Source organism: Rubrivirga sp. SAORIC476 (assembly GCF_002283555.1).
GTDB lineage: Bacteria > Bacteroidota > Rhodothermia > Rhodothermales > Rubricoccaceae > Rubrivirga.
Genome location: NZ_MVOI01000003.1, coordinates 1,202,827 through 1,318,169, shown reverse-complemented (window position 1 = coordinate 1,318,169; position 115,343 = coordinate 1,202,827). Strand labels below are relative to the sequence as shown.

91 protein-coding genes and 1 pseudogene (1 of these 92 running past the window's edge) are annotated in these 115,343 nt (G+C 71.5%); 48 read left to right on the top strand and 44 right to left on the bottom strand.

Annotation, left to right across the window (positions count from 1 at the left end; genetic code table 11):
• Positions 1-11 precede the first annotated feature (11 nt).
• The 3 genes from B1759_RS07335 (at position 12) to B1759_RS07325 (ending at position 4,376) form a co-directional block, all read left to right on the top strand.
• The gene (locus B1759_RS07335) at positions 12-971 is read left to right on the top strand and encodes a calcium/sodium antiporter (protein ID WP_095514362.1); all 960 of its coding nucleotides are present in this window, start codon (positions 12-14) and stop codon (positions 969-971) included.
• A gap of 260 nt (positions 972-1,231) precedes the next feature.
• Entirely contained in the window at positions 1,232-2,218 is a 987-nt protein-coding gene (locus B1759_RS07330; RefSeq protein WP_095514361.1) for a L,D-transpeptidase, read from the top strand.
• Between the two features lie 157 nt (positions 2,219-2,375).
• Positions 2,376-4,376: a monovalent cation:proton antiporter family protein gene (locus B1759_RS07325; RefSeq protein WP_095514360.1), complete on the top strand. Its 2,001-nt coding sequence runs from the start codon at positions 2,376-2,378 to the stop codon at positions 4,374-4,376.
• 46 nt (positions 4,377-4,422) lie between these two features.
• Here the strand turns inward: B1759_RS07325 and B1759_RS07320 are convergent, their stop codons facing one another.
• Positions 4,423-5,370, bottom strand: a complete 948-nt coding sequence (locus B1759_RS07320; protein ID WP_143537298.1) for a WD40 repeat domain-containing protein — start codon at positions 5,368-5,370, stop codon at positions 4,423-4,425.
• A 205-nt stretch (positions 5,371-5,575) separates the two neighbouring features.
• Here B1759_RS07320 and B1759_RS07315 point away from each other — a divergent pair, with 205 nt between their 5' ends.
• The gene (locus tag B1759_RS07315) at positions 5,576-7,585 is read left to right on the top strand and encodes a tetratricopeptide repeat protein (protein ID WP_095514358.1); all 2,010 of its coding nucleotides are present in this window, start codon (positions 5,576-5,578) and stop codon (positions 7,583-7,585) included.
• Positions 7,586-7,693: 108 nt separating this feature from the next.
• On the top strand, positions 7,694-8,632 hold the full coding sequence (locus B1759_RS07310) for a calcium/sodium antiporter (RefSeq protein WP_095514357.1): 939 nt from the start codon (positions 7,694-7,696) through the stop codon (positions 8,630-8,632).
• A 27-nt stretch (positions 8,633-8,659) separates the two neighbouring features.
• On the opposite strand, the gene B1759_RS07305 is transcribed toward B1759_RS07310, so the two are convergent.
• Positions 8,660-9,955 (bottom strand): phosphatidylserine/phosphatidylglycerophosphate/cardiolipin synthase family protein, encoded by a 1,296-nt coding sequence (locus B1759_RS07305; protein ID WP_095514356.1) that lies wholly within the window; start codon positions 9,953-9,955, stop codon positions 8,660-8,662.
• Between the two features lie 182 nt (positions 9,956-10,137).
• Here B1759_RS07305 and ispG point away from each other — a divergent pair, with 182 nt between their 5' ends.
• The gene (ispG, locus tag B1759_RS07300; protein WP_095514355.1) at positions 10,138-11,271 is read left to right on the top strand and encodes a flavodoxin-dependent (E)-4-hydroxy-3-methylbut-2-enyl-diphosphate synthase; all 1,134 of its coding nucleotides are present in this window, start codon (positions 10,138-10,140) and stop codon (positions 11,269-11,271) included.
• Between the two features lie 132 nt (positions 11,272-11,403).
• Here the strand turns inward: ispG and B1759_RS07295 are convergent, their stop codons facing one another.
• Both B1759_RS07295 and B1759_RS07290 read right to left on the bottom strand, forming a co-directional pair.
• Complete coding sequence (locus B1759_RS07295) at positions 11,404-11,799, bottom strand: hypothetical protein (RefSeq protein WP_095514354.1); 396 nt, start codon at positions 11,797-11,799, stop codon at positions 11,404-11,406.
• Between the two features lie 52 nt (positions 11,800-11,851).
• Positions 11,852-13,228, bottom strand: a complete 1,377-nt coding sequence (locus B1759_RS07290; protein ID WP_143537297.1) for a hypothetical protein — start codon at positions 13,226-13,228, stop codon at positions 11,852-11,854.
• Between the two features lie 216 nt (positions 13,229-13,444).
• Between B1759_RS07290 and B1759_RS07285 the strand changes: the two genes are divergently transcribed.
• On the top strand, positions 13,445-13,939 hold the full coding sequence (locus B1759_RS07285; RefSeq protein WP_095514352.1) for a hypothetical protein: 495 nt from the start codon (positions 13,445-13,447) through the stop codon (positions 13,937-13,939).
• Here the strand turns inward: B1759_RS07285 and B1759_RS20185 are convergent.
• The 16 genes from B1759_RS20185 to B1759_RS07205 form a co-directional block, all read right to left on the bottom strand.
• Positions 13,936-15,039 (bottom strand): helix-turn-helix transcriptional regulator, encoded by a 1,104-nt coding sequence (locus B1759_RS20185; RefSeq protein WP_095514351.1) that lies wholly within the window; start codon positions 15,037-15,039, stop codon positions 13,936-13,938. The two genes, B1759_RS07285 and B1759_RS20185, sit on opposite strands and share 4 nt — an antisense overlap.
• Positions 15,040-15,287: 248 nt before the next feature.
• The gene (locus B1759_RS07275) at positions 15,288-16,901 is read right to left on the bottom strand and encodes a PAS domain S-box protein (RefSeq protein WP_095514350.1); all 1,614 of its coding nucleotides are present in this window, start codon (positions 16,899-16,901) and stop codon (positions 15,288-15,290) included.
• A 129-nt stretch (positions 16,902-17,030) separates the two neighbouring features.
• Positions 17,031-17,750, bottom strand: coding sequence for a DUF2461 domain-containing protein (locus B1759_RS07270; RefSeq protein WP_198948781.1), 720 nt, complete (start codon positions 17,748-17,750; stop codon positions 17,031-17,033).
• 76 nt (positions 17,751-17,826) lie between these two features.
• A complete protein-coding gene (gene lysS, locus B1759_RS07265) occupies positions 17,827-19,422 on the bottom strand; it encodes a lysine--tRNA ligase (RefSeq protein ID WP_095514349.1) in 1,596 nt (531 codons plus the stop codon).
• A gap of 138 nt (positions 19,423-19,560) precedes the next feature.
• A complete protein-coding gene (locus B1759_RS07260; RefSeq protein WP_095514348.1) occupies positions 19,561-20,694 on the bottom strand; it encodes a saccharopine dehydrogenase family protein in 1,134 nt (377 codons plus the stop codon).
• Between the two features lie 89 nt (positions 20,695-20,783).
• Positions 20,784-21,347 (bottom strand): hypothetical protein, encoded by a 564-nt coding sequence (locus B1759_RS19955; RefSeq protein ID WP_233134390.1) that lies wholly within the window; start codon positions 21,345-21,347, stop codon positions 20,784-20,786.
• A 224-nt stretch (positions 21,348-21,571) separates the two neighbouring features.
• Entirely contained in the window at positions 21,572-22,555 is a 984-nt protein-coding gene (locus tag B1759_RS07250) for a Rossmann-like and DUF2520 domain-containing protein (RefSeq protein ID WP_095514346.1), read from the bottom strand.
• Between the two features lie 69 nt (positions 22,556-22,624).
• On the bottom strand, positions 22,625-23,410 hold the full coding sequence (amrB, locus tag B1759_RS07245) for an AmmeMemoRadiSam system protein B (RefSeq protein ID WP_095514345.1): 786 nt from the start codon (positions 23,408-23,410) through the stop codon (positions 22,625-22,627).
• A gap of 347 nt (positions 23,411-23,757) precedes the next feature.
• Positions 23,758-24,726, bottom strand: coding sequence for a ring-cleaving dioxygenase (locus B1759_RS07240; RefSeq protein WP_095514344.1), 969 nt, complete (start codon positions 24,724-24,726; stop codon positions 23,758-23,760).
• Between the two features lie 105 nt (positions 24,727-24,831).
• Positions 24,832-26,322: an NAD(P)(+) transhydrogenase (Re/Si-specific) subunit beta gene (locus B1759_RS07235; RefSeq protein ID WP_095514343.1), complete on the bottom strand. Its 1,491-nt coding sequence runs from the start codon at positions 26,320-26,322 to the stop codon at positions 24,832-24,834.
• 42 nt (positions 26,323-26,364) lie between these two features.
• On the bottom strand, positions 26,365-26,658 hold the full coding sequence (locus B1759_RS07230; RefSeq protein WP_095514342.1) for an NAD(P) transhydrogenase subunit alpha: 294 nt from the start codon (positions 26,656-26,658) through the stop codon (positions 26,365-26,367).
• Between the two features lie 104 nt (positions 26,659-26,762).
• Positions 26,763-27,905 (bottom strand): Re/Si-specific NAD(P)(+) transhydrogenase subunit alpha, encoded by a 1,143-nt coding sequence (locus B1759_RS07225; RefSeq protein ID WP_095514341.1) that lies wholly within the window; start codon positions 27,903-27,905, stop codon positions 26,763-26,765.
• Between the two features lie 86 nt (positions 27,906-27,991).
• Positions 27,992-28,963 (bottom strand): SDR family oxidoreductase, encoded by a 972-nt coding sequence (locus B1759_RS07220; RefSeq protein ID WP_095514340.1) that lies wholly within the window; start codon positions 28,961-28,963, stop codon positions 27,992-27,994.
• Between the two features lie 108 nt (positions 28,964-29,071).
• On the bottom strand, positions 29,072-29,461 hold the full coding sequence (locus B1759_RS07215; protein WP_095514339.1) for a hypothetical protein: 390 nt from the start codon (positions 29,459-29,461) through the stop codon (positions 29,072-29,074).
• A 2-nt stretch (positions 29,462-29,463) separates the two neighbouring features.
• The gene (locus B1759_RS07210) at positions 29,464-30,285 is read right to left on the bottom strand and encodes a DUF2391 family protein (RefSeq protein ID WP_158225163.1); all 822 of its coding nucleotides are present in this window, start codon (positions 30,283-30,285) and stop codon (positions 29,464-29,466) included.
• Positions 30,286-30,459: 174 nt separating this feature from the next.
• Positions 30,460-31,002 (bottom strand): hypothetical protein, encoded by a 543-nt coding sequence (locus B1759_RS07205; protein ID WP_095514337.1) that lies wholly within the window; start codon positions 31,000-31,002, stop codon positions 30,460-30,462.
• 257 nt (positions 31,003-31,259) lie between these two features.
• Between B1759_RS07205 and B1759_RS07200 the strand changes: the two genes are divergently transcribed.
• Positions 31,260-31,871 carry a hypothetical protein gene (locus B1759_RS07200; RefSeq protein ID WP_095514336.1) on the top strand — a complete coding sequence of 204 codons (612 nt, stop codon included), beginning with the start codon at positions 31,260-31,262 and terminating at the stop codon, positions 31,869-31,871.
• A 97-nt stretch (positions 31,872-31,968) separates the two neighbouring features.
• On the opposite strand, the gene uvrB is transcribed toward B1759_RS07200, so the two are convergent.
• On the bottom strand, positions 31,969-34,053 hold the full coding sequence (gene uvrB / locus B1759_RS07195) for an excinuclease ABC subunit UvrB (protein ID WP_095514335.1): 2,085 nt from the start codon (positions 34,051-34,053) through the stop codon (positions 31,969-31,971).
• A gap of 194 nt (positions 34,054-34,247) precedes the next feature.
• Between uvrB and B1759_RS07190 the strand changes: the two genes are divergently transcribed.
• Genes B1759_RS07190 through B1759_RS07175 form a run of 4 tightly spaced genes read left to right on the top strand, consistent with a single transcriptional unit; the run spans position 34,248 to position 37,876 of the window.
• Positions 34,248-34,679, top strand: a complete 432-nt coding sequence (locus tag B1759_RS07190) for a response regulator transcription factor (protein WP_158225162.1) — start codon at positions 34,248-34,250, stop codon at positions 34,677-34,679.
• Entirely contained in the window at positions 34,676-35,725 is a 1,050-nt protein-coding gene (locus B1759_RS19230) for a HEAT repeat domain-containing protein (RefSeq protein WP_143537295.1), read from the top strand. Before B1759_RS07190 ends, B1759_RS19230 begins: the two co-directional genes overlap by 4 nt.
• Positions 35,725-37,128, top strand: coding sequence for a glycosyltransferase (locus tag B1759_RS07180; RefSeq protein ID WP_095514332.1), 1,404 nt, complete (start codon positions 35,725-35,727; stop codon positions 37,126-37,128). Before B1759_RS19230 ends, B1759_RS07180 begins: the two co-directional genes overlap by 1 nt.
• Positions 37,129-37,132: 4 nt before the next feature.
• Positions 37,133-37,876, top strand: coding sequence for a YaiO family outer membrane beta-barrel protein (locus B1759_RS07175; protein ID WP_095514331.1), 744 nt, complete (start codon positions 37,133-37,135; stop codon positions 37,874-37,876).
• A gap of 106 nt (positions 37,877-37,982) precedes the next feature.
• Here B1759_RS07175 and B1759_RS07170 read toward each other — a convergent pair whose 3' ends face one another.
• Positions 37,983-39,083 (bottom strand): pectin acetylesterase-family hydrolase, encoded by a 1,101-nt coding sequence (locus B1759_RS07170; RefSeq protein ID WP_158225160.1) that lies wholly within the window; start codon positions 39,081-39,083, stop codon positions 37,983-37,985.
• A 210-nt stretch (positions 39,084-39,293) separates the two neighbouring features.
• Between B1759_RS07170 and B1759_RS07165 the strand changes: the two genes are divergently transcribed.
• The gene (locus B1759_RS07165) at positions 39,294-41,024 is read left to right on the top strand and encodes an McrB family protein (RefSeq protein ID WP_095515082.1); all 1,731 of its coding nucleotides are present in this window, start codon (positions 39,294-39,296) and stop codon (positions 41,022-41,024) included.
• On the opposite strand, the gene B1759_RS07160 is transcribed toward B1759_RS07165, so the two are convergent.
• Positions 41,021-41,635, bottom strand: a complete 615-nt coding sequence (locus tag B1759_RS07160) for a GNAT family N-acetyltransferase (protein ID WP_095514329.1) — start codon at positions 41,633-41,635, stop codon at positions 41,021-41,023. The two genes, B1759_RS07165 and B1759_RS07160, sit on opposite strands and share 4 nt — an antisense overlap.
• Before the next feature lie 30 nt (positions 41,636-41,665).
• Between B1759_RS07160 and B1759_RS07155 the strand changes: the two genes are divergently transcribed.
• Complete coding sequence (locus B1759_RS07155) at positions 41,666-43,252, top strand: DUF2357 domain-containing protein (protein ID WP_095514328.1); 1,587 nt, start codon at positions 41,666-41,668, stop codon at positions 43,250-43,252.
• Here B1759_RS07155 and B1759_RS07150 read toward each other — a convergent pair.
• The 3 genes from B1759_RS07150 to B1759_RS07140 all read right to left on the bottom strand — a co-directional run bounded on the left by B1759_RS07150 (position 43,230) and on the right by B1759_RS07140 (position 45,640).
• A complete protein-coding gene (locus B1759_RS07150) occupies positions 43,230-44,174 on the bottom strand; it encodes a glycerophosphodiester phosphodiesterase family protein (RefSeq protein WP_095515081.1) in 945 nt (314 codons plus the stop codon). The genes B1759_RS07155 and B1759_RS07150 overlap by 23 nt on opposite strands.
• Positions 44,174-44,596, bottom strand: a complete 423-nt coding sequence (locus B1759_RS07145; RefSeq protein WP_095514327.1) for a SufE family protein — start codon at positions 44,594-44,596, stop codon at positions 44,174-44,176. The genes B1759_RS07150 and B1759_RS07145 overlap by 1 nt, the downstream gene beginning before the upstream one ends.
• Before the next feature lie 162 nt (positions 44,597-44,758).
• Positions 44,759-45,640, bottom strand: a complete 882-nt coding sequence (locus tag B1759_RS07140; protein WP_095514326.1) for a sulfurtransferase — start codon at positions 45,638-45,640, stop codon at positions 44,759-44,761.
• A gap of 550 nt (positions 45,641-46,190) precedes the next feature.
• Here B1759_RS07140 and B1759_RS07135 point away from each other — a divergent pair.
• From B1759_RS07135 to B1759_RS07125, 3 genes are all read left to right on the top strand, one after another.
• Positions 46,191-49,673: a TonB-dependent receptor domain-containing protein gene (locus B1759_RS07135; RefSeq protein ID WP_095514325.1), complete on the top strand. Its 3,483-nt coding sequence runs from the start codon at positions 46,191-46,193 to the stop codon at positions 49,671-49,673.
• Positions 49,674-49,748: 75 nt separating this feature from the next.
• A complete protein-coding gene (locus B1759_RS07130; RefSeq protein WP_095514324.1) occupies positions 49,749-53,300 on the top strand; it encodes a T9SS type A sorting domain-containing protein in 3,552 nt (1,183 codons plus the stop codon).
• A gap of 43 nt (positions 53,301-53,343) precedes the next feature.
• A complete protein-coding gene (locus B1759_RS07125; protein WP_095514323.1) occupies positions 53,344-54,375 on the top strand; it encodes a PorV/PorQ family protein in 1,032 nt (343 codons plus the stop codon).
• A 118-nt stretch (positions 54,376-54,493) separates the two neighbouring features.
• Here B1759_RS07125 and B1759_RS07120 read toward each other — a convergent pair whose 3' ends face one another.
• The 6 genes from B1759_RS07120 to truA form a co-directional block, all read right to left on the bottom strand.
• On the bottom strand, positions 54,494-55,504 hold the full coding sequence (locus B1759_RS07120; protein ID WP_095514322.1) for a YpdA family putative bacillithiol disulfide reductase: 1,011 nt from the start codon (positions 55,502-55,504) through the stop codon (positions 54,494-54,496).
• Between the two features lie 142 nt (positions 55,505-55,646).
• Positions 55,647-56,198: a tRNA adenosine(34) deaminase TadA gene (gene tadA, locus B1759_RS07115; RefSeq protein ID WP_095514321.1), complete on the bottom strand. Its 552-nt coding sequence runs from the start codon at positions 56,196-56,198 to the stop codon at positions 55,647-55,649.
• A 68-nt stretch (positions 56,199-56,266) separates the two neighbouring features.
• Positions 56,267-57,514 carry an arginine deiminase family protein gene (locus B1759_RS07110; protein WP_095514320.1) on the bottom strand — a complete coding sequence of 416 codons (1,248 nt, stop codon included), beginning with the start codon at positions 57,512-57,514 and terminating at the stop codon, positions 56,267-56,269.
• A gap of 49 nt (positions 57,515-57,563) precedes the next feature.
• Positions 57,564-57,755, bottom strand: a complete 192-nt coding sequence (locus B1759_RS07105) for a hypothetical protein (protein ID WP_095514319.1) — start codon at positions 57,753-57,755, stop codon at positions 57,564-57,566.
• A gap of 18 nt (positions 57,756-57,773) precedes the next feature.
• Entirely contained in the window at positions 57,774-59,081 is a 1,308-nt protein-coding gene (locus tag B1759_RS07100; protein WP_095514318.1) for a hypothetical protein, read from the bottom strand.
• A 3-nt stretch (positions 59,082-59,084) separates the two neighbouring features.
• Positions 59,085-59,834, bottom strand: coding sequence for a tRNA pseudouridine(38-40) synthase TruA (gene truA / locus B1759_RS07095; RefSeq protein ID WP_143537294.1), 750 nt, complete (start codon positions 59,832-59,834; stop codon positions 59,085-59,087).
• A 200-nt stretch (positions 59,835-60,034) separates the two neighbouring features.
• Here truA and B1759_RS07090 point away from each other — a divergent pair, with 200 nt between their 5' ends.
• The gene (locus B1759_RS07090) at positions 60,035-60,571 is read left to right on the top strand and encodes a shikimate kinase (RefSeq protein ID WP_095514317.1); all 537 of its coding nucleotides are present in this window, start codon (positions 60,035-60,037) and stop codon (positions 60,569-60,571) included.
• A 70-nt stretch (positions 60,572-60,641) separates the two neighbouring features.
• On the opposite strand, the gene B1759_RS07085 is transcribed toward B1759_RS07090, so the two are convergent.
• Positions 60,642-61,238, bottom strand: a complete 597-nt coding sequence (locus B1759_RS07085; protein WP_095514316.1) for a ribonuclease HII — start codon at positions 61,236-61,238, stop codon at positions 60,642-60,644.
• A gap of 477 nt (positions 61,239-61,715) precedes the next feature.
• Between B1759_RS07085 and rho the strand changes: the two genes are divergently transcribed.
• From rho to B1759_RS07025, 12 genes and pseudogenes are all read left to right on the top strand, one after another.
• Positions 61,716-63,272, top strand: a complete 1,557-nt coding sequence (gene rho, locus B1759_RS07080) for a transcription termination factor Rho (RefSeq protein ID WP_198948779.1) — start codon at positions 61,716-61,718, stop codon at positions 63,270-63,272.
• A gap of 158 nt (positions 63,273-63,430) precedes the next feature.
• Complete coding sequence (gene radC / locus B1759_RS07075; protein WP_095514315.1) at positions 63,431-64,195, top strand: DNA repair protein RadC; 765 nt, start codon at positions 63,431-63,433, stop codon at positions 64,193-64,195.
• A pseudogene (locus B1759_RS20445) lies at positions 64,196-64,474 on the top strand (four helix bundle protein); the annotation flags it as partial.
• A 160-nt stretch (positions 64,475-64,634) separates the two neighbouring features.
• Positions 64,635-65,816 carry an acyltransferase family protein gene (locus tag B1759_RS07065; RefSeq protein WP_095514314.1) on the top strand — a complete coding sequence of 394 codons (1,182 nt, stop codon included), beginning with the start codon at positions 64,635-64,637 and terminating at the stop codon, positions 65,814-65,816.
• A 92-nt stretch (positions 65,817-65,908) separates the two neighbouring features.
• Entirely contained in the window at positions 65,909-67,630 is a 1,722-nt protein-coding gene (locus B1759_RS20180; RefSeq protein WP_095515079.1) for a GMC family oxidoreductase, read from the top strand.
• 66 nt (positions 67,631-67,696) lie between these two features.
• Positions 67,697-68,320 carry a gluconate 2-dehydrogenase subunit 3 family protein gene (locus B1759_RS07055; RefSeq protein WP_158225159.1) on the top strand — a complete coding sequence of 208 codons (624 nt, stop codon included), beginning with the start codon at positions 67,697-67,699 and terminating at the stop codon, positions 68,318-68,320.
• A gap of 215 nt (positions 68,321-68,535) precedes the next feature.
• Positions 68,536-69,243 carry a TetR/AcrR family transcriptional regulator gene (locus tag B1759_RS07050; RefSeq protein ID WP_095514312.1) on the top strand — a complete coding sequence of 236 codons (708 nt, stop codon included), beginning with the start codon at positions 68,536-68,538 and terminating at the stop codon, positions 69,241-69,243.
• On the top strand, positions 69,240-70,919 hold the full coding sequence (locus tag B1759_RS07045; RefSeq protein ID WP_095514311.1) for a TolC family protein: 1,680 nt from the start codon (positions 69,240-69,242) through the stop codon (positions 70,917-70,919). Before B1759_RS07050 ends, B1759_RS07045 begins: the two co-directional genes overlap by 4 nt.
• Before the next feature lie 80 nt (positions 70,920-70,999).
• Positions 71,000-72,346, top strand: coding sequence for an efflux RND transporter periplasmic adaptor subunit (locus B1759_RS07040; RefSeq protein WP_095514310.1), 1,347 nt, complete (start codon positions 71,000-71,002; stop codon positions 72,344-72,346).
• Positions 72,347-72,428: 82 nt separating this feature from the next.
• The gene (locus B1759_RS07035) at positions 72,429-76,358 is read left to right on the top strand and encodes an efflux RND transporter permease subunit (RefSeq protein WP_095514309.1); all 3,930 of its coding nucleotides are present in this window, start codon (positions 72,429-72,431) and stop codon (positions 76,356-76,358) included.
• A 57-nt stretch (positions 76,359-76,415) separates the two neighbouring features.
• Positions 76,416-76,793: an STAS/SEC14 domain-containing protein gene (locus tag B1759_RS07030; RefSeq protein ID WP_095514308.1), complete on the top strand. Its 378-nt coding sequence runs from the start codon at positions 76,416-76,418 to the stop codon at positions 76,791-76,793.
• A gap of 47 nt (positions 76,794-76,840) precedes the next feature.
• Positions 76,841-77,863: an adenylate/guanylate cyclase domain-containing protein gene (locus tag B1759_RS07025; RefSeq protein ID WP_143537293.1), complete on the top strand. Its 1,023-nt coding sequence runs from the start codon at positions 76,841-76,843 to the stop codon at positions 77,861-77,863.
• 48 nt (positions 77,864-77,911) lie between these two features.
• Here the strand turns inward: B1759_RS07025 and B1759_RS07020 are convergent, their stop codons facing one another.
• From B1759_RS07020 to B1759_RS07010, 3 genes are all read right to left on the bottom strand, one after another.
• On the bottom strand, positions 77,912-79,654 hold the full coding sequence (locus B1759_RS07020; RefSeq protein ID WP_158225158.1) for a PQQ-binding-like beta-propeller repeat protein: 1,743 nt from the start codon (positions 79,652-79,654) through the stop codon (positions 77,912-77,914).
• Positions 79,655-79,787: 133 nt separating this feature from the next.
• Positions 79,788-80,504, bottom strand: coding sequence for an ABC transporter ATP-binding protein (locus B1759_RS07015; protein ID WP_095514305.1), 717 nt, complete (start codon positions 80,502-80,504; stop codon positions 79,788-79,790).
• Between the two features lie 3 nt (positions 80,505-80,507).
• Positions 80,508-81,938 carry a DUF5687 family protein gene (locus B1759_RS07010; protein ID WP_095514304.1) on the bottom strand — a complete coding sequence of 477 codons (1,431 nt, stop codon included), beginning with the start codon at positions 81,936-81,938 and terminating at the stop codon, positions 80,508-80,510.
• 322 nt (positions 81,939-82,260) lie between these two features.
• On the opposite strand from B1759_RS07010, the gene B1759_RS07005 reads away from it, so the two are divergent.
• From B1759_RS07005 to B1759_RS06950, 13 genes are all read left to right on the top strand, one after another.
• Entirely contained in the window at positions 82,261-82,836 is a 576-nt protein-coding gene (locus B1759_RS07005; RefSeq protein ID WP_095514303.1) for an ECF-type sigma factor, read from the top strand.
• A gap of 54 nt (positions 82,837-82,890) precedes the next feature.
• On the top strand, positions 82,891-85,206 hold the full coding sequence (locus B1759_RS07000) for a serine/threonine-protein kinase (protein WP_095514302.1): 2,316 nt from the start codon (positions 82,891-82,893) through the stop codon (positions 85,204-85,206).
• A gap of 246 nt (positions 85,207-85,452) precedes the next feature.
• Positions 85,453-87,789 (top strand): serine/threonine-protein kinase, encoded by a 2,337-nt coding sequence (locus B1759_RS06995; protein ID WP_158225157.1) that lies wholly within the window; start codon positions 85,453-85,455, stop codon positions 87,787-87,789.
• Between the two features lie 140 nt (positions 87,790-87,929).
• Positions 87,930-89,156 carry a CNNM domain-containing protein gene (locus B1759_RS06990; protein ID WP_095514300.1) on the top strand — a complete coding sequence of 409 codons (1,227 nt, stop codon included), beginning with the start codon at positions 87,930-87,932 and terminating at the stop codon, positions 89,154-89,156.
• A 39-nt stretch (positions 89,157-89,195) separates the two neighbouring features.
• Positions 89,196-89,726 carry a toll/interleukin-1 receptor domain-containing protein gene (locus B1759_RS06985; protein WP_095514299.1) on the top strand — a complete coding sequence of 177 codons (531 nt, stop codon included), beginning with the start codon at positions 89,196-89,198 and terminating at the stop codon, positions 89,724-89,726.
• 97 nt (positions 89,727-89,823) lie between these two features.
• Positions 89,824-90,765 carry an SH3 domain-containing protein gene (locus B1759_RS06980; protein WP_095514298.1) on the top strand — a complete coding sequence of 314 codons (942 nt, stop codon included), beginning with the start codon at positions 89,824-89,826 and terminating at the stop codon, positions 90,763-90,765.
• A gap of 400 nt (positions 90,766-91,165) precedes the next feature.
• Positions 91,166-91,669 (top strand): hypothetical protein, encoded by a 504-nt coding sequence (locus B1759_RS06975; RefSeq protein ID WP_095514297.1) that lies wholly within the window; start codon positions 91,166-91,168, stop codon positions 91,667-91,669.
• 59 nt (positions 91,670-91,728) lie between these two features.
• Positions 91,729-93,213 (top strand): UDP-N-acetylmuramate--L-alanine ligase, encoded by a 1,485-nt coding sequence (gene murC, locus B1759_RS06970; protein WP_095514296.1) that lies wholly within the window; start codon positions 91,729-91,731, stop codon positions 93,211-93,213.
• 84 nt (positions 93,214-93,297) lie between these two features.
• Entirely contained in the window at positions 93,298-94,095 is a 798-nt protein-coding gene (locus tag B1759_RS06965; protein WP_095514295.1) for a helical backbone metal receptor, read from the top strand.
• Between the two features lie 79 nt (positions 94,096-94,174).
• The gene (locus tag B1759_RS06960) at positions 94,175-95,059 is read left to right on the top strand and encodes an aldo/keto reductase (RefSeq protein WP_095514294.1); all 885 of its coding nucleotides are present in this window, start codon (positions 94,175-94,177) and stop codon (positions 95,057-95,059) included.
• A 94-nt stretch (positions 95,060-95,153) separates the two neighbouring features.
• Positions 95,154-96,311: a CaiB/BaiF CoA-transferase family protein gene (locus tag B1759_RS19225; protein WP_143537292.1), complete on the top strand. Its 1,158-nt coding sequence runs from the start codon at positions 95,154-95,156 to the stop codon at positions 96,309-96,311.
• Between the two features lie 32 nt (positions 96,312-96,343).
• Positions 96,344-97,414, top strand: a complete 1,071-nt coding sequence (locus B1759_RS06955) for a carboxypeptidase-like regulatory domain-containing protein (protein ID WP_143537291.1) — start codon at positions 96,344-96,346, stop codon at positions 97,412-97,414.
• Positions 97,415-97,475: 61 nt separating this feature from the next.
• Positions 97,476-98,210 carry an SGNH/GDSL hydrolase family protein gene (locus B1759_RS06950; protein WP_095514292.1) on the top strand — a complete coding sequence of 245 codons (735 nt, stop codon included), beginning with the start codon at positions 97,476-97,478 and terminating at the stop codon, positions 98,208-98,210.
• Here the strand turns inward: B1759_RS06950 and B1759_RS06945 are convergent.
• On the bottom strand, positions 98,199-98,576 hold the full coding sequence (locus B1759_RS06945) for a hypothetical protein (RefSeq protein ID WP_095514291.1): 378 nt from the start codon (positions 98,574-98,576) through the stop codon (positions 98,199-98,201). The two genes, B1759_RS06950 and B1759_RS06945, sit on opposite strands and share 12 nt — an antisense overlap.
• Before the next feature lie 98 nt (positions 98,577-98,674).
• Positions 98,675-100,123, bottom strand: a complete 1,449-nt coding sequence (locus tag B1759_RS06940; RefSeq protein ID WP_095514290.1) for a glycine--tRNA ligase — start codon at positions 100,121-100,123, stop codon at positions 98,675-98,677.
• A 152-nt stretch (positions 100,124-100,275) separates the two neighbouring features.
• On the opposite strand from B1759_RS06940, the gene B1759_RS06935 reads away from it, so the two are divergent.
• Positions 100,276-100,851, top strand: a complete 576-nt coding sequence (locus B1759_RS06935; protein WP_095514289.1) for a CIA30 family protein — start codon at positions 100,276-100,278, stop codon at positions 100,849-100,851.
• Positions 100,852-100,860: 9 nt separating this feature from the next.
• On the opposite strand, the gene B1759_RS06930 is transcribed toward B1759_RS06935, so the two are convergent.
• Entirely contained in the window at positions 100,861-101,772 is a 912-nt protein-coding gene (locus B1759_RS06930) for a glutaminase (RefSeq protein WP_095514288.1), read from the bottom strand.
• Positions 101,773-101,872: 100 nt separating this feature from the next.
• Here B1759_RS06930 and B1759_RS06925 point away from each other — a divergent pair, with 100 nt between their 5' ends.
• Complete coding sequence (locus B1759_RS06925; RefSeq protein WP_095514287.1) at positions 101,873-102,220, top strand: low molecular weight protein tyrosine phosphatase family protein; 348 nt, start codon at positions 101,873-101,875, stop codon at positions 102,218-102,220.
• A 27-nt stretch (positions 102,221-102,247) separates the two neighbouring features.
• Entirely contained in the window at positions 102,248-104,683 is a 2,436-nt protein-coding gene (locus B1759_RS06920; RefSeq protein WP_095514286.1) for a zinc-dependent metalloprotease, read from the top strand.
• 47 nt (positions 104,684-104,730) lie between these two features.
• Here B1759_RS06920 and B1759_RS06915 read toward each other — a convergent pair whose 3' ends face one another.
• A complete protein-coding gene (locus B1759_RS06915) occupies positions 104,731-105,846 on the bottom strand; it encodes a mannose-1-phosphate guanylyltransferase (protein ID WP_095514285.1) in 1,116 nt (371 codons plus the stop codon).
• Between the two features lie 158 nt (positions 105,847-106,004).
• Here B1759_RS06915 and proC point away from each other — a divergent pair, with 158 nt between their 5' ends.
• Complete coding sequence (proC, locus tag B1759_RS06910; RefSeq protein ID WP_095514284.1) at positions 106,005-106,826, top strand: pyrroline-5-carboxylate reductase; 822 nt, start codon at positions 106,005-106,007, stop codon at positions 106,824-106,826.
• Positions 106,827-106,848: 22 nt separating this feature from the next.
• On the opposite strand, the gene B1759_RS06905 is transcribed toward proC, so the two are convergent.
• The 4 genes from B1759_RS06905 to gndA form a co-directional block, all read right to left on the bottom strand.
• Positions 106,849-108,777, bottom strand: a complete 1,929-nt coding sequence (locus B1759_RS06905) for a DUF3857 domain-containing protein (protein WP_095514283.1) — start codon at positions 108,775-108,777, stop codon at positions 106,849-106,851.
• Entirely contained in the window at positions 108,774-110,807 is a 2,034-nt protein-coding gene (locus B1759_RS06900) for a DUF3857 domain-containing protein (protein WP_158225156.1), read from the bottom strand. Before B1759_RS06900 ends, B1759_RS06905 begins: the two co-directional genes overlap by 4 nt.
• A 123-nt stretch (positions 110,808-110,930) precedes the next feature.
• On the bottom strand, positions 110,931-112,469 hold the full coding sequence (gene zwf, locus B1759_RS06895) for a glucose-6-phosphate dehydrogenase (RefSeq protein WP_095514281.1): 1,539 nt from the start codon (positions 112,467-112,469) through the stop codon (positions 110,931-110,933).
• A 97-nt stretch (positions 112,470-112,566) separates the two neighbouring features.
• Complete coding sequence (gene gndA, locus B1759_RS06890) at positions 112,567-114,027, bottom strand: NADP-dependent phosphogluconate dehydrogenase (RefSeq protein WP_095514280.1); 1,461 nt, start codon at positions 114,025-114,027, stop codon at positions 112,567-112,569.
• Positions 114,028-114,291: 264 nt separating this feature from the next.
• Here gndA and B1759_RS06885 point away from each other — a divergent pair, with 264 nt between their 5' ends.
• Positions 114,292-115,343 carry the 5' end (the start) of a heme lyase CcmF/NrfE family subunit gene (locus B1759_RS06885; protein ID WP_095514279.1) on the top strand. The gene runs 1,444 nt beyond the window's last position, so 1,052 of the gene's 2,496 nt are visible here — the first part of the coding sequence; it begins with the start codon at positions 114,292-114,294; its stop codon lies off the right edge, out of view.

Genomic DNA, 115,343 nt, shown 5'->3' with positions numbered 1-115,343 from the left:
CCGCGACCCGCATGACCCTGACTCAAAGCCTGCTCTCCATGGGAGGCGGCGTGCTGCTGCTGCTGGCGGGCGCCGAGGGGCTTGTGCGCGGGGCATCGGCGCTGGCGCTGCGGATAGGCATCACACCGCTGGTGGTCGGACTGACGGTGGTCGCCATCGGCACGTCGAGCCCGGAGCTGGTGGTGAGCATCCAGGCCGCGCTGGCGGGCGAGGGCGGTGTGGCGCTGGGCAACGTGGTCGGCTCGAACATCGCCAACCTCGGCCTGATCGTCGGCGTGGCGGCCGTGCTGACGCCGATGACGGTGGACCGGAAGCTCGTCCGCCACGACGTGCCGATCATGCTGGTCTCGATGGCGGCCCTCGTGGTGTTTCTCCTCGATGGCACGCTGGAGCGTTGGGAGGGCGGGGTGCTCCTGGCAGCAGCGGTCCTCTACACCGTCGACGGCATCCGGACGTCGCGGCGGGAGGTGCGCGAGGCGAACGCGAAGCTGCCGCCCGAGGTGACCGAGGCGCTCGTGGAGGTGGAGGCGGGGTTCAAGCGCCACATCTTGCTGGTCGTCGGCGGGGTGGCCCTGCTCGTGTTCGGGGCGGACCGGCTGCTGGCGGGCGCCGTGGTCGCGGCGACCCAACTGGGCGTCAGCGAGGCGGTGATCGGGCTGACCCTGGTCGCGCTCGGGACGAGCCTCCCGGAGTTGGCGACGACCATCGTGGCGGCGCGGCGGGGGGAGGCCGAGATCGCGCTCGGCAACGCCATCGGGTCCAACATCTTCAACGTGTTCAGCGTGCTCGGCCCGGCGGCACTCGCCGCGCCCATCGCATCGGTCGGCATCGGGGCGGACGTGCTGTCCATCATGGTCGGCTTCGGGCTGGTGACGCTGCTGTTCCTCTACACCGGCGGCAAGACGCGGCGCTGGGAGGGCGCGGTGTTGCTGCTCGGGTACCTGGGCTACATCTGGTGGCTGGTGCAGTGAGAGGCTCGTTTCGCTCACGGAAGCGGGAGCAGCGCAACGGAAGCACGTCACGGGACATCCGGCCGCCTCGGGTCCGAGGCGGGGGCAGGCGCGACGGGCTGCGCTCTGCGGGGGCTTCCAGGGCACGTCTTCCTGACGGCTGACCGCTGAGGATTGCCTGAGGATGAGCACCTGGGCGCGGATTCGAGGCGGATCCCCAGACCCGACTCGAACTAGCCGGGGCTCTGGTGCGTTCTTGGTGTCTCTCCCGCCTCTTCCCCATGCCTCTCCGATTCCTCCTCCTCGCCGCGGTCGCCCTGGTGGGGCTCGCGGCTGTCCCGACGTCGCAGGCTCAGAGCGAGCGCTCGCTGTACAACCAGGACCGGCTCGCCGAGCTGCTCTACGCCAACCGCGTCGACGACATCGCCGAGGTGCCGGTGGTCTCGTATCGGTACCACACGCTCGCCCACGAGAGCGGCAATTCGATTCTCGCCCGTCACATGCTCTACGAGGAGGTCGGAGACGGGGACGCGCGCGAGGGCCGCGACCGACTCAACGGCATGGTGGCGTTCCTCAACGGCGTGTTCATTTCAGACCTCCGCACCGGGGACACGATCGTGCTGCCGAGCCAGACCGACGTCGACCCCCGCGCCTTCAGCCCGTTCCCACGCGACTACCCCGGTGCGCGCGACTTCGACAAGCTGTTCGTGATCGACAAGTCGGTGCAGGCGTGGGCCGGATACGAGAACGGTCGCCTGGCGCGCTGGGGGCTCGTCTCGACGGGCGCCGAGGGCTCGGAGACGCCCAACGGGCGCTTCAACTTCAACTGGAAGGAGCTGCACCGCGTGAGCACGCTCTCGCCGCCCGGTCAGAGCTGGGACATGCGGTGGGTGTTCAACTTCCACGATGCTCGCGGCATCCACGTCCACCAGTACTACGCGCTCCCGACGACGGGCGCGGCGAGCCACGGCTGCGTCCGCCTGATGACGGCCGACGCGCAGTGGATCTACAACTGGGCCGACGGCTGGCGGACGACCAACGGCGGGGCCGAGCGGGCGATGGCCTCGCGCGGCCGCATTCTCGAGCAGGGCACGACCGTGCTGGTGCTCGGCGAGGCCCCCGACGGTGCCCCCCAGCGCTTCCGCGACGTGGACGGGACGCCGGAACTGATCCGGGTGGACCTGCCCGACGATCCCTACAGCGTCCGCCCGGGCACCGACCAGCAGGTGCGGTTCGACCGGCTCCGCCGCCAGCAGGCGTCGTCGTAACCTGCCCCGTCGAGCGGCATCCGCCCCGCCTCGGTGACCAGCCGGGGCGGGGCGGCCCATTTCTGCGCGCCCGGGTTCGGCATCGGCGTGCCGCGATACGCTGCGGCGACAGCTCTCTGGCTCTCTCGCCGACCGCCTACGCCCCCTTTCCTGACCGATGACTGACCTCCCCCTCGCCGTCGGATCGTTGCCCTTCGTGGGCGAACTGGCTGCGCTGTTCGCGGCGGGCGTGCTGGTGGCGTACCTGTGCTACCGGGTCCGGCTGGTGCCCATCGCGGGCTTCCTGCTGGCGGGCGTCGCCATCGGGCCGAACGCGCTGGGACTGGTGACCGACATCGAACTGGTCGCCGAACTGGCCGAGGTGGGCGTGATCCTGCTGCTGTTCTCCATCGGCGTCGAGTTCTCGCTCGGCCAGATGGCGCGGCTGGCCCGGCCCATCTTCCTGGGCGGCGGCGTCCAGGTGGCGCTGACGGTGGCGGCCGTCGCGGGCGGGCTGATCGTGCTCGGCGTGGGCGTCGGCGCGGCCGTGTTCACGGGCTTCCTCGTGGCGCTGTCCTCGACGGCCATCGTGCTCAAGGTGCTGGCCGAGCGGGCCGAGACGGACACGCCCGTCGGCGGCGTGGCACTGGCGATGCTGCTGTTCCAGGACCTGTCCATCGTGCTGATGGTGCTGCTGGTGCCGGTGCTCGCGGGCGACGGCGGGTCGCCGGTCGAGGTGGCGGTCGCGCTGGGCAAGGCCGCGCTGGTGATCGCCGCCGTGCTCGTCGGCGCGCGGCGCGTGGTACCGATGCTGCTGGAGCGGATCGCGCAGACGCGCCGCACGGAGCTGTTTCTGCTGGCCGTCGCCGCCATCTGCCTGGGCACGGCGTGGGCCGTGTCGCTGGCGGGCGTGAGCCTGGCGCTGGGCGCCTTTCTGGCGGGCCTGCTGGTGTCCGAGAGCGACTACGCGGAGCACGCGCTGAGCGAGATCCTGCCGCTCCAGACCCTGTTCACGGCCGCCTTCTTCCTGTCGGTCGGCATGCTTCTGGACCCCGCCTTCCTGCTCGACAACTTGGTCTGGGTGGCGGCGGCGGCCTTCGGCGTGTTAGTCCTGAAGGGCGGGCTGGCGGCGTTCGGCGCGCGCGTGCTCGGCTACCCGCTGGGCGTCGCGCTGGCGTCGGGGCTAGCGCTCGGGCAGATCGGCGAGTTCTCGTTCGTGCTCGCCATCGCAGGCGCCGAGTCCGGGCTGACGCCCGCCGGCCTGGGCGAGGTGGGCAGCCAGGGGCTCATCGCGGTCACGGTCGTGCTGATGCTGGCGACGCCGGGCCTGATCGCGCTCGCGCCCCGCATCGCGGCCCTGGGCCGGCAGGTCGAAAACGACGCCGAGCCGGCTGGCGGCCACGGCCACGGGGTGGACCTGGAGGACCACACCATCGTCGTCGGCTACGGACCGGCGGGGCGTCGGCTGGCGCGCGTGCTGGGCGAGAGCGGCATCCCGTACGCCGTCAGCGACCTCAACCCGGACAGCCTGCGCTCGGCCGATGCCGACGGCGCGGAGACGGTCTACGGCGACGCCTCGCGCGAGCCGATCCTGCTGAGCCTCGGCGCCGCGCGCGCCAAGCTGCTGGTCGTCGCCATCAACGACCGCGACGCGACGCGGCGCATCGTGGCGGTCGCCCGGCACCTCAACCCGACGCTCCAGATCTTCGCCCGGACCCGCTTCATCGCGGACGTGGAGACGCTCACGAAGGCGGGCGCGGACGTGGTGGTGCCCGAGGAACTGGAGACGACCGTCCGCCTGTTCGCGCACGTGCTCGGGGCGTACCTCATCCCGAAGGACGAGATCGAGCGGCAGGCGTCGCTGGTGCGGCAGGACGACTACGGCGTGCTGCGCGGCTCCATCCAGGAGGCGCACCTGATGGTGCTCCAGGGGCTCGACGAGGAGGGCCTCCACACGCGTGCGGTGGCGGTCCGCGAGGGTGCTCCGGCGGCGGGCAAGACGCTCGCTGAGCTGGGCCTCCGCCAGCGCCACGGGCTGACGGTGATGGCGGTGCGCCGGGGCCGGGAGACGGTGGGGAGCCCGGCGGGCGAGTTCCGCGTCGAGCCGGGCGACCGGTTGGTGATGGTGGCCGAGGCGAGCCAGTTCGCGGCGTCGGCGGACCTGTTCCGGGCGCCCTGACCGCGCCCGCCTCGGCAGGACGGTGGGAGGCCCGAGGCGGGGCGGGTCAGGGCAGGCGCCAGACGGCGACGACCTCGCCGCTGGTGTAGCCATCGTGGCCGGCGTTCTGCGCGCGGCGGACCTGCTCGTCGCTGTTGAGGAGCGTGTTGGTCTGGCTCGCGGTCGGGCGGCTCGGGGCGTGGTATGTCCCGCGCAACCGCACGACGACATGCTGGCTGTCGTCGGTGAAGGCGAGGTGCCCGACCGAACGGGGGTGCGTCCACGAGGCGAGCTTGGCGTCGCTGGTGGCGTCCCAGACGGTCACGGTTCCGTCCTTGGATCCGGCCGCCACGAGGCGCCCGTCGGCGGACACGGCGAGGGCGCGGATGTCCTCGCCGAGCGTCGCGTGCCACAGGTGCCCGTCGCTGTTTGGGTCCCACAGGTCGACGTTCTGCTGGCGGTCGCCGGTGACGACGCGTCGGGCGTCGGCGGAGAAGGCAAACTCGGCCACGGCGTTGACGATCTCGATGCCCCAGCTCGTGTCGACGCCGTCCGGCACGCGGCCGTCGAGCAATGTCTCGTGGTCGGCGGAGCGGACGAGAAACCGGCCGTCGCCGAGGCCGAGGGCGTAGCGGCTCTCGTCGGGCGCGACCTCGACGGTCACGACCTGCCCGACGCTATCGGCACGGATCGTCCTGCGGCGGATCCGGTCCACGAGGTCCGTCGCGTTCGGGTCCCCGTCAGCGACCGACCAGACCACGCCCCAGGGTTGTCCGGACAGGCGCGTTCCGTCGGCCAGCGAGTCCTGGCCCGCGTCCGCGTCGATCTCTTGGAGCATGAAGTCGACGGGGGCGCCGTCCGCGGTGGAGACCGGTCGGGTTCCGGACAGGACCTCGTCGGCGTAGATGCAGGTCTGGAGTCCGTCGGCTTGCTTCGGGTTGAGGCGGTCGCACCAGGGCGTCTGGGGGCAGCCGAGTAGGGCGAGGAGGGGGAGGACGAGCAGGAGGCGGCGCATGGTCGGGAGGAAGGGCACGGTGCCTCCGCCGGAATGCCGAGCAGGAGGTCAAGGCTGGAGGCATACGGCGGCGGCGTGATCGTCCGTTCGGCGAGCCTGGCGAACAGGCTGCCGTCGGCGTCGGGTCACGGGGCGGGGATCGGCCTCGGTGTGCGGGAGGGGCTCCGGCCATCGGCGTATTCTTGCGCGCCCCGACCTGCCCCCGATGCCGACGCCCCCCGAGTCCTCTGACGCTCCCTCCGAGGTCGCCCTCTCGCCCGGTCGGCGGCGGGCGTTCACGGCGGTGCTGGTGCTGCTGCCGGTGCTGTTCTTCGTGCTGCTGGAGGCCGGCCTGCGGCTCGGCGGCTATGGCGAGGACTACCCGCTGTTCGTGCCCGTAGACGGGGCCGACAGCCTGCTCGTGCCCAACCGGGAGGTGGCGAAGCGCTACTTCGCGACCTCGGCGACGGTCCCGACCCCCAATCCGGACATCTTCCGGTCCGAGAAAGCCGAGGGCACGTTCCGCATCCTCGCGCAGGGCGGCTCGTCGGCGGCGGGCTACCCGTTCTACCGGGGCGCGTCGTTCCCGCAGGTGCTCGCCACGCGGCTTCGGCTGGCATACCCCGGCCGTGAGATCGAGGTCGTCAACACGGCGATGGCGGCGGTCAACTCGTACACGCTGCTCGACCTCGCGGACGAGGTGATCGCGCAGGACCCGGACGTGGTGGTCATCTACGCCGGGCACAACGAGTTCTACGGCGTCCTCGGCGCGGCGTCGACGGAGTCGCTCGGGCGCTGGCCCGCGCTCGTGCGGACCTACCTCCGCCTGCGGCGCTTCCGGACGGTGCAGCTGGTGCGCGGCGTGGTCGGCTCGCTGGCGGCGCTGGGGAGCGAGCGAACGCCGGTCGGCCGTCCGCCGTCGAACACGCTGATGGCGCGCATGATCGGTGAGCAGAACGTGCCGTTCGGGGGCGAGATCTATGAGGCCGGGCGACGCCAGTTCGAGGAGAACCTCGACCTCCTGCTCGCGCGCTACGCCGAGGCGGGCGTCCCGGTCTACATCTCGACGCTCGCCTCCAACGAGCACGACCAGCGGCCCTTCATCTCGGCGCTGGGGGAGGGCACCGACTCGACGGCCTTCGTGGCCGCGGCGCAGGCGGGCATCGACGCGTATGAGGGCGGCCGCCCGGCGGACGCGCTCCCGCTGCTGGAGCAGGCGACGACGCTCGACACGCTCGCGGCGGACCCCCACTACGTGCTCGGCTTCGTCTACGAGACCCTCGACCGGCCGGACGAGGCGCGGGCGGCCTTCCAGCGGGCCCGCGACCTCGACGCGCTCCGCTTCCGGGCACCGGAGGCGTTCAGCGACTTCATCCGGGCGGCGGCGGCGCGTCACGGCGCACACCTCGTCGATGGGGAGGCGGCGTTCCGGGCGGCGTCCCCGGGCGGCATCGTCGGGCGGCGGCTGATGCTGGAGCACCTCCACCCGAACCTGACCGGCTACAGCGTCCTCGCCGATGCCTTCTTCGACGCCTTCGTGGCCGACGGTCTGCTGGGCGGGACCCCGGAGCCGACGCCGCCGGGTCGCCTGGTCCGCCTCGTGACGCCGATGGACTCGCTCGCCGGGCGCATCCGGGTGGCGCAGCTGACGGCGGGCTGGCCGTTCCGCCCCGAGGAGGCGCAGCCGGTACGCCTCGACACGTCGCGGACGCCGCGCTACGTCGCGGAGCTGGCGCAGGCCGTCATCGCGGGCTCCTCGTGGCTGCCCGCCGCCGACTCGCTGGCGGGCCTTTACGAGCGCGACGGGCGGGTGCGGGATGCTCTCGTCACGCGCCGCGCCATCCTCCAGGGGTACCCGTTCCTGCCCGGCTCGTGGTCGCGGCTGGCCTCGCTGGAGCTGACGCGCGCCCAGCAGTCCGGGCAGTCCGACCGGCTGCCGTACGTCGCGGGGCTGTTCCAGGAGGCGCTGGCGCGCGACCCGGACCACGTCCCGGCGCTGGCCGTCCTCGGCGCAATGGCCCTGCAGGCGGGCGACCGCGCCGCCGCGATGCGCTTTCTCGAGCGCGCCCATGCCGTCGCCCCGGACACGCCGCAGGTGCTTTACAACCTGAGCGGGGCTTACCTCCAGGAAGGCCGCCGCGGAGAGGCGGCGGCCCTGGCCGAGCGGCTCGTTCAGATGCAGCCGGACAACCCCCAGTACCGGGCGTTGCTGGGCGGCACCGGGGCCACGCGGTAGGTCGCCCTCGGCGCCCGAGGCGGGCCAGGTGAACTTTGCCTCGCCCGAGTGTCGGGTGGAGCCGCCGCCCGTGGGCAGCGTTGACGCGGCCCTCCTCTCACCCCTGGCATGGTCGCTGACGTCGTCTCGCTCGTGGGCGGGCTCCTCCTGCTCGTAGGAGCGGCAACCCTCCTGGTTCGAGGCGCCGCCGCCCTCGCGCTACGACTGGGCCTGACGCCTCTCGTCGTGGGGCTGACGGTGGTGGCGTTCGGGACGAGCGCGCCCGAACTCGTGGTGAGCGTCCGCGCCGCGCTGGACGGGGCCGGGGGCATCGCGATCGGCAACGTGGTCGGGTCGAACATCGCGAACGTGGGGCTGGTGCTGGGGGTCGCGGTCCTCATCCGCCCGATCCTGGCCGACCCCTCGCTCTTCCATCGGGACCTGCCAGCGTTGCTCGGGGTGACCGTGCTCGCCTCTGCGTTCTTGCTGGACGGCGCCGTCGGGCGGGTCGAGGGGGCGCTGCTGATCGGTGGGCTTGTGGTGTACCTCATCTGGAGCGTGCGGGCCGCACACGCCGAGCAGGCCGTCGTGGACCTCCCGGTGCAGGCTCCGGAGGGCCCGGCATGGCGCGACGCGGCCCTCGTGGTGGCGGGCCTCGCCGGCCTCGTGCTCGGGGCGGACTGGTTCGTCGGCGGCGCCGTCGGGCTCGCGGAGGCGGCCGGCGTCTCGGCGGCTGTGATCGGGCTGACCGTCGTGGCCATCGGGACGAGCCTCCCGGAACTGGCGACGACCGTGGTGGCGGCGCTCCGTGGCGAGAGCGAGATCGCGGTCGGGAATGTGGTCGGCTCGAACCTGTTCAACCTGCTCGGCATCCTGGGTGGGGCCGCGCTCGTGCGCCCGCTCGTGTCGCCAGGGCTGGAGCGGATCGACGTGGTCGTGCTGGTGGCGTCCGCGCTCGCGCTCGGCGGCATGCTGTGGACGGGGCGGCGGCTCGTCCGTGCCGAGGCGGTGCTCCTGCTCGGAGGGTACGCGGCGTACATGGGGGCTCTCGCCCTGAACCACGGCTGAGGGCAGGCCGCGCGGTCCCGGTCGCCGCTACAGTTGCGACTTGAGCGGCAGAAGGACAGTCTCGGCGAAGCGTTCGGTCCAGGGGCGGGAGGCCCACATCTCGTACGTGTAGGGCTCGCCCTCCGCCCAGTCTTGCTCAAAGACTCCGGCCATGGCCTCGGCGAAGTCGGCGTCGTAGAGGTTGAGGCTCGCCTCGTCGTTCAACTCGAACGAGCGCACGTCGAAGTTGGTGGACCCTACCGAGACCATCTGGCGGTCCACGATCAGCATCTTGGTGTGGAGCATGGTCGGCTGGTAGACCGAGATCTCGGCGCCCGCCGCCAGCAGGTCGCCCCAGATCTTCCGCGACGACACGCGGACCAGGTCCGAGTCGATGTGTGGGCCGGGCACGAGCACGCGGACCTCGACGCCGCGCTCGGCCGCCGCGACGAGCGCGCGCACCATCACCGCGTCCGGCACGAAGTACGCGGCTTCCAGGGCGATCGACCGGGAGGCGGACGAGATCGCGAGCAGGTACATCAGGCGCATGCTGTCGCTGCCGCCCTCGGGCGAGCTGGTGAACACGTGCGCGGCGACCGTGCCGACCGAGTCGAGCGGCGGGAAGTAGGCCGGGCCGTTGAGCACGTCGCCGGTCGTCTGGATCCAGTTGTCGAGGAACGCCGCCTGCATCTGGGCGACGACGGGCCCCTGGACCTGGAAGTGGATGTCGCGCCAGTGGTCCGGGTCCTGCGCGTCCCCGTCCCACACGTCCGCGATGCCGACGCCGCCGGTGAAGCCTACCTCGCCGTCGATCACGAGCAGCTTGCGGTGGGTGCGGCTGTTCATCCGGCCCAGGCGGTACCACTCCAGCGGCCGGTACTGCTCCACCTCAACGCCCGCGTCCTCCATCTGGTCGAGGGTCGCGTCGTCCACTTTGAGCGCGCCCGCCCAGTCGACCAGCACGTGCACGTCGACGCCTTCGCGGGCTTTCGCGGCGAGCGCCTCGGCGAACTGCGTGCCGACCTCGCCCTCCCAGTAGATGTAGGTCTCGAACGTGATCGTCTGCCGGGCGCTGTCGATGGCCGCCAGCATGGCGGGGAAGATCTCGTCGCCGTTGTGGAGCGCCGTGACCGTGTTGCCGCCGACGATGGCGGGGCCGAGGAGGACCCCCATCTCGCGCCGGAACTGGCCGTCGTCGAGGTCGAACGTGGTCCCCACCTTCTCGTCGATGCGCTGCTCGCCGGTGGTGACGTTGAGGGTCACGAGCCCGACGAGGACGGTCGCGAGGACGGCGAGGGCGAGGGACCGGACCGGGTGGGCCCGGATCGACTGCGTGAGGCTCATTGGCGCCGAACGCCGGCCCGGCGCGGTTCGGTTCCGAGGCGGCGTCCACCTCGGCGGGGCGTCGCAGAGGCGGGACGGCAGGACGTCCCGGACCGTCCGCTGCGGATTCGTAGAATCGTAGCGGGCACGCCCCGAACGTCTCACACTGTGCCGGGTACGACGCCCGCATCCCCCCGCTTCCGATGGATACCTCCACCGCCGAGTCGACTCAGGCCGGGCAGGCGCCGCAGCGCCCCCGCCGCCACTCCCGCCAGGTCACCCTGCGCCACACCGTCGACGGCGTCGAGCACGAGACCAAGATCGGCGGCGGCGCCCCGATCACGGTCCAGTCCATGACCACCGGCAAGACGCACGACGTGGAGGGTTGCCTCGCGGAGGTCCGCGAACTCGCCGAGGCGGGCGCGGACGTGGTGCGCGTGGCCGTGCCGCGCCCCGAGGACGCCGACGCGCTGGCGGCCATCGTCGCCGGGAGCCCGGTCCCGATCGTGGCCGACATCCACTTCAATCATCAGTACGCGCTCACGGCGCTCAAGGCGGGCGTCGCGAAGGTGCGCATCAACCCCGGCAACATCGGCAAGCCGGAGTGGGAGCGCGAGGTGCTGCGCGCGGCCAAGGACCTGGGCGTGCCCATCCGGATCGGCGTCAACGGGGGCTCGCTGGAGAAGGACCTGCTGGACAAGTACGGCTTCCCGCGCCCCGAGGCGCTCGTCGAGAGCGCGCTGCGCCACGCCGAGGTCTGCGCCCGGGAGGGCTTCGAGGACGTGATCATCTCGGTGAAGCACTCGGACGTGTACTTCATGATCCAGAGCTACCGCCTCTTGGCCGAGCAGACCGACTACCCGCTCCACCTCGGCGTGACGGAGTCCGGGTCGATGAAGACCGGCCCCATCAAGTCGAGCATCGGCATCGGGAGCCTGCTGGCCGACGGCATCGGGGACACGATCCGCGTCAGCCTCGCGGCCGACTCGGTCAACGAGGTCCGCATCGGACACCAGATCCTGAAGTCGCTCCGCCTCGGGCGGCCCGGCGTCAACGTGATCGCGTGCCCGACGTGCGGGCGCCTCGCGGGCGACCTGTTCTCGGTGGTCGACGAGGTCGAGGAGGCCGTCGCGGCGAAGGGCTTCGAGCGCGACCTGAACGTGGCTCTGATGGGCTGCGCGGTCAACGGCCCGGGCGAGGCCGCCGGGGCGGACCTCGGCGTGTCACTCGGCCGCGGCCGGGCGCACCTCTTCAAGCACGGCGAGATCGTCGGCACGGTCGACCAGGGCGAGATCGCGGATGCCGTGATCGACCTCATCGAGCGCTGGGACGACTGATCCGGGCCGGGCGTCGGGAGGACGGCGCGGTCTCTGGGGGCGCCGAGCGAGGTTCGACGTGAAGCCAGCGGGTCAGAGAGGCCCGCGTTCTGCGGGAGCGAGCCCTCGGCGCGGGTTTCCTTCCGGCTGGACTCAGCGCTGTGGCCGCAGCCCGAGGTCGGCCGACGGCATCACGACGATGGCCGTGGCGTGGGCCTGGAGCGGGCACGACTCCCTCACGGGCCCGTCCACGTACACCTCGACCCGGTCGCCTTCGATCAACGTGCCGACCCCCTCCGCGCCGACGCCGACCGTTCGCGTCTCCCCTGGGGCGGTACGTCGCGCGACGTGCGTCTGGTCGTCGGCGACCGCCTGGAGGCCGCAGGTCCCATCGCCAGGCTCTACGAGGAATCCGCTGCCTGTCGCGCTGTGGCGGATCGAGACGATGGTGCCGCGCACCAAGGGGCTGCCCGCGGGGGGCAGCGGGGTAGATGCCGTGCAGGCCGACATCAGCAGGCCGACGAGGAGGCACGCAGTGGGGTGTCGCATGACGGTAGAGAGAGGGCCGCCGTCGACCGTTCGGCGACGGCCCGAGGTGGGGTCACTCAGCGACGGTGAGTCGGAGCGAGGCCGTCCGGGTGCGGGTCTGGAGGCGGACGACGTAGACGCCCGGCGTCAGCCCGGTGGTGGAGAACAGGACCCGCTGCGTGCCCGCGCCCGTCGGTGCCTCCATGAGGGTCGCGACGTGACGGCCGAGCACGTCGAAGGCGTCCAACCGGGTCTCGGCCGCGGCGGGCAGAGTGAAGCGGAGGGCAACGAGGTCTCCGCGACGCGCCGGGGTCGCCGACTCGACCGCCAGTGCCAGCGCGTCGGCCGCAGGGAGCGGCGTCTCAGCGGCCGTCGACCCCAACACTTGGACCTCGATGGCGCTCGCCGTGCAGGTGACCCGGACCGGGTAGGCTGCGGGCAACCCGTCCGGGCCGAAGACATCGATGTCGTCGGCGGTGTAGCAGCCGGTCACGCGGCCCGAGCCGCCGTGCGTGAGGACGGTGGCCGACTGCCCGAGGAGCGACAGCGAGGCGAGCCGGAGGACGAGCCGACCGTCGACCGACACGTCCCCGTCGGAAGTCTGGAGCAGATCGCTCGACGGGACGCTGGGGGCGAGATCGACATCGAGCACGTGCTGCGGCCCCATGGTGTATGGACCGCGGACGGAGAAGAGCCCAATGACGTTCGGCCCGCCCGGCTCTACACGCCCGCCCATCGTCGCGATGGCGCCGCTCGCGAGGTCGAGCAGCGAGCCGCCCGACAGGCTCGCCGCCGGTGCGTGAGTGAAGTGGGCCGGTGCGTTCACGTCGAACCCGCCACCGGCCAGCACGAGCGCGCCCTCATTGACGAAGTCGACGTTCGTGTTCGTCCCAGCCGATGTGATCTGCCAGCGCCCCTGGTTCTGGACGAGGGGGGCGGTCGTGGTCGCGCCGATGCGGGCGATGGAGTGCGTACCTGCGGCATTGTCGAGAAACAGAGCCCGGTTGCGGAGCAGACCCCCGTCGGCCATCTGCAACGTCCCGTCGGACCACACCGCGCCGCCTGCCAGGATGACTTCGCGCCCGATGGTCTTGGCGACCGCCGTGCGGAACGTCGCCGCCCCGGACACGAGCGTCGCGCCCGTGCCGGACATACCGCCCGACTCCCAGAGAAGCGGGCCGGTGATACGGAGGCTGTCGGGGCCGGTGAGGACGCCGCCGGTGAAGGTGAGGGCGTGGATCGTGATGCGCGAGCCCGTATCCATCGTGACGGTCCCGGAGGCAATCACGACATCGTCCGACGCGCCCGGGACGGCGCTGCAACTCCAGGCTGTGGGTGTACCCCAACTGGTGGTGCCACCGAGCCAGGTGCACGTGGCCGCGAGGACGGGGACGGAAGGGGCGGCGAGGAGGAGGGCGCCGACGAGTGTGCGGGCGTAGCGAGGTCGCATGGTTGCGGAGGGGAGGAGGAGCCGACAGGTTCCCCTGTCGCCGATGCCCCGTGAATGGGACGAAGTGCCCATTTCTCCGAAGGCCACGTCGGACTCGGAGGTCCCGTCGCCCGGGCCCGTGAGGAATGGGCCACTCTGCCCATGTGACGAGCCCCTCCGCCGGCGGAGGTTGGATGCCGTCCGCGCTTCTGCGGTCCTCCATCAGCCTCCCCAACCATGACTCTCCGTTTCGCGCTGCTCACGGCGCTCTTCCTGACAGCCGTCCTCGGCTGCGACTCGTCCGGCGACGACCTCGGTGTCTTCGACGCCGCGCTCTCCGGCGCGGTCTCCACCACCCTGACCGGGCGGGCGGCCTTCGCCACCGACTCCGAGGAGGGCCACCTCGTCACTGCCATCGGCCTCATCGACCGACGAGACCCTCAGGACTTGATCGTGCTCGTCCTGCCCGAGCGTGCGCGCGTGGGCGACTTCGCCATTCGCGACGAGCAAGCCGGTGGCATCGTGGTCCTCACGTCGGGAGAGGAGGGAGACGTGTACGTCGCGCACGCGGGCACGGTCACCATCACCCGGGCGACGGGAGACCGCGTTGCGGGGCGATTCAGAGCAGAGGGCATCCACCTCCTCGATCCCAAGAAGCGCGTGACTGTCTCCGGGACGTTCGACGCAGAGCCCGGCGACGTGGACCCCGGTGACGTCGACTCCGACGCCTAGCCGACCGTGCACAGGAGCCGCGCTGCTACCGCAGCGCGGCTCGACAGCTCCAACTTCGCGAGCACGTTCTCGACGTGATGGCGGGCCGTGTGCGGACTGACGAAGAGCCGGTCCGCGAGGTCGGCGTTCGAGAGGCCGTCGGCGAGGAGAAGGGCGACTTCGGCCTCCCGGCGGGTCAGGCCATGCCGCTCGCGGACGGACTCGGGAGAGGGCAGCGCGGGCGCGGCAGGGGCCATGACTGTGACCAGGAGGGCGGGCTCGGCGCCGAACAGGCCGGGGGGCAGGACTGTCGGGCGGAGCGTGTAGGTCCCTCGTGCCGTCCGCACGGTCGCTTCTGCGGGGAAAAGGCCAGCGGGTCCCGGGGCCTGTCGAGTGCCGTCGGTGCCGAGCTGTGCGAGACGTCGCCCGATGGCCGCCGCCTCGGGGTCGTCGGCGAGGGTGTGGATGAGCGCGGGGTTGCGGTACAGCTCCCGTCCGTCGGGTCCGAACGCGGCCAGCGGCTCGGTGACGGCGTCGAGGGCAGCCCGGTGAGCGCCGAGCCGGGCGAGGGTGTCCAGACCCGCTCGGAACGACGGGGTCAGGGCGCCGAGAAGCGCGGCCGTCCGCTCGCCGAACGGGAACGCGTCGCGCGTCCGCTGGAGCACCCAGATCATCGACTCGCCGCGCGGCGACCGGCCCATCATGCCAACGAAGTCGTGGTAGCCCTGCCGACGGAGCTGGTCGATCAGGTAGCCCTGGCTGATCGACACGCCATGCGCCTCGACCATCCGGCGGTTGAGGTCCCAACTGAACGTGGCGAGGTTCTGCTCGCGGCGGAGCCGGTTCCACAGGTCGGTCACTGGGTCCGTGAAGCGAACCCCTTCTGTGAGGACGAGGTCGACCATCGAGAGCAGGCCGTCGACCACATCGTCGGCGTCCTCGCTCACGAAGGGGACCGTGCCCGTGTCCACCTGAAGGACGACGGCAGCTCCGCCGACGAGGTCGCGGACGGCCGCACCCGCGCGGAGAAGCCAGGCCGCAGGATCGGGGGCGTCGAGGGGGCTCGTGAGGAGCCGGCTGGCGGATTCCAGACGCACGAGGTCGTCCGACGAGAGCGTCATGACGAGGGCGGCAGGCGAAAGCCACGGGCGCCTCCGCGCGGGAAGGGGCTGTCTTCAGCGGGCGCAGCGACGGCACGCCGGGCCGACGGGGGCGGCGGCGCCCGGCAGAGGTGCTCGCTCTTCCTGCGCCCATCCGGATGAGCGGCGCACGCTACGATGTCCCATTCTCAGTTCCAACGTCTCATTCGGCCGGGCGAACGATTTCACATCCCCGAGTGCTGCATGCGCCTGATGGATGCAGGGTGGGCTCAGGGGGAGGCCGGGAGGCGTATGGTGAACGAGGCGCCACCGCTTCGAGGAATCGTGTGGTCGAGGCGGCCGCCGTGGCCCTGCTCCACCACATCGCGCGCGAGCGACAGCCCGAGGCCGACGTGTCCCTGTCCGGTCGGCTTCGTGGTGACGAACGGCTCGAACAGGTGCGCACGGATCGTCTCCGGCACGCCGATCCCGTTGTCTGAGACGGTGATCTCGACGTGCGCTCCGCAGCGACGAGTGCGAACGCAGAGCCGAGGCCTGTAGGCAGCGTCGGTCGCTTGCCGCTCGGCGGTCGCGTCGAGGGCGTTGGAGACCAGGCTGGCGAGGACCCGCCCGAGGTCGCGGGGGGCGCCCTCGATGGTCCCGGCAGCGGGGTCGAGGTGGAGCGTCGTCGCGGCGCCCTGGCGTCCGTGCTTGGTGCGCCAGGCCTGCGCTGCGACAGCGACGTGCTCTTCCACGAGCGCGTTCACGCCGATCCGCTGGTGATCGTCGGCGTGTGGGCGGGCGTGGTCCATCATGCTCCGCACGATGGCGTCGGCCCGGCGGCCGTGGGCGGCGATCTTCCGCGCGTTGGCGGCGAGGTCGGCGAGGAGGTCGGCGATCTCGCCGTCGGCCTGGGAGGCGGGCCGCGCCTGGAGCAGGGCGCCGAGGTCTTCGGCGAGTTCGACCGAGAGGTCGGCGAAGTTGGTGACGAAGTTGAGCGGGTTTTTGAGTTCGTGGGCGATGCCCGCCGCCATCCGCCCGAGCCCGGCCAGCCGCTCCTGCTGGAGGAGGCGGTCCTGCGCCCGGCGGAGGGCCTCGTCCGCCTCGACGCGCTCCGTGATGTCGCGGGCGTTGACCACGAAGCCCTCGTCAGGGCTGTCCGGCGAGAGCGTTCGGCAGTTGGCCTCGAAGTGGCGCCATCGGCCGTCCTTGTGGCGGACCCGGTAGCAGATGCTGAGCGACGTGCCCGGCGCGGAAGCGAGCACGGCGAGCGACGCCGCGGCCGTGCTCGTGTCGTCCGGGTGGAGGAACGACAGGGCCCACTCCCCAGCGATCTCGGCCGGCGTGTAGCCGAGGAGACGAGCCACAGACGGTCCCGTGTAGACGATCCGAGCGTCGGCGTCGACGATCTGGATCATGTCCGAGGCGTTCTCGGTGAGCCGCCGGAAGTGCTCCTCGCTGGCGCGGAGAGCAGCCTCTGCCTCAACGCGCTCTGTCACGTCGCGGGCATTGACGACGAGGCCTTCGCTTACGTCGGAGAGCGAGAGCGTACGCCCGCGGGCCTCCAGGGTGCGCCATCGACCATCCTTGTGGCGGACCCGGTACGTGGTCGCCCGCGTGACGCCAGGGCGGGCCAGGAGCGCCATGATCTCCTGCTGTACGTGGTCGTGATCGTCGGGATGGATGAACCCCATCGTGGAGGCGCCCAGAATCTCCTCGGGCGTATAGCCCAGGAGCCGCTCCACAGAGGGGCTCGTGTAGACGATGCCCGCCGTGGGGCTGACCACCTGGATCAGATCCGAGGCGTTCTCGATGAGCCGCCGGAAGTGCGCGTCCGGTGGCGGCCCGGCCGGACGCGTGGGGATAGGGCGGGCACGGCGGCGAGGTGCGGAGTCGGAGTGCATCGCGGAGAAGGGCACCGCGCTGCGAGCGGCGCATGGAGGGCATGCCGCTCCGACGCTACGCCGCTCCGCAGTCGGAGCGCATGGGCCGTCTTGCCCATTTTCAGTTCTCCGGTCGACCGACGCCGTCGACTACTTGGCCGCGGCGTCGGCGATGGACCAGCCGTATTCCAAGAGCGGGCGGACCGTCTCGGCGGTCTCCAACACGAGGTCGGCGAACGCCGGCGAGGCCACGTCTTCGTCCGCGATCCTCTCGTGGAGGGCGGCGAAGCCGCCGCGCCACTGGAAGTAGTCGACGGCCGGGTTCTCGCGCTGGTCCTCGAAGCCGCGCGGCATGCGCGTGAGCGGACTGCCCGCGGTCTCCATCTTCAGGCCTGCGCCCTCGACGCCCTCGACGATGCGGAGGAACGTGTCCGGGTCCTCCGAGAGCCGCGTCCGCCAGTGGCGGAGGAAGTCGCGGTCGGCCCGCCAGAAGCCCCCACCGACGCGGTTGGCGCCGGGCTCGACGTGGATGTAGAGCGCGCCCGGCGAGCCCTTGACGCCGTTGCGGTGGAGCGCCGCGGCCACGTGCGTCTTGTAGGGGGCCTTGTTCTTCGAGAAGCGCGTGTCGCGGTAGATGCGGAAGACGGCGCGCTTGGGGTCACCGGAGAGCGGGATGCCGCGGTCGGGGAGGCGCCGGCTGAGGTCGGCGACGAGCATCCGCATCGGGTCGCGGAGTTCGTCGTGGTAGGTCTCCTTCCGGGCCTGGAACCACTCGCGGTCGTTGTTGCGCTTGAGGCTCTTGAGGAAGCTGAAGCCCTCCTCGGTGAGGCCGGGGAACGGGGCGAGGTCGGCGGGCGGGGTGGCGATCACGAGGCGGGCGGGGCTGGGAATTCGAGTCGGTTCAGCGCGTTCTACGCACGTCACGCGTCGAGTGTCCGCGCGTCGCTCATCCCGCCTCGGGCGCGTCGTCGGCGGACGCAGACGTCTCCGGGCGGAGCAGCGGGAACAGCAGCACGTCGCGGATGGACGGCTGGTCGGTCATCGCCATCACCAGCCGGTCGATGCCGACGCCGAGGCCGGCCGCGGGCGGCATGCCGTACTCCAGCGCCCGGAGGTAGTCCTCGTCGACCGTGTTGACGGCCTCGTCGTCGCCTGCGGTCGCGAGCGAGACCTGGTCGTCGAAGCGGGCGCGCTGGTCGAGTGGGTCGTTGAGCTCCGAGAACGCGTTGCACAGCTCCTTGCCGCCCGCGATCAGCTCGAAGCGCTCCACGAGCCCCGGCTTCGACCGGTGGCGCTTGGCGAGCGGCGACAGCTCGACCGGGTAGTCGGTGATGAACGTCGGTTGGAGCAGCGTCGGCTCGACGGCCTCGCCGAAGATCTCGTCGATGAGCTTGCCCGCGCCCATGCTCGGGTCCACGTCGATCCCGACCTCCTTCGCCACCGCAGCGATGGTGTCGCGGTCGGCGACCGTGCCCGCCTCGGCGTCGTAGAGCTGGTGGCCCGTCGCCTCCGCGATGGCGTCGAAGATGGGGACGCGGCGGAAGGGGGCCGAGAAGTCGAGCGTGTGCGTCGTCCCGTCCACCGTGCGCGGCACGTCCGTGGAGCCCACCGCGGCGACGGCGACGGCCTCCAGCATCCGCTCTACGAGCGCCATCATCCAGTCGTAGTCCTTGAACGCGACGTAGAGCTCCAGCATGGTGAACTCCGGGTTGTGGAACCGCGAGAGGCCCTCGTTCCGGAAGTCCTTGGCGATCTCGTAGACGCCCTCGAAGCCACCCACGAGCAGGCGCTTGAGGTACAGCTCGTCCGCGATGCGGAGGAAGAGCGGCATGTCGAGCGCGTTGTGGTGCGTCGTGAACGGGCGCGCGGCGGCGCCGCCGTACAACGGCTGGAGCGCGGGCGTCTCGACCTCGACGTAGCCCGCGTCGTCCAGGAAGTGCTGGATGGTGCGGACGATCCGGTGGCGCGTCTTGAACACCTCGCGCACCTCGGGGTGGAGCGCCAGGTCGGCGTAGCGCTGGCGGTAGCGGAATTCGGGGTCCGAAACCTCGTTGAAGGTCCGGGTCTCGCCGGTCTCCTCGTCGGTGACGGTCTTCTCGACGGGCAGCGGCTTGAGCGACTTGCTCAGCAGCACCAGCCGGTCGGCCTCGATGGAGACCTCGCCCATGCGCGTCCGGAAGACGGTGCCCTCGATGCCGAGCCAGTCGCCGGGGTCGAGCAGTCGCTTGAAGACCTCGTTGTAGAAGCCCTCGGGCAGGTTGTCGCGCTTGGCGTAGATCTGGATCTGGCCCGACTCGTCGGCGAGGTGGAAGAAGGCGGCCTTGCCCATGACCCGCTTGGTGAGCATCCGCCCGGCGACGGTCACGCGCAGCGGGGTGGTGCCCTCGGCCTCGGGGTCGTGCCGGGCGTCGTCGTACTGGTCGAGGACGGCGGCCGCGCCGTGGGTCGTGGCCCACTCGACGGCGGGGTACGGGTCGACGCCCGCGTCGCGGAGGGCGGCGAGGTGGTCGCGGCGGATCTGTTCCTGCTCGGTGAGGGCCATCGGGGCGTGCGCGGTCGGGGAGAGCCGAGTCTACGCGTGCCGGGCCCATGGCGTCCCCGAGGCGGGCATTCTGCGCCGAGGCTTGGCGGGGCTCGCGCTCCTGCAGGCCCGCCTCGACGCCGAGGCGGGGGCGGGTCTCTACCGGTACACGCGGCCGACGAACGCGCCGTTCAGGAACGCCTCCGGGTCGAGGTCCATCTGGAGCACGACGCCGCGGTGACGGCCCGAGAGCAGCGCCTTCGCGGATTCCGCCAGCCCGGCCGCGGTCGTCGCCTGGATGGCGCGCATCCGTCCGTTCGGGGTGGCGACGGGGCGGACGACGATGCCGCGGTCGAGCCGGCGCCGGTGGCCCTGGGCATCGGTGCCCTCGACGGCGGCGTACATCACCACGATGTCGTCCTCGACGAGCGGGATCTCGGCCTCCATGCGCGCCTGGAGCGCGTCCGGGTCGCGGCCGGTCTCGTCCAGGATGCCGTCTACCCAGGCGTAGTGGCCGGGGTAGCGGAGCGTCTTGTAGTCGAGCCGCGTCAGCGTGCCGGCGAAGTGCTCCGGCATGTCGGCTGCGCCACCCGAGGTGAGGTCGTCCTCGTAGACGACGCCGTCGATCACGATCCGCCCGCGCTCGGACAGCGACGGCACCTCGCGGACCTCGCCGTCGCGCAGCACGATGGCGGGCTTGACGTACTCGGTGGCGACGCCGATCGGGCTCCATGTGAACCCGTAGTGGTGCGGGCCGGTGGCGTGGCGCGTCAGCGCGCCTACCTTCATGGCGACGGCGTCGACGGACCCGCCGAACTCTGCCTCGAAGCGGTGCATCAGCCGGTGGCCGAGCACGTTGATGACGCCGGGTGCGAGGCCGGTCTGGAGCAGGAAGCCGGTCTCCGCGCCCTCGGCCATCGCCGTGATGGCGTTCGTCTCGGCGACGTACTCGGTCAGGTTGGCGTAGTGGCAGCCGTGGTCGAGCGCGAGCCGGGCGACGGTCGGCGCCAGCCCGCCGGGCAGGCAGTCCAGGACCACGGTCGCCTCGGCGAAGGCGTCGGCGAGGTCGGGCGCGGGCTCGGCAGCGACGGGCGCGTGGATCGTGCCGAGTCGGTTCGGGTGGCCGACGAACGCACGGGCGCGGTCGAGCCGGTCCGCGTCGGCGTCGGCCAGGATCACGCGTCCGACGGGCACGTCGGCCCAGTCGAGGAGCATGTAGGCCACGGCCTCGCCGATGCCTCCGGCGCCGACGATGAGGATGGAGGGAGCGCCGCTGGGGCGAGAGGCGGGCATGGCGGGCGCGGTCGAGTCAGAGGGAGCAGAGGCTCAACCTACAGACGCGACCGTTCCTGCCCGTGCGCTCCGACCCGCCCGGCGCCGCGCTAGTCCACCAGCCGGGCGATGTCGGCCAGGAGGGCGTCGCGGCCGACCCGGAGCGCCTCGGTGACGCGGTCGCCCAGGAGGCGGGCCGAGGAGTCCGGCCGCTGTGCCGAAGCGAGCAGGGTGATGTGCTCGGCGGTCTGGCCGAGGGCCTCGACGGCGGCCCCGGTGGCGGCGAGCCACGTCGGGCCGGGGGCGGTGCTGCCGGCGGTCATCTCGGCGGCGCGCTCGCGGAGGCGTGGCAGCCAGCCCGGCGACGGCCGCAGCACGGCGCGGACGCGGTCGGCCGGGCGGCGGCGGCCCAGGCATCGAGCCTCTGCGGAGACGCCCGAGGCGAGGGCCTCCAGCGCGGCCTCCAGGTCGGCGGCGACCGTGGCGACGGTCTCGCGCTGGCGAAGGCTCAGCGCGGCGGTCTCGGCCTCCCGAACCGGCGCCAGCGTCGCGCGGACGGCGGCGGCGGCGGCGGCCAGCAACGCCTGGAACGAGGACGCCGAGTCGCGGCAGACGCTCCGCGCGGCCAGGGCCGCGACGGACTCGGCCGTGAGGCCGGGAGCGATGCCTTCCATCGGAAGATCAGTGTGCATACGGTGCGTGCGCCGGGCGAGCCGACGTTCAGCGATACAGCGCGAAGGCGCAAAGAACGGGACACATCGGCACATTCGGTCCCCACCTGAAGCGTTCCCGCGGAGGTTTTGCCGTCCCGCCGCCGTGCCTCCACCGTCCCTTCGTCGGGGCTCCGCATTGGCGATACGGATGGGTCGCGCGAGGTAGCGCTCTCGAAAACAGGCCTCTACGACGGCGTCCCGGCGCGTCCTGGCGCGGGCGGACGCGGGCCCTCCGGCGTCCTCGGCGCGGTGCCGGGGAGCGGCAGCGTCACCATGCGTTCCATGAGCGCGAGCACGTCCTCGGCGCGTCCCGGCGCCAGCGTTCCGGCGCGGACCGCGAGGCGGACCGTCTCGACGGACAGCGCGGCGTAGGCCGGGACGAGGTGCGGCAGGTCCTTGCGGAGCGCGAGCCCGTGGGCGCGCAGCGTCCCGATGTCGCCCCGGGCGACAGGGCCGGTGAGGGCTTCCTCGGGGGAGGTCGCGGTCAGGTTGTCGAGCGTGCCCTGGAGCAGCGGCGCGAGCGTCGCCATGGCCTCGCGGCGATCGACGCCGATCGACGCCAGCACCTCCTGCACCATGCCCATGAGGGTCACGAGCAGGTTGGACGCCATCGCGGCGGCGAGGTGGTAGCGCGGCTTGGCCTCGGCAGAGAGCACGAGGTAGCGCATCCCCAGCCCGACTGCCAGCTCGATGCCCGCGGCGACGCCCGGCGGCTCGCCCTCGACGCCCACGCTGACGCCCGCGAGCGTCGTCGCGTCGGCGTCCCGCGTGACGGTCTGGAGGGGGTGGAAGGAGAGCGTCCGCGCGCCCTCCTGGCGGAGCGGCTCCAGCAGCGAGGCCGTCTGCGCGCCCGACGTGTGGAGCACGACGGCGCCCTGCCACGAGCGCGGCGCGCCGGTCAGCGTGTCGGCGAGGTCCGCGATCTGGTCGTCCGGGACGGCGAGGATCACCAGGGGCACCCCGGGCACGTCGCCGAGGCGGTCGGAGGCGAACGGGGCGCCGAGCAGTTGCGCCAGGGCCTCGGCCGGACCGCGCCGTCGGCTGATGACGGCGGCGATGGGATAGCCGCTCTCCGCCAGCCGCAGCCCGAGCGCGCGCGCCATCGCTCCGGCGCCGATGAGGGCGACCGCGGGGCGCGGGGTCGGGAAGGCGGAGGCGAAGGTGTCCATAGGAGGCGAGAGCAGAGGGCGACAGGCGTGGGGAAAGCCGCGAGCCCTGACGGCTCACAGCTCACGCCTCTAGCCCTTCCAGAAGGCGACGGCGAGGCTGCCGGGGACGTCGCCATCGGGCGGCGTGAGGGCGAGGACGCGGGCGTGGGTCGCGCCGCGCGCCTTCGAGGCGATGAGGGTGGTGATGAGCGCGCCCATGCCTTCCACGCGGACCGTCTCGCTGCCGAGCAGGTGCATCAGCTCGCTCTCGTCGAAGCTCTCGATGGCCTCGCGGAAGCGGGCGATGGCGTCGTCGTCGCCGCCGAGCAGGTCGCAGGACCCGACCACCACGGCGCGCTTGCCGTACATCACCTCGCCGACGGCGCCGCCAAGCTCGCGGCAGAACGCCGGGCTCTCCTCGCCCATCACGATCGGGACGGCGTCGAAGTCGCCCGCGAGCGCGGCCTGGAGGAAGGGAAGCTGGACGTCGGCCCCCTCGGTGTGGTAGTGGCCGGTGTCGTCGAGGAAGATGTCGTCGTCCTCGTCGCAGAGCTCGTTGCGGAGGTGGTCGTTGACCGGCACCCCGCCGAGCGGTGTGTGGTACGTGTCCGTCTGGCAGATCGAGAGCCGCCCGAACTCGCCGTTGTGGCTCGGCGAGATCACGATCGCAGTGTCGAGCGAGGCGCCGCGGAGCAGCTGGTAGGCCGTCGCGGCCGTGGCCCCACCGGACGCCCGGTTGGAATCGGGGACGACGATGCCGATCAGCGCGTCGGCGTCGAGGTCGGCGGGGAGCTCGGCCTCGGCGAGGAGGGCGTCGAGGTGGGAGCGGAGCGGGGTCGGCTGCGAGGGGTAGACCGCGCGGGTGGCGAGACTCATCGGAAGAGGCGGCGTGTGGGAGGGGAGCGCGCCGGGCGACGAGCCCAGCCGCCGGACTACGCGCCAGGGGCGCGCGGGATGCCGGGGCGGGGAAGGTCGGGTCTGGAGGTGAGACACATCAAGGGGGGCGCGCGTCACTGTCTGATTCCGCCAGGACGAAGTGTTCGTCTCGGCCACGGCGGGGACGCCTGTCCGGCCTCTCTCCCAAACACGGTGCCAGACACGAAACCGGCGCCCGCTGGCTGCTCGGTGCCCTCGCCCACCTCGATGGCGAGAGGGGCGAGCCTGACCAGACGTGCCGCTACAGGTGCTGACCGCCGGACCCTGGGCGCCGACTCCTCACCCGATCACGCCTCCTCTCCGAGCGGCTTCAGGCCTGCGACGATCTCCGCGCGACGCCCCTCCAGGAACGGCGGCAGGGCGACCGTCTCGCCCAGCGTCGCCGCGTCCTCGTCGACCGCGAAGCCGGGGCCGTCGGTGGCGAGCTCGAACAGGACGCCGCCGGGCTCGCGGAAGTAGAGACTCCGGAAGTAGTAGCGGTCCACCGGCCCGCTCGACGGCACGCCGAACTGGCCGAGCCGGGCGGCCCACGCGTCGTACTGGTCGTCCGGGATGCGGAAGGCGACGTGGTGGACGGCGCCCGCACCCTGCCGCGCGGCGGGCAGGTCGGGCTGGACGGCCACGTGGAGCTCGGCGTGAGGCCCCGCCTCGGTGGCGTCGCCGCCCATCGCATAGACGTGGACCGTGTCCTCGGGCCGGTCCGGGTCGGCGTAGGTGCGGACGGGCGTCATGCCCAGGACCACGCGGAGCACGAGGTCGGTGTTCTCCAGGTCGGGCACGCTCATCGTGATCGGGCCCAGCCCGCGGATCTGGTGCTCGGCCGGGACCGGGCTCTGATCCCACGGCGTCGGCGCGTCACCCGTGCCGCCGTCGGCGACGAGCGCGAGGCGCTGGCCCTCGGCGTCCTCGAAGCGGAGCGTCGCCCGGCCGTCGATCTCAGCGACAGGCTCGGCGACGATGCCCGCCTCGGCGAGGCGGTCGGCCCAGAACGGCAGGCTGGCCTCGGCGACCCGCAGGCCGGTCCGCGTGACGGACCGCGTGCCCCGCTGCTCCCGCGGCACGGGCCAGTCGAAGAACGTCAGGTCGTGGCCCGGCGTGCCGACCGCGTCCGAGTAGAACAGGTGGTAGGCCGAGACGTCGTCCTGGTTGACGCTCCGCTTGACGAGGCGCATGCCCATCGTCTCGGTGTAGAACCGGTAGTTGGCCTGGATCGCAGCCGAAACCGCGGTGAGGTGATGGATGCCGTGCGGGGACATAAGAGCGGAGGCGAGGGAGGGGCTCACCACACGCCTCGTGCCGGGTTCCTCTCGTCGAGGCCGGGCGTGCGCAGAGAGGACGGCACGCCTCCCCCTCTCTCTGTGCTACGCCGCCTGCAGCGTCTTCAACTCACCGACGATGGCCTTCAGAGACGCCTTCGCGTCGCCGAACAGCATGGCCGTGTTGTCCTTGAAGAAGAGCGGGTTCTGGATGCCCGCGTAGCCCGTGCTCATGCTCCGCTTCATCACGATCACCTGCTGCGCCTCGTCCACGTTGAGGACCGGCATCCCGTAGATCGGGCTCCCCGGGTCGTCGCGGGCGCCCGGGTTGACTACGTCGTTGGCGCCGACCACCAGCACCACGTCGGTCTGTCCAAACTCCGGGTTGATGTCGTCCATCTCGACGAGCTGGTCGTAGGGCACGTTGGCCTCGGCCAGGAGCACGTTCATGTGGCCCGGCATCCGCCCCGCGACCGGGTGGATGGCGTAGCTCACCGCGACACCCTCCTTCTGGAGCAGGTCGGCCAGCTCGCGGGCCTCGTGCTGGGCCTGCGCGACGGCCAGCCCGTAGCCGGGGACGATCACCACCTTCTGCGCATAGGCCATCATCACGGCTGCGTCGTCGGGCGTCGTGGAGCGGACCGTCCGGTCCTCCTCGTCGCCGGACCCGCCCGAGGCGGATGCGGTCGCGCCGAAGCCGCCGAGCAGGACGTTGCCCAGCGACCGGTTCATGGCCTCGCACATGATCCGCGTCAGGATCAGGCCGCTCGCGCCGACGAGGGCGCCGGACACGATCAACGCGTAGTTGCCCAGCACGAAGCCCGTCGCGGCGGCGGCCAGCCCGGAGTACGCGTTCAAGAGCGCCACCACGACCGGCATGTCGGCCCCGCCGATGGGTGCCACCAGCAGCACGCCCAGCACCAGCGACAGCACCGCCAGCGCGCCGAGCGCGACGGCGAACCAGCCCACCGCCGGGTACACCGCCGCGGCCCACCCGGCCGCAGCGATCATCGCCAGCGTCGCCAGTCCGACCACGATCGAGGCGAGGCGGATGCCGGGGAACGCGCCCGGCCCGCGGCCGCGCAGCTTGGCGACGGCTACGAACGAGCCGGACAGCGTCACCGTCCCGATCAGCACCGAGGCGGCCACGATCAGGCCCGGGACGACGCCGAACGTCGAGGCCGCCTGGCCTGCCACATTCCCCGCCTCGGTGACCACGCGGCCGGGGTAGACCCCGATCTCGCCGGCCCACGTCGTCTCGGGCGTGAGCAGCCGGAGCGCCTCGGCACCCGCGACCAGCGCCGAGGCCGCGCCCCCGAAGCCGTTGAAGACGGCCACCAGCTCCGGCATCTCCGTCAGCGGCGTCCGCCGCGCCAGCCACACGCCGACCAGCCCGCCCACCGCCAGCCCGGCGATCAGCTCGACCGGGTTCAGGATCTGGGTCTCGAACAGCGCCGCCACGACGCCGACCAGCATGCCGGCCGCCGCCTGCCGGTTGCCCGCCCGCGCCGTCCGCGGCGAGCCCAGCTTCTTCAAGCCGAGGATGAACAGCGAGGCCGCGACGAGGTACGCGAGCGTGACGAGGGAGTCGGTCATCGGGGAGAGGCGTGAGCGGTGAGGCGTGAGGCGAGGCGTCTGCTACGACTCCTCCGACCCGCGCTCGCGCGGCTTGAACATCTCCAGCATCCGGTCGGTCACGAGGAAGCCGCCGACCACGTTGACGGTCGCCAGCACGAGCGCCGCCAGCCCGACCCACTTCGCCCAGGGGCTCTCCACGCCGCCCGCCACAACGAGCGCGCCGACGATGGTGATGCCGCTGATCGCGTTCGAGCCCGACATCAGCGGCGTGTGCAGCGTCGCGGGCACCTTGGAGATCACCTCGATCCCGACGAACGAGGCGAGCACGAAGACGACGAGGAAGGCGATGTCCATCGGAAGAGGGGGGCGTAGAGCGTAGGCCTGCTCTGGGAGAAGTCGGAGGCCCCACGCACGACGATGCGCGAACTGCGCGAGGCGTTGAGGGGCATCTGGCGCGTCTAGGGGGAGTCCGCCTCGGGCAGCAGCGAGAGCACGCGCGGGTGGACGACGACCCCGCCGTGCGTGACGACCGCCCCGGCCAGGATCTCATCTTCCAGGTCGACCCGGAACGCGCCGTCGTCAGTCATGAAGTCCAGCACGAGGGCGCCGACGGTGCGGCCGTACATGTCGCTGGCGTGGAGCGGCATCTCGGCGGCAAGGTCGAGCGGAGCGAGGATCGAGACCCCGCTCACCTCGGTGGTCTCGCCGGGGACCGTGGCCGCGCAGTTGCCGCCGTTGGGCGCCGCGAGGTCCACGATGACCGAGCCGGGCGGCATGGCCGCGACCGCGTCCTCGGTGAGCAGCAGCGGCGCCGGGCGGCCGGGGATGAGGGCCGTTGTGATGACCACGTCCACGCTCGCCACGAGGTCGGCGAGCTGGGCGCGCTGGCGGACGAGCTGGTCCTCGGTGAGCGCCTTCGCGTAGCCGCTCGCGTCCTCGGCGTCGCCCGCGCCCAGGTCCAACTCCACGAAGTCGGCGCCGACCGACTCGACCTGCTCGCGGGCCGCTGCCCGAACGTCGTAGGCGGAGGTCACCGCGCCCAGCCGCCGCGCCGTCGCGAGGGCCTGGAGCCCGGCCACGCCCGCGCCCAGCACCAGCACCTTCGCGGGGCGGACCGTCCCGGCGGCGGTCGTCAGCAGCGGGAAGAACTTGGGCAGCCGCTCGGCGGCCAGCAGCACGGCCCGGTACCCGGCGACGGTGCTCATCGCGGAGAGGGCGTCCATCTTCTGCGCCCGTGAGATGCGAGGCACCAACTCCATGGCGATGGCCGTGGCTCCACGCTCTGCGAGTGGTGCCAGCGCCTCAGGCGCGTCCAGCGGACGCAGCAGGCCCAGCACCACGGCGCCCTCGCGGACCTGCGCCACGTCCTCGGGCGGGAGGCCCTTCACCGTGGCCACCACGTCGGCGCCGAGGGCCTCGGTGCGGTCTCCGAGGCGGGCGCCCGCGGCTTCCATGGCGGCGTCTGAGACGAACGCCGTCGCGCCCGCGCCTCGCTCGACGACGACCTCGACCCCGGCCCGTGCGAGCCGCCGGATGGCGTCCGGCGTCAGGGCGACGCGGCGCTCGTCGGGCGCGGTCTCGCGGGGCACTCCGAGGGTCATGGCGGTACGGGGGGGGACGGCAGCGGGGACCGCCAGAATACCGCTGTCGGTTCACCCGTGCTTCACCATGTCGCGCGCTTCCAGTCTCAAAGCAGGGGCGCGATCAGGGCGTCCATCGTGCGGTCTGCCGCCTCGTCCACCACTCGCCGGCGCGGGTCGGCGTCGAACCAGGCGACCATCTCGGCGGCGCTCTCGGCCCACGTCGTCGGCGCCGCGAAGTCCGGGACGAGACGCTTCACGAGGGCGTTGTCGAACACGCGGCTGTGCGCCTTGTCGCCGAGCAGGCTGTCGCCCCAGTCGGCATCGACGGCTGCCACGCGGTCTGACGGGACGTGGACGATGCGCGCCTCGGCCCCGGCCGCCTCGGCGAGCGTGTGGGTGATGGCGTCCCACGTCAGCACCTCGTCCGATGTGATGTGGATGGCTCGGCCCAGCGCGCCCTCGTGCCCCAGCAGCCCGACGAAGCCGGTCGCGAAGTCTCGGTGGTTGGTCAGCGTCCACAGCGAGAGGCCGTCGCCGTGGACCAGCACCGGCGCGCCGCGCCGCATCCGGTCGATCACGGTGTAGCCACCACGGAACGGCATCGACCACGGCGCGACGGTGTGCGACGGGCGGACGACCGTGACGGGCATCCCGGCGTCGCGGGCCTCCCAGACGCGCGCCTCGCACGCGATCTTGGCCTGCGAGTACGCCCAGACGGGGTTGTCGAGCGGCGTCTCCTCGGTCACCGGCAGCGACCGGGGCGGCGTCTGGTACGCCGAGGCGGACGAGATGAACACGTATTGACCGGTTCGGCCGCGGAACAGGCGGAGGTCGTCCTCGACGTGCTCTGGCGCGAACGCGACCCAGTCGACGACGGCGTCGAACGTGCGGTCGCCGATCGCGGCGGCGACGGCTTCGGGATCGCGGGCGTCGGCGTGGAGGATCTCGGCCCGGTCGGGAGCACGGTGGTCGGCCCGGCCGCGCGTGACGAGGGTAAGCTGGTGGCCGCGGGCGACAGCCCGCGCCGCACACGCGGACGAGAGGGTGCCGGTGCCACCGAGGAAGAGGAGGGTCATGGAGACAGGAGGGCGGATGCCAAGTCTACCTGTGCTCCTGCTCGGTGCGGCGCCTCGGTCGTCCCAGCCCTCGGGGACTCGGGCAGCAGGCGAGCCGCGACGAGGTCCTCAGCGCGTTCGGTACGAGACGACCCGGGAGGTCAGCGGAGCCGCCAGCGGAGCCGACAGCCCGACCACGCCCTCGCGCGTCGAGCCTTGGGGGACGTACGTGAAGGTGACCTCGCCGCACGCGTCGGGACCGGAGCAGACCTCGATGACGGCCGCCTCTGCGACCTGGTCCCCCTCGTTGACGACCGTGAGCGGAATCAGCACGGTGCCGCGCTGCTCCTCGGGCGCGTCGAGGGTCACCACGAGGTCGGCGGGTTCGTCGGAGCCGACCACCAACTGGTAGACGAGGAACCCGAGCACGCCGACGACGATGACGAGGCCCAGGCCGAAGACGGCCCACTCGAGCGCGTTGCGATCCTTGCGCCCGTCGGGCTGGGAATCCGAGGACATGGTTAGAGAAGAAGCCGGCCCGCCGCGGCACCGAGTGTGCACGGGAAGCCGAGGTACACGACGAGGTCGAGTGCGGCGAGGCCACCCAGCCCCTCGAACTGGCCGGTCGACCACAGGAGGTAGGCCGAGACCGTGAGCGCCACCGCGTACGTCACGACGGCGTCGGCCGCGGCGTGTCCGGTGATCTCGCCCACGCGCCCCGAGCCGCGAAACTGCACGTAGCTGACGATGCCGAGCGCGAGGACGTACGACAGGAGCGCGGCCGCGAGGGCCGCCCAGCCCGGAGACTCGGAGCCGATCATGAGGATCTCCTCGGTCGGCGCCACGCTGGACCCGATGAGGAAGGCCCCCAGCACCGACAGCGCGAGGCCGTGGAGCATGCCTCCGTGGGATGCGTCCTCGTCCTCGTCGTCGTCCTCCGCGCCCAACTGCGCCGTCCCGACGGCCACGCCGATGGCCGTCACGCCGCCCGCCATCACGACGCGCTGGATCGCCTCTCGTCCGCCGATGCCGGACGGTAACTGCCCGGCCAGCTTGAGCGTGACGACGGTAATGAGGAAGCCGAGCGCGATCGCCTCGAAGGCCTCGAACACGTCGTGCCAGAGCGAGGCCCCGTCGTGGAGCCCGTCATAGTGGGAGTAGGCCGTCAGCAGCGCCAGCACGCCGAGGAACCGGACGAACACGATGTGGCTGGGCACGGTGTACCCCTGCCACCAGATCTCCATCGTGTACAGCGACGCCGAAGCGAACAGCAATCCGCCCGCCGTCGCACGCCCGTACTCCTTGAGCGTTTGCGGAATCGGGCGACGGGAGGACTCGGACACGAACGAGGTTGGGGAGGAGGCAGAGACTACCGCCCGAGGGGCTACGGGGGCTCCTGGCATGTCCTCGGTGGAGGGCCCGGTCGGGAGGCCGCGCCGTGTGCCGGTGGTCGGGGCCTCCTCGCCTGCCTGGTCCCGGCCGCGGCGGTCGCGCTCCGCGTGGCCCTGTCGCGCGGCTTACTCGGGCTCTGGACGCAGGTTCTCGTCGCGGAGCGGGAGCCCGTCGGCGAAGTCGAACGACCAGCGGCCGGGGCGGACGGTGAGCGGCTCCTCGGCTTCGATGGGCACGTGCGCCGGGACGTGGTACAGGTCCAGCACCATGACGGGCGGCGGGTCCTCCCCGGTCCGGATCGTCAGCGTGTAGCGGAGGAGGGCGAAGCCGCAGCGCGTCCACGTCCGGAGGTCGTCGCGGGGCCAGAAGAGACGGCCGTCGTGCGGGTCGCCGAGCGAGTCGATGGTGACGGAGAGGTGGGGATCGGCGGCGCGGAGGGCCTCGGGTGTCGGCCGGGCGCGAAGGTCGGGCGGCGCGGGGAACGCGTCGGCCTCGATGGCGAGCGCGGTCACGTCGTAGCGGGCCGCGCTGGCTGCCACCAGCGTGTCGACGCGGGTGCCGGTGTACGTGTGGGTGTGGACGCGGCGGAGCGGGATCGAGAGGACACCGCCGCAGGTCTGGGCGCCGACGGGAACGGCGAGCGCCAGGACGAGGAGCAACGCGCGCATGGGAGGGCCTGAAGGGGAGCCGGCAGTCTCGTCGTGGACCGGCCTGATTCGCCTCCCCCGCCTCGGGGAGTCGGCCGAGTGAGTCGCCGATGGGAGGCGGTCGTCTCGTGCGGGAACTCGCGATTCGTACCGACCTGGTGGTGCCCAAGTCATGGGGACTCGGGACGTTCATCCCATGCGGGTCTAGCCCGGGTCCGATACGTTGGCTGTGCGCCATCGGGCGTCGTCCCCTCTCTTCCTGCCCCTCCCTTCCTGCCATGAGAACACTCTCTCTCGCGTTCGCCGCCTCTCTTCTCGTGTTCGCCGGTTGCGACGCCTCCGGCCCCGACGGCTCTGTATCGGCCGTCGCGGATGCCAAAGAGATCGCCGGTGAGCTGACGCCCATCTTCGACACACCGAGTTCGCTTGGCGACTACTGCGTCGGCACGTACCTCGCCGACCCCTCCCCGGCTTCGAACTGGACGGTCCTCTCCGGTGCGGCCCTCATGAGTTCCTCCTCCGGAACCGTCACGATCGAGACGGATGGGGGCAACAGCAACCCGCTGGTCAGGTGGATCTCGTCAGGCAGCAACTACGACGACACCATCCCCCGGAACACGAGTCACTGTCTGACGCTGCAGGGCCCGACGCAGGTCGGCGAGTTCTGCAACGTCGAGTACTACGTCTCGAAGCCGGGCACGGTCTACCCGTACCCGTCCATCAACTGGGGTTTCGACCGGGACATCTACGTCAACGGCCCGGGCTCGTACGGCTACCCGCGGTCGCTGTCGCTGCTGACCGACGACACCTCGTTCACCATCACTGTGACGACTCCGGTTGGGACACTGACGAAGTCCGTCACCGTCTCGTCGCAGTACGGCTGCCCGTAGGCAGCGCGCGGTCCGGCCGAGTGGTCTCCGTCGGGTCGGAGACCGCCCGGCCCTCGGTCCGCCTCGGCGACACCGTCCGCAGGGGCGCCGAGGCGGGCTAGGCGGCCATCTCGGCCTCGATCTGGGCGATGGAGTCGCGCAGCTCGGCGGCCTTCTCGAACTCCAGGTTCTCCGCCGCAGCGTCCATCTCGCGCGTGAGCTGGGCGACGAGATCCTTCTTCTGGTCGTCGGTGAGGTACTTGACGACGGGGTCGGCGACCTTCGGGAGCTGGTCGGGGCCGGCGTAGTAGGTCGTCGCCTGCTTGGCGCGGCGCTCGTCCTGCTCCGCCTTGTGGTCCGCGATGGCCGTGCCGCTGCGGACCTCGGCGATGGACTTGGTGACGGTCGTCGGCGTGATGCCGTGCTCCTGGTTGTAGGCCGCCTGGATCTCGCGGCGGCGCTCGGTCTCCTCCATCATGCGCGCCATCGAGTCCGTCACGCGGTCGGCGTAGAGGACCACGATCGAGTCCGCGTTGCGGGCGGCGCGACCGGCGGTCTGGATGAGCGAGCGCTCGGAGCGCAGGAAGCCCTCCTTGTCGGCGTCGAGGATCGCGACGAGGTTGACCTCGGGCAGGTCGAGCCCCTCGCGGAGCAGGTTGATGCCGACCAGCACGTCGAACGCCCCGAGGCGCAGGTCGCGCAGGATGTCGACCCGCTCCAGCGCGTCGATGTCGGAGTGGAGGTAGCGCACCTTGACGCCGAAGCTGTCGAGGTAGTCGGTCAGGTCCTCGGCCATGCGCTTGGTGAGCGTCGTCACCAGCACGCGGCCGCCCGCCTTGACGCGGTCCCGAATCTCGCCCAGGAGGTCGTCGATCTGGCCCTCGACCGGGCGGACTTCCACCTGAGGATCGAGGATGCCGGTCGGGCGGATGATCTGCTCCACCACGACGCCGCCCGACTGCTCCAGCTCGTAGTCGGCGGGCGTGGCCGAGACGAACATCACGTTGTGGTGGAAGGTCTCGAACTCCTCGAACGTGAGCGGCCGGTTGTCCATCGCCGACGGCAGGCGGAAGCCGTGCTCGACGAGGTTCAGCTTGCGCGCCCGGTCGCCGTTGTACATCCCGCGGACCTGCGGGACGGTGACGTGGCTCTCGTCGATGACCATCTGCCAGTCGTCGCCGTGGTTCTTCTGGAAGTAGTCCAGCAGGCAGTATGGCCGCGTGCCGGGCTCGCGGCCGTCCATGTGGCGGCTGTAGTTCTCGATGCCCGAGCAGTAGCCGATCTCCTTGATCATCTCGATGTCGAACAGCGTCCGCTGCTCGATCCGCTGGGCGGCGATCAGGTTGCCCTCGTTGCGGAGGATCGCGAGCCGCCAGCGCAACTCCTCCTGGATGCCCTCGATGGCGCGGTCGACCTGGTCCTGCGGCGTCACGAAGTGCTTGGCCGGGTAAATGGTCAGCGTGTCCTGCTCCAGCGCTAGCTCGTCGCCGGTGACCGGGTTGATGCGTGCGATGCGCTCGACCTCGTCGCCCCAGAACACGACGCGGTAGGCCTCGTCCTCGAGGTAGGCCGGGAAGATCTCCACCACGTCGCCGCGGACGCGGAAGGTGCCGGGCGTGAAGTCGACGTCGTTGCGGTTGTAGAACACGTGGACCAGCTCCAGCAGCAGCTCGTCGCGGTCGCGCTCCTGGCCGGGCGTGATCTGGACGAGGCGCTTCTTGTACTCGTCCGGGTTGCCCAGGCCGTAGATGCACGACACCGACGCCACGATGATCACGTCCTTCCGGCCCGACACGAGCGCCGAGGTCGCCCGGAGCCGCAGCCGGTCGATCTCCTCGTTGATCGCCATGTCCTTCTCAATGTACGTGTCCGACGAGACGATGTAGGCCTCGGGCTGGTAGTAGTCGTAGTACGAGATGAAGAACTCGACGGCGTTGTCGGGGAAGAACTGCCGGAACTCGGCGTAGAGCTGGGCCGCGAGCGTCTTGTTGTGCGAGATCACCAGCGTCGGCTGCCCCACGTTGCGGACGACGTTGGCGACGGTAAACGTCTTGCCGGTGCCCGTCGCCCCGAGCAGCGTCTGGTAGGTGTCGCCGCGGAAGAGGCCTTCGGTCAACTCGCCGATGGCGCGCGGCTGGTCGCCCATGGGCCGGAAGCCGGTCGAGAGCGAGAACGGGGAGTTGATGCGCTGGATCTGGGCCATCAGAGGTGTCGCGGTGGGGCAGCCGGGGATGCTAGACCCGTCGGGTGACGACGGTGTGTCGCAGCCCACCCTGTACCGGGTGGCGCGCGGCGGGTTCGCCCGCCTCGGGCCTAGTGGGGAGACCCCCGAGGTGGAGACGGGCGCTTGAGGTGGCCCGCGCGAGGCCGATACCTCCGACCCACCTCTGTCCGTGTGTGTCTGATCCTGCAGCTTCGACGCTCGACTCGGTCGGCTGGATCTCGCGTCCGGCTGCGGCCCGCCCGCGGCGGGTCCGCCGCGCGCTCCTGGTGGACACCGACGAGCCGACGCTCGACGTGATCGGCCACCGGCTGACGCGCGCGGGCTTCTCGGTTGCCACGGAGCGGACGGGCCCGGATGCGCTCGTGGCGATCGCCCGGGAGGTGCCGGACGTGGTCGTGGCGGGCGCTCGCCTGCCGGGGCTCGACGGACTGGGCCTGTTCCAGCAACTCGAAGCGCGGCTGGACCTGCCGCCGCCCGTCGTGCTCGTGTTCTGGCCGGGCAACGGCGCCGCCATCGCCGAGGCGCTCGACGCGGGCGTGGCCGACGTGGTCGTGCGCCCGCTGTCGCTCGCCGAAGTCGTCGCGCGGATCGCGCGCCTGGCATGAGCGGCCTCGACGTGGAGGTCGGCTTGGTTCCGCTGCTGGGTGCTCTGCTGGCCGCGGCGGTCGCCGTGAACGTGCTGCTCGTGGCCGCGACGGTCGGGCTGCACGCGTGGGAGGCGCGCGTGGCAGCCCGCCGGGAGAGCCGGGCGCGGCGCTGGGTGCCCCGTCTGCTCGCCCTGCTCGACGGCGACCTCGCGCCCGAGGACTTCGCGGCCTCCGTGTGGCCCCACCAGCGGGCCGACATGCTCCGCTTTCTCGTGACCTACGCGGTGCGCCTGCGCGGCGCCGACCGGCGCCTGGTGGCCGAGGCCGCAGCGCCGCTGCTGCGTGTCGCGCGGCGCTACTCGATCTCGCGGTCGGCCGAGCTCCGGGTGCTGGGCGTCCACACGCTCGGTGTGCTCAGCGAGTGGCCTCCCCTCGTGACGCTGGGCGGCGCCCTCCGGGACCCGTCCCAGCGGGTCGTGCTGGCCGCGGCGACGGCGCTGGCCGAGGTGGGGGGGGCGGCGGCATGCCAGGTGGCGCTCACCGGCCTGTCGCGCTACGGCGGCGCCGAGGCGGCGACCGTGGCCTCGCTCCTGGCTCGGTTCGGGATTCACGGCGGCGCGCCCATCGCGGCGGCGCTCGTCCACCCGCGCACCGGCCCGCGGGCGCGGCTGATCGCGACCGAGGCGCTGCGGCGGCTGGGCTACGTCCCGGCGGCGGCGGCGGCGTGCGAACTGCTGGGACGAGAGCGCGTGCGGCCCGAGGTCCGCGCGTCGTTGCTGCGGTTCCTCGGAGAGGTCGGCGGCCCCGCCGAGGCGGCCGTGGTGCGGCCGTGGTGCGCCTCCCCGGAGGTCGCCCTCCGGCTCCCCGCGGTCGAGGCGCTCGGCCAGCTCCGCAGCGGTCCCGAGGACCTCGGCATTCTCCGGCGCGCGCAGGCCGACCCCGACGCCTGGGTCGCGCTCCGGGCCACCGAGGCGCTGGAGCGGTACGACCGTGCGCTCCTCGGGCCCTCCCCGGTTCGGCCGTGGCGCGCGCGCCCCACGATCGAGCCTACGCCCTATCTGTGATGCCCGCCTCCCTCCTCTGGATCGTTGACGCGGTCGTGCTGACGTACGTGGTGCTGGTGGTGGGCCACTACCTCATCGGGACCGGCATCGCGCTCGGGGCGCTCGTGCGACTCCGCCGACGGCTGTCGTCGTTCCACGTCGAGGAGGTGGCTGCCACGGCCGACATCCCGGCGATCACGCTGCTCGTGCCGATGTACAACGAGGGCGTGGTGGCGGTCGAGGCGACGCTCGCGCTGCTGGCCGTGGAGTACCCCGCCAAGGAAGTCCTCATCATCGACGACGGCTCCTCGGACGACACCGTGGCCCGCCTCGACGAGGCATTCGACCTGGTCGAGGCCGTACGGCCGCCGACCTCGGCGATCCCGCACGCGCCCGTCCAGCGGGTCTTCCGGAGCCGCGTGCAGCCTGAATTGTGGGTCCTCTCCAAGATCAACGGCGGCGGCAAGGCGGACGCCGTCAACGCGGGGCTGGCGTACTGCCGGACGCCGCTCTTCTGCATGCTCGACGGCGACAGCCTGCTCGCCCGCGACGCGCTGCTCCGCGCCGTCCGCCCCTTCCTGGACGACGCGCGGACCATCGTGGTGGGCGGCACGGTCGGCATCGTCAACGGGAGCCGGGTGCGCCACGGGCAGGTCGCCGAGGTGCGGATGCCGACCAACTGGCTGGCTCGCTTCCAGGCGCTCGAGTACCTGCGCGCCTTCGTCGCCTCGCGGACGGCGTGGGACCACCTGAACGCGCTGCCTATCGTGTCCGGCGCGTTCGGCCTGTTCCGGCTGGAGCCCGTCGTCGCCCTCGGCGGCCTGGACCACACGACGGTGGGGGAGGACATGGAACTGGTGCTCCACCTCCATCAGCACTTTCGCGAGACCGGCCAGCCGTACCGCGTGGCCTACGCCCCCGACGCGATCTCGTGGACCGAGTGCCCGGAGGACCGGGCCGTCCTGGGGCGGCAGCGCGACCGCTGGCATCGGGGGCTGGCGCAGATCCTGTGGCGCCACCGGAAGATGTTCTTCAACCCGCGCTACGGCCGCGTGGGGATGCTCGCGTTCCCGGTGTACGTGCTCGTGGAGCTGCTCGGGCCGGTGGTCGAGGCGTTGGGTTACGTGGTGCTCGCGGTGCTGGTGGCGCTGGGCCTGGTGAATGGGCCCGTGGCGGTGCTGCTGCTGGCGCTCGCGGTGGCCCTCGGCGTAGCCCAGTCGATCGCGTCGGTGGCGCTGGAGCAGCTCGCGTTCCGCCGCTACACGCGCCTCCGCGACATCGCGCTGCTCCTGGGGCTCGCCGTGCTCGAAAACATCGGCTACCGGCAAATGACCGTCTACTGGCGGATCCGCGGCCTGGTGAGCTACTTCCGCAAGACCCAGTCCTGGGGCGTGATGACGCGCACCGGCTTCCAGACCTCCTGATCCCATGTGGCGCGTGCTCCTGCTCCTGGTCGCGATCTCGCCCGCCTCGGCCCAGTCGTGGGGAGGGGGCGCGACCGTCGAGGCGGAGGCCGTCGGCGACCGCGGGACGTGGGTCACCTCGACCGTGCGCGTCGGCGGCCGTGCGGGCGACCTGGGCGGGGGCGTCGTCGAGGCGGGCGCGGTGGATCGGTTCGGGGCGACGGCGCCGTTCGTCGGGGCGGATCTCTACCCCGACCTCGGGCGCGGGGTCTCGGGCAACGTCCGTGGGCGCTGGGCGCCCGGCTCCGAGGTGACGGCGCAGACCGACCTCGCGGCGTCGCTCTCGGTGGCCCTGGGGGGCGGCTGGGTGGCGTCGGTCGGGGCGCGGCGCATGGCCTTCGCCGACCAGGCGGTGGTGATCGCGACGGGTGGGGCGGAGGTCTACCGCGGGGCCTGGCTGCTGCGCGGCGAGGCGGCGATCGTGCCTGGCCAGCCAGGCGTGCCGGTCTCGGCGCGGGTCGTCGCCCGGCGCTTCGGCGACACCGGCGGCGGTGCGTTCGGGTCGTTCTGGGAGGTCTCCGCCGGACGCGGCCAGGAGGTCCGCGTCGAGGCCGAGGGCCAGTCCTCGGTACGTGACGCGTGGTCCGTCGGCGCGCGCGCGCAGCGCCCACTGGTGGGCCGCCTCGGCGGCGCGCTCGGCGTCGGCTACACGGCCGACGGCGACCTCTCCCGGAGCCACGCCGAGGCGGGCGTGTTCGTCCGCTGGTAGACCCGTAGGGCCACCCGCCTCGGGGAGCGCGCCGCAGGGCCTGGAACGCACCGCGCCCCGCCCCACCGAGGCGGAGCGGGGCGCGAGGGCCATCACGAGAGACGTGCTAGCGGGCTGCCAGCGGGGCGCGGACGGCCACGGCCGGGTCCACGTTCGTCGGCGAGCCGTCCAGGATGCCCGCGAGCCAGGCATCGTACGCGACGCCCGCCGAGGTGCCCGCGTAGCGGTTCGGGACGAGCAGGAACGTGTGCTCGCCGCCCGTGGCGAAGTAGGTGCCCCAGTCGCTCGGGATCTGGCTGCGCACGTCGCGCAGGCCCGCTGCGTACTCGTCGTCCGTGATCGGGTCGCCCGGCGCCTGGCCGAAGCCGAAGAACTGCTGGATGACGTCGTCGCCGAGGTAGCTGGAGAGGCCGAACGTCGCGTTCGGGTAGGTGGAGGCGTAGTAGGCGTAGATGCCCGGCAGGCCGTCCGTCTGAAACAGCTGGGGAGCCGTCGGGAGCGTCGCCGGGAGGTTGTAGAGCGCCGTCACGCTGCTGGCCAGTTGCGGGCTGAAGACGTTGTCCTGGAAGAACACCGGGCCGGAGTCGTCGACGAGGTAGAGGTCGGAGCCGGTGAACGCGTCGGCCACCTCGCCGAAGTTGAGGAGCGTCCCGAAGCCGCCCGCGCTGGATCCGGTCAGGAGCACCTTCCCGGGCGTGTCCAACTCGTCCGCCAGGAGGGCGACGGCGCGCTGGACGTTCTGGTGCCCGACGAACTGCTGCACGCCGATTTCCTCGCCGAGGAGCGAGCTGTTGGGGAAGCTGCCGCCGTGGAGGTCGCCCGTGCAGTACGGCACGTAGACCATGTTGTAGTCGCCGACGGGGTTGCCGGCGGCCGTGCTGAACAGGCCGTTGTTGCCCACCGCCGCCGCGCGGGCGTTGAACTCCGCCTCGCCGAACGTCTTGGGGTTGGTGGCGCAGGTGGCTCCGTTGAAGCACGCCCCGCCGCCCTCGAGGTAGATGGCGAGGTCGGTGGCGCCGTCCTGAAGGCGGACGCCAATGCCCGTCGAGGAGCCGTCGCGGCACTGCGAGCCCGCCACGTCGATCCAGGTCCACTGGCCGAGGTTGGCCTCGGCACCGGCGAGGAGACCGTCCTCGCCGGACGAGTCGCAGGCAGAGACGGTGAGTGCGAGCGTCGCGAGGACGACGAGCGAGCGAAGTCGGGTCATAATGGAGAGTCGGTGGGACGATGGAAGCGGTTTCGAATCTAGGCGCCGGGCGAACAGTGCTAAGAGAAAATGCGGGGGCTTCGCCTGGGGCACGAGCGTGCGTCCGGAACGCGATCTCACGCGTCGCATACGCGGCAGACCACGGCCGCGCATCGTCGCTAGCCTGTAGGCTCCGCGTGCAGCCGGTCGCTGCCCCTCTTCGTGTTCCGCATGGCCTACTGGCTCTGGTCTCTCTCTCCCGATGTGTTCCCCGCTGCGGTTCGCGCGGGGACGCTTGCGCTGCGGCAGCAGGGGCGGCGGCGACTGGCGGAGGTGCGCGCGGGAGACCGGATCATCGTGTACCTCTCGGGCCATCAGGCGTTCGCCGGACTGTTCGAGGCCGTCGGCGTGCCGTTCGAGGACGCGACCGTGCTGGCGCCGGGACGCCACCTGCCGCACCGGCTCCGCGTCCGTCCGGTCGCCGTGCTCCCTGAGGAGTTGTGGATCGCCCGCGACCGCGCCGCGGCCGACCTGCGGGTGCTCGACGAGTACCCCGACGTGCCGCCCGAGGCACGCTTTCGGCGGGTCGTCCAGCAGGTGCTCCACCCGCTGCCCGTGCTCGACGGCAAGGTGCTGGAGTTCGTCGTCCAGGCCCGCCTCGGAGCCGATCCTGACGCCCTCATGGCGGCCGTCGAGGCGGTCCGTGATGCGCGGCGACAGGCAGATGAGCAGGCGGAGCAGATGGAGCCTGGAGTAGTGCTCCCGACCCCTGAGGTGGCCGAGCCAGCGGTCGGGTATGTGGCGCCGACGGGGTTCGACCGGGCGACGGCGATGGCGTCTCTCGTCGACGCGGTGGCTGCGCGCGGCTTTCGGTTCGAGCCCTGGGAGATCGCAGCCTACGTGACCGCACTCCGCACCAAGCCGTTCGTCCTCCTGGCAGGCGTGACGGGCGTCGGCAAGAGCCGCCTGCCCTCGCTTGTCGCGGACGCGACGGGAGGCGTCGCGACGGTGCTCCCCGTCCGCCCGGACTGGACCGACCCGTCGGAGACGATGGGCTACACGGACCTCTCTGGGCGCTTTCGTCCCGGCGCGGTGCTGCGCGCAGCGAGCGATGCGGCCGAGCACACCGACCGTTTCCGGACGCTCGTGCTCGACGAGATGAACCTGGGGCGTCCGGAGCACTACCTCGCCGAGGTCTTGAGCCGGATCGAGTCTCGTGCTCCCGCGCCAGGCGGGTACGAGAGCTCCCCACTGCTGTCGGAGTCGCTCGCCGCGGCGGACGCGCAGTGGCAGGCGGTCCGGTTGCCGCCCTCGCTCGGCATCGTCGGGACGGTCAACGTGGACGAGAGCGCGCACGCGTTCAGCCGGAAGGTGCTGGACCGGGCCTTCGTGCTGGAACTGGCCGCCCGAGACCTCGGCGACTGGGGGCCCGGACCTGCGGACGCCGTGGCACCCCTCCCCTGGCCCGTGGAGGCCTGGTCCCCACGGGCCGTCCGCCTGGGTGAATCGTTGGACCTCACGCCGACCGAACGCACAGGGATGGAGCGGGTGATCGCCGCGGTCGCCGAGGCGGACGCCCTCCTGGCCCCGTCGGGCATGGGCGTCGGGTATCGCGCGCGGGACGAGGCGGCTCTGTTCGTGCTCCATGCCAGCGAGACGCCCGCCGCCTTCCGGGCTGCGTCGGGGGACTCCGTCGACCCCGCGGACCTCGCGCTGCTGATGAAGCTCGTGCCTCGGATCGACGGCGCACGCGGACCGGCTCGCGACGCCACGTATGCCCTGCTCGGGTGGGCCGTGGACGGCCGCCCGATGGATGCGCGCGCGGCCCGGGTCTCCGTCGACGCTTGGGCGGCGGACGGGCGCCCCGACGTCCTCGGCAGTCGCTTCCCCCGAACGGCGGCGCGCCTCGCCCGCATCGCAGAGGGGGCTCTGGCCGATGGCGTCGCGTCGTTCTGGGCCTAGCCCTTCCTCTCGGACGCGCGCATCTCGGCCCGGATTCTCTCCATCGTGTCCACGAACGCGGCGGCCGAGTCGCTGACAGACGGATCCACGGGAAGCGGGAGGTCGAGCGTCTCTTCCTCGGCCGACCCGATGGCGACGGCTCCGAGGCGCCGGAGCCAGCGGAGCATCCGGTCGTTGTCTTGCGCCACGACGCCACGGAGCGTCTCCACGCCCACCGACGGCGCGACCACGGCCAGGACGGCGAGGAGCAACTGCCCGACGCCGTGCCCCTGGGCCGAGTCGAGCACAGTCAGCGAGAACTCGGCCACCGTGTCGAGGCCCTCGGTCTTCCCGAGGCGGATGAACCGGCCAACGCCGAAGCCCGGTAGCGCGGGGTCGGTGAGGTCGAGCGCGCCCCATGCGACGTGGTCGTGACCGTCGACCTCGGTGAGGTAGGAGAGGTGGGCCTCGCTCAGGTTCGACACGGACCCGAGAAAACGTAGCCGCCGCGAGGCCGTGGACAGGGCGTCGAAGCCTGTGGCGAGCCGGTCGCGGTCGGCGGGCTCGATGGGGCGAAGGGCCACGGGGCGGCCGTCACGGAGCGTCAGCCGGAGAACGGGCGGGTCGGGCACGGCAGGGGAGGGCGTGCGGTAGCATACGATGTGCAGACGCTGTTCACGATCCAGACCCCCCGCCTCCGCCTGACATGGAGCGCGCGCCCTTCGTCGCGGCCGGGGGCGTCGCCTCTGACTGTCGTCTCCCTGGGGGCAGACCCCGTCCACGTGGACGCCGAGGCGGTTTGGCTGGAGGAGGAGACGACCAGTCTCGTCCTCGTGCAGAGCCTCTGCGAGGAAGCCGTCACGCTCGTCCACCGCGACCCCGTCGTGACGGCGAGCCTCGCCTCGGCCGACGGCGGGCGTGTGCTCCACGGTCCGGTTCGGACCGGCTCGCAGGCGGGCCGGATGCGGTTCGAGGTGTGGCTCGGGAGCAAGCCAACCGTGGCGTTCGACATTGGCGTGCTCCCGGTAAAGATGTCGACCTCCGAGGTGGAGTCGATGCGTGACGACGTGGAGCGGTTCGCAGCCGGCCTGTCAGCATCTGCGCTCCGTCCTGCGACGGTCGACCTCACGACCGAGGTGGGGGAAACCGCACCGCCATTCTGGCTCGCGGCGCTTCGGGAGGCTACCGAGGCGCTGGTCGGTGCCGTCCGCGAGATCGATCGCCGGCCGACGCTCGACACGACTCGAAGCGTCTCGATCCAGCCAGCAGGGCAGATTCGGCGTCCGTCGTCGGAGACACGTCGCGTCGCCTTGCGTACGGGGATGGAGGTCGAGCGACTTCCGGCGAGGCCCCCTCGCCTGACCGCGGACACGCCGGCACACCGATGGCTGGCGGCCCGCCTCGACGACGTGGTCAGCCGGCTGGAGACACTGGCTCGGGAGGAGGGAGCACGGCGGCCGACGCTCCGCAGGGCGGCTCTCGTCCGAGACCTCTCCCTGCATCGGGATCGACTACGAGCGCTGCGCTCCACAGGAGTCCTCGCAGGTGACCTGGGGCGTGCTCCGAGCGTTCCGCCGCTCGTGCTCCGGCGGGCTCCGGCCTACGCCCAGGCCTTCGAGGCGCTCCAGTCCCTCGACCGCGGGGTTGCCCTTCGCGACGGCGCCCTCGATGTGTCGATGCAGGACCTCGCGGTGTTGTACGAGACGTGGGCTGCGCTCGCCGTCGTAAGGTCCGTCGCCGACGTGCTCGGGTGCCCCGTGCCGGAGCGGCCGTTCGGCATCGACACGGTCGGGGCGGATGTCCGATTGAGACAAGGGCGTCAGCATGGGGTCCGCCTCGCCGCAGGACATACCGAGGTGGAGGTCGTCTACAGTCCGCGTTTCCCGGCGCCGCCCGCGCTGCTGGCCCAGCGCCCCGACCTGCTTCTCACCGTCCGCACCGGCGACAGGACCCGGCGGGTGGTGCTGGATGCGAAGTACCGCCGCGACGACTCGGCCGGGTACCGGCGTCGGTACGGCGCGGCGGGGCCGCCGGAAGACGCCCTCGGCGTGCTGCACCGTTACCGCGACGCCATCGTGCAGGGGCCGCCCATCCTCCAGGCCGCCGCGCTCTTTCCCGGCGTGCCGGACGCGGCCTTCCTGCGCAGTCGTCTCTGGACCAGCCTTGCCGACCTCGGCGTCGGAGCGATCCCCCTCGCGCCCGGCGCCGAAGAGGCCCTGTCGACGTTTATCGCCGGGCTCGTCGGATGAGGGCGGCGTTCCGCGTGGCCAGCGCAGCCATCGGGACCACGTCCGTCGCGATCACGTCGGCGCCCGCGGCGAGGATCGCGTCGTAGGGCGCCGGGGACGCCGTGGTGCGGGCCGCCTCGTCGATGGCGCCGAACGCTCCAGCCTGGGCGCGGATGCCCGCCGCGTGGAGCCGCGCCACGACCTCCGGATCCGGCACGCCGACGCCGGTCCAGGCGACGACGCGGCTCAGGTCGAGGCCCGAGGCGAGCAGGGCGTCCACGTCGGCCAGGGTCTCGGCCGTCGCCGAGACGACGAGGTCCGGCGCGAGGGCGACCAGCCGCCGGTGGTCGGCGAGGGAGTACGTGATGACCGCGGCGCGGTCGGCAGCGTCCGCCTGGCGGAGCGCGGCGACGAGCGTCTCGTACGGCACGTCGGGCTTGACGTCGAGCATGAGGACGGCGCGGCCGTCGGCCCAGGCGAGCGCCTCGGCGAGGGTCGGGACGCGGAACGCGGTGACCACCGTATCGGCGAGGAGGCGGAGGCGGCGGATCTCGGCGAACGTCGTCGCGTCGACGCGCCCGGTGCCGGTGGTGGTGCGGTCCAGCGTCTCGTCATGCATGAGGACGAGCACGCCGTCGGCGGTGCGGCGCACGTCCGCCTCGATGAGCGCGGGGGCGTGGTTGAGCGCGTACTCGAACGTTTCGAGGGCGTTCTCGGGGAGGCCTGGCACCGGCCCGCCGCGGTGTGCGCTGACGAGGAGCGGGGCGTCCTCGGTCCACCGAAGTCTGGCCGCCAGGTCGTCGGCGGAGGTCGCGTCGCGGTAGTGGATCGACGAGACCGGGACGGCGACGCGGTCGGCGGGGCGCTCGCCGAGGCCGACGGGGCGGGAGGAGCCGCACCCGGCGAGGACGAGGAGCGCCGCGAAGAGGGAGAGTCGAGTCATCAGGTAGCAGCCTGGGCGACGCCGTACTTGAGGCGGGCCAGCACGCCGGCGAATCCGCGCTGGCGCTGGGGGCCCAGCAGGGCGTCCACGCCGAGGTGGCGGAGGAGGTCGTCGGGGATGGCCGCCACGTCGGCGGGCGTCGCGCCCTCGTACGCCTCCATCAGAATGCCGACGAGCGCGCGTTGGGTCGGCGCGTGGCCCGGGATGTCGGCGTGGAGGTGGACGACGCCGTCCTCGACCTCGGGGAAGAAGTAGACCTCCGCCTGGCACTCGTGGACGCGCCCGAGCCCGGCCTCGCGGGCCGCGCGGTACCGGTCGGGCAGAGGCGGGAACTGGCGAGCGTGCTCGAGCAGCAGCTCGACCTGGAGGTCGCGGGGGACGGAGGCCAGTTCGTCGGCGATCTCCTGGAGGCGGGCGTTCACGGAGTTCGGAGTTCGGAGTTCGGAGTTCGGAGCTCGGAGTTCGGAGTTCGGAGTTCGGAGTTCGGAGTTCGGAGTTCGGAGTTCGGAGTTCGGAGTTCAACGGCGCGGCGCGCAGGGTTCCGCGCCGACGGTTCGGGGCGCGGCGGGTTCGCCCCTGGCCGTTCAGTCCCCGATCCCGCCGTCGTCCTCCGGCACGCCCTTCTCGACCGGCACGCCGACCAGGTTGCCCCACTCCGTCCACGAGCCATCGTAGTTGCGGACGTGCTTGAAGCCGAGCAGGTACGTCAGCACGAACCACGTGTGGCTGGAGCGCTCCCCGATGCGGCAGTAGGCGACCGTCTCGTCCTTCGGGTCGAGGCTCTGCTCGTCGAGGTAGATCGCCGCCAGCTCGTCGCGTGACTTGAAGGTGCCGTCGGCGTTGGCCGCTCGGCTCCAGGGCACGTTGAGCGCGCCCGGGATGTGCCCCGCGCGCAGCGCCGACTCCGACTGGGGGTTGCCGGGCGCGTGCGAGATCTCGCCGATGAACTCCTGGGGGCTCCGCACGTCCACCATCGCGCCGCCCGCTTTCATGTGGCGCAGCACGTCGTCGCGGAAGGCGCGGATGGAGGTGTCCGGGTGGGAGGCCGTGTAGTCGGTGCTCTCGTACTGGGGGCGGGTCGTGGTCATCGTCCGTCCCTCCGCCTCCCACTTGGCCCGGCCGCCGTCCATGACGCGGCAGTCCTCGTGTCCGAACATCTTGAAGGTCCAGAAGGCATAGGTGGCCCACCAGTTGGCCTTGTCGCCGTAGAACACGAGCGTGGTGTCCGGGCGGATGCCGAGGCGGGAGCACAGGGACTCGAACTGCTTTTGGCTGATGTAGTCGCGAACGTCGGCGTCCTGGAGGTCCGTCTGCCAGTCCACGTGGACCGCATTGTGGAGGTGGCCGGTGGCGTAGAGGAGGACGTCCTCGTTCGACTCGATCACGCGGACGTTCGCGGTGTCGGCGAGGTGCTTGGCGACCCAGTCGGTAGAGACGAGAACCTCGGGGTGGGCGTGTTCGGACATGGTGCGTGGGGGAGAGGGAGCGAAGGTACCCGGCTGCAGCGCCGCCGATCCGCCGCAGCCTGTTCTGGGCGCGGTAACGCTTCCATACAGGATCGTATGCACGCGCGGGCTCTTCACGAGGCCTTTTCGAAGCCGGCTGCATCGTGCCCTGAAGGCTCTCAGGGGACTCTCGAGGCGTATTGCTCGGGATCGACCCGGTGCAAACGTGGGGGGACGCCCCGGTGCCTTGACACGGTTTTCAGGCGCCGGGTATATTCGCCCTGTCGCTTAACACGTCCTTTACCGAACGCCCACCCGCTCAGGTTGATACTGTCCTCCCCTACTCAGGACCAGCCGAGCGTGCGTGGGCACGTCAGGGCGAAGCGCGACCGCGGGGTCGCACAGGCCGTTCGGGCGGCCTTAGACTCAGACCCTTGGCTTTGGGCTCGTCCCGTACGCCCCACCGCCTCGGCCCTCGGGTCCCGGCATTTCCCGACCGGCGTCGCTTGACGCACTTCCTTCCCGGGCTATCCGACGCTCGGGCTCACACACCACCCTTCAGGAGGTAGCAATGTTTCGTTCACTGAGCACCGTCGTGCTCCTGCTGCTGTTCGCGCTGCCCGGCGTGGCCTATGCGCAGAACACAGGAAAGCTGTCCGGCCGCGTGACGGATGCAGATACCGGCGACCCCCTCATCGGGGCCAACGTGTATCTGCCCGCCGTCCAGCGTGGCGCAGCCACCGACATCGACGGCAACTACACCATCCTCGGCATCCCCGTCGGCCTCTACGACATCACGTTCTCCTACACGGGGTACCAGTCGCAGACGCAGACCGACGTCGAACTCTCGCAGGGCCGCACCCGTGTGGTCGACGTCGAACTCTCCGGCGAGTCGCTCGGTGAGGTCGTCGTCGAGTACCAGCGTCCGCTGATCCAGCAGGACGCCATCGGCGTGCCGAAGGTCGTGACCGGCGCCGACATCCAGAACCTCCCGGTTCGCGGTGTCGAGAGCGTGGCCTCGATCCAGGCGGGCGTCGTCTCCAACGACGGCTCCGGCACCCTCAACATCCGCGGTGGTCGCGGCGAGGAGGTGACCTACTACATCGACGGCGTCAAGGTGATCGGTGGGGCCGCGGGCCGTGCCGTCCCCCAGGCGGCCATCGCTGAGCAGGAGATGCTCATCGGCACGATCCCGCCGCAGTACGGCGACGCGACGGCCGGCATCATCTCGATCTCGACGCTGTCCGGCGGCAACAACTTCTTCGGCTCCCTTGAGGCGATCACCTCGACGGGTCTCGACGCGTTCGGGTACAACCTCGGCGCGCTCTCGATCGGCGGCCCGATCGTGAAGGACTTCGCGAGCTTCTTCGTGTCGGTGCAGGGCACCTACACCGAGGACGACTCGCCGTACGCGCTCGAGACGCTCCAGCTGAACGACGACGTCTACAACGCGATCCAGCAGTCGCCGCAGGTGGTTCGCGTGAACCGCGGCGGTGTCGGTGACGTGGCCCCGACGGGCACGATCCACACCGACTCCGACTTCTTCTACGTCGGCATTCCGGCCAGCCTCGATCCGGGCATCGACTTCGACCCGACGGATCCGGACGCGGAGCTCGCCTTCGACATCGACGCGCTCGCCGAGGCCCTCGGCCTCGACGCCGGCGTGATCGCGGGCAGCCCGCTGCTCTCGTACGACCTGTTCACCAACGGGGACAGCTTCACGAGCCGCACGGGCAAGGACGACCCGTCCACGCAGATCTCGACGACGGGCAACATCGAGCTTCGCCCCGTGACGGGCGTGAACCTCCGCTTCGGTGGAGCCTACACGTACAACGAGGATCGCGGCTTCTCCTTCTCGCGCTCCCTCTTCAACCGGGACCGCTTCACCACGACGGAGGACGAGGTCACGCGTGGCTACGCGTCGCTCCGCCAGGTGCTCTCGAACACGGCGTTCTACCAGCTCCAGGCCGAGTACTCGACCCGGACCCAGAACAACTACCCGGACGAGTTCGGTAGCGACATCCGCACCATCCTGAGCTACGGCGACATCGACGCTCCTCAGAACGAGGTCGCGCGTCGCTACTACAACTACGACGCGGCGACGGGGGTCTACACGCCCACCTACCGCGACGGCGCCATCAGCCCGACCGCGACGAACCAGGGCATCGGCTTCTCCGCCCCGGGCACCCCGTCCACGGGCTACTCGATGTTCGACCAGACGCAGTTCCGCGTGTTCGGCTCGGCCCAGACGCAGGTCGGCGTCCACGAGCTCTCCTTCGGTGGTGAGTACGAGACGCTGACGCAGCGCTCCTGGAGCATCGGCGGCGCCTTCGCGCGCGGCCTGGCTCGCTACGCGTCCGACGGCACGATCGAGGGCATCCCGGAGGAGGATCAGGTGGCGTCCTACGACGACCTGCCCTTCAACGCTGGCTTCGACAACCCGCGCGTGAACGTGCGCTACTACGGCTACGACTACCTCGGCCTCAACGAGGTGGACGAGGACAACGTGTCGGAGTACGTCGGCATCGACACCGACGGTGACGGCACGCCGGACCAGTTCAACCGCAACGTGGCTCCCTACAAGCCGCTCTACTACGGCAGCTACGTTCGCGACCGCATTGAGTACCGCGACCTGGTGATCGACCTCGGGCTTCGTCTCGACGTGTTCGACAACAACACCCGCGTGCTCCGTGACCCGTTCGCGCTGGCGGACATCTACCGCGTCGACGACGTGCTCGGCGGCTCCGCGGTCGGGATCAACCCGATCACGAACCTGCCCTCGAACATCGAAGGCGACTACGCGGTGTACGTCAACGGCCAGACGGTCGTCGGCTACCGTGACCTGAACGGTCAGTTCTACAACGCCCTCGGCGCCGAGACGGACGCCACCACGGTTCTCGCTCAGCTCGGCGGCTCGCCGCAGCTCGACGAGGCCGCCGGCGGTCAGCTCACCGAGGACGCGTTCGAGGACTACGAGCCGGCGCTGACGGTCATGCCGCGCATCGGCGTGACGTTCCCGGTCACCAACCGGGCGCTGTTCTTCGCGTCCTACAACGTGACCAGCCAGCGGCCGAGCGAGAACGCGTTCGCGTCCATCCAGGACTTCGCGTACGCCTCGGAGAGCTCGGGCACGCTGAACAACGCCAACCTCCGCCCGGAGACGACGACCCAGTACGAGCTCGGCTTCCGCCAGGCGCTCACCGACCGGGCCGCCCTCACCATCTCGGGCTTCTACCGGACGCAGCGTAACAAGATCACGCTGCGCAACTTCAACCAGGCGTTCCCCTCGGGTTACACGGCCTACACCAACCAGGACTTCACGACGACGAAGGGCCTCGAGTTCGGGTTCGACCTCCGTCGGACGCGCAACCTCCAGGTCAACGCCAACTACACCCTGCAGTTTGCGGAGGGCACCGGCTCGGACGCCGCCTCGGCGAACCTGCTGTCCTTCCGGACGACGAGCAACATCTTCCCGGAGACGCTCTCGCCGCTCTCCTTCGACCAGCGCCACAACGTCAACGTCTCCGTTGACTACCGGCTCGGCGAAGGCGAAGGCCCGATGATCGGCGGCATCCGCCCGTTCGCCGGGTTCGGCCTGAACCTGCTCGGCGTCTACAAGAGCGGCAACCGCTACACGCAGCTCTCGGACGAGGCGCTCAAGTCGGACTACGCCCAGAACATCGGCCTGGCCATCACGGGCGCGCCGAACGAGGTCGTCATCCCAGCGACGAGCCGCCTCGACCTCAAGGTCGACCGTGGGTTCAACCTCGGTGGCGCCAACTTCCGCGGCTACGTGTGGGTCCAGAACCTGCTCGACTCGGACAACGTGATCGGCGTCTACCGGACGACCGGCCTCGCCGACGACGACGGCTTCCTGGCCACCGACCCGGACGTCATCGCCAACCTCGGCAGCCAGATCCAGCAGGACGCCTACCGGTACCTCTACTCGCAGTACGTGGGTGGACCGGTCAACCCGGGTGCGTTCAAGGTGACCAGCGGCAACTTCTACAGCCCGCCGCGCCGGATCCGTCTCGGCGTCACCCTCGACTTCTAAACACCCGCCGTGTGCGCTCTGCCCGCGCTTCGGCGCGGGCAGGGCACCGGTTCTAGAACCCGATACTCTCTCAACATGACTACCCTCACCATCCTCGTCCGTCGAGCGACTCTCGTCCTGCTGGGCGTCGTCCTGCTCACGGCGGACGCGAGCGCCCAGAAGGTGCTCCGCGACGGGATCGACAGCCCGCCGGCTCGCCTGACCGCTGAGGCGGCGGCGGCTACGGCGGCGGCCAACGCGGCGGACTGTGTCCTCGGCGCGGCCGACGTCGACCTGAACATCAACAACGTCCGGGCCAAGATGTACAACATCGGTGGCCTCTTCTGGCGCGGCGGCGGCGCTCAGTACGAAGTGCCCTACAACCCCGACGCTGAGGCGGCCGGTCCGGGCTCCATCTTCGCCTCCGGCATCTGGGTCGCAGGCCTCCTCGACGGCAACCCGGACAACCTCCGCTTCGCCGGCTCCACGTACAACAACTGGGAGTTCTGGCCCGGCCCGCTCGACGCCCAGGGCGAGACCACGGCCGGTCGCTGCACGAGCTTCGACAAGCTCTGGCGCGTCAGCTTCGAGGACGTCCAGGACTACACGGCCAACGGCCTCACGTCTGAGACCAACCAGGACCTCACGGGCTGGCCGATCGCGCAGGGCGCGCCCTACTTCCTCGACACCAACGGCAACGACCGCCGCGATCCCGACGAGGAGCGCATCGAGCTCAACCTCGGCGACCCGGGCTACAGCCTCACCCGTGGCGGTGGCGCGACGCTCGACCTCGCCGCTGGCTTCCGTCCCGACATCATCGGTGACCAGGCCGTCTGGTGGGTCATGAACGACAACGGCAACACCCACGGTTGGAGTGGCGCGGCGCCGCTCGAGGTGGAGGTTCGCGCTCAGGCGTTCGCGTTCTCGACGGCCGACGCCCTCAACAACACGACCTTCTACCGCTACCAGTTCGTCTACCGCGGGCCCAGCGACCTCGAGGAGAGCTACATCTCCCTGTGGTCGGATCCGGACCTCGGCAACTTCGGCGACGACTACGTCGGCAGTGACCCGGAGCTGGGTCTCGGCTTCGTCTACAACGGCGACAACAACGACGAAGGTGCGGGCGGCTACGGCTCGCTCCCGCCGGCTCTCGGCTACGACTTCTTCCAGGGCCCGCTCGTCAACGACGACGGCATCGACAACAACGGCAACGGTGTCGTCGACGAGGACGATGAGCGCCTCCAGGTGGAGACGTTCTACTACTTCACCAACCAGGGTGGCCCGACCGGTGACCCGGCGGCCAGTGAGGACCGCGGCGTCGTGTCGTACCGCCTCATGCAGGGCCTCTGGAAGGACGGCGTGCCCTTCACGCGCGGTGGTGACGGCTACAACCCCGGCAGCGAGGACTTCACGCTCTTCGCCTTCCCGGACGACCCGCCGGCCTTCTGGAGTGAGTACAACTCGAACGGCCTCGGCCGGGCCAACGCCCCGGACGACCGCCGCTTCGGCGTCGTGACCGGTCCCTTCACCATGAAGCCCGGTGACATCCAGGAGATCGTCTTCGGCATCGTGTGGGCCCAGGCCCCGCAGGCCTGTCAGGCCACGGCCACCCCGCAGATCGCGTCGCTCCAGCAGCTGAAGTTCGACGACATCACCGTGCAGGGTGCCTTCAACGCCGACTTCAACCTGCCGTCGCCGCCCCCGGCGGTCACGGTCCAGGCGACGCCGCTCGATCAGGAGGTCGTCCTCCAGTTCGACAGTGTCACCGGCGACAACGCGGACATCTTCAACTACGAGGTCGACAGCCCGTTCGCCATCGGCGGCGCGCCCGACGCCACGTACAACTTCGAAGGCTTCAAGATCATCCAGTACCGGGATGCCACCAGCACGGAGGGGACGCTGATCGCCACCTTCGACATCAACAACTCGGTGACGACGGTGGTCGACAACGGCCTCGACTGTAACACCGGTGCCATCATCAACAACGTGGTGGCGCAGGGCACGAACAGTGGGTCCGAGACGGCCACGCCGACCTCGATCCTGATCCAGAACGACGTGTTCACCGGCTCCGAGCTGCGGAACAACACGACGTACTACTTCGGCGTCCAGCCGTACGCGTACAACGAGTTCTCGTCGCCGAACCGGATCTTCGCTGCCCCGGTGACCCGCGTCTCCGTCCGGCCCTCGATCTCCGCTCCGCGGAACGACGGTACGGTGGTGCAGACGACCTCGGGCGCGAGCCTGCCGGTCGAGGCGGGTGCCAACAACGTCGGTGGCGGTCAGATCACGGCCACGGTCGTCGATCCGCTCGCGATCACGGGTGACACCTACCGCGTCGAGTTCTTCTCGCAGGTGGTCGGTATCGACCAGCACGGGACGCCCAACGACCCGTCGGACGACACCGAGATCCTCGAGACGAACTACAACATCGTGAACGCCACGACGGGCGAGGTCCTCCTCGATGGAGCCGAGTTCTTCGAAGAGAACGGCGAAGTCCTGCTGCAGACCACGAGTGTCCTGCGTCGCGACGGCCTCCTCTTCGACGTCCAGGGCCCGGTCGCTGGACCGCTCTTCCCGGGCGGTACCAACGCGTTCGTCGAGATCACCGGCCCCGGTGGCATCGACTCGTGTGGTCCGGATGCGGCCTCGACGGCCGGCTGCCCGCTGGGCAACAACATCTACGGTTCCTTCAACGGAACTGCGGATTACGCTGCCACGCACGTCGGTGACGGTCCGGAGGCCAGCCTCGGCGCCTTCGCTCCGAACGACTACGAGATCCGGTTCACGGACGAGGGGTCCTACGCGTACTACCCGTTCTCGACGGGCAACGCGATCAAGGTGCCCTTCGAGGTCTGGGACATCGGCCTGACGCCTCCGGGCTCGGCCAACGATCCCTCCGACGACGTCCAGCTGATCCCGAACCTGTTCGCCGATGGTGACATCGAGTGCGAGTTCGGCTACTTCGGCCCGTCGCAGTTCGACATCGGCAACATCACGCAGCGGATCTACGCCTACTACCCGACGACCTCGTACTCGGACTGGGAGACGGCGATCGAACCGCTCGTGACTGCCGACCCGAATGGGTGCCCGACGGACCCGGCGACGGCTGCAGCGTCTGGCTCCATCGACTTCGGTCGTGGCCGTCCGCTCCAGCGCTTCGTGATGGAGCAGACGAGTGACGTCGGCATCAACGATCTCACCGGCACGGTCATTCGGTTCTACACCACGGACCCGAACCAGCCCGGCGACACCTTCACCATCAACACGGCCGAGTCGGCCGCGGTGGGCGGAGACGATGCCACGGCTCAGTCCGCGCTCGACCTGATCGCTGTGACGCCGAACCCGTACCGCGGCGCCTCGGGCTACGAAGCCTCCGGTGACAGCCGCATCGTCCGGTTCGTGAACCTGCCGGCTCAGGCGACCATCCGGGTCTTCACGCTCAGTGGAACCCAGATCCGGTCGATCGAGAAGGTCGATAACGGTGGCACGACGGTCGACTGGGACCTCCAGTCGGAGGCCGGCCTCCAAATCGCAAGCGGCATCTACCTCGTCCACGTCGAAGCCCGTCGTTCGGACGGCAGCGTGATCGGGGAGCGGGTGCTGAAGTTCGGCGTCGTCCAGCGCCGTGTGCAGCTGGACGTCTACTAAGCCGACCCCTCACCATCCGCATCCACACAGAGACCTCATTCTCATGAACCGCACTCTTCTCATTCTGGCCTTCCTGGTGGGCGCCCTCGCGGCCCCCACCCAGGCTCAGACTCGTGAGGTCGATGGGGACGAGCGCGCCGGTACTGCCGGCGCCTCGTTCCTCCTCGTCCCCACGACCGCACGCACGACGTCGCTCGGCAACGGGCTGACCGGCGGCGTCCGGTCGCTCTCCGGCGTCGAGGCCCTCCAGTCCAACCCGGCTGCCCTGATGGGCAACTCGGGCACGGAGGCCCTGTTCAGCTACAACAACTACGTGGCGGACGTCGGCGTCAACTACTTCGGCGTCGCCCAGAGCTTCGGAACCTCGAACATCGCCCTCACGGTGACGTCCTGGGACTTCGGCCAGCTCTTCGAAACCAGCGCTGAGTTCTCGGACCCGTCCGAGCTGACGTTCGACGCGTCGGCCGTGGTCGTCGGTGCGAGCTACGCCCGCGCCTTCACCGACCGCATCTCGGCCGGTGTCACGGTCAAGGCCGTCAACGAGACCATTGACAACATCAACGGTAGCGCTGTCGCCTTCGACGCTGGCATGACCTACACGGTCGGCGAGAGCGGGCTCCAGTTCGGCGTCAGCCTTCGCAACTTCGGAACGAAGATGAGCTACTCGGGCAACGGCCTGAGCCAGTCCGTCCAGTTCGACCCCAACGGCGGCACCTTCCCGGTGGCGCTCGAGGCGGACAGCTACGAACTGCCCTCGCTGCTCAACTTCGGTGCGACCTACTCGCGTGAGTTCGCCGGAGACGTGACGGCGTCGGTGCTCGGCAACTTCCGCTCGAACGCGTACGACCAGGCCGAATTCGCTGGTGGCCTCGAGCTCGGCTACGCCGACCTCGTCTACGCCCGCGGCGGTGTCAACGTGCTGCCCGAGCAGGACCGCAACGAGTTCGCGCTCTGGAGCGTCGGCGCTGGCGTCAACGTGCCGGTGTCCAACTCGTCGCTCTCCGTCGACTACGCCTACCGTTCGATGGGCGACCTCGGCGAGACGAACCTGATCACCGCGAAGATCGGGTTCTAAGACGGCTCCACCGTCTGACCGCTTCGAGGGGCGGCTCCGAGTGATCGGGGCCGCCCCTCGGCTGTTTTAGAAAGGCGCGGGACGTGGAAGCGGACCGCTCGAACAGGTCGTGCTGCGATTACGGCTGGCCCGCGGCCGTCAGCGTGGGGATGGGGAGGCCGGCGAGATCTGCGGCGATCCGTGCCGCGTGGATCCGGCCGTTCTCGATAAACCACCGGCTGGTGGCGTACCCTCCGCAGACCGTGCCGGCCAGGTAGATGCCGGGGCGCGTCGACTCCATCGTGTCGGGGTTCACCTCGGGGGCGCGCTCGGGACCCTCGAAGGCCAGGCCGAGGCGCTCCAGAAAGGCGAAGTCCGGGTGGTAGCCCGTCAGCAGGAGCACGGCATCGGCGGAGACCGCCTGAGGCCCGTCCGGGGTCTTCAGGTGGACTTCCTCGTCGGTGATGGCTTCGACGGTCGTGTGGTAATAGGCCGAGATCGAGCCCTCCCCGATGCGGTTCAACAGATCCGGGCGGATCCAGTACTTGACGCTCGTAGTGATCTCGGGACCGCGGACGATCAGTGTCGCGTGGCCGCCGTGGCGGTTGATCTCCAGCGCAGCCTTGGCGGCCGAGTTCTTCGCCCCCACGATCACCACGCGCCGCCCGCTGAACGGGTAGGGCTCCTTGTAGTAGTGCGCGACGTGGGGGAGGTCCTCGCCAGGTACGCCGATGCGATTCGGCTGGTCGAAGAAACCCGTCGCCAGCGCCACGGCGCGCGCCGCATGAGTCCCCTTCGACGTGACGACAGTGAACGCCCCACGCTCGCCGTCGACACGCTCCACACGCTCGCCGAGGCGGATGTCGAGCCCTTCACGCTGCGCCACCGCTCGGTAGTAGTCGATCGCCTCCTCGCGACGGGGCTTGTAGTAGGTGGCCGCGAGCGGGTGGCCGCCGATCTCCAGCAACTCGGGCGTGGAGAAGAACTCCATCTGGGTCGGGTAGCCGACGAGGGAGTTGACGAGTGCGCCCTTCTCCACGACGCGGGCGGTCAGGCCGGCGCGGGTGGCTTCGAGCGCACAGGCGAGGCCGATAGGGCCTGCGCCCACGACGAGCAGGTCGACGGGGTCGGAAGGGGAGAGTGTGTCCATACCAATCCAACCCGAGCACCTCCGTCTCGGTTGCCCGTACCGTATGAAAGGCGGAGGAGGCGGGCGCGAGGGCTCGTGCGTGTCGCTCTCTCGGCCCCGCGATGTGCCGTGGCTGACCGCCTCGGTGCCGAGACGACCTGGGTCAGGACGGTTCCACCGGGCGGTGGGGGGGCGGCTCTCCATTCGCCCCGTCGCCGGCGACGGCTCCCGGAGCAGGCGACGCCGCGGAGCGGCGGGCGCGGAAGAAGGCCCGGAGCAGGTCGGCGGAGGCCTCGGCCTCGACGCCCGAGACGGTCTCGATCTGGTGGTTCAGGCGACGGTCACCGGGAATGTCGTAGAGCGTCGACGCTGCGCCCGCCTTCTCGTCCAGCGCGCCAAAGACGAGCCGGTCCAGGCGTGCCCAGACGAGCGCCCCGGCGCACATCGGGCAGGGCTCCAGCGTCACGTAGAGCGTGCACCCGTCGAGGAACTTGGTGCCGAGGGTCTGGCACGCTGCGGAGACGGCCAGCATCTCCGCGTGGGCCGTCGGGTCGGCGAGGCGCTCGACCTGATTGTGGCCGCGACCCACGATCTGACCGCCCTTCACGACGACCGCGCCGACGGGCACCTCGCCCGCCTCGGCGGCACGCTGGGCCTCCATCAGCGCCAGGCGCATCCAGCGGCGGTCGGGGTCGAGCAGCGAGGCGAGGGACATGGCGCTTGAGCGGGGCCGAAGGGACTGTGGGAATGCCGCCTGCCTGGCAGACGATCCCACGGCGCTGACTACGTGCTGCGGGCGAGCGGCATCGTCATGCAACGCGGCCCGCCGCGGCCCCGAGACAACTCGTTGCCCGACAGGCGGACGGCGATGCGAGCGTCCGATGTCGCAGCCGAGTCGCCGTAGAAGTCGAGGAAGCTCTCGGCGTCGACCACGTGGAAGCCCTCGCTCCGGAGCGCGTCGTAGGTCGCCCGGTTGCGATCGTACCCGACCACCAGGCCAGGCCGGATCGCGAACAGGTTGGCGCCGTCGGTCCACTGCTCCCGCCGCTGGCGGACCGGGTCCTCGCCGCCACAGCGGACGAACGTGTAGGCGCGGCCGGTGACATCCTCCAGCGCGTCGCGGAGGGTGGCGCACGGTCTGAGGCGCAGGTCCGACGGGTCGCCGTCGATGGCCTCCAGGATGAACGTGTGGTCGTGCGCCTCCTCGATGATCGGCGGGAAGACCACACAGGTCTCCGCGTCGGCGAACGTGAACACGGTGTCGAGGTGCATGCAGTAGCGCGCCTTCGGCAGGTTCACCATGATCACGTGCTCGATGCTCGTACGCGTGAGCAACTCGCGGGCCACGGCGAGGACCCCGCCGAGGCTGGTCCGCTCGCTCTGCCCGATCAGGACAACGCGCTCGTCGACGACCAGCAGGTCGCCCCCCTCGAACGAGACGTCCTCGGGCAGCACGATCACGCGGTCACGGACCGCCGCGAAGCGCGGATGGTGGGCGTAGATCGTGCCCATGATGACGCTCTCCGGTGCCCGTGCGGCCGTCGCGGCGTGGCTCAGCAGGACATGCTCGCCGACGACCGCCGAGAGGTCGCGGGTGAACAGGAGGTTGGGAATCGGGAGGGCGGTCACTGGGAACGGCGCCTGCCCGGTCACGGCGAAGCGGAGCAGCCCGTCCGTGTCGAGGCCCTTCAACTCCGACTCGTAGGCCTCGAAGTTGCGGTACGGCATCCGCTCGATGAGCCCGTCCACGAACGCGGTCCGCGCCTCGGCTGCCTCGAACGTTTCACGGAGGAGGTCGGTGACCTGCAGCACCGCGTCCTCCCGGCCGACGGCCGCCTGGAAGAGGCGGATGAGCATCGCGTGTTCCTCCCGCGCCTCCTCCAGAAACAGGATGTCGTCGAAGAGAAGCTCGTCGGCGTTCTCGGGCGACACGAGGGCCATCTCCTCGCCCGGCGTGTGGACCACGACCTGTCTCAGCGCATTCGTCTCGGACAGGATGTGGAACGGGGCGACGGCTGGCTCGACGGGCATGGGGGCGCAGGGGGTGCCCGTCGAAACTACGAGGCCTCGTCTCCCCGCCTCAGCGCCGCGACTTCTCGCGGAGGAGCTCGACGAAGCGCAGGAGGCCCGCCACGACCACCAGCACCAGCACGACCTTCACGACCAGCCAGATCAGCCACCCGGCGAACTTGAGCACGACCCCGAGCACGCCGAACGCGACCACGAGCACGATCGCGACGAGGAGAATCTGGAGCAGGCGCTGAATCAGCATGGGTCCCGAGAGGGCGCGTTAGAACTGGAAGGCTTCATACGCGGTGATCGCCGACCCCGTGGTCGGGCGACCGCCAGCTACCACGATTCGGTTGGTGCCGAAAATAGTTGCGATGTGGTCGGAGCGAGGGACGCGGAGCTGGAGTTCGGGAGGAAAGCGGAAGGCGCGGTCGACGGAGGCCGCGTAGATCTCGAGCGTGGGCACCAGGTCGCCGTCGGCGTCTCGTCCGCCGAGGATCAGTGAGAGGCCGCCGCCCAGCCCGACCGCGGCAGCCGCCGAGCGAGGGGTGCGGAGCGCCGTGCCCGGCTGCACATCGACGCTGAACGGAGAGGTGGGTGTGCCAGGAGCAGACCACCGAACGGTGAACGTCGACGAGGCGTCGTCGCCGAGCCCGAACACCGCTGCCGTCTCGGGTCCGGTCGACGCGAGCGCGGCGTCGGGGAGGGAGACGAAGCCGCTCACGCCGCCCGGCGGCGAGAGGTGCTCCAGGCGAAAGGTGAAGCCACCCGACCCCTCGACGCGGTAGATGTCGAACGTCGATGTCGCCGCCGCTCCGCTCCCCGCAGGACTCTGACCGCCAAAGAGGTAGAGGTAGGTGGTGCCCTCGAACGTGACAGCACGCGCGACGTGACCGGTTCGGGCCGGCCCGTCGGCGCCGCCCAGAATCTCTACGTTCCGCGTCTCGCCGCTGGGCGAGATCCACTCCGGCGAGCGGACGAACGCCGCGGGTCCTGCGGATGCAGCGGCATTCGTGCCGCCCAGCAGCAGCGATCCGCCTTCGACCAACGTGGCCGTGTGGCCCGCCCGCGCCTGCCGCAGGGGGACCGTCGTGGCGACCACGCGCGACGGCTGCGATTGGAGCACATCCGCCGAGGGGAGCGCGCTCCCCGACGCCGAGCGGCCTCCCGAGATGATGGCCTGCCCCGTAGGCAGGGAGGTCACCGCCGCATCCAGGCGGGCGACGCCTGCGTTGGCTTCTACGAGGGGGAGAGCCTGGAGGGGCAGGTAGAACGCATAGAGGGTGTCGGTCTGCACCGTGCCCGTCCCACCGGTGACCGTAAGCTCGAACGAGTTGACGCCCTGCACGAGCTTTCGCTCGAAGATGAACGCTGCCGCCGTGGAGTCGAACGGAATGTCGGTCCCCTCGATGCGGACGGTCAGCGGGCCGGTCGTGCCTTCGGGAACGAGACGCAGGCGAAAGTCCGAGTCGAGCTGGACGACGCCGAGATCGGGGGAGGTCACGAGCAGCGAGGTGCCCTCCGGATCGATGGGCACGCGGTCACAGCCGGCGACGAGGAGCAGGCACGCGAGGGCGAGGCGGCGCACAGGCTAGGTGGAAGAGGGGGCGTAGTCGACGCGGTCGAGAACGAGCCCGTGGGGAGGAGCGGCGGGCCCGGCCGCCCGGCGGTCCCGAGCCGCCAGCACGTCGGCGAGGTCAGCAGCCGACCGACGTCCGCGGCCGACCTCGACGAGGGTACCGACGACCGCACGGACCATTCCATGCAGAAAACGGTCCGCCTCGATCTCGAAGTCGAGGTCGCCGGGGCGCTCGCCGGCGACCCAGCGCGCGAGGGTCAGGGTGCACGTCCGGTTCGTCGTCTCCGACTTGGTCCGGCAGAACGAGGAGAAGTCGTGGCGGCCCAGGAGCCTGCGTGCCGCTTCGTTCATGGCGTCGAGGTCGGGGGCCGGGCGGAGGTGGACCCGCGTGCGGCCGTCGAGCGCCCGCGGCTCGGTGGACGCCTGGTACACGTACCGTCGCCGCCGCGCGTCGTAGCGCGCGTGGAAGCCGTCCGGCGCGGCCTCCGCCGCCAGGACCACCACCGACTGCGGCAGCAGCCCGTTCAGCGAGGCCCTGAGCCGGTACGGATCCACGGCCGCCTCGGTGACGAAGTGGGCGACCTGACCGCGCGCATGGACGCCCGTGTCGGTCCGCCCGGAGCCGACCACGCCGACCGGCTCGCGGAGAACCGTCGCCAGTGCCGCTTCCAGGGCGCCCTGCACGGTCGGCCCCTCCGGCTGGATCTGCCAGCCCCGGAAGTCGGTGCCGTCGTATTCGAGCAGGAGGCGCGTGGTGGGCATCGAGGAGGTCTGGGTTCTGGGTTCTGGGTTCTGGGTTCTGGGTTCTGGGTTCTGGGTTCTGGGTTCTGGGTTCTGGAGCGTTGCGCCTCCGAAAAGTTCCGTCGGGTTTGATCCTCCACCCGGACCGGGAGACGCATCTTCCTCCCGCCTCCCGCCTCCCGCCTCCCGCCTCCCGCCTCCCGCCTCCCGCCTCCCGCCTCGTGCCCCCCCGCATCTACCTGACCGGCTTCATGGCCTCCGGCAAGAGCAGCGTCGGCCCGCTGCTCGCCGACCGGCTGGGGTACCGCTTCGTCGACCTCGACTGGCTCGTCGAGGCACGCACGGGGCGGACGGTGCCCGCGCTCTTCGCCGAGGGGGAGGGCGTCTTTCGCGCTGCCGAGGCGGAGGCTCTCCGCGAGACGACGGCGGGGGAGGGCTTGGTGGTGGCCACCGGCGGTGGCACGCTCGTAGAGCCAGCCAACCTCGTCGTCGCCCGCATGGCGGGTCCGGTGGTGTGGCTCCAGGCGTCGGTTCCGATGGTCGTGCGCCGCGTCGGGCGCGCGCGTGGGCGCCCCATGCTCGCCGACGCCACCGGCCGACCGCTCCGGGGATACGCGCTGGAGGGGCGCGTTCGCTCCCTCCTCGCGGCCCGCGAGCCGTTCTACGCGCAGGCCGACCTCGTCGTCGACGCCGACGGAACGGCGGACATGGTGGCCCGAGACGTGGCAGAAGGGCTGGCCGGATGGCGCCGCGCGTAGGCGCACGGAAGAGATCGGGAACTGGTCCTGGGCCTCAGGCGGAGGACGGTGGGTCTCTTCGTCCTCCGCCTCACCGTGTCAGGCGAAACGAGCGGCGGTGGTGTGGGCTCGGGCCGTAGGCGGCGAGCGCGGCGTAATGGGCGGCGGTCGGGTAGCCCTTGTGGCCTGCCCAGCCGTAGACCGGGAAGGCCGCATCCAGCGTGACCATGATCCGGTCGCGGGTCACCTTCGCCACCACCGACGCGGCGGCGATGGACAGGCTCAGGGTGTCGCCTTTGATCACCGTCTCCTGAGGGCACGGCGCACCGGGGACCTCGCGGTTGCCGTCCACGAGGAACAGGTCGGGCGCGAGCGGGAGGGAGGCTGCGGCGCGGCGCATCGCCTCCATGGCGGCCCAGAGCACGTTCAGTTCGTCCACCTCGGCCGGCGAGCACTGGCCGATGCCGACCGCCAGCGCCTCGCGCTGGATCACAGGGAGCAGCGCCTCCCGCGCCTCGGCGGACAGCTTCTTGGAGTCGTCCAGGCCGGGGAGGTGGGCGTCCGGGGGGAGGACGACCGCGGCCGCCACCACGGGGCCAGCCAGGCACCCGCGACCGGCTTCGTCGAGGCCGACCACCATGCGGCGTCCGGCGTCCCAGTGGCGGCGTTCGAAAGAGAGGTCGGGCATGGCGGTGAACCTACGCCTGCCTGTTCGGGAGGTGGGAGTCGGTCGCCTCGGCCATGGCCTCCCGTTTCGGGACTCTCCCTATGCCTATTGGGCCGTAGAACGGGGTGTGGAGCGGAGGGGGTTGAAGGGCGGCGCGAAACCATCTATCTTCACCGGCGTCACAGAGAGGCCCCACACGCGAACGCAACCGACGCCACGTGGGGCTTCAGGGCCAGGTCACAGCCGACGCAGCGGAGCGAGGCGCAGCAGACCGTTCGACCACCGGCCCACGTTCCGCTTTCTGGCTTGGGCCTCGCCCGACCAGAGGCTCCGGCACCCCGGCGGCATCTCCGCCTTTGCCACCCGAACGATCTCTCTCAGATCTGTGGGCTTCGCCCGAGTTCTGCGTGAGCACCTTCCAAGGAGTCCGCTCGGCCCTACGGTCGCGCCCTCCCATGCCCCCACAGGGCTCATTGCATCGCATCCCCCTGCCACTCCATGGCCGACAAGACGAGCGCGACGGCTGACGCCGACGCCCCTGAGACGGAGACCCCCAAGCGACGCCGCTCGCGGGCCCATGTCATCGACCTGACCGATTCTGGGTCGTCCTCCAACGGCAACGGCGCGCCCGAAGCGGCCGAACCCGAGAAGCCCGCCCCCAAGCGCCGCACGCGTGCCAAGGCGAAGCCCAAGGAGACGCCCGAGGAGGCCCCCCAGGCCGACGCCCCCGGTGAGGAGCCGGCGCCCAAGCGCCGTCGCCGCACCCGCGAGGCCGAGCCCGTCGCCTCCAGCGACAAGCTTGACGCGGCGCCCGAGCCCCAGGCGGCCGACTCCAAGTCCTCCGACAGCGACGAGGACGACGGCTCCGGGCGTCGCCGTCGCAAGAAGCGCACCCGCGGCAACTCCAAGTCCGACGGTGGTGGCAACCAGGGGGGAGGCGCCCCCGGCGAGCCCTTCGTGGGCATGCTGGAGCTGATCGGCGACAAGAAGTTCGGCTTCATCCGCGAGATCTCGACCTCGCTGGCCAAGGGGGACAACGACCCCTTCATGCCGCCGCCGCTGATTCAGAAGTACAACCTCCGCGACGGCGTCCAGCTCAAGGGCACCATCAAGCCCGGCCGCAAGGGCGCGTGGCAGGTGTCCGAGGTGACCGAGGTGATGGGCCAGGAGCCGGAGGCATGGGCCGAGACGACCGACTTCGATGAGGGGCTCGTCATCTACCCCGAGGACAAGCTCAACATCGTGAGCGATGCGTCCGACGTCTCGATGCGCGTCATCGACATGGTGTCGCCGCTCGGCAAGGGCCAGCGAGCGCTCATCGTGGCACCGCCGCGCGCGGGCAAGACCTTCATCCTGAAGGGCATGGCGGCCGGGCTGGCGCAGAATCACCCCGAGGTGAAGCTGGTCGCGCTGCTCATCGACGAGCGGCCGGAGGAGGTCACCGACTTCCGCCGCAACACCGACTGCACCGTCTTCGCGTCGTCCAACGACGCCGGCGAGGACAACCACGTCCGCGTGGCGACGCTCGCGTTCGAGTACGCGCGGCGCCTCGTCGAGCAGGGCCACGACGTGGTCATCCTGCTCGACTCGCTGACCCGCCTCGGGCGCACGTTCAACCTGTACGGCGGCAACTCCGGCCGGACGATGTCGGGCGGCCTCGACGCGCGCGCGCTGCTGATGCCGCGCAAGATCTTCGGCTCGGCGCGCAACATCGAGAACGGCGGCTCGCTGACGATCATCGCGACGGCGCTCGTGGAGACGGGCTCGCGGATGGACGACGTCATCTTCGAGGAGTTCAAGGGCACCGGCAACTCGGAGATCGTGCTCGACCGGGACCTCTCGGAGAAGCGCATCTACCCGGCCATCAACATCCGGCGCTCGGGCACGCGCAACGAGGAGCGCCTCGTCGCGGACAACATCGCGCACGCGCGCAACATGCTGCTCCGCGCGCTCAACAGCCGCTTCCCAGACGAGGCCATGCAGGCGCTCATCAAGCAGATCCAGATGAGCCCGTCCAACGAGCAGATGCTGCTCGACCTGATCCCGGCGGAGTAGCTCGGTCGGCCTCGGTCGCTTCGGGGGCGTCGCATCGCGCGGCGCCCCCGTTTTTCTGTTGGAGGGCGTCGCGCCAGCCGGGTTCGCCCGCCTCGGGGAGTGGGTGGGGTTAGATCGGCGAGGGGTACGGGTCTATGGGGAGACACGCCCGCCCGCATATGCCGTCCGAGTTCCGCCCCGGCATCGCCCTCCACGAGCCCGACGTGACCGAGGTCCAGGTCGACTACGTCCCCATCCGCGAGCGGCCCGAGGCGGACCGACCGCGGGAAAAGCTGCTCGCCCGCGGCCCGGCGGCGCTCAGCGACGCGGAGCTGGTCGGGCTGGTGTTCGGCAGCGGGACGCGCGTTGGCGGGCGGAGCGTGTCAGCGGTGGAACTGGGCCAGGCGCTTCTGAAGGCCTACGGCTCGCTCGCGAAGCTGGCCCGGCGCGACGCGAACCAGGTCGTGAAGGCGACGAAGGGCGTCGGCCCGGCAAAGGCGGCGCAACTAGCGGCGGTGTTCGAGATCGGGCGACGGGTGGAGGCGGCACCGCCGGAGGAGCGCGTGCAGGTTCGCAGCCCGGCCGACGTGGCGGCGGCGTACGGGCCGCGCCTGCGGGACCTGCCACGCGAGGTGTTCGTGGTGCTCCACCTCAACACGGCCAACGTGGTCACGGCCGAGTACACGCTCACGACGGGCGGGCTGGCCGCGTCCATCGTCGAGCCGCGCCAGGTGTTCGAGCGGGCCATTCTGGAGCACGCCGCCTCGGTGGTGTGCCTTCACAACCACCCGTCGGGCAACCCGGAGCCCAGCCGCGAGGACGTAGCCATCACGAAGCAACTCTGCGAGGCAGGGAAGGTCCTCGGCATCCCGGTCCACGACCACCTCATCATCGCCGGGCGGGGCTACACGTCGCTCGCCGAGCGAGGGCTGATGGGGGGGTAAGTGCGAGGGGTACGGAGAGCCGCCGCTCCACGGCGAGAGAGCACGGAGAGGATCAGCATCCAGAACGTCGCCGACCTGTACGTCTACAAGAAGGCGTTCGCGAGTGCGATGGAGTTGTTCGAACACTCGAAGCGGTGGCCCAGAGCCGAGCGGTGTGCGCTGACAGGTCAGGTGCGGCGCTCGTCACGGGCTGTCGGTGCGAACCTGTCGGAGGCGTGGGCCAGGCGGCGGTACCCAAGGCATTGCGCCAGCAAGCTCTCGGACGTGCATGCAGAGTTCGAAGAATGGAGAGGTGGCCGAGCGGCTGGCTATCCGCTACCGGCACGTCAATGCCGGGATCCTCAAGAGGATCGCGGCCCGCCATCGCTGGTCGACAGGAAACGAGTCGCCCGCGCTCTCCGCGCTCTCCGCGCTACGTTGCGGCATCCACCCTGCCGCCATGCCCCCCGACTCCCCCCGCCTCGGTGCCGAGGCCGACCGGCCTGCCCGCCTCGTCTCGCTCGACGTCTTCCGAGGGCTGACGATCATGGGGATGATTCTCGTCAACAACCCCGGCACGTGGGGCGCCATCTTCGCGCCGTTGAAGCACGCCGCCTGGCACGGGTGGACGCCGACCGACCTCGTCTTTCCGTTTTTCCTCTTCATCGTCGGCGTGGCGATCCCGCTGGCGTTCACGAAGCGCCTGGCGCGCGGGGCGGACCGGGGCGACCTCGTCCGCAAGACCGTCAAGCGGGCCGCGGTGCTGTTCGCCATCGGGCTGGGGCTGGCGTTCTACTCGCGCGGCTGGCGGTTCCTGGCGGGCGAGGGGATCGACCTGAGCGACTTCCGCATCCTGGGCGTGCTCCAGCGGATCGCCCTGTGCTACCTCGCCGCGTCGCTCCTCTTCCTGACCACGTCCGCGCGGACGCAGGTGGTCGTCGGCGCCGGCATCCTGCTCGGGTACTGGGCCGCGCTCGAACTCGTGCCCGTGCCTGGCATCGGAGCGGGACACCTCGACGTGGCCGCGGAAACCCTTCCAGCATACGTCGACCGGCTGCTGCTCGGGCAGCACCTCTGGGCCGGCGCCGACAAGCTGTGGGACCCGGAGGGCGTTCTGAGCACGCTCCCGGCCATCGTGACGACGCTCCTCGGCATCGTCGCCGGGCAGTGGGTGCTGGCAGACCGGGAGGCGTCGGCAGAGACGGCCGCGAAGCTGATGGCGGTCGGGCTCGCTCTCTTCGCCGCCGGGTCGGCCTGGGGCTGGGTGTTCCCCGTCAACAAGGCACTCTGGACCAGCTCGTACGTCCTGCTGACGGGCGGCCTCGCGTTCAGCGTCCTCGGCGCCTGCTACTGGGCCGCCGACGTGCGCGGCTGGCGCGGGTGGACGACGCCGTTCGTGGCCTACGGCGTCAACGCCCTGCTCGTGTTCGTGGGGAGCAGCCTGCTCGCGCAGACGCTCGCGCGCATCCAGGTCGCCGGGCCGGACGGCCCGCGCTCGCTCCAGTCGTGGATCTACGAGACGGTGTTCGCCCCTGTCGGTCCGCCCGAGGTGTCGTCGCTGCTGTACGCGCTCGTGTGGATCGGTGGGTGGTACCTCGTACTGCGGGCGCTCCATCAGCGCAACATCATCTGGAAGGTGTAGCGACCCGTCCACGTCGGCGCCGAGGTGGAGCGGCTCGGCAAGCCGCGGGCCTCGCGTTCACGCTACCTTCGCGTCGCACTCCTCCCGACCTCATGCAGATCATCGAGCCCTCCGAGACCTACGACGTGTGCATCGTGGGGTCGGGCGCGGGCGGCAGCATGGCCGCTAAGGTGCTGGCCGAGGGCGGCGCCAAGGTGGTCCTTCTGGAAGCCGGCCAGCCGTGGTCCATCGACGACGCGGACATGCTGCGGTGGAACTACGAGTCGCCGAGGCGGGGCGCCTCGACCACCAAGCGGCCGTTCGGCGAGTTCGACGCGTGCGACGGCGGCTGGGAGATCGAGGGCGAGCCCTACAGCGCCGCCGAGGGCACCGACTGGCGGTGGTGGCGCGCGCGCATGATCGGTGGGCGCACGAACCACTGGGGCCGCATCTCCCTCCGCTTCGGGCCCGACGACTTCCGCGGCAAGACGCTCGACGGCTACGGCGACGACTGGCCCATCGGCTACGACGACATCGCGCCGTATTACGACAAGGTGGACCGGCTCGTGGGCATCTTCGGCAACCGCGACGGCTTCCCCAACGAGCCCGACGGCCAGTTCCTGCCGCCTCCCGAGCCGCGCTGCTACGAGAAGCGCGTCATGCGCGGCGCCGAGTCCATCGGCATCCCCGTGCTGTCGTCGCGGCTCTCGATCCTGACCCGGCCGCTCGGCGACCGCCCGGCGTGCCACTACTGCGGCCAGTGCAACCGCGGCTGCTCGGTGGGCGCCAACTTCTCGGCCGGGCGCGTCCTGCTGGACCCCGCGCTGGCGACCGGCAACCTGACCGTGATCACGGGCGCGATGGCGCGCGAGGTGCTCACCGACGCCGAGGGCCGCGCGACCGGCGTCTCGTACGTCGACACGGGAACCCTGGAGGCCTACGAGGTCAAGGCCGACATCGTGGTGCTGGCCGCCTCGGCGTGCGAGTCGGCACGGCTGCTGCTGAACTCGACGAGCGCGCGGCACCCCAACGGGCTCGCCAACTCGAGCGACGTGGTGGGGCGCTACCTCATGGACACCGTCGGCGCGGGCGCGTCGGCGTTCGTCCCGGCGCTGGCCAACCAGCCCGCCCACAACTGCGACGGCGTCGGCGGGATGCACATCTACATCCCGTGGTGGCTGCATGACCAGCACGCCAGCCTCGACTTCCCGCGCGGCTACCACCTCGAAACGTGGGGCGGGCGCGGGATGCCGGGCTTCGGCTACGGCTGGGGCATCGAGAACGCCAACGCCGACTTTCCTGGAGAGCGCTCCCGAGGCGGAGGGGGCTACGGCGCCCAACTCAAGGACGACTACCGCCGCGTCTACGCCGCGCGCGTCGGCTTCGCGGGACGCGGCGAGATGATCGCCCGCGCCGACAATCGCTGCTGGATCGACGAGGGCTCGGTGGACAAGTACGGCATCCCGACCCTCACCTTCGACGTGACGTGGGGCGACGAGGAGATCCGGCAGGCCCGTCACATGCAGATGGCAGCGCGCGAGATTCTGGAGTCCATCGGCGGCGAGATCGACGAGATGCCGACCGAGGAGACGCAGTACGGCATCTCGAAACCGGGCGAGATCATCCACGAGGCCGGCTGCGTCCGCATGGGCGACGACCCGGCGACCTCGGCGCTCAACGGCTTCTGCCAAGCCCACGACGCCGACAACGTGTTCGTGGTCGACGCGGCCACCTTCGTCTCGCAGCCCCACAAGAACACGACCTGGTCCATCCTCGCGCTCTCGTGGCGCGCGGCGGACTACATCCTCGACCAGCGCCGCCAGCGCAACGTGTGACCGCCGCCCGGCCCGCCTCGGTGCCGAGGCGGGATGTCTCGTCCTTCCGATCCTGCCCGCGTTCTCATGCCTCCGATCTCCCGCCGCGACGCCCTCCGCAAGCTCGCCGTCGTCGCGGCGGCTCCTGCGCTGCTATCCGCCTGTCGGGGCGAGGACGTAGCCGGGTCGGCCATGCGGCACGCGGCGAGCGGGGGAGCCATGCAGCCCGCCGTCGGCGCGGCGCCGACGTTCTTCACGCCCCACGAGTTCGAGACCGTCCGCACGCTGGCCGGGATCGTGATCCCCGCCGACGAGCGGGGGCCGAGCGCGGCTGAGACCGGCACGCCCGAACTGATCGACTGGGTGATGACGGACGAACTCCTCGGTGACCCCACCAACCGACAGACGCTGATCCGCGGAGGCCTGGCCTGGCTCGACGCCGAGGCGCGCGATCTCGGCGCGGCGTCCTTCGTAGAGGCCTCCGACGACCAGCAGCGGCAGTTGCTCGACCGGATCGCGTACCCGGAGTCCGCCACCCCGGCGGACGAGGCGGGCGTGTCGTTCTTCAGCCTCTTCCGTAACTACGTCGCCACGGGCTACTTCTCCAGCCCGCAGGGCATCGAGGACCTGGGCTACCTCGGCAACGTCGCGCGGACCGAGTGGACGGGCTGCCCGGACGACGCCAACGCCTTCGCCGCACGGACGGTCTGACGCAGACGCCGAGGCGGTCGGCCTCGGAGAAGGTTGGGAGGGCGTGGAGACGCTGCGCCGCGCGTCCATCGGACGCACACATGAAGGGCCTCTGTCAGTCAGAGGCCCTTCTTTTTGTCTTAACCCCGTCCGCGAAACCAGGGACTTGAGCGGCCGTACTGACGCCCTGGTTCCAAAAGTGACTGATCGGTCACCTCCTGCACTCGTCGTTCATCTTGGAGATCTCGTCCCCTCTCTCTGCCGTCCCCAGCCGTCGCGAGCGCGAGCGGCTGGCACGCCGCCTGGCGATGTTGGACGCAGCGCTCGCCGTGTTCGGGGAGAAGGGCTTCGAGGGGGCCACGCTCGATGAGATCGCCGACCGCGCCGAGTTCGGCAAGGGGACGCTCTACAACTACTTCCCCGGCGGCAAGGAGGAACTCTACCACGCCCTCTTCGAGGAGCGCGTCGTCGAGGGCCTCCACCGTGTGGTCGAGGCGACGCTTCCTGCCGACCGTCCGCTCGGCACGCGCGAGGACGCCCGCGAGGCCTTCCGCGACTTCATCCACGGTCTCCTCGCGCACTTCGAGAGCAACCGCTCGGTGCTGCGTCTCTTCATGACCGAGGGGCCGCGCGCCTTCCACGACCCGGACCGGATGGCGGAGGTGCTCCAGCTGTTCGCCACGTTCACGGCTGCCGTCGCCGGTGCCGTCGAGCGCGCCGTGGACAGCGGGGCGCTCCGGGCGCTGCCCGCGCTGCCCGTCGCCCACCTCCTCATCGGCAACGTGCGGGGGCTCCTGATGGCCCACGCCGCCCACGACTGCGCGCCGGCCGGGCTCCCCACCCTGCCGCCGCTCGACTCGGCCACGACCGCCGAGTTCATCACGACCGTCCTCTTCGACGGGCTTCTGACGCCCGCCGTCGACGCCCCGTCCCCCGACGCATGACGCTGCGACTCCTTTCCCTCCTCGCCCTCGCGCTCGCCTCGGTGGCCGCCTCGGCCCAGTCCGACACCGCGGGCGACTCCGCGATCGTGGCGGGCGTCTATCTGCCTCCGGCCCAGCCGGGGGGCGAGACGCTCCGCCTGACGCTGGACGACGCGATCCAGATCGCCCTGGAGCGGGCCTACGCGATCCGCCTGGCGCGGCTCGACACCGAGACGGCGCGCTCGCAGGTCCGCGGGGCCTACGGCCAACTCCTGCCGCGCGTCGACGCGACGAGCCAGTTCGCGCGCAACGTGGTCCAGGCGAACCCGTTCGCTGGTTCGTCGGCGGGCAACATCTTCAGCGGCCTCGGCGCCATCGGCTGGCTGGCCTACAACGAGCAGGCGCGCACCGACGACGACCCGGCGACGCAGCCGATCTCGTTGGCCGAGTACAACCGGCGCGTCAGCGAGGGGCAGTCGGCGGCGGGCTTCGTGGCGAGCGACGGGTCCAGCAACCCGTTCGGCACCGACAACCAGTTCACGAACACGATCTCTCTGACGCAGCCGATCTACTCGGGCACGGCGCTCGCGGCAGTGCGAGGCGCGCGCTCCCTGGTCGAGATCAACGAGGCGGCGGTGGCCCAGCGCGAGGACGAGACGATCGACCAGACGCGGCAGGCGTTTTACCAGGCGCTCCTCGCCGAGCAGCAGGCGGCCGTGCAGCGGGCGTCGCTGGAGCGCTCGCGCGAGACGTTCGGCGAGTCGTCGCAGCTGGTGGCGCAGGGCGTCCGGCCAGTGCTGGAGCGCCTCAACGCCGAGGTGGACCTCGCCAACGCCGGGACGGCCGTCGTGACGGCCGAGGCCGCCGCCGAGAGCGCCCGCGACCAGCTTCTGCTGACGCTCGGCCTGCCGGTCGACTCCCCGGTCGTGCTCGTCGGCGAGCTGGCGCCGCCGGAGGGCGCGCTGTTCCAGACGGTCGGGCTGGCCGCCGCCTCGGCGCGCGCGCTCGACCTCCGGCCGGACGTGCAGCAGGCGGCCTTGGCCGTCCGCCTCAACGAGGTCCAGCGCGACATCACCAAGGCGGGCCTGTACCCGAGCCTGAGCGCGTTCGTCAACGCGGGCTACAACGGCAACGTGCCGGACGACCGCAGCTTCCTCACCAACCCCGACCCGGCCGACCCGTTCACCTTCGAGTCGGGTTCGACGGGCTTCTTCTCGGACGCGTACTGGCAGCCCAGCCTGACGGTCGGGCTGCGGATGAACTGGCTGCTGTTCGACGGCTTCCAGACGCGTCGCCAGATCCAGCAGAACCAGATCGCGGTGGACCAGGCGTCGATCCAACTGGAGCAGGCCCGCAACGCAGCGGCGCTGGAGGTGGCTGCGGCCGTCCGCCAGCTGGAGAGCGCGCGCCAGCGGCTCTCGGCCCAGTCGCGGACTGTCGAGACGGCCGAGACGGCGTTCGCGTTCGCCTCGGCCCGCCTCGCGGAGGGCGTCGCCAGCCAACTCGACGTGCGCGTGTCGAGCCAGAACCTCGACCTCGCTCGCCTCAACTACCTGCAGGCGGTCTACGACGCGCTGGTCGCGCGGAGCGCCTACGAGCGCGCCACGGGCACCATCGCCCCGACCGCCATTGACACCGTGCCGCCCTCCGAGGCGCCGACGGTGATCTCGCCCGTCCCCACCATCGGCTCCGACTGACGGTCCACCCCGACCGGGCACGGCACGCCGTGCCCCTCCGACGCTCCTTCCGAGACCCCGTCTCTGTCCTGCGACTCCCCATGCGACACTTCGCCCCCCTCTCCCTGCTCGCCCTCGGGCTGACGCTCGCCGCGTGCCAGCCCGGCGCCGACGAGGCCGCCGAGGCCGAGGCCCCCGCCGACCGCTCCATCCCCGTGGAGGTGGTCGTCGCCGACCCCGGCTACTTCGAGGACACCATCGAGCTGACCGGCACCGTCGACGCCGACAACGACGCGCTGCTCTCGCCGGACGTGCCGGGCACGCTGACGTACGTGGCGCCGGTCGGCACCTTCGTGCGTGCCGGGCAGACGGTCGCCCAGGTGCGCGCGACCGGACAGCGGGCGGGCGTCAGCCAGGCCCAGGCGGGCGTGGCGCAGGGCCGCGCGGGCGTCGCCCAGGCTGAGGCGTCCGTCGCCGGTGCCGAGGCGGGCCTGCAGGCCGCCCGTGCCCAGCGCGCCGCGGCGCAGGCCCAGCTCGACCTCGCCCAGGACCAGTATCGCCGCCAGGCGCCCCTCTTCCGCGACTCGATCCTGTCGGCGCTGGAGTTCCGGAGCGTCGAGACGCAGCTGGCGCAGGCCCGCGCGCAGGTCGCCCAGGCCGACGCAGGGATCGCGCAGGCGCAGGGTCAGCTCCGCGCGGCCCGGGAGGGCGTCAACGCGGCGCAGGCGCAGACCGCCGCCGCCTCGGCGGGTGTGGCGAGCGCTCAGAGCCAGCTCGCCAACACGCGCATCGTGGCGCCCTTCTCGGGGGTCGTCGAGGCGCGGCTCCAGCAGCCGGGCGAGCTGGCCTCGCCCGGTCAGCCGGTCGTCCGGCTCGTGGGCGCGGGCAACGTCAAGGTGACGGCTGGCGTGCCGGAGCGCTACGCCGGCGAGATCGAGCAGGGCACGCAGGTCCAGGTCTCGCCCAACGCTTACGCCGTCGAGGCACGCGGCGGGCGCGTCTCGTTCGTCGGCCTCGCCATCGACGAGGGCTCGCGGACGTTCCCGATCGAGGTCGCCGTCGAGAACGCCGACCGGTCGCTGAAGCCGTCGATGGTGGTCCGCATGGACGTGACGCGCTCCATCCTGGAGAACGTGATCGTGGTGCCGACCGAGGCCATCGTGCGCGACGAGCGCGGCACGAGCGTGTTCATCGTCACGCAGGACTCGTCCGGCGCCGTCGCCACCCGGCGCGTCGTCGAGCTGGGTCCGAATGCGGGCGAGACTGTCGTGATCCGATCCGGCGTCGCCGCGGGCGACCGGATCATCGTCTCGGGCGCCGGCTCGCTCACCGAGGGTGAGCGCGTCCGCGTGACCGAAACCCGCGAGGTGGCCGCCGCGCGGTCCCGCACCGGGTCGTCCGGCGAGTCCGCGGCCCGGCCCACCGCGGCGGCCGTCCGGGAGGAGTAGTGCGTGTGGTGTGTTGCGTGGTCTGCCCGAGAGCACGTAGCCGCTTCACCGAGACACGCAATACGAAACACGCAACACTGCAATGAAAATCACCGACTTCGCGATCTCCAACCGGACGGCCATCGTCGTGCTGACGATCGCGCTCAGCATCGGCGGGCTCGTCTCGTACGTGTCGCTGCCGAAGGAGAGCCAGCCGCAGATCGAGTTCGCGACCATCGTGGTCACGACCATCTACCCCGGCGCCAGCCCGGACGACGTCGAGTCGATCATCACGCAGGAGATCGAGCGCGAGGTGGCCACCATCACCGGGCTGGACGAGGTCCGGAGCACGTCCACCGAGGGCGTCTCGACGGTCATCGCGGAGTTCTTCCCCGACAAGGACATCGACGAGGCCTCCCGTGAGGTGCGCGAGTCTGTCGACCTGGCCAAGACCGAGTTCCCGAGCGACGTCGAGGAGCCCATCGTCTCCGACATCGACTTCGCCGACTTCCCCGTCGTCACGGTGAACCTCCTCACCGACGGCTCGCTGACCTCGCTCCGCGCGACGGCGGAGGAGCTGCAGGACGAGATCGAGTCGGTGCCGGGCGTCTCGGACGTGGACCTGCTGGGAGGCCTGGAGCGCGAGGTCCAGATCAACGTGGACCTGGCCGCGCTGCAGGGCTACAACCTGTCCATCAACGACCTGGTGAGTGCGATCCAGACGGAGAACACCAACATCCCGGGTGGCTCGGTGGACGTCGGGCCGGAGAACTACCTCGTCCGCGTCAACGGCGAGTTCGACGACCCGAACGAGATCCTGGACTTCGTGGTCAAGAGCCCTGGCGGGACGCCGGTCTACGTCCGCGACGTGGCCGACGTGACGTTCGGCTACAAGGACCGCTCCAGCTACGCCCGCCTCGACGTGCTCCAGCGCGAGGACGAGGACGGCCAGTGGCAGCCGGTCGAGAACGCCGAGAACCTGCAGGTCATCCGGCTCAACGTCAAGAAGTCGGTCGGCGAGAACATCATCGAGGTGGTCGATGGCGTCGAGGAGACCATCGAGGCCTTCACCTTCCCGACCGGGACGAGCTACGTGCTCACGGGCGACCAGTCGGAGCAGGTCGACATCCTGGTCAAGGACCTGGAGAACAACATCATCGCAGGCATCCTCTTCGTGATCGCGGTGCTGCTGTTCTTCCTGGGCGTCCGCAACGCGGCGCTGGTGGGGCTCGCGATCCCGCTCTCGATGTTCCTGAGCTTCCTCGTGTTCTCGGTCATGGGCCAGACCTTGAACTTCATCATCCTGTTCTCGCTCATCATCGCGCTCGGGATGCTGGTCGACAACGCGGTGGTGATCATCGAGAACATCTACCGTTTCCGGGAGGAGGGCTATGGACGGTGGGAAGCCGCGCGCAAGGGCACCGCCGAGGTGGGCTTGGCCGTCGCGGCCTCCACGGCGACCACTGTCGCGGCCTTCGCCCCGATGCTGCTCTGGCCGGGCATCATCGGCAAGTTCATGAGCTACATGCCGCTGACGCTCATCGTGACGCTCACGTCGAGCCTGTTCGTGGCGCTCATCATCAACCCGGTCGTGGCGGGCTACTTCATCAAGACCGACGAGGAGCTGCGAGCCGCGAAGGCCGAGACGAAGCGTCGGGACCCGCGGATGCGCAAGGTCGCGCTCGGGCTGACGGCCTTCACGGCGCTGGTGGTGGGCATCGCGAACTGGAAGACTCTCATCTTCCTCGCCATCGCCATCCCGGCTCTCGTGCTGCTCTACCGGAAGGCGCTGGAGCCCGCCCACCAGCGGTTCGCGAACAAGACCGTCCCCCGTATGACGAACGCCTACCGGAGCTTCCTCGGGTGGATGCTCCAGCGGGACTACTCGATGCGGCGCGGTCTGCTCCGCAACACGTTCGCGCTGGGCGCCTTCTCGGGCGGCTTCGTGCTGCTGATCGCAGGCGCGGCGCTGAACGCGGCGGCCGCCCCGGCGGGCTTCTTGCTGATGGCGCCCGGCGGCGTCCTGCTGATCATCGGCGTGCTGGGCATCATCGTCCACAGCCTGGAGACGGCGTTCCTGGGGGGCGCGGCGAGTGTCAAGGCCGGGCTCTGGTTCGGCGGCATCGTGGCGGTGCTGCTGGTGCCGCTGATCCTGTCGGGCCGGATCGACCTGTCGAGCATCAAGGGCATCGAGGTCATCATCGGCATGTTCCTGCTGCCGATCCTGATCGCGGGGTTCGGCTTCCTGGGGACGATCTTCGGCGGGCGCAACCAGCGGCAGACGAGCTTCGGCTCGCCGTACCTGCTGCTGACCGACAACCGCGCGCGCCTGCTGACGGCCACGCTGGGCACGCTGGTGGGCGTGATCGCGCTCTTCTTCGTGGCCCCGACGGGCGTCGAGTTCTTCCCGACGACCGACCCGAACCAGATTCTGATCACGGCCGAGGCGCCCGTCGGGACGACCATCGAGCGCTCGGACGAGGTCTCGGAGGAGGTCTTCGGCCGCGTCGAGGAGCTGATGGCGAGCGAGCCTGCCACGGCGGCCAACACGACCAACATCTCCACCTCCGTCGGCGTCGGCGGTGACGCCCAGTTCGGGGGCGGGTCCGCCTCGGCGGAGCGGTCGAGCGTGACGCTGAACATGGTCGACTACGACCAGCGCGCCGAGCCATCGTCGGAGACCATCCAGCGGATCCGCGAGAGCTTGACCGGCCTCCCGGGCGTCGAGCTGACGATCACGCAGGACCAGGGAGGGCCGCCGACGGGCGCCGCGGTCAACATCGAGGTCTCGGGCGACGAGTTCACCGAGATCCAGGCCATCGCCGGACGCCTCAAGGACCAACTCGAGGACGCCGTCGAGGCGGGCCGCATCGAGGGGCTCGTCGACATCCGCGACAACCTGAACAGCGGCCGGCCGGAGTACCGCATCGAAATCGACCGCGAGCGGGCGGCGGCGTTCGGGCTCTCCACCCAGTCGATCGCGCTGGCCGTCCGCGGCGCCGTCAACGGCGTCGAGGCGAGCAAGTACCGCGACGGCAAGGACGAGTACGACGTGACGGTCCGCCTCCAGGAGGAAGACCGCGAGTCGCTGCGCGAGATCGAGAGCCTCACGATCCTGAATGAGGGCATCCAGGTGCCGCTGGTCGCCGTCGCCCGAATCGTTCCGTCGTCCGGGCTCGGCTCGGTGACGCGGCTCGACCAGGAACGCGTGGTCACGGTCCTCGGCGACGCCGCGCCGGGCGCGAATGCGACCGCCGTGCTGGGCCAGGTGCAGGCCGAGCTGGCCCCGACGCTGGCGGAGATCCCGGCCGGCTACTCGGTCTCCTACACCGGCGCCGACGAGGAGCAGCAAGAGAGCTTCAGCTTCCTGACGACGGCGCTCCTGATGGGGCTCGCGCTCATCACCATCATCCTGATCGCGCAGTTCAACTCGGTCGTCAACCCGCTCATTATCATGGTCGCGGTCGGCCTGAGCCTGATCGGCGTGATGCTGGGCCTGATCCTGACGCGGACGCCGTTCGGCCTGATGACCTTCATCGGAGTGATCTCGCTGGCGGGCATCGTGGTCAACAACGCCATCGTGCTGGTGGACTACGTCGAGCAACTCCGCGCACGGGGCGAGGACAAGCAGGAGGCCATCGTGGACGGCGGCGCGACGCGTCTCCGGCCGGTGCTCCTGACCGCGTTCACGACCGTCATCGGGCTGATCCCGCTCACGTTCGGCATCAACATCGACTTCGTCGGCATGATCGTCGACCTGGACCCGTCGTTCTCGATCGGGTCGGAGAACACCCAGTTCTGGGGGCCGATGGGCACGGCCATCATCTCGGGCCTGACGTTCGCGACCTTCCTGACGCTCGTCATCGTGCCGGTCATGTACTCGGCCTTCGACAGCGTCGCGATGCGAATCGCTGCGGCCCGCGGCGTGTCGCCCGAGGCGGACGGTGCCGTGAGCGGCCCGCCGGCGAGCACGCCCGCCTCAGGCGACGGCACCGACGGCCCACTCGTCCCCTCGCCCGTCCCGGCGACGTAGTCTATAGGCGCAGCGCGTGGGCCATCCCTACGTTCCACGCGCTCCGCACCCCCCGCTATGTTTCGCCTCCTCCCTGATCTTCCTCCGCACGTCGTCGCGTTCACCATCGACGGCACGACGACGCGGCCGGACGTGGAGGCGCTCTACCGCGAGGTCGAGCGGGCCATGGAGAGCGGGCACGTCCACCTGTACGGGGAGATCACGGGCGTCGGCGGGTTCACGCTCGACGCGCTCGGCGAGAACCTGGGGCGCGGCGTCAAGATGCTGACCGCCATCGGCAAGGTCGACCGCTACGCCGTCGTCTCAGACACGCCGTGGATCGCGGCGACGGCGCGAATGCAGGGAGCGTTCCTGCCCGGCCTGGAGGTGCGCGCGTACCCGACCGACGACCGGGCCGACGCCCTCGACTGGGTGTCCGAGCCGCTGGAGTCGTGAGGGGAGGGCGGGCCCGGCAGACGCTTCGGCTGGCGCCCGCGCTGATCGTGTCTTGGGCGTTGGCCACGTTCGTCGCGGCACGCCTCGTCGGCATCTCGGGGCCAGACGGTACCGAGACGCTGTCCGTCGCGCTCGTGCGGTCCGTCGTGGTGGGGGTGACGGTCGGCCTCGCCGGGGCGTGGTTGGAGACGGGGCCCCTCGCGCGGGTGGGGCGCCTCTTCCCCCTCTGGGCCGCGCTGGTGATCCGGACGCTGGCCTATGCGGTGGCCGTGTTGCTGGGCGTTCTGGTGATCATCCTTCTGGTGTCGTGGGGACGGTTCGGAGTGTCGCCCGGCGCGCTCGTGCAGACTCCTCAGTTTCACGACTTCATGGTGTCGAGCGACTTCCTCGCGATGGTGGGCTTGCTGGTGGCCGCCTCGTTCGGCATCAACCTGTCGCTCCAGTTGCGGCGCGTGCTCGGACCGGAGACGCTCTTCGCGCTGCTCGTCGGGCGCTATCGCCGCCCTGTCCACGAGGAGCGCGCGTTCGCCTTCCTCGACCTGACCGACTCGACGGCCTGGGCCGAGCGCCTCGGGCCGCTCGCGTTCACCGACTTCAAGAACGACTTCTTCGCCGACGTGGCCGAGCCGGTGCTGGCGACCGGTGGCCGCATCGTGCAATACGTGGGCGACGAGGTGATGGTGTCGTGGCCGATGAAGCGGGCGGAGCAGGATGCGGCGCCGCTGCGGTTTTTCTTTCTCGTCGAGGAGCGAGTCGCGGCGCGTGCGGCGCGCTACCAGAAGCGGTATGGCGCCGTCCCCTCGTTCAAGTGTGGCGTCCACGGGGGCGAGGTCGTGACGGCCGAGGTGGGCGACCTCAAGCGCGACATCGTCCACTCGGGCGATGTGGTCAACACGGCCGCGCGCATCGAGGGAGAGTGTCGGCCTCGCGGCCACCGCCTGCTCGTCTCGGACGAGATGCTGGCCCGGATGCCAGCCCCCCCCGAGATGGCGCACCTCGCCCTCGGCGACGCCGCGCTTCGGGGCAAGAGCCAGTCGGTCGGGCTGGTGTCGGTGACGTGGGTGGGCTAGCCCGCCTCGGCCCGCCCGCAGGCCCACCGAGGTGGGCACTGGCCGGTGTTACCGGACGACGGTGAGCCGCTCCGAGACCGTCGCCCGGCCCGCGGTCGCGCGGACGACGTAGAGGCCCGGCGGCAGGGCGCTCGTATCGAGCGCGAGCAGGTGCGTGCCTGCCGACAGCGGTCCGCTGTGGAGGCGGTCCACCTCGCGGCCGAGCACGTCCACCACGGACACCGCGACCGACCGCGGGCCGTCGAGCGTGAGCGTGAGCGTCGCGAGGCCCGAGGCCGGGTTGGGAGCCGCGCGGAGCACCAGTCCCCGGGGCTCTACGCCGGGCTCGCTGGCGACATCGGCCCGGTAGGCGCCGGTCGCCGCGTCGTACGGCGCGAGGAACAGGCCGCCGCCCGTCTGGATGTCCTCGCCCGGTCCGGGGTCCAGGTCGAGCGTGGCCGGGAATCCGCCGACGACCGAGACGAAGGGGCCGGACACGGCCACCGCGCTTCCGATCCCTTCGGGGGAGGCCGGGAGCGCGTTCGCCCAGCGGTAGGCCCCTGACGCGGCGTCGTAGGCCGCGAGGAAGACATCCCAGTTGCTCGGGGTGCCGCCGGACCAGGTGTGCTCGGCGGTGCCCGGGCCGGGGTCGAAGTCCACCGTCAGCGAGTACGCTCCCGTGACGTAGACCCGGTCCCCGTCGGCCGCGAGCCCCTGCGGGAAGGTGTACGAGAGGCCGCCCTCCGTCATGGCATCCACCCAGACGAGGCCTCCGTCGGCCGCGGTGTAGGCGGCGAGGTAGAGCCACTCTCCCATTCCCGCCGTCCGGGCCTCCACGGCCGGGCCGGGGTCGAAGTCCACCGTACCGCCTGAGAGGACCCCCGCGACGAACAGGCGACCGTCGTGGAGAAGCACAGCGCGGCTCGTTTCCGAGCCGCTGCTCCCGAGCGCGAAGGCCCAGTCGTAGGCACCCGTCTCCGCGTCGTAGGCCGCGACGAACGCATCCGCCGTGCCCCCCTGGAACGCCAGGAGGACCTCGCCGGGACCGGGGTCGACGTCCGTCTCGGTCCGGAGTTGCCCGACGATGAACACCCGACCCGCGTCCACGTCCACCCGCACCTCCCGGTCGCTGCCCACCTCGAAGGCGTTGCTCCACTCGTACGCGCCCGTCGCGGTGTCATAGGCGGCGAGGAAGGCCGACCCGAGCATCGTCCCGTCGGTGTGGCTGGCCGTGCCGGAGCCCGGGTCGAGGTCGATGGTGTCCTCGAACGCGCCGCCGAGGTAGACCCGTTGCTCGTCGACGGCCACGCTGGACGCGAAGTCGAGCCCGGTGCTGCCGAAGGCGTCCGCCCACACGAAGGCCCCGGTGGCCGCGTCGTAGGCCGCGAGAAAGGCGTCGTACCCGCCCAGGCTCGTGCGCAGGGCGGTGCCCGCGCCGGGGTCGAAGTCGGCCGTCCCCCCAAAGTTGCCGCTCACGTAGACGCGCGCCCCGTCCGCGGCCAGGCGGGGGCCGAAGTCGTTGAAGGCCCCGTCGCTGCTGCCGAACCCGATCACCCACTGGAGCGCCCCGGCCGAACCGTAGCGCGCCACGAAGTAGTCGGCTCCCCCGCTGCTCGTCAGGGTGTCGTCGGCGTCGGGGCCATCTGTCGGGTCGAAGTCGGTCGTGCCGGAGAACGAGCCCGCGACGTAGACGGCACCGTCGGCACCGTACACGACGTCGTGGTACAGTCGATAGACACCGGGCACGGTGAGGACGAACTGGGCCTGGGCCGTCCCGCTGAGGAGAAGGACGAGAACGAGGGATCGGAGCATGAGAGACCATGGGGAGGGAGCTCTCCCTACCGAACGGATTTCGCCCTCGGGCCGGCTCATGCCGTCCCGCCGCTTCCGTCTGTCCCGGTCGGTCCGCCTCGGTCGGCCTGGAGGCGCACTGAGGCGGAGGGCGTCAGGCGGCCACGCCGCCGCCCGCGAAGAAGGCCCGCAACTCGGCCAGCGTGTCCGGCGTCGACGGCGTGTCGCTGACGAGCCGCCCGTCGGCCAGCACCAGCACGCGCGTGCACACGCCGACGACGTGGTCGAGGTCGTGGCTCGACACCAGCACGGTCGCGCCGTCGACCTCCTCACGGAGGAGGCGCTCCAGCCTGATCCGCGCGCCGGGGTCGAGGTTGGCGAACGGCTCGTCGAGGACCACCAGCCCGGCGCCGGGCAACAGCGCGCTCACGATGCCCACCTTGCCCGCGTTGCCCAGCGACAGGTCGCGGACGAGTCGGCCGCCGTCGAGTGCGTTCCCCAGGAACGGCCGGTAGCGCTCGATGCGGGCGTCCACCTCGGCGCCGCTCAGGCCGTAGGCCGTGCCCACCAGCCGGAGGTACTCGTGCGGACGCAGGAAGTCGACCAGGAAGCCCGCGTCCAGGAACGCGCCGACGCGAGGCTTCCAGCCGAGGTCGGGGCCGCCGACGCGGATGCCATCCAGCGCAACGTGACCGGTCGTCGGCGCGATCAGGTCGAGGGCGAGGCGCAGGAAGGTCGTCTTGCCCGCCCCGTTGTTGCCGACCAGCCCGACCCGCTCGCCGGGGTGGAGGACGAGGTCGTCCAGGCGGAGCGCCTCGGCGGCGCCGTAGCGCTTCGTGAGGGAGGAGGTGGTGAGGGAGACGCCGGGCATGGACTAGAGGGCTGAGCGAAAGCGAGCGGAGACAGCGTGGCGGGTCCGGTCGAGGCGGACGGCGACGGCGCGGAGCCAGAGCGGCGCCGTCGCGATGCCGACGAGGCCGAGGCCCGCCGCGATGGCGCCGCCCCACCGCGGACCTCCGAGCCCGAGAGCGGCCCCGGCGACGACCGCCGTGGCGGCGACCAGCGCCTGCGCTCCGAACGACTGGGTGTAGGTGAACAGCAACCGGTCCGCCACGTCGATCGGCTTGGGGCCGAGCGTCGAGCCGACCAGCGATGCGGGAGCGAGGACGCCCAGGCTGAATACCACCGACACGCCCACCAGCCACGCCGAGGCGGGCGCCAGCACCAGCACGATGACCAGCTGGATGGCCCCCAGCATCAGCGTGCCTGCGGCCAGCCCGGCCACCTTGGCCCGAATGAAGGCGTCCATGCCGCCAGGGAGCGTCAGCAGGCGGTCGTAGAAGCCGCTCGCGAACGGAACGGCGTACTGACCGAACGACCCGGCCACGGTGCCGGTCGAGAACAGCAGCACGAAGTCCACCGTCCGTCCGTCCACGAACAGCAGAGCGCCGACGGTCATCGCGACGCTCACCACGGCCGCGTTGGAGAGGACGCCGCGCGGGAACGTCATTCGGGTCGCGAGGCGCCGGTCCAGTTCCATGAACGCGCGCACGCCGCCCTGCGCGAAGCCGAGCCGGGCACCGCGGGACCGCGTCCGGCGGGTGCCCTCGCTGTCGAGGTACAGCGCGGCGACCAGGGCTCGGTATGCGATCAGGAGCGTCGCCCCGGCCAGCGCGCCCAGGCCCGTGAGTGCACCGAGGCCGCCGTCCTGGACGTGCGCCAGGAGCCCGCCGGTCACCCAGTCGCCCGCGGCCAGCGCCGCGACGACGCCGACCACCAGCCCGACCGTCTGCACGGGCGCCGCGCCGAGGCGCGTCTTCCAGACCACCAGCAGCGCGTGCGACACGACCACCACGGCGAGCACCGCCAGCGCGAAGGCCCAGGCGCCCCCGACTCCGGCCTCTGCGCGGACCGCGCGGACGGCGAAGGGCACCGCGAACGCCAGCGGGACGAGGTTGAACGGCGACGGCGCCGAGCGCACCAGCACGCCCCACGCGATGCGCCGCCGGGACACGGGCAGCGTCAGGAAGGCGGTCGCCCCGCGTGTCGGCACGTCCTGGAAGACCTGCCGACCGACGGCTACGGCGGCCAGCGCCGGTAGCATCGCTCGCTGGACCACCGCCACGGCGTCCAGCGTCGGTGCGACGACGCCGAGAAGATCCGGCAGCACCACGCCGAGGATGGTCGCGCAGACGAAGGCGTACGCCACCCCGATGCCCTTGACCGTCGCGAGGGCGATCCGCCCTCCGAGGTAGGGGGCGCGGCGGAAGGCCAGAACCTGGAGGCGAAACAGGGAGAGGATCACAGGCCAGGTATCGCCCTCCTCCCGTACCGCCTTTATGGGGGCATGCCCGTTGCCACGCCGACCACCGGGGGAGCCGCCTCGGCCCGCCCGAGCTGGGCACCTGCCCGTCCCACCACAGGCGGGCAGGTCCCAGCGCGGTCTCTCGGGAGAGAGAACGGAGGGCTGGCGGCCGAAGCCGCAGATCCTCACGTGCCGTCCCACTCACCCATACGAGATTTCCCGCTGCGACGTGTCACGCCGTCTCTAGAAAGTTACCAGAGCCCCCCGGAGCCCCGTCCGCCGCGCGTCCGTAACGTACCCGCTCGTTCGCCCTCGTCTCTCTGTGCCCGACGACGTCACCCAGCTCCTGGCGCTCGCCCGCGACGGCGACCAGCGTGCGCTCGGCCAGGTGCTGCCGCTCGTCTACGACGAACTCCGGCGTCTCGCCCGGAGCCAGCGCTACCGGAACGGCGCCTCGGCGACGCTCAACACGACGGCCGTCGTCCACGAGGCCTACGAGAAGCTGGCCCACCACGACGGCACCTACGCCGATCGCATCCACTTCTTCCGCGTCGCCGCGCGGGCCATCCGGCAGGTCCTCATCGATGCCGCGCGGGCGCGCAAGGCGGACAAGCGCGGCGGCGGCACCCCCGACGTGTCGCTGGACGACGTCGCGCTCGCCAGCCCGGCCCGCGCCGACGAGGCGCTCGCCCTCGACGAGGCGCTCGACCGACTCGCACTCCTCGACGAGCGGCAGGCCCAGATCGTGGACCTCCGCTACTTCGTCGGGCTGACGGTCCCCGAGACGGCCGAGGTGCTGGACCTCTCGCCCGCCACCGTCAAGCGCGACTGGTCCGCCGCTCGCGCGTGGCTCGTGCGCGAGATGCAACGCGCCGAAGATGAGGGCGCATCGGCGTAGGGGTGAGCCCGATCGGGCGCCGATCTCGCTTCTCCGGCCGACCCCCCTCTCGCCGTGCCGCTGGACACCCTCCTCCACCGCCGCGCCGCGGACCTCTTCGCGGACGCACTCGATCTCGCCGCCCCTGAGCGGGAGGCGCTCCTGAACGACTCGGGGATCGACCCGGAGGTGGTCGCAGAGGTCCGCTCGCTGCTGGCCGTCCACGACGGTGCCGAGGCGGGCGTGCTCGCACCGCTGGAACGACCCCACCTGGCGTCGCCCGAGGACTTGGTCGGGCGGACCGTCGGGCCGTGGCGCCTCGACGGCGTGCTGGGGGTGGGTGGGATGGGGGTCGTCTACGCGGCGGCGCGCGTCGCGGGCGGGTTCGAGCAGGCCGCGGCGCTGAAGCGGGTGCGCCCGGGCGTCGGTCCGGACTTCCACGCGCGCTTCCTGCGCGAGCGGACGGTGCTGGCGGGCCTCGATCACCCTGGCGTCGCCCGCCTTCTCGACGGGGGGCTCGACGCCGAGGGCATCCCGTACCTCGCCATGGAGCGCGCCGATGGGGAGCCGATCACGACCTATGCCGGGGCGCGCGGCCTCGGCCTCGACGCCCGCATCCGTCTCTTCCTCCAGGCATGCGACGCGGTCGCCCACGCCCATCACCACCTCGTCGTCCACCGCGACCTGAAACCCGCGCACGTGCTCGTCACGGAGGACGAGCGCGGAGAGGCCCGCGTCAAGCTGCTCGACTTCGGCATCGCCAAGCTGCTCGAAGACGACGCCGACGAAGGGATCACACGGACCGGTGGGGGGCCGCTCACGCCCCAGTACGCCGCGCCCGAGCAGGTCCTCGGCCAGCCCGTCACGACGGCCACCGACGTGTACGCGCTCGGCGTGGTGCTCTACGAACTGCTCACCGGTCAGCGCCCGTACGACGTGGCCGGGATGCCGCCGAGTGCGTCGGCACGCGTGGTCGCCGAGACGGTCCCGACGAGGCCGAGCGCCTCTGGCGTCACCGTCGTGGACCCGCGACGCCTCCGCGGCGATCTCGACACGGTGGTGATGAAGGCGCTCGCCAAAGAGCCCGGCCGCCGCTACCTCACCGCCGACGCCCTCGCCGACGACCTCCGGCGGGCGCTCGACGGCCTCCCCGTGCAGGCCCGTCCGGATTCTGCAGGCTACCGCGCCCGCCTGTTCGTCCGCCGCCACCGGCCGGCCGTCGTCGCTGCCGCGCTGGTGCTGGTCGCCCTCGTCGGCGGGCTGGGCGTGGCGCTGTGGCAGGCCGCCGAGGCGCGGGCGGAGACGGCCAAGGCCCAGGCGGTCCAGGAGTTCCTCCTCGGGATGCTCGGTGCCGTCGACCCCGACGCCGATGGGCGTGACGTGCGCGTGGCAGACCTCCTCGACCGTGCGGCGGCCACTCTCGACAGCACCCTGCGCGACCAGCCGGGCGTCCGGGCCGACGCGCACGCCCGGCTCGGACAGACCTACCACGGCCTCGGCCTGTTCGTGGAGGCCGAGGGTCAGTACCGCCAGGCCCTCCTCCTGCGCGAGCGCCTCGACGGCCCCACATCTGTCGCGACCGCGACAGCGCAGCGAGACTTGGCCGTCGCCCTCCGCGAACGGGCCGAGTACGACCTCGCAGACTCGCTCCTGTCGCGCTCCCTGGCCACCCTCCGGGACCGCCGCGGCGACCGGAGCGAGGCGGTGGCTACCACGCTCGCCGAGATCGGGACGCTCCGCTACCTGACGGGCGACGGGGCCGGGTCGATCGCGGCCCACCGGCAGGTGCTCGCCATCGAGGAGTCGCTGTTTGAGCCGAACGCGCTCCAGATCGTGCTCACCCTCGGCAACCTCGCCGTCGCACTGTTCGACTCGGACCTCGACGAGTCGACGGCGCTCCTGGAGCGGCAAGCGGGGCTCTACCGCCGCTACCACGCAGCGGACGAGAGCGGGCTGGCGAATACGCTCGCCAACCTCGGCGCAGCCTACGCCGAGGCCGACCGGTACGCGGAGGCGGCCGAGGTCCAGACGGAGGCGGTGGCGCTTTTCCGTTCCTCGCTCGGGGATGAGCACCCCAGCACGGGCTTCGGGCTCAACAACCTCGGCGCCTCGCTCACGGCGCTCGGGCGCCCCGCGGAGGCCCTCCCGCTCCTTGAGGAGTCCATCGCGATCTACCGCACGGCGCTCGGCGCCGACCACCCGAACATCGGCTTCCCGCTCAACAACGTCGCCAAGGCGCTCCGCGACCTCGGGCGACGGGCCGAGGCCGAGCGCGCCCTGGACGACGCGGAGCGCCTGTTCCGTGCCGGCTTCGGTCCTGACCACCCGGTGCTGGACCGGGTGACCGAAACGCGAGCCTCGCTCGACGAGCCGGCGCGGGGTTCGGACTAGCCTATGCCTTGTCCGCCATCTTCGCTTTGTTGACCGTGACCGAGTCGAGACCGAACAGAGCAGCGATCAGATCGAGGAGCGTGTCCATGAGATCAGGAGAGGAACAGGGCGGGGGAGGGGGCGACGCGGAAGCGGAGCCGGATGGTTGAAGAGTATATCACAGGGAGCTTCAGGCTCAATTCTACCGTCCCGGATCCGACCTCTGCACACGGTTCGCCTCTGCCTCTCCCGCCCTTACCGCCCTCCATGAACCAGGGGCCGACCTTTCACCGCCGCGCCGCCGCGCTCTTCTCTGACGCCCTGGAGTGCCCCGACGCCGGGGCCTTCCTGGACGCCGCCTGCGACGATTCCCGCCTCCGGGCCGAAGTCGAGTCGCTGCTGGCGGCTCACGCGACCGCAGGCGACGCGCTGACGCCGCCCACCCTCGGCCGCGTGCCCGAGGCCGGCGCGCTCGTGGGGGAGGAGGTGGGGCCGTGGCGAATCGACGCCCTCCTCGGCGAGGGCGGCATGGGGGCCGTCTACCGCGCCCACCGGGCTGACGGGACCTACGAGCGCGAGGTGGCGCTGAAGATGCTCCGCCCCGGCGTCCCCGGGGCCACGGTGCTCCGACGCTTCCTCGCCGAGCGCGACGTGCTGGCCCGCCTGGAGCACCCCGGCATCGGCCGCCTCTACGACGCTGGGGTCGACGCCGCGGGCCGCCCGTTCCTGGCGATGGAGTGGATCCGCGGGGCGCCGGTCACCCTGTGGGCCCGGGACGCGACCGTCGATGCGCGGCTGGAGGTCTTCGTCCAGGTCTGCGACGCGGTCGCGTTCGCGCACCAGAACCTCGTCGTCCACCGTGACCTGAAGCCATCGAACCTGCTCGTGACGGAGGAAGGCGGTCCCCCACGGGCGATGGTCCTCGACTTCGGCATCGCCAAGCTGCTCGACGCGCCCGAGGCGGCGCACACGCGCACAGGCCCCGGTCCGCTCACGCCCGCCTACGCGGCGCCCGAGCAGGTTCGTGGGGAGGCCGTTACGACGGCCACCGACGTGTACGCGCTCGGCGTGGTGCTCTACGAGGTGCTCGCCGGGCAGCGGCCGTACATCGTCGACGGCGCCTCGCCGACTCAACTGGAGCGGACGCTGATGACTCGGCCCGCGCGCCCCAGCGCCGTCGTGCCCGAGCCCGAGCGTGCGCGTCGGCTCCGCGGCGACCTCGACACGATCGTGCTCAAGGCGATGGCGTCCGAGCCGGGACAGCGCTACGCCACCGCCAGCGCCCTCGCCGACGACCTCCGCCGCCACCTCGCGGGCGAGCCCGTCACCGCCCGCCCGCCGACGCGGCGCTACCGCCTCGGCCGGTTCGTCCACCGGAATCGGACCGTCGTCGGGGTGGCCGCCGCCGCGACCGTGCTGCTGGCGACGGTGACGGGCGGCTACCTGCTGCGGCTCCAGACCGAGCGCGACCGGGCAGAGGCGCGCTTCGACATCGCGCGGGAGGCGGCGCGGGCCATGATCTACGACATCCACGATGCCGTAGCGGGGCTGCCCGGCGCCACGCCTGCACGGGCCCTTCTGGTGGATCAGGCGCGCGATTACCTCGACCGGCTTTCGGCCCTCTCCGGCGACGACCCAGCGCTCCAGATCGACCTCGCAGGCGCCTACCTCCGCGTCGGCAATGTGGAGGGGCGCCCGGTGGGCGACAACCTCGGGCGGACCGCCGACGCGCAAGTCCGCTACCGACAGGGCCTGGCCCTGCTCGGCCGCCTCCCGAGGGGCCTGCCCGACTCGCTCGCCGCCGCGGCGGCCCACACCGAGGGGCAGTTGTGGAAGGGCCTCGGCGTCATCGCCGCCTCCACCGCCACGCCCGACTCGGCGTTGGCGGACCTCGGGCGGGCGCTCACCGCCTATCGCCGCGCCGTCCGTCTGGCGCCCGACGCCGCCGACTACCGCGTCGACCTCGCCTCCGCGCACATCAACATCGGCGACTACTCGGGCCACCCGTACTTCCCCAACGCCGGACGCCCCGACTCCGCGCTGGCCCACTATACCCGCGCCCGCGCGTTCCTCGAAGCCATCCCCGAGGCCGAGCGCTCGCTCTATGCCCTCCGCCTGGACGGCATCACCTACGAGCGCGAGGGAAACCTGTACCGGTCGCAGGGCGACCTGGACCGCGCCGTCGCCCCGCTGACGCGCTCGCTCGCCCTCCGCCAGCAGATCGCTGCGCGCCCGGACGCCAACGCGGACGCGATCCGCGACGAGGGCGTCGGCCACGAGGCGCTCGGGTTGCTCGCCATCGAGCGTGGCCGGTTCGCAGAGGCCGAGCGGTCGCTCCAGACGGCCTTCGCGGTCTACCGGCGCCTCGCCGATGCCGACGTGGAGAGCGTAAACGCCCAGCAGACGCTCGCCTTCGGGCACCTCAACCTGGCCCGCCTCTACGGCGACCCGGACGGGCCAGACGCCGGGCGCCCTGCCGAGGCCCGCCGCCATGCCGCCGAGGCGGCCCGGATCTTCCGCGCCCTCGCCGACGGCGACCCGGCCAACGACCGCCTCCAGGCGCTCGCCGCGGACGCGGAGACGCTCCGCGCCCGGATCGGGTAGCCCCGCCTCGGCGCCGAAGTGGACGGGGCCGACGAGCCGTTCGCCAGGGTGGCCTGTCGCCGGTGTCTCCGCGGGGCGTCCGAGGCGGGCGGACCCGGCGGGCGGCGGGCGGAGTACAGGGAGGAGGTTTCCCACCCCCCATGCCCCTCTCCCTGCTCCTTCTCGTCCCCGGCGGCACCGCCGCTGCGGGCTCCGGCTCCCTCACGCTGCTCATCGTGTTCGTCGTGCTGGCGATCGGCGTCAGCTTCCTGTGCTCCGTGATGGAGGCCGTGCTCCTGAGCGTCTCGCCCGCCTACATCGGCGTCAAGGAGGCCGAGGCGCCTGCGACGGCGGCCCGCCTCAAGGCTCTCAAGGCCGACATCGACAAGCCGCTCGCGGCCATCCTGACGCTCAACACCATCGCCCACACCGTCGGCGCGACGGGCGCGGGCGCGCAGGCTGCCGCCATCTGGGCGGGCCAGGACCTGTGGATCGTGTCGGCCGTGACCGTCTTCTCGGCCGTCCTCACGCTCGGCATTCTGATCCTGTCCGAGATCATCCCTAAGACGCTCGGCGCCGTCTACTGGCGCGGGCTGGCGCCGGTCGTGGCCCGCGTCCTGCCGCCCATCATCACCGCGCTCCAGCTGACCGGCCTGATCTGGCTCTCGCAGGTGATCGCGAAGGGCCTCTCCCATGGTGAGAAGGAGGGCGCCGTGAGCCGCGAGGAGCTGGCCGCGCTCGCCCAGATCGGCACCGAGGAGGGGGTCTTCGACGAGGCCGAGGGCCGCATCCTCCAGAGCCTCTTCCGCTTCCGACAGCTGGCCGCCAAGGACGTGATGACGCCGCGGACGGTCGTCGTGGCGTACTCCGAGGAGACGCCGCTCGGCACCATCGCCCGCGACGGGACGCCGTTCTCGCGCCTGCCGGTCTACCACGGCGACCGCGACCACATCACGGGCTACGTCCTCCGCGACGACGTGCTGGCGGCGGTGGCCGAGGGGGGAGAGGAGAAGCCGGCGTCGAGCGTCGCCCGCGAGATCCTGACCGTCCCCGACTCGCTCGCGCTGCCGACCCTCTTCGAGCGCCTCCTCGACCGCCGCGAGCATCTCGCGCTGGTCGTCGGCGAGTACGGCGGGACGGCGGGCGTGGTCTCGGTGGAGGACGTCGTGGAAACGCTCCTCGGGCTGGAGATCGTCGACGAGGTGGACCACGAGCACGACATGCAGGTGGCCGCCCGCGAGCGCTGGGCGGAGCGCGCGACCCGCCTCGGGCTCGTCGCCCCGGGCGACCCGGACGCGACGCTCGCCGAGGTGGAGCAGGCCGTCCGCGAGAAGGAGGCCGTCGTCCGGAGCGGGATCACCGGAGGGGAGCCGCCGCCGGTCGGGTAGCCCCGGTCCTACCTTGCGTCACGTCCGCTTCAGTCCGGCATGGCGCACGACGTGTTCATCTCCTACTCCTCCGTCGACAAGCCGACGGCGGACGCGGTGTGCGGGCACCTGGAGAAGGCCGGGGTCCGCTGCTGGATCGCGCCGCGCGATGCGCTCGGGGGCGCCCACTGGGCGGCGTCGATCGTCGAAGCCATCCGAGGGTGTCGCGTGATGGTGGTCGTGTTCTCGTCCCACGCCGACCGCTCCCGGCAGGTCATGCAGGAGGTCGAGCGCGCGGTCCACAACGGGCTCGTCGTGCTGCCTTTCCGCATCGAGGACGTGCGTCCGACGGCGGGAATGGAGCTGTTCCTCTCGGCGCCGCACTGGCTGGACGCGCTCACGCCGCCGCTCGAAGCCCACATCGACGTGCTCGTCACGACGGTCCGCCGCCTGCTGGGGGAGCCGGTCGCCGAGGCGTCCCCTTTGCCCGTTGTGCCGAGGCGCTTCGTCGAAGTGCCGCCCCACACGTTCGACCGGCGGCCGGGCCTTCTGGGCCGCATCCGGTCGTTCTTCGACCCACCGGACGGGTAGCGAATCGGACACGGTCTGCGGAGACGTGTTTTTGCCTACGGGTGTGCGCGTGTTTGGAGGTGACGGCCTATGTTGAGGCTTCGTTCACGAAATCGCCATGTCTGCCCGCTGTCCCACCTGTCACGCGACCTACGACGCCGAGACCACGTACTGCATCCGCGACGGGACGCGCCTCGTGCGGGATCCTGCCCCTGCCGTTGCCCCGTCGCGTGCTGCGGCCTCGCTCTCGATGGGCCTCGTGCTCGGTGTGTTGGGTGGCGTGGTGGTGGTGCTGGCCGCGGCCGTCGTGATGCTCTACCTCCGGTCCGAGCGGGCACCGGTGGTGGTGACAGTGGATCCGGCGGGCGAGGCCTTCGGCGACCCGCCAGAGGCCTACCGCGAGACACAGGGAGGCGCTGGCGGTGTGATGGGAGACGGCGACGTCGTTGACTCTCCGCCGACCGAGGTGGAGGTGCCCTCGATTCCCGGCCGGGATCTGCAGGTGGTGGGCACCGCGCCGCCCCCGCCGCCGCGTCCCAGCGCCGCCTCGTACGGCCCCACGCGCGTCGTCACCAGCGGCGACGGGCTGCTGCTGCGGGCCGGACCGGGCCGGCAGTACGACGTGCTCGGCAAGATGCTGCCCAACGACGTGGTCATGACCCAGCGGTGCGAGAGCGGCACGCCCGGTCGGCGCTGGTGCCAGGTGGAGTACGGCGGCATCCAGGGCTGGGCGCTCGACGAGTTCCTCGACGTCGGGGGCGTCTCGCAGGACACGTCGAGCGGGCTGGAGGATGCCTTCGCGGCCGCCGATGTGGTCGGCCGCCCCGCCTACATCGACGGGTCGGAGGTGACCTCGATCAACCTCCGCGCGCGGCCTTACGTGGGTGGGGAACTGCTGACCCGCCTGACGCCCGGCACGTCGCTGATGGTGTTGCGCTGCCTCCCGTACGGCTGGAGCCTCGGCGGGCGCACCATCACGGGGCGCTGGTGCTTCGTCAACGCGCAGACCAGCGGGCGGACCATCTCGGGCTGGGCGTCCGACGGGGCGCTCCGCTGGTAACCCTGAGTCCCACGCATCCATGACTTGTACGACCTGCCACGGGGCCCTCCGGCCGGACGCCGCGTTCTGCCCTCACTGCGGACAGAAGCAGGCTCCCGCCGTGCCGTCCAGCGCGTCGCGTGCCGCGGACGCCCTCTGGACGTCTCCAGGAGCAGCTCCGCCGCCGCCCGAGCGATGGGCTCCGGCCGACACCGACGACACGGTGCTCCGGTCGCGGCCTGAGGCGGCCGATGCGACCCCGCCGCCCGTCGTCCCGCCGCCGCGGCCTGGCCCGTCCCCCGGTCCGTCGCCGTCCTATGAGTCTCCGCGTCCGGCCGTGCCCGGCGCCAGCAGTGGCCCGTCGGTCTCCGGGTCGCTCCTGAGCCGTGCCCGTCGGGGTGAGGAGGCGGCGCTCGAAACCATGTTCCGTCAGTTCGTCGACGAGGACGAGCAGGTTCTCACGGCGGCCTACCTGGGGAAGATGGGCTTCCTGTTCGCCACAGACAGCTTCGGGTGCGTCACCGACCGGCGCGTCGCGACCATCCGGTCCGGTTCCTTCGGCGAGTTGCTCTACCAGGACGGGTACCTGGACGAGATCAACAGCACGGTCGTCCACCAGCCGGCGATCTGGATGCTCTACGTCGTGTTCGGACTGTACGTGCTGCTCGCGCTCTCTGTCGCCTCGCCCTTCTTCGTGTTCGAGCCGCTGTTCGCGATGTTCGTGTTCGCAGTCCTGCTCGTTCCGGGTCTCCTGATCCCGCGCTTCTACTACCGCCTGGTGAAGTCCGGGTTGGTGACGGTGATACGGGAGGGCGTGTCGGTGTACATGTTCGCCGACCGGCAGCGGCTGGCGAAGGCGAACGAGATGCTGCGGACGATATCGTCCTATCGGGAGCGGCGCGTGGCTCGGCTCCACGCGCGGTAGCGCGCCGCGTCCATCGTTTCCGCGTGGACGCTGCGGGGACAACGGCGGTAGCATCCGCCATGCGCCGACTCGAAGACTTCGCCGACGCGGACCTCCGCGTGTTCGACCGTCCTCCGCTGCCTCCGCCGGAGGCCATCCGGGACGTGTACCTGATCGGGATCTGCGGCAAGGGCATGGGCGCTCTCGCCGAACTGCTCGCCGAGGCGGGCTACACCGTCCGCGGCAGCGACGAGGCGGCCTACCCGCCCATGTCGACCCGACTCGCGGCGGCCGGCATCCCGATCCACGAGGGCTACGACCCCGCCCACCTCGACCCCGCGCCCGACCTGGTCGTCGTGGGCAACGCGTGCGTCCCGACCCACCCGGAGGCCGCCGTGGCGCGCGAGCGCGGGCTGACGCAGGCGTCGCTGCCGGAGGCCCTCGCGCACCTGTTCCTGAGCCGCCGCCAGCCTGCCGTCGTCGCGGGCACGCACGGCAAGACGACGACCACGGGACTGCTCACGCACGTCCTCCGCGAGGCCGACCTCGACCCCGGCTTCCTCGTCGGCGGCGTGATCGTGGGCGAGGAGCGGACCGCGGGGACGGGTACCGGGCCGGTGTTCTGCGTCGAGGGCGACGAGTACGACGCGGCCTACTTCGACAAGCGGCCCAAGATGATCCTGTATCGCCCGCATCGGGCGATCGTGACCAGCCTGGAGTTCGACCACGCCGACATCTACGCTGACTGGGCGGAGTACAAGCGCGCCTTCCACGCCTTCGCCGCGCTGCCCCCGCCGGACGGCCTGCTGGTCCTCAACGGCGAGGACGCGGAGGTCCGCAAGCTGGCGAAGCGGACGTGGGCGCGCGTCCGCCTCTACGGCCAGGAGGGGAAGGAGCCGGACGGCCTCTCGTTCGACGTCGCCGCGCGTGACCTGACGCCGGTGCCAGGCGGGCAGACGTTCGCGCTGGTCGTCCACGGCGAGGCCGTCGCCGACGTGCGGCTGCCGATGGGCGGGCGCTACAACGCGCTCAACGCGCTGGCCGTCGCCGCCGTCGCGCTCGATGCCGGGGCCACGCCCGCCCAGGTCGCCTCCGGACTGGCTACGTTCCGCGGGATGAAGCGGCGCCAGGAGGTCGTTCACGACGGCCGTGTGCTGGTCGTGGATGACTTCGCGCACCACCCGACGGCCGTGGACGCCACCATCCGGGGTGTGCGGGAGCGCTGGCCGGGGCGTCGCGTGGTGGCCGTCTTCGAGCCGCGCTCCAACTCCAGTCGCCGCGCGGCCTTCGAGGCGCCCTACGCCGAGGCGCTCACCGCCGCCGATGCCGTCTTCCTGTCCACGCCGCCCCTCCGCCACAACGACGACCCGGCCGACTTCCTGGACGCCGACCGGGTCGCCCGGTCCATCACCGAGGCGGGCACCCCGGCCTCGGCCTACCCGTCGGCGGAGGCGCTGCTGCCGGACCTGCTGGCGGACCTCCGCGACGACGATCTCGCCCTCGTGATGTCGAACGGTTCCTTCGATGGCCTGGTGGGCAAGCTGACCGCCGCACTGGGCGCGTGAGCCGCGGTGATCGCTTGTGAATCGGGCGAAGGCGCAACCCGAGGCCGAGGCGCGGAGTGGCAGGGAGGCCCCACCACCACGCCCATGCCGTTCTTCGACGCCCCGGATGCCCTCGGGCGCTCCGTCCGCCTGGACGCGCCGCCCCGGCGGATCGTCTCCCTCGTGCCCTCCCAGACCGAACTCCTCGCCGACCTCGGGCTCGACGCCGAGGTGGTCGGCCTGACGCGCTTCTGCGTCCATCCCGACGGCTGGAAGGCGGCCAAGACGATCGTCGGGGGGACGAAGACGGTCAACGTGCCGCGGCTGGTGGGGCTGGCGCCGGACCTCGTGATCGCCAACAAGGAGGAGAACCCGCGCGAGGAGATCGAGGCCGTCGCCGCCGAAGGCGTGCCGGTCTACGTCACCGACGTGGCCGACGTGGACGGCGCCCTCGCCATGATCCGGGGCGTCGGTCGGCTGGTCGGCCGGGTGCCCGAGGCGGAGGCGTTGGCGACCGAGATCGCGGGCGGGTTCGCCCACCTCGGCGCCGAGGCGGAGCCCCTCCGCACGCTCTACCTCATCTGGCGCGACCCCTGGATGACCGTCGGCGGCGACTCGTTCGTGTCGGACGTGATGGACCGCGCCGGGCTCGCCAACGTCGCCGCCGACCGCGCCCGCTACCCGGCGCTCTCCGACGACGAGATCCGCGCCCTCGCTCCGGACGTGGTGTTGCTCTCCTCCGAGCCATACCCGTTCTCCGCCGCGCACATCGCCGAGGTGCAGGCGCTCGCCCCCGGGGCCCGCATCGTGCTGGCCGACGGCGAGGCGTTCTCGTGGTACGGGAGCCGGCTCCGCCACACGCCGGGCGTCCTCGCGTCGCTCCGCGGGCACCTGGTGGGCTGAGCGCTGGGCGGCATTTTCGCGGAACGGGAGCCACCGGGCGTCGATCCAATCGGTCCCTCTCTCTTTTCCTCTCCGATCCATGCCGTACATCGCCACCTCCGACACGCCCGCCCACGCCTCCGGCACCTTCGACCTCGGCGACGGGCTCACCGTCCGCCGCCTCGGCTACGGGGCCATGCGCATCACCGGCGACGGCATCTGGGGCCCGCCCGAGAGTCACGACGCGTCGATCCGCGTCCTCCAGCGCGCCGTCGAGCTGGGCATCGACTTCATCGACACGGCCGACAGCTACGGGCCGTTCGTGTCGGAGGACCTGATCCGCGAGGCGCTGCACCCGTACGGCGACACCGTGATCGCGACCAAGGGCGGCCTGCTCCGCACGGGCCCCGGCGATTGGCGCCTTCTCGGCAAGCCCGACTACCTCCGCCAGGCCGTCCAGATGTCGATGCGCCGTCTGGGCGTCGACACGATCGACCTGTATCAGCTTCACCGCATCGACCCCGAGGTGGACCGGGCCGACCAGTTCGCGGTCCTCAAGGAGTTCCAGGACGAGGGCTGGGTTCGCCTCGTCGGCCTCTCCGAGGTCTCCGTGGACGAGATCAAGGCCGCGCAGGACGCCGGGCTGACGGTCGCCACGGTCCAGAACGAGTACAACCTCGGGACGCGCAAGTCCGAGGACGTGCTCGACTTCTGCGAGGCCGAGGGCATCGGCTTCATCCCGTGGTACCCGCTCAACGCCGGGAAGCTGTCCGACAGCGACATCCTGGAGGAGGCTGCCCAGCAGCTCGGCGCGTCGCACAGCCAGGTTGCGCTGGCGTGGCTCCTCAAGCGGTCGCCGGTGATGCTGCCCATCCCGGGCACGTCCAGCGTGGCGCACCTGGAGGAAAACACGGCCGCCGCCGAACTGGAGCTGTCGGACGAACTGTTCGAGGCGTTGGACGAGGCTGCCGGGCAAGCGGCGTGACCTCCGACCGGGACGCCAGAGTGTCCCGATCGAGGGTGGCACGGATCCCGGGGGATCGGTAGGGGCGTATCGCACGACGCCTCTACCGACTCTGATGCCTCTCTCTGATCTCCTCGTCGTCGAACTGGCGAGCGTCCTCGCGGGGCCGAGCGTCGGGATGTTCTTCGCTGAGCACGGCGCGCGCGTCGTCAAGGTGGAGGCGCCGCAGGGCGACGTGACGCGGCGCTGGCACCTCGCGACCGAGGACTCGGCAGACGATCGGCCCGCCTACTTCTGCGCCGTCAACTGGGGCAAGCAGTCCGTCACCCTCGACCTGACCACCGAGGCGGGCCGGGACGCGCTGCACCGGTTGGTGGCGACGGCCGACCTCGTCGTGTCGTCGTTTCGCCCCGGTGCCTCGGCCCGCCTCGGGGCCGATGCGGACACGCTCCGCGCGGTCAACCCGCGCCTCGTCGTGGTCGAGGTGGATGGCTACGGCGCCGATGACCTCCGCACCGGCTACGACGCCGTGATCCAGGCCGAGGCCGGGTTCATGGCGCTCAACGGCGCCGCGGACGGCCCGCCCACGAAGATGCCCGTCGCCCTCGTGGACGTGCTGGCGGCGCACCAACTCAAGGAGGCCGCGCTCGTGGCGTTGCTGGCACGCGAGCGGACCGGCGAGGGCGCGACCGTCCGCGTGTCGCTGCTCGGCGCGGCGGTGTCGTCGCTCGCCAACCAGGCTGCCAACTGGCTGACGGCGGGCGTGGCGCCGCAGCGGATGGGCTCGGCGCACCCGAACATCGCGCCCTACGGCACCCCGTACCCGACCGCGACCGGTGCCATCGTGCTGGCCGTCGGCACGGACCGCCAGTTCGCGGCGCTGGTCGAGGCCGTCGGCCGGGAGGACCTCGCTACCGACGCGCGGTTCGTCACCAACGCGGGCCGGGTCCGCCACCGGGCTGCACTCGACGCCGTGCTCACCGAGGCCCTCGCCGGACAGGAGCGGGACGCGCTCCTGGCGACGCTGGCCGAGCGGGGCGTCCCCGCGGGAGCCGTCCGTTCCGTTCCGGAGGTGTTCGTGCAGCCCGAAGCCGCCCGTCTCGTGGTGGACGACGGCGCGGGCCACGCGGCCGTCCGCACGGTCGCGACGGAGGAGGGGCGGGCCCTGACGCCGCCCCCGCGCCTGGGGGCCGACACACAGGCGGTCCTCGCCGCCCTCGGTCTCTCCAGTGCCGAGGTCGACCCGCTCGCAGGACCCGGCGGAGGGCCTTGACGCCGCGGGGCTCCGGTCGCAGACTGTCTCGCGTGCGCGCGCTCGTCCTCTTCGCCCTTCTGGCCGTTCCGGCCCTCGCCCAACCTGCCGTCCTCCTGGGGACGGTCCGCGATGCCGACGGGGCGCCGCTGCCAGGGGCGAGCGTCTACCTCTCCGGCACCGCTCGGGGCACCTCGTCGCAGCCCGACGGCGCGTACCGGCTCACCGGTATTCCGCCGGGCGCGGTCCGCCTCGTCGGGTCGATGGTGGGCTTCACACCCGAGGTCCACGAGCTTCGGCTGGGTCCGGGCGATACGCTCACGGTGGTCCTCACGCTGGCACCGACGACACAGGCCCTCGGCGCCGTCGCCGTCGAGGCGCGTCGTGACGGCCGATGGGCCGAGCGCCTGGAGCGATTCCGCCGGACCCTCATCGGTGAGTCCGAGAACGCCGACTCCACGCGCATCCTCAACCCCGAGGTGCTCGACTTCCGGACGAGCTGGGGCTCGCTGATGGCGGAGGCCCGCGCGCCGCTCGTCATCGAGAACCGGGCGCTGGGGTACCGGCTGACGTACGACCTCCACGCCTTCGAGGCCAGCGCGACGAGCGTCCGCTACGACGGCGACGAGCGGTTCGAGGCCCTCGTGCCCGCCTCCGACGCCGAGGCCGAGCGGTGGGCCGCCGCCCGCGCCCGCGCCTTCCGGGGCTCGCTCCGTCACCTCCTCCAGTCGCTCATGGCGGGCGCCACCGAGGCCGACGGCTTCGGGCTCGACCTGGCCCGCGAGGACACGTACGGCGCGTGGCCTGTCGTCCGCGCCAACCCGGACTGGCTGATCGAGGTGGACGCAGACGGCTGGGCCACGCTCCACGTCCGCGGACGGCTGGACGTGACGTACTCCGGCGAGCCCGAGGAGGCGGCCTACCTCCGGTCGGACTGGTTCCGCGAGCCCCGGCGCCGCCCGGACCCGGTCCAGCGGTCGTCGGTGTTCGTGGACGGGAGCCGGGCGCGGATCGACCCGCAGGGCACGCCCGAGGACCCGTTCGCCGTCTCGGTCTCGGGCCACCTCGCCTTCGAGCGGCTGGCCGACCTCGTCCCGGCCGAGTACGTGCTGCCCGCCGACTGACCTCACCCACCTCGGCGCCGAGGCGGATGGAGCCGGGGCGGCCGCGCGGAGTAGAGGCGCCATGCCCGATCTCCTCCGCACGCTCCTCGCTCCCATGCTCCTCGTCCAGGGGAGGCGGATGTTCGCCCGAATGCCGCGGCTGGACGCTCCAGCCGCCCTCGCGCCCGGGCCGCGCGGCGAGGGCCCCCCGCTCCACCTGCTCGTCGTCGGCGACTCGTCCGCGGCCGGGTATGGCGCCGACCGGCAGGAGGACGCACTCCTCGGCCAACTCGTCGCGCGCCTCGCGGCGTCGCGCACGGTCACGTGGACGCACTTCGCACGTTTCGGCTCGACGGTCCCGAAGACGGCCGCCTTCGTCGCGAAGCAGCCGCCCACGGCGGTCGACCTCGCGGTCGTGTCGGTCGGCCTCAATGACGTGATCGCGGGCGCCGACCTCGGCGCGTGGCTCGACGGCTACCGGTCGCTCGTGGCCGATCTCCAGACGCGCTTCGCGGCGACCACCGTCGTCGTGTCCGGTCTCGCGCCCGTCGGCGGTTTCCCGGCGCTCCCCCAGCCGATGCGGTTCGTCATCGCCCGCCAGCGCGACCGCTTCGACGCCGCCCTGAAGGCCTGGGCGGACGCAGCGCCCGGCGTCGTGTACGTCCCCACGGGCGCGTCCGACGACGGGCCGCTCCGTGAGGGCGCGGTCACCGTCGCCGAGGTCATGGCCCCCGATGGCTTCCACCCCGGCCCGCGCGTCTACGCCGAGTGGGCGCGGCGGGCCGTCGCGGCGTGGGACGCCGACTCACGCGCGTGAGCGTGCGGCCTGCCAGCGACCGCCGAGCACCGTCACCGGGACGAGCGCGGCGAGAAACATGAGGTGGTACCACGCCGGGAGGAGTTCCCAGGAGGTCATCTGGACCGGGATGCCCGTCGCGAGGAGCAGCGCGGCGAGGATCCAGACGTGCCGCATCGGGAGGCGGGGGGCGAGCTTCGCCGTGGCCACGCCGGCAGCCAGCGAGGCGACGACGCTCAGCAGGAGGTAGGCCAGCAGGATGCCCACGTCCGAGGTGGCGCCGTCGGCGTCGAGGCCGAACGCGGCGCGGAGCCCGGCGCTGCCGCCCAGGAAGACGACCGTCCAGGTGACGTAGCCAGCGACGACGGAGAGGATGGACCAGAGCATGGCAGGCGGGGTGGGTGTGTCCCCAAGGTCAGGCAAACGCACGACATGCGTCGTGTCACCCTCCCCCCCTCGGTCCGCCTCCGGACGCACCGAGGCCGCTACGCGCCCGGCGTCCAGGCCTCGATCTTGTCCTCGATGTAGCGCCGCACGTTCTCGGCCGGGATGCGGTCCTGCTCCATCGAGTCGCGGTCGCGGATCGTTACCGTGCCCTCGCTCACCGAGTCGCCGTCGACGGTGACGCAGAACGGCGTCCCGATCTCGTCCTGGCGGCGGTAGCGGCGGCCGACGGCCCCCTTCTCGTCGTAGGTCACGTTGAACTGCTTGCGCAGGTCGGCCTCGACGGCGTGGGCCACCTCCGGCATCCCGTCCTTCTTGACGAGCGGGAAGACGGCCGCCGTGAACGGCGCCAGCGCCGGGTGGAACTTGAGGACCGTCCGCGTCTCGGTCTTGTCGCCGTTGGTGACCTCCTCGTCGCGGTACGCGTCGGACAGGACCATCAGGATCGTGCGGTCGAGGCCGACCGAGGTCTCGACGACGAACGGGATGTAGCGCGAGTTGGAGGGCTGGTCGAAGTACTCGAGCTTCTTGCCGCTGAACTCCTGGTGGCGGCGCAGGTCGAAGTCGGTCCGGGAGTGGATGCCCTCGATCTCGTTCCAGCCGAAGCCGAACTCGTACTGCACGTCCTTGGCCGCGTCGGCGTAGTGGGCCAGCTTCTCGTGGTCGTGCCAGCGCAGCTTCTCGGGGCGGATGCCGTTGCCGACGTGCCACGCCATCCGCTTCTCGGCCCACGCCTCGTAGGCCTCGATCTGGGTGCCGGGCTCGACGAAGTACTGCATCTCCATCTGCTCGAACTCGCGCATCCGGAAGATGAACTGGCGCGCGACGATCTCGTTGCGGAACGCCTTGCCGATCTGGGCGATGCCGAACGGGACACTCTGTCGGGCCGTCTCGGCGACGTCCTTGAAGTGGACGAAGATGCCCTGCGCCGTCTCCGGGCGGAGGTACAGCTTGGACGCCTCCTCGGCGAGGGCGCCCGTGGCCGTCTCGAACATCAGGTTGAACTGGCGGACCTCCGTCCAGTCGAACGCGCCCGAGTCGGGCGCCTTAATCTCCTCGTCCTGGATGATCTGGCCGAGCGCGGCGGCGGCGTTGTCGGCGTTGAGCGCCTCCACGAAGCGGGCCTGCAGCTCGGCGGCGTTGTCGGTGCGGCCCTTCTTCTCCAGCTTCGCGATGGCGCCCTCGATCAGCTGGTCGGCGCGGTAGCGGCGGCCCGAGGCGCGGTCGTCGATGAGCGGGTCCGAGAACGCGTCCACGTGGCCGGAGGCCTTCCAGACAGTCGGGTGCATCAGGATGGCCGCGTCCAGGCCGACCACGTTCTCGTGGTCGCGGACCATCGCGTTCCACCACCGCTCGCGCACGTTGCGCTTCAGCTCGACGCCCAGCGGGCCGTAGTCGTAGACGGCGCCCAGCCCGCCGTAGATCTCGGACGACGGAAAGAGGAAGCCGCGGCGCTTCGAGAGGGAGACGATCGTGTCGAGGTCGGCCATGGGGCGGTCGGAAGGGAGTCGGCCAAGATCGGCGCTGCGCGGTCTGCCGGGCGCGAACGCCGCTCGAAAACGAGGGGCCGCCTGCCCCGCGCGTCGGGGCGTGCCTGACGGTCTCGCGGACCTCCGGGGTGAATGGCTCCGTTTCAGAACCCATGCCCCTCTTCCTTCTCCTGCTCGCCCTCGCGGCCTGCAGCACGACCCCCACCCCGTCCCCTCCTGTCATGTCTGCCGACTCCTCCCTGACCCTCTTCGACTTCGACGACCCGGACGCCCCGGGCTGGCAGATCGAGAACGACGGCGTGATGGGCGGACGCTCCCAGGGGTTCGTCCAGATCGAGGAGGGGACGATGGTGTTCACCGGCGAGGTGGTCACGCAGGGGGGCGGCTTCACGTCGGTCCGAGGTGAGCGCGCGGCCGACCTGTCGGCGTACGACGGGATCGAGCTCCGCGTCCGCGGCGGAGGGCGCACGTTCGACCTCGACGTCGACGATGGGACGCGGCACCGAGGCCGCGAGGTCAACCGGCAGGCGTCGTTCCCGACGACCGAAGACTGGGCCACCGTCCGGGTCCCGTTCGCCGACCTGGAGACGACCGCGCACGGCGAGCCGGTGTCCGTCGACCCGCTCGACCGATCGGGCATCCAGACGCTGGGCATCTACATCGCCGACGGCATCGACGGACCGTTCCAGCTGGAGGTCGACTGGATCCGCGCGTACGCCGACGCTTGACCGCGGCGCTCAGAAGACGGAACGGCCGGTGTAGGTCGTGAGCAGTTCCAGCGCCATCGTGCCCGCGACCGAGTTGCCGCGTGGGCCGAGGCCGGGCGACCACGTCGCGGCGACGAACTCGCCGGGCATCACGGCCACGATCCCTCCGCCGACCCCGCTCTTGGCGGGTAGCCCGACGCGGTACGCGAAGTCGCCCGCCTCGTCGTAGACGCCGCATGTGAGCATGATGGCGTTGAGCCGCTTCGCCTGACGCGTCGAGATGACCTGCTGGCCGGAGGGCGCGTGCCCGCCGGTCGCCAGGAAGGTGAATGCCCGGCACAGCTCGACGCAGCTCATCGACAGCGCGCACAGGCGGCAGTACGCCTCCACGACCGTGTCGGGGTCGCCGCGGAGCGTGCCGAAGGCCTTCAGGTAGTGCGCCAGGGCGCGCGTGCGATGGGCCGTCGCGATCTCCGCCTCCGCCACCGCACCGTCCACGGTCAGCGTCGCGTCGTCGGTCGCTGCGCGGACGAGGTCGAGGACCGGCGTCGCGTCCGGCCCGGTGTGCGCCAGCACGGCGTCCATCACGACCAGCGCGCCCGCGTTGATCATCGGGTTGCGGGGGACGCCGCCGTCCGCCTCCAGCTGGACGAGCGAGTTGAACGCCGTGCCGGAGGGCTCCCGCCCGACGCGCGCCCACAGGGTGTCGCCTTCGAGGTCCATCGCCACGGCCAGCGACAGCACCTTGGCGATGCTCTGGATCGAGAACCGCTCCGTCGCGTCGCCGACGGCGTGCTCGGCGCCGTCCGTGGCGCGGACGGCCAGCCCGAACCGGGCCGGGTCGATGGCGGCGAGGGGCGGGATGTAGCTCGCCACCGCGCCCTGCCCGACGAGCGGCTGGACCTCAGCGGCGATGGTAGAGAGAACGGAGCCGGTGTCCACAGGTGGGGGAAGGGTGCGCCCGGAACGTACCCGATCCGAGCGGCCCGCGAGGGGCGGGCGCCGGACTAGGTTGGGCGTCCCCCTGCCGCTCTCCGAGTCCTTGGCGTCTCCGCTCCGCGTCCTGTTCGTCTGCAGCCGCAACCGGCTCCGCAGCCCCACCGCCGAGTCCGTCGTCGCGGACTGGCCGGACGTGGAGGCCGTCTCCGCCGGGACCGCGCCCGACGCCGAGGCGCGCGTCTCCGCCGACCTCGTGGAGTGGGCCGACGTGGTGGTCGCGTTCGAGGCCTCGCATCGCCGCCGTCTCCTACGGGCTTTCGGTCCGCTCCTGGCCGACACGCGGGTCGTCGTGCTCGGCATTCCGGACGACTATGCGGTCATGGACCCGGCCCTCGTCCGCCTGCTGCGGGACCGGCTTCCCCCGGTGCTCGGCCTGGACCCGCCCGCCTAGATTGGGCGGACCGCACCGCCGCCCGCCATGTCTCGCCTTCTCGCTGCCGCCCTCGTCCTCGTCGCCGCCGGGTGCGCCGCGCCTGCCTCGGTGGCCCCCCCGAGTGACTCGCCGAGGTCGGGGCTGCCGGCCATCGACGCCAAGACGGCCGGGCTGGAGCGGCAAGGCGGCTTCGTGCCGGTCTGGTGGGACGCCGACCAGGGCACGATCTGGCTCTCCGTTCCCCTCGACACCGACCTGCTCTACAGCGTCGCGCTGGCGGCCGGGCTGGGGTCGAACGATGTGGGGCTGGACCGTGGGCAGTTAGGAGGTGAGCGGGTCGTCCGGTTCGAGCGGGTCGGGCGGAAGGTGCTGCTCGTGCAGCCCAACCTGCGCTTCCGCGCCGGGACCGACAACGCGGCGGAGCGCACCGCCGTCGCCGACGCCTTCGCGCCGTCGGTCGTCTGGGGCTTCGACGTCGCCGCGGCCAGTGACGGGCGCGTGCTGATCGACGCCACCGACTTCGTCGTCCGCGACGCGCATGGGGTCGCGGACCAACTCCGGCAGACCGGCCAGGGGACGTTCGCGCTCGACAAGAGCCGCAGCGCCCCTGTCCCGGAGATGCTGAAGGGCTTCCCGGAGAACACCGAGCTGGAGGCCCGGCTGACGTTCGCGAGCAGCCAGCCCGGCCGCTACGTCCGCGACGTGGCGGCCGACCCGCAGGCCGTGACCGTCCGCGTGCGGCACTCGTTCGTCCAGCTTCCCGACGATGGGTACGTGCCGCGCGCCTTCGCGCCCGCCTCGGGCTACTTCCCGTTCACCTACGCCGACTACGCCGTGCCCATCGGCGAGGACGTGGTGCAGCGCGTGGTCACGCGCCACCGCCTGACCTGCGCGGCGCCGCCCGACGCGAGCGGGATGTGCGACCCGGTCGAGCCCATCGTCTACTACCTCGATCCCGGGACGCCGGAGCCCGTCCGCAGCGCGTTGCTGGACGGCGCCCGCTGGTGGGCCGAGGCGTTCGAGGCGGCCGGTTGGCGCGACGCCTACCGGGTCGAGGTGATGCCCGACTCGCTCGACCCCCTCGACGTGCGCGTCAACGTGATCCAGTGGGTCCACCGGGCGACACGCGGGTGGAGCTACGGCGCGTCGGTGACCGACCCGCGGACGGGCGAGATCCTGAAGGGCCACGTGTCGCTGGGCTCGCTCCGCGTCCGCCAGGACTACCTGATCGCGGAGGGCCTGCTCGCGCCGTACGTCGGCGCGGACGCGGCCGGGTTCGCGCCCGAGGACGACCCGATGCTGGCGCTCGCGCTGGCCCGCCTCCGGCAGCTCTCGGCCCACGAGGTCGGCCACACGATCGGGCTGGCGCACAACTTCGCCGGGAGCACCCAGGGCCGCACGTCGGTGATGGACTACCCGGCCCCGCTGGCGACGCTGACGGACGGCCGCATCGACGTGTCGGACGCGTATGCGGTCGGCATGGGCGAGTGGGACATCCAGGCGGTGCGCTACGGCTACGTCCGCGACGACGCCGAGGCGGACCGGGTGCTGGCGGAGAACCGCGACCGCGGCCTGCGCTACATCACCGACGCCGACGCGCGGCCCACCGGCGCGGCCTCGCCCACGGGCGCCCTCTGGGACAACGGCGCCGACGCCGTGCGGGCGCTCCGCGACGAGATGGCCGTCCGCCGCGCCGCGCTCGACCGCTTCGGCGACGACGTGATCCGCACCGGCCGGCCGCTCGCGACGGCCGAGGAGGTCCTCGTTCCCCTCTACCTCCGCCACCGCTACCAGGTGGATGCGACCGCGCACCTCGTCGGCGGCGTGGCCTACGGGTACACGGCGCGCGGTGACGGCGAGGCGCCCCCGACGCCTGTCGATGGGGAGACCCAACTGGCGGCCATCGACGCGCTGCTCGCGACCGTCACGCCCGAGGCGCTGGCGCTCCCGTCCGCCGCCCGTGCGATCCCGCCGCGCCCGCCGGGCTTCGGCGCCACGCGCGAGCTGTTCGACGGGCGGACGGGCCTGACCTTCGACCCGGTCGCACCAGCCGAGACGGCCGCCCGGCTCACGTTCGGCTACCTCTTCGACGCCGACCGCGCCGCGCGCCTCGCCTACCAGCACGACCTCGACTCGACGCTCCCAAGCTTCGTGGACCTCATCGACCGGACCGGCGGGATGCTCTGGATGACGCCCGCCCCCGATGCCTACCACGAGGAGATCCGCCGGACCGTCCTCACGGCCTGGGTCGACGCGCTGATGGCCCTCGCGGCCGACGCCGACGCCGCCCCGACCGTCCGTGCCGCGTCCGAGGCGGCGCTGACCGAGATGGCAGGCGCCGACCCCGACGGTCCGCGGGAGGACGCCGTCTTCGAGCGCTGGCTGGGGCGCCGCATCACCCGCTTCCTGGACCGCGACCACGACGAGGCTGCCGACGTGACCCCGCCGACGCCTCCGCCGGGCTCGCCCATCGGCCAGTAGACCCGCCTCGGGTGGCCGACGGCGACCCCGAGGCGGGGCTCCTCACGTCACAGGTAGTCCGCCATACCGTGGAGGTCGAGGAAGTCGACGACGTCCTTGACCTTCTGCGCCTCCTCGCGGTGGCAGACGAGGACCGCGTCGCCGGTGTCGACCACCAGCGCGTCCTGCATCCCGACGAGCACGAGCAGGCGGCCGTCCGAGCTGCGGGCGAAGCTGCGGGACGTGTCCTTGAGGATCACGTTGCCCTCGGAGCGGTTGCCTGCGTCGTCCTGAGCCGAGAGTTCGTGGACCGCGCGCCAGTCGCCGACGTCGCTCCAGCCGAACGAGCCCGGCACGACGAGCACGCGGTCGGACTGCTCCATGATGCCGTAGTCGATCGAGATCTTGGGGCTCTGCTCGTAGGCCTCCGCGATGGCCTCCGCCTCGCGGTCGGTGCCGAAGGCGTCGGCGAGCGGGGCAAAGAGGCGGTGGACCTTCGGGAGGTAGCGCTCGAAGGCGGCCAGGATGGCGTCGGCTCGCCAGATGAACATGCCCGAGTTCCAGAGGAAGTCGCCCGCGTCGAGGAAGCGTTCGGCGGTCTGGAGGTCCGGCTTCTCGGCGAACGTGAGCACCTCGTGGGCGCGCGGCGCGTCCGCCGGGCCGTCGTCGGCGACGCCGTCGAGGTCGCCGTCGGCGTCGAACTGGATGTAGCCGTAGCCCGTCTCCGGGTGCGTCGGGCGGATGCCGATGGTGACGAGCGGCGCCGGCCCGTCGCCGTCGCCCTGTGCCGCCTCGACGGCGACGCGGAGGACGGTGTGGAAGCGCTGGACGTTGGCGATCAGGTGGTCGGCCGGGAGCACGAGCATGGTCGCGTCCGGGTCCTCGGCGAGCAGCTTGGCCGCCGCGAGCGCGATGCAGGGCGCCGTGTTGCGGGCGACGGGCTCGCCGAGGATGTTCGCCGCCGGCACGGCCGGGAGGTGCTGCTGCGTCTTCTCGACGTAGTCCGCATTCGTGACCACGAGCACGTTCTCGGACGCGACCAGCGGTTGCAGCCGGGCGAACGTGTTCTGGATCAGCGACGTGTCGCCGAACACGTCGAGGAACTGCTTCGGGTGCGAGCGGCGGCTGCGCGGCCAGAACCGGCTGCCGATGCCACCGGCCATGATGACGGCGTGGAGGGCCATGAGTGCAGGGGTCGGGAGGGACCGACAAGATGCGACACGGCGGCGGGTCGCACCGGGCGCCCCGCCGCCGGTGCCCTGTGGGTTCGGTGAAGAGCGCGCCGGAGGGCTTTCGCCGCGGCCGTTCCGGTTAGTCTGGCGCGTCCTCCAGACCGACTCCCATGCTTCTCGACCAGACCCTCGCCGTCCTCGGGGCCGGCAACATCGGCCGGGCCCTCATCGGCGGCCTCCTGCGCGGCGGCGACCTCTCGGCCGACCGCATCCGCGCGACGCGCCGCTCGGAGGACGCCCTCGCCGCGCTCGCCGAGAAGGCCCCCGGCATCCACGTCACGACCGACAACCCGGCCGCGGTCACCGGCGCGACCGTCGTGCTGGTGGCGGTGAAGCCGCAGAACGCCGCCGACCTGTTCGCCGAGATCCGCGACCACGTCGCCCCCGGTACGCTGGTGCTCTCGACGCTCGCGGGCGTCACGACGGCCTCGCTGGCGGAGGCGCTCGGGCAGGACCTGCCGGTGGTCCGCGCGATGCCCAACACGCCCGCGCTGGTGGACGAGGGGGCGACGGCCATCGCGCCGGGCGCGCACGCTACCGAGGCGCACGTGGCGCTGGCGCGGGAGATCTTCCTGGCCGTCGGCCGCGTGGTGGAGGTCGTCCCCGAGCACCTGATGGACGCCGTGACGGGTCTCTCGGGCAGTGGCCCGGCCTACGTGTTCATGGTCATCGAGGCGCTCACGGACGCGGGCGTCAAGCAGGGCCTCCCGCGGACCACCTCCCGGCGGCTCTCGATGCAGACCGTCCTCGGCGCCGCGCGCCTCGCCATCGAGACCGGCGAGCACCCGGCCATCCTGCGCGATCAGGTGACCACGCCCGGCGGGACCACCATCACGGCCGTCGCCGAGCTGGAGAAGCAGGGCCTCCGGTCGATGTTCATCGACACCGTCGCCATGGCCACCGAGCGCAGCCGTCAGTTGGGAGAGGGCTGACGAGAGCGCGCGCGGTCTAGACCTACTTCCGTCGCACCACCGCCCGCGCCCCGTCCGCCTCGGCGACCGACTGGAAGAAGTCGCGGATGGCATCGTAGGCCTCGGCGGGCTGGTTGGGCGCGTCGACCACCAGTTCGCGGACGACCACCAGCGCGTCGCCGTCGGGGGAGGCCGTGAGGCGGTAGCGCCCGACGGGGCTCTCCAACTCGACGGGTTCGGGCAGGTTGTCGGCCGCGTACCCTTCGGGAAGGAGGAAGCGGACCGAGTCGCGCTCGGCGGTGGCGGTGCCGAGGCGGACCGGCTGGGTGCGCGGCTCGTCCATCGCGGTCGGCACCGCGACCGCGGGTGAGAGGGGGACGAGGTTGAGCAGAAGGCGGCTCCCGGCGCGGCGCGCAGCGTGGGCCACGTCGAGGCGTGCCGCCAGCGCGAGCGTGTCCGGCCGCTCGGCGAGGCGGCCCAGGTCGAGGTCCAGCACGTCGAGACTGGGCAGCCCCGTCACGCGGCGTAGCACGATGCCCCGCTCGGCCTCGGTGGCGCGGTCGAGCGCGACGATGGCGTCGGTCCGCTCCTCGCCGTGGAGCAGCCAGCGGACGTCCGCCTCGGCGCGGCCCCGGGCGTCGAGCGTGACGGTGGCCTCGCGGCGCGTCCAGTTGGTCTCGGGCCCCGAGACGGGCGTCTGGATGATGCGGCTCGCGGCGCCATCCACCAGCAGGCCGGGGCGGCCCTCGGTGAACGCGCCGAGGTGACCGAAGGCGGCGTACGGGCTCGTGCACTCCAGCCACACCGCGCCGTCCACCAGCGCCGGGATCCGCATGGCGGGCTCGGCGAGCGGCACCCGCAGGATGACGTGGTTGAAGGCGTTGTCGGGGAAGTCCTCCCGGAGGTCCGAGCCGTCCTCGCCCGCCTCGATGAGCACGGGGTGGGCCTCGATGCCGACGGCATCGAGCATCGCCTGCATGTAGTTCGTGAGCGCCTTGCAGTCGCCGTAGCGGCGCTCGAAGACGTAGGCCGCGTCGAACGGCTGCCAGCCGCCCAGGCCGAGCTGGACCGACACGTAGCGGGTCGTCTGCTGGAGATGGCGGTACAGGCGGCGCACCTTCTCGGCGTCGGTCTGCGCGCCCTCGACCACCCGATACACATCGGCGACGGCGGCGGGGGGGAGGCTGCGGCGCCCCTCGCCGAGGTCGCCGTACCAGGTGCCGAACGTGGCCCACGAGTCGAGGCGGCCCGGCGCGTCGCCGATCTCGAAGCGGTCGGTGCCCAGGCGCAGCTCGGGCACCTGCTCCCACCACGGCGGCCCGAAGGGTTCCGGCTCGCGCACCGCGGCGTCGGCGACGTGCCAGACGTAGGTGTCGCGGCGGCCCTCGTTCAGGATCGTCGCGGCGTCGGCGAGGTCGCGCGCCTGCTGGCGGACGGTGGTCCCGGCGGGGACCTCCAGCCGGAACGACGCGTCCTGGACGGGCCAGCCGCGGTTCTGCGGGCGCCACGTCGGCCAGCCGAGCACGCCGCGGTGTTCGATCTCGTACTCCCACTCGACCGTGAACGGGTACTGGTCGGCGTAGAGCGAGCCCTCGCGCAGGCGGAGGTCGTCGTAGAGGGTGTCCAGCACGCGGTCCTCGTCCTCGCGGCGCCCGAGCCGACGGATCTCGTTGCCGGCGGCGTCATAGAGCGTCCCCTCGAAGGAGCGCAGCCGCCGGAAGCCGCCGTGCACCACGCGCAACTCGCCGACGGCCTCGCGCCCGGCCGCGTTCATGGCCGTCATCACCAGGCGGACCCGCGTCCGCGCGCGGTCCGGCGCCGACACCTCGTAGACGGTGTGGTAACGGCGCACCACGACGGGGGCGCCACCGGACGCCATCAGCACGTCCACGCCGACCGGCCACGACTGGGCCTCGGTGGGCGCGGCGAGGAGCAGCCCGATCAGAGCGAGGAGGAGAGGGCGCAGGCTCACTGTCCGTCCTCCACCGCCTCGGGGGCCTCGTCGGTCACCTCGTCCACCGGCGCCTCGGCGGCGGCCTCCGCCACCCGTGCGATCACGACGGCCTCGGTCTCGGCGGCCACGATCTCGTCGTAGAGGTCCCGGAGGGCCGGGTACTCGACGGGCTGGACCTTCGAGGCCGCCACCGTCAGCACGGCGCGGACCTGGAGGCCGCCCGGTCGCGGCGCCATGGTGCGGGTGTAGGTGACCACGCGGCTGGGAATGGTCATCTGGACCGGGTCCGGCAGGTCGATCGGCTCCCAGCCCTCGGGCACCGTGATGTCGGCGACGTAGGTGCGTGTGAAGGGGTAGGCGAAGTCGACGGGGAAGGTGCGCGTCTCGCGCTCGAAGGGGTTCTCGTCGAGCTGCATCGCCACGAAGGGCGAGACGTACATCTCGTCGCCGACGACCTCGGCGGAGGGCGCCACGAACGTCGCCTTGACGCTGAGCGGCTCCTCGGGCGTGTCGACGCCGATGACCTCAACGACATCGATCTCGACATCCTCCTCGGCATCGGCCGTCTCCTCGACCGCCTCGGCGGCGTCGGAGGGCGACCCGGACTCGGCCTCCGAGAGGCGGACGCGCGCGTCGAAGGCGTCGTAGCCGGTGAGGCGGAGCTGGAGGTCGCCGGTGAGCCCGCCGTCCTCGGTCAGCGTCCCGCTGATGAACGTGGTCGTGGCCGTGCCGCCAGGGGCGTCGAACGCGATCCAGGCCGGACCGTCGGCGTCGGCGATCCAGGCGTTCTCGTTGAGCGCGTCCTCCGGGATCTGGCCGTAGGGGCGGTGGCGGTTGAGCGGCGAGAGCAGCTCCGGCGCCTCGCCCGGGATCTGGACGAGTGCCAGGATGGTGTCGAACTGGCTGACGATGGGGTACTGCCGGATGGCCCGCCCGTTCGAGCGGCCCGAGAGGATGACCGGCTGGGCCGGGATGCCCGCCTCCTCGAACATCTCCAGCAGCAGAAACGTCAGCTCGGCCTCCGAGCCCGACTTCGTCTGCACCACGTCGTCCAGGTCGCGCTCGGCGAAGATGCCGCCGCGGCCGGTCCACACGTAGTCCCGCCGGACGATGTCGTAGAGCGCCCGCGCCTTCTCGGCCGGCGTGCCCTCGACGCTCTCCGCGATCTCCCGAACGCGCGGGTTGCGCTCCATGCGGCGCCCGAACGACGCGTTGTCGCGGAGTTCCTGGGCGACCGTCTCCCAGGTCGTCAGCACCTGGTCCACGAAGCCGTCGAGGCGGTTGACGCGGCTGAGCTGGAAGCCGATCCGCTCGATGTAGTCCGCCTCGGTGGTCGTGTAGGGCTCGTCGCGGAGGGCGGGCACGTCGCGGGCCACCCAGCGCGACTTGACGGCGTTGAAGTCCATCCCGTTGACCTGCTCCTGGGGCATCGTCTCGATGTGGTCGCCCTGGAGGATGGACACGTAGTCGAAGAACTGCGGCGTCTCGAAGCGGAGCTCGCTCACCAGTGTCGGCTCCTCGGACTGGAAGGTCCACGTCGGGAGCACCGTGATGGACTCGGTCTCGTAGGTGTACTCGTACTCGAAGATGGCGCCGGGCGCGAGCGCGGGCATCGAGAAGCGGACCTCGCGGATGCCGTCCTCCACCTCGTCGTCGAAGATGTCGCGGCCGGAGAGCTCCACCCGCCGGAAGTCGCCCTCGCCGTCGGGCACGAACGTCTGCGCGCGGATCCGCCGCACGTCGGTGCCGCGGTCGGCGCGGAACCGGAGGCTGAACTCGCCGAGCCCGTAGCCGTCGGCGTCGAGCACCTTGACGCGCTTGTGATGGCGCAGGCGGAAGGTGACCCCGCGCCCGCCGTCGATGCGGACCTCTGAGAACCCGACGTCGCCCAGGACGATGGCCGACGCGTCCGGGTCGTCGGGCCAGCTGTCGATGGTCTTCTCCGTGTCGGAGAGGCGTCCCCACCGGATGGGCGGGTCCTGGGCCTCGGCGACCAGCGGGGTGAGGGCGACGAGAGCGACCAGGAAGGCCAGGAGGAGTCGGTGCACGACGATGGGGTGAAAGCCTGGGCCAAGAAGGCTACCACTCATATATCACTGCACACAACCCGGCGGTGGTGCTTGCCCGAGTCCTCACAGCGTCGGGCGCCCGGGCCGCTGCCCGAGGCGGGCTCACTTGCCGGCGTCCGCGACCGCCTCGGGGGCGATGCCGGGGGGCGTGGCGTCCGGCGGGAGAGGCTCGAACCACGCGCGGCCGTCGCGGGCGAGCAGACGGTCGGCGGCGGCGGGGCCCCAGGTGCCGGAGGCGTAGTTGGGGAACTCCGCGGGCGGCGAGTCCGCCCAGGCCTGGAGCACGGGGTCGACCACCTTCCAGGCCTGCTCCACCTGGTCGGCGCGCATGAAGAGCGTCGCGTCGCCGCGGATGGCGTCCAGCAGGAGCGTCTCGTAGGCGTCCGGCGGCGTCTCGAAGGCGTCCTCGTAGTCGAACCGCATCGACACCGGGCGGAGCAGCATCGACGGGCCGGGGCGCTTGGCCTGGAAGCGGAGCACGATGCCCTCGTCGGGCTGGATCCGCAGCACGAGCCGGTTGGGCTGCCACGCCTCGTCGGCGCCGGACGGGAACGCGCGGTGCGGGACGGGCCGGAACTGGACCGAGATCTCGGACACGCGCCGCGGCATCCGCTTGCCTGTGCGGAGGTAGAACGGGACCCCGTGCCAGCGCCAGTTGTCGACCTCCAGCTTGAGCGCCGCGTACGTCTCGGTCGTCGAGTGCGGCGCCACCTTAGGCTCTTGCCGGTACCCGGCCACGCGCTCCCCGGCGAGGTAGCCCTCGCCATACTGGCCGCGGACCGCGACCTCGTGGATCCGGTCGGTCGTGATCGGGCGGACCGCCTTCAGCACGTCGACCTTTTTGTTGCGGACCTCGTCGGCCTGGAACGCGACCGGGGGCTCCATCGCCACGAGGCAGAGGAGTTGGAGGAGGTGGTTCTGGACCATGTCGCGCAGCGCGCCCGCCTTCTCGTAGTACCCGCCGCGATGCTCCACGCCGACCGTCTCGGAGACCGTGATCTGGACGTGGTCCACGTAGCGGGCGTCCCAGATGGGCTCGAAGAGGGCGTTCGCGAAGCGGAAGGCGAGCAGGTTCTGGACCGTCTCCTTGCCCAGGTAGTGGTCGATGCGGTAGACCTGCCGCTCGTCGGCCGTCTGGAGGAGCACCTTGTCGAGCGCGCGCGCGCTCTCGATGTCGCGCCCGAACGGCTTCTCGACCACGAACCGGTCGCGGTCCACGTCGGCCAGCAGGCCCGCCGTGCTGAGGCCGGTCACGATCGGGTCGACGAGGAAAGGCGCGACGGACAGGTAGTAGACGCGCTCGGGTCGCTCGCCTTCGGGCGCGGTCTCGTCGAGGTGGGCGGCCAGCCGCTCGAACGTCTCCGGCTTCGTCGCGTCGCCCTGGACGTAGCTGAGGCCCTGCGCGAAGGCCGTCCAGCTGTCCGCATCGACGTCTTTGGGGAAGAACCGGCCGAGCGTGTCGGCGGCGTCGCAGGCGAAGGCCGTGAACGAGTCCGAGTCCATCTCGGCGAGGTCGACGCCGATGATGTCCACCTCGGCGGGCAGGCGGCCCTCCCGGTAGAGGTCGTAGAGGGCCGGGAGGAGCTTCCGGTGGGCGAGGTCGCCGGCGGCGCCGAAGAGGACGAGCTGGACGGAGGTCATTCGAGATCAGGGTTCGGGGGACAAGGGTCGAGTCGGGGGAACCGCCGGGGGGCGCAGGCGGACACCGCACTCTGACGTCCCCACGGCGGCCCCGTCCCTACAGGCCCGCCGGATCCCACTGAGAGTGGAACATGCCGTCCTTGTCGATCCGCGCGAAGGTGTGGGCGCCGAAGTAGTCGCGCTGGGCGGCGACGAGGTTGGCGGGGAGCCACTCGGAGCGGTAGGCGTCCAGGTAGGCGAGCGACGCCGAGAAGGCGGGTACCGGGATGCCTGCACCGACGCCGAGGGCGACCACCTCGCGGAGCGCGTGTCGGCAGTCGGTGAGGATCTCGGTGAAGGCGGGCGCCACGAGCAGGTTCGGGAGGTCCGGGTCGGCGCGGAAGGCCTCGCGGAAGGTCTCCAGCATGTCGGCGCGGATGATGCAGCCGCCGCGCCAGATGCGGGCCACGGTGCCGGGGTCGAGACCGTACTCGTACGCGTCCGAGGCGCGCTTGAGAAGGGCGAAGCCCTGCGCGTAGGTCACCAGGAAGACGGCGCGGAGCGCCCGCTCCAGGCCCGCGACGAGGTCGTCGGGCCGCTCGGCCCGTCCGGCGGGCGTGCCGAGCAACCCCGATGCGGCGACGCGCTCGTCCTTGAGCGCCGAGAGGTAGCGCGCCGTGACGGCCACGTCGATGGTCGGTGTCGGCACGCCGAGGTCGAGGGCATCCTGGGAAGTCCACTTGCCGGTGCCCTTCTGGTTGGCCGTGTCCGCGATGAAGTCGAGCAGGTAGCGGCCCGTCATGCCCGCAGGCGGCCCCTCGTGGCCCGGCATCTCGTCGGGCTGGACCTCGACGGTGTCGGGCTGGTGGAGGATGTCGGCGGTGATCTCGACGAGGTAGGAGCGGAGCGGGCCCGTGTTCCACTCCGCGAAGAGGTCGCCCATCCGGTCGTTGCCGAGCCCGGCGCCGCGCTTCATCAGGTCGTAGGCCTCGGCGAGGAGCTGCATCAGGCCGTACTCGATGCCGTTGTGGACCATCTTGACGTAGTGGCCAGACGCCCCGGCGCCGAGGTGGGCCACGCAGGGCTCGCCGTCGACGGACGCCGCCATGCCTTCGAGGATGGGGGCGACGCGGGCGTACGGCTCCTTTGGTCCGCCAGGCATCATGCTCGGCCCGTGGCGCGCGCCGTCCTCGCCGCCGGAGACGCCCATGCCGAAGAAGTGGAGGCCCTGCGCCGCCATCTCGTCGTGGCGGCGACTCGTGTCCGGAAAGTGCGAGTTGCCGCCGTCGATCACGAGGTCGCCCTCGGCGAGCTTGGGCGCGAGGCTGCCGAGCACGGCGTCGACGGGCTTCCCGGCGGGCACCATCACAAGGATGTTGCGGGGCGTCGGGAGGGCGTCGAGGAAGGCGTCGAGGTCGGTGGTGGCGACCACATCGGATGCCGCCTCGGCCTCGAAGCCGCGGACGGCGTCCTCGCCGAGATCGGTGCCGACGACCGTGGTGCCGCTGTCGAGCGCGTTGAGGGCCAGGTTGCGACCCATGATGCCGAGGCCGACGACGCCGAGATGGGGGGTGGACATGGAGCAGGCAGGGGGTGAGGGAGGGCCGTACGCAGCCCGCGCGTCGCGGTGCCCCGCGCAAACCGCTGTGCGCGCGGATCGTGTCTCGCCGCGCGAGGCAGAGCGCGTTGCGGAGCGGGGCCGCGTCCAGCGATGGCGTACGTTGCCTGTGCCGGCGCTCGGTGCGCCTGCCGAGGCCGCGTGTGTGCGCCGAATCCACGCCCCGTCCGCACGACCGCGTGGCCCTCGCACGTAGGTTTCATTCCAGGCTGAAACCCCCTTTCGATGATCGGACCCGTCGGTCACTTCTCGCTCGTCGTCGCCTTCGTGGCATCGCTGGTGGCGCTCGTCGCCTACGTGCTCGCCTCCCGCCCACGCGTCGACGCGGACTCCGAAGCGGCGTGGTCCCGGATCGGCCGCTGGAGTTGGGCCGTGATGGGCGCCGGCATCGTGGTCGCCTCGGCGATGCTGTGGACGGCCCTGTTCGGTGGCCACTACGACCTGGCGTACGTCTACCAGCAGACCTCCGAGGCGATGCCGTTCCGGTACCAGTTCTCGGCGTTCTGGGCCGGCCAGGAAGGCTCGTTGCTGCTCTGGGGCATTATGACCGCCGTCGTGGGCGCGGTGCTGATCCGGTGGTCGGTGCGGACCGATGGCAGCGAGGCGGCGCGAGAGGCGCGGCGCGCCTTCGCCGGTCCGGTGCTGGCCGTCGTGTCGCTCTGCCAGGCGTTCCTGCTGTCGATGATCGTGGGCCTCAAGCTGGGCGGGGTGCCCATCGGCGCGAGCCCGTTCGTCAAGCTGGCCGACAAGTTCCCGGACGCGCCCATGCTCCAGGTGGCGGGCTACGTCCCGGCCGACGGCCAGGGCCTCAACGACCTCCTGCAGAACCCCTGGATGACCATCCACCCGCCGACGCTGTTCGTCGGGTTCACGCTGCTGATGGTGCCGTTCGCGTTCGCCGTGGCGGGGCTGTACCGGGGCCGCTACACGCAGTGGGTGAAGCCCGCGCTGCCGTGGTCGCTGATCGGCTGCGGCGTGCTGGGGGTGGGCATCATGATGGGCGGCTGGTGGGCCTACGAGACCCTCAGCTTCGGCGGCTGGTGGGCCTGGGACCCGGTCGAGAACTCGTCGCTGGTGCCGTGGATCTTCGCCGTGGCCGCGCTCCACGCGATGGTAGTCCAGAAGAAGACGGCCGCGGGCCACAAGGCCGCGCTCTGGCTGAGCGTGCTCGCCTTCCAACTCGTCATCTACTCGACGTTCCTGACGCGCTCGGGTATCCTGGGCGACGTGTCGGTGCACAGCTTCGTCGACCTCGGGCTGTACAACCAACTGCTGGT

Coding starts and splice junctions, on each gene's coding strand:
- B1759_RS07335 (WP_095514362.1), top strand. CDS start 12: ATGACCCTGACTCAAAGCCTGCTCTCCATGGGAGGCGGCGTGCTGCTG.
- B1759_RS07330 (WP_095514361.1), top strand. CDS start 1,232: ATGCCTCTCCGATTCCTCCTCCTCGCCGCGGTCGCCCTGGTGGGGCTC.
- B1759_RS07325 (WP_095514360.1), top strand. CDS start 2,376: ATGACTGACCTCCCCCTCGCCGTCGGATCGTTGCCCTTCGTGGGCGAA.
- B1759_RS07320 (WP_143537298.1), bottom strand. CDS start 5,370: ATGCGCCGCCTCCTGCTCGTCCTCCCCCTCCTCGCCCTACTCGGCTGC.
- B1759_RS07315 (WP_095514358.1), top strand. CDS start 5,576: ATGCCGACGCCCCCCGAGTCCTCTGACGCTCCCTCCGAGGTCGCCCTC.
- B1759_RS07310 (WP_095514357.1), top strand. CDS start 7,694: ATGGTCGCTGACGTCGTCTCGCTCGTGGGCGGGCTCCTCCTGCTCGTA.
- B1759_RS07305 (WP_095514356.1), bottom strand. CDS start 9,955: ATGAGCCTCACGCAGTCGATCCGGGCCCACCCGGTCCGGTCCCTCGCC.
- ispG (WP_095514355.1), top strand. CDS start 10,138: ATGGATACCTCCACCGCCGAGTCGACTCAGGCCGGGCAGGCGCCGCAG.
- B1759_RS07295 (WP_095514354.1), bottom strand. CDS start 11,799: ATGCGACACCCCACTGCGTGCCTCCTCGTCGGCCTGCTGATGTCGGCC.
- B1759_RS07290 (WP_143537297.1), bottom strand. CDS start 13,228: ATGCGACCTCGCTACGCCCGCACACTCGTCGGCGCCCTCCTCCTCGCC.
- B1759_RS07285 (WP_095514352.1), top strand. CDS start 13,445: ATGACTCTCCGTTTCGCGCTGCTCACGGCGCTCTTCCTGACAGCCGTC.
- B1759_RS20185 (WP_095514351.1), bottom strand. CDS start 15,039: ATGACGCTCTCGTCGGACGACCTCGTGCGTCTGGAATCCGCCAGCCGG.
- B1759_RS07275 (WP_095514350.1), bottom strand. CDS start 16,901: ATGCACTCCGACTCCGCACCTCGCCGCCGTGCCCGCCCTATCCCCACG.
- lysS (WP_095514349.1), bottom strand. CDS start 19,422: ATGGCCCTCACCGAGCAGGAACAGATCCGCCGCGACCACCTCGCCGCC.
- B1759_RS07260 (WP_095514348.1), bottom strand. CDS start 20,694: ATGCCCGCCTCTCGCCCCAGCGGCGCTCCCTCCATCCTCATCGTCGGC.
- B1759_RS19955 (WP_233134390.1), bottom strand. CDS start 21,347: ATGGAAGGCATCGCTCCCGGCCTCACGGCCGAGTCCGTCGCGGCCCTG.
- B1759_RS07250 (WP_095514346.1), bottom strand. CDS start 22,555: ATGGACACCTTCGCCTCCGCCTTCCCGACCCCGCGCCCCGCGGTCGCC.
- amrB (WP_095514345.1), bottom strand. CDS start 23,410: ATGAGTCTCGCCACCCGCGCGGTCTACCCCTCGCAGCCGACCCCGCTC.
- B1759_RS07240 (WP_095514344.1), bottom strand. CDS start 24,726: ATGTCCCCGCACGGCATCCATCACCTCACCGCGGTTTCGGCTGCGATC.
- B1759_RS07235 (WP_095514343.1), bottom strand. CDS start 26,322: ATGACCGACTCCCTCGTCACGCTCGCGTACCTCGTCGCGGCCTCGCTG.
- B1759_RS07230 (WP_095514342.1), bottom strand. CDS start 26,658: ATGGACATCGCCTTCCTCGTCGTCTTCGTGCTCGCCTCGTTCGTCGGG.
- B1759_RS07225 (WP_095514341.1), bottom strand. CDS start 27,905: ATGACCCTCGGAGTGCCCCGCGAGACCGCGCCCGACGAGCGCCGCGTC.
- B1759_RS07220 (WP_095514340.1), bottom strand. CDS start 28,963: ATGACCCTCCTCTTCCTCGGTGGCACCGGCACCCTCTCGTCCGCGTGT.
- B1759_RS07215 (WP_095514339.1), bottom strand. CDS start 29,461: ATGTCCTCGGATTCCCAGCCCGACGGGCGCAAGGATCGCAACGCGCTC.
- B1759_RS07205 (WP_095514337.1), bottom strand. CDS start 31,002: ATGCGCGCGTTGCTCCTCGTCCTGGCGCTCGCCGTTCCCGTCGGCGCC.
- B1759_RS07200 (WP_095514336.1), top strand. CDS start 31,260: ATGAGAACACTCTCTCTCGCGTTCGCCGCCTCTCTTCTCGTGTTCGCC.
- uvrB (WP_095514335.1), bottom strand. CDS start 34,053: ATGGCCCAGATCCAGCGCATCAACTCCCCGTTCTCGCTCTCGACCGGC.
- B1759_RS19230 (WP_143537295.1), top strand. CDS start 34,676: ATGAGCGGCCTCGACGTGGAGGTCGGCTTGGTTCCGCTGCTGGGTGCT.
- B1759_RS07180 (WP_095514332.1), top strand. CDS start 35,725: ATGCCCGCCTCCCTCCTCTGGATCGTTGACGCGGTCGTGCTGACGTAC.
- B1759_RS07175 (WP_095514331.1), top strand. CDS start 37,133: ATGTGGCGCGTGCTCCTGCTCCTGGTCGCGATCTCGCCCGCCTCGGCC.
- B1759_RS07170 (WP_158225160.1), bottom strand. CDS start 39,083: ATGACCCGACTTCGCTCGCTCGTCGTCCTCGCGACGCTCGCACTCACC.
- B1759_RS07165 (WP_095515082.1), top strand. CDS start 39,294: ATGGCCTACTGGCTCTGGTCTCTCTCTCCCGATGTGTTCCCCGCTGCG.
- B1759_RS07150 (WP_095515081.1), bottom strand. CDS start 44,174: ATGACTCGACTCTCCCTCTTCGCGGCGCTCCTCGTCCTCGCCGGGTGC.
- B1759_RS07140 (WP_095514326.1), bottom strand. CDS start 45,640: ATGTCCGAACACGCCCACCCCGAGGTTCTCGTCTCTACCGACTGGGTC.
- B1759_RS07135 (WP_095514325.1), top strand. CDS start 46,191: ATGTTTCGTTCACTGAGCACCGTCGTGCTCCTGCTGCTGTTCGCGCTG.
- B1759_RS07130 (WP_095514324.1), top strand. CDS start 49,749: ATGACTACCCTCACCATCCTCGTCCGTCGAGCGACTCTCGTCCTGCTG.
- B1759_RS07125 (WP_095514323.1), top strand. CDS start 53,344: ATGAACCGCACTCTTCTCATTCTGGCCTTCCTGGTGGGCGCCCTCGCG.
- B1759_RS07120 (WP_095514322.1), bottom strand. CDS start 55,504: ATGGACACACTCTCCCCTTCCGACCCCGTCGACCTGCTCGTCGTGGGC.
- tadA (WP_095514321.1), bottom strand. CDS start 56,198: ATGTCCCTCGCCTCGCTGCTCGACCCCGACCGCCGCTGGATGCGCCTG.
- B1759_RS07110 (WP_095514320.1), bottom strand. CDS start 57,514: ATGCCCGTCGAGCCAGCCGTCGCCCCGTTCCACATCCTGTCCGAGACG.
- B1759_RS07105 (WP_095514319.1), bottom strand. CDS start 57,755: ATGCTGATTCAGCGCCTGCTCCAGATTCTCCTCGTCGCGATCGTGCTC.
- truA (WP_143537294.1), bottom strand. CDS start 59,834: ATGCCCACCACGCGCCTCCTGCTCGAATACGACGGCACCGACTTCCGG.
- B1759_RS07085 (WP_095514316.1), bottom strand. CDS start 61,238: ATGCCCGACCTCTCTTTCGAACGCCGCCACTGGGACGCCGGACGCCGC.
- rho (WP_198948779.1), top strand. CDS start 61,716: ATGGCCGACAAGACGAGCGCGACGGCTGACGCCGACGCCCCTGAGACG.
- radC (WP_095514315.1), top strand. CDS start 63,431: ATGCCGTCCGAGTTCCGCCCCGGCATCGCCCTCCACGAGCCCGACGTG.
- B1759_RS07065 (WP_095514314.1), top strand. CDS start 64,635: ATGCCCCCCGACTCCCCCCGCCTCGGTGCCGAGGCCGACCGGCCTGCC.
- B1759_RS20180 (WP_095515079.1), top strand. CDS start 65,909: ATGCAGATCATCGAGCCCTCCGAGACCTACGACGTGTGCATCGTGGGG.
- B1759_RS07055 (WP_158225159.1), top strand. CDS start 67,697: ATGCCTCCGATCTCCCGCCGCGACGCCCTCCGCAAGCTCGCCGTCGTC.
- B1759_RS07045 (WP_095514311.1), top strand. CDS start 69,240: ATGACGCTGCGACTCCTTTCCCTCCTCGCCCTCGCGCTCGCCTCGGTG.
- B1759_RS07040 (WP_095514310.1), top strand. CDS start 71,000: ATGCGACACTTCGCCCCCCTCTCCCTGCTCGCCCTCGGGCTGACGCTC.
- B1759_RS07035 (WP_095514309.1), top strand. CDS start 72,429: ATGAAAATCACCGACTTCGCGATCTCCAACCGGACGGCCATCGTCGTG.
- B1759_RS07030 (WP_095514308.1), top strand. CDS start 76,416: ATGTTTCGCCTCCTCCCTGATCTTCCTCCGCACGTCGTCGCGTTCACC.
- B1759_RS07020 (WP_158225158.1), bottom strand. CDS start 79,654: ATGCTCCGATCCCTCGTTCTCGTCCTTCTCCTCAGCGGGACGGCCCAG.
- B1759_RS07015 (WP_095514305.1), bottom strand. CDS start 80,504: ATGCCCGGCGTCTCCCTCACCACCTCCTCCCTCACGAAGCGCTACGGC.
- B1759_RS06995 (WP_158225157.1), top strand. CDS start 85,453: ATGAACCAGGGGCCGACCTTTCACCGCCGCGCCGCCGCGCTCTTCTCT.
- B1759_RS06990 (WP_095514300.1), top strand. CDS start 87,930: ATGCCCCTCTCCCTGCTCCTTCTCGTCCCCGGCGGCACCGCCGCTGCG.
- B1759_RS06985 (WP_095514299.1), top strand. CDS start 89,196: ATGGCGCACGACGTGTTCATCTCCTACTCCTCCGTCGACAAGCCGACG.
- B1759_RS06980 (WP_095514298.1), top strand. CDS start 89,824: ATGTCTGCCCGCTGTCCCACCTGTCACGCGACCTACGACGCCGAGACC.
- B1759_RS06975 (WP_095514297.1), top strand. CDS start 91,166: ATGTTCCGTCAGTTCGTCGACGAGGACGAGCAGGTTCTCACGGCGGCC.
- murC (WP_095514296.1), top strand. CDS start 91,729: ATGCGCCGACTCGAAGACTTCGCCGACGCGGACCTCCGCGTGTTCGAC.
- B1759_RS06965 (WP_095514295.1), top strand. CDS start 93,298: ATGCCGTTCTTCGACGCCCCGGATGCCCTCGGGCGCTCCGTCCGCCTG.
- B1759_RS06960 (WP_095514294.1), top strand. CDS start 94,175: ATGCCGTACATCGCCACCTCCGACACGCCCGCCCACGCCTCCGGCACC.
- B1759_RS19225 (WP_143537292.1), top strand. CDS start 95,154: ATGCCTCTCTCTGATCTCCTCGTCGTCGAACTGGCGAGCGTCCTCGCG.
- B1759_RS06950 (WP_095514292.1), top strand. CDS start 97,476: ATGCCCGATCTCCTCCGCACGCTCCTCGCTCCCATGCTCCTCGTCCAG.
- B1759_RS06945 (WP_095514291.1), bottom strand. CDS start 98,576: ATGCTCTGGTCCATCCTCTCCGTCGTCGCTGGCTACGTCACCTGGACG.
- B1759_RS06940 (WP_095514290.1), bottom strand. CDS start 100,123: ATGGCCGACCTCGACACGATCGTCTCCCTCTCGAAGCGCCGCGGCTTC.
- B1759_RS06935 (WP_095514289.1), top strand. CDS start 100,276: ATGCCCCTCTTCCTTCTCCTGCTCGCCCTCGCGGCCTGCAGCACGACC.
- B1759_RS06920 (WP_095514286.1), top strand. CDS start 102,248: ATGTCTCGCCTTCTCGCTGCCGCCCTCGTCCTCGTCGCCGCCGGGTGC.
- B1759_RS06915 (WP_095514285.1), bottom strand. CDS start 105,846: ATGGCCCTCCACGCCGTCATCATGGCCGGTGGCATCGGCAGCCGGTTC.
- proC (WP_095514284.1), top strand. CDS start 106,005: ATGCTTCTCGACCAGACCCTCGCCGTCCTCGGGGCCGGCAACATCGGC.
- zwf (WP_095514281.1), bottom strand. CDS start 112,469: ATGACCTCCGTCCAGCTCGTCCTCTTCGGCGCCGCCGGCGACCTCGCC.
- gndA (WP_095514280.1), bottom strand. CDS start 114,027: ATGTCCACCCCCCATCTCGGCGTCGTCGGCCTCGGCATCATGGGTCGC.